Here is an 81,944-nt window from a genome sequence, read left to right as displayed (position 1 = left end):
ACCCCCTGGATTATGGATGATAGAATCCAGGTTATCGTACTACTGTGGACACAACCTGTCCACTACTTCTGGGGCCAAATCCCGAGCACTAAAACCGGCCCTCAGAGGCCATTTTTGGACGCCCTAGGATAAACAGGATCAGATGGAAAAAGCGCTGCACGGAGCAGAGGAGATTGTATATGCAGATTAAGAGTGAAACATCCTGAAGAAAATGTGCAATTTTGTTCTTGCAGCTTTGCCGCAGTCTATATTCCTATGCAAGTTATGCTTGCGGCTCAATATCAATGAAACAAACAGTGAATTGAGTGTAATGACCTGAAGGCGGGGAGTCAATAGTGTGGGGACTGCGTGGGCATGGTCTTGCCAATCGGGAAGGTCTCCAGGACAATCCACGTCCCCGGAGCGGAGTGGCCGGGCCTCCCCAGCACGGGAAGGAACCAGAGTGTAGAAAATTCAGTTCCTCATCCTCAAGTCAGTTTTTCAGCCCAATGTCAGGCAATTCCTGCCAGCCCTCTTGCTATCGTAGAGGAGCGTATCCGCTCTCTTTAAAAGAGTATCCAGCGTGTCATCATCCCGCACGTTCGTTGCTCCCGTGGAAATGGTGACATGCAACCGATCTTCATCCTGGCAGATGTAGGAGTTTTCTATGAGAAGTCGGAACCGGTTGCCCAGGTCTTTGAGCTGCGGCGGAGTCACATTCCGTATGATCCCGAGGAACTCCTCTCCACCCCATCGGCCGACCGCATCGAACGCTCTCGAGTTATTGACGATAGTATCCGCAACAAATCTCAAAACCTGATCCCCCACATCGTGGCCGTGCGTATCGTTGAAAATTTTGAAGTGATCAATGTCCATAAAGAGGATGCCAAAACGGGTATTGAAACGCTTGCGCTCCTCGAAGCGAACCAGGAGCTCCTTTTCGATGCAGCTTCGGTTGGGCAGGCGCGTGAGACCGTCAAGCATGGCCATTTCTTCAAGTTCTTTGACCTTCACCTCGATGGCCTTGAGGTTGCTGAGGTCGGTGAAAAGTTCCACGCCGCCGATCACGATTCCATCCTCATCGGTGAGCGTGCTGACACGAACGGAGACAGGAACCCTGTGCCCGTGCTTATGATGCATGAAAACCTCGGCTTCACGGGTGACACCGTCGCCGATAGTCGCAGCCAGAGGACAGAGTCCACAGCAGAGACTGTTTCCGTCATGGTCCACATGGGTCAGAATGTTGTCGGAACAGGATCTGCCCACGACTTCGGCGGCCGCATACCCCGAAATTTTTTCCGCAGCCCTGCTCCAGTATTGAATGATCCTGTCCCGGTCGACCCAATACAACCCATCATGCAGATTTTCGATGATCCGGCTGCAGGAATTTTTGTCGAGAATCATTATGGTCCATTTGCTTTTCTGTTAGAGATTCACAGAATAGAGTAAAAAATGGAGCTCTCTGCTCTATTCAAATATGGCTCTTCGTTTCATTGGAGGAGGGGACGGGAGGTGGCCGCCGTCCGCCTCGGGTGGCCCCCTTCCACACAGATCCGAACCAATTCATCGGCCCGTACGCGGTTGAGACGCCGAACCCTGGGAACCGGAGCCCGTATAGGTGCTTCCGGATCCTGTCGTTCCTTGATTGTTGCCTCCTTCGGCAAAGGCGGCACCTGCCGTCAAAATCAAAGCCAAACCCAGCATCAGAAGAGCCCTCATTTCATTAACGTCCTTTTCTCGTGTTCATTCCATGTTTCCTTGACAGGCCATAAAACAGTCGGTCGACGTTTGCGAAACCATCAAAATATTTGCCTCCGGCAGTGGGCACACCCCCAAACGACTTTTAAATCCATAAATACCCATCATTCTCCCTGGAAATACTCTCCGACCACCAACTCCGCCCCCGAGATAGGGGCTGCGCCAGGACTTCACCCCTTGAGAATCCTCATGAAAAGTATCCCTGAAATTTTTCTAAAGTTCTGATGGAACTAACCCGATATTCTTTGCGTGATCATACAAAAGAGAAAATCATGAATATTTGGCTTTAAATGGTCAATAGAAGCCAAATTTAGCTTTATTCCATCTCAAACTCTCTTTTTTACCAGTATACATTTCCAGAGAAACTATCGTCCGATGGCACAGAATACTCAAACATCACAACAAGGTCTGCTCTATTTCCATGCATCAGGGAGGAATTCAACGTGAACGATCTGCATTGCAACAAACATGAAACAGGAAGCGAATCCCTCAACCAAACACAACCTGTCTCTCAAAACGGGATCTCCCGGCGGGGCTTTTTCAAGCTCGCGGGAATTGCAGCGGCTGCTGGGGCTGCCGGAGTGTCGTTCCCCAAAGGAGCAGGAGCCGCCCCCTCCAAGCTTCTGTCCCTGGACGCCAGCCTTCCCAACAAAGTTTTCTGGAAAGGGGTGCAAAAACAATTCATCATCGATCCCAAGGTTGTCTACATGAACATCGGGACCACGGGATCCATGCCGCAGCAGATTCTGAAAAATTATCAGAAATACAATGAGCTCGCCGCATTTCATCCCCGAACCTTCGAAGCGGAGCTGGGGGCGGATTTCGGCTTGCCGGCGCAGCGCGCAGAGCTGGCTGCCCAATTTGGCTGCAACGCGGATGAAATTTGCTTGTCCCGCAACACAACGGATGGAATGGATGCCATCCTTTTCGGTTTGAACTTCCAGGAGGGGGACGAAATCCTGACGACGCACCACGAGCACATTGCTGCCCTTTCGCCCCTCAATGTGCTCCGAGACCGCTACAAGGTTAAGGTTACAGAACTGGAGATTCCCGTCCTCGATACAGCGAGCGAGGATCAGTTCGTGGATCTGTTCGCCCGTAACATCACCAAAAATACCAAAGCCATCCTTTTTTCCCACATCACCTACAAGACGGGGACTCGCCTGCCCGCCAAAGCGCTCTGCACGCTGGCACGGGAAAACGGTTTGATCTCCATCGTGGATGGGGCGCACGGCCCCGGAATGTTGAAGCTCGATTTTCACGACATGGGATGCGATTTCTATGCGGGTCCGGGCCACAAGTGGCAATGCGGCCCCGGAGGGACGGGCATCCTGTATCTGCGCAACCATGGAGACGACCTGCCCGAATTCTGGACCCAGAATGCTTCCACCTACACTTTCGTTGCACAGCCTGTCAAAAATGACCGTAGCAAATACGATATCGGCATGGCCATGCAGTACCGGGGACAGATGGATGTGTCGGCACACCTGGCCATGGTGGACGCCTGCAAAATGTGGGAGGAAATCGGTCGTGAGAAGATCGAGGAATATGTTTGCTCTCTGAGCTCTTACTTGAAAAAAAGCCTCGCGCAAAAGTACGGGGAAGCCGGCACATTCTTCGCGCCCGACATCCCCGAGTTCAGCACGGGCCTCACGTCCTTCAATCCCTTTGCGAACCTCGAGGCTGGAGACAAAATCCAGGCCCTCGTGGCACGCCTGGAAAGCGAAGCCGGGTACCAGGTTCGCTACACGGATTTTCACCTCCATGCAGGGGACACGAAGCCGACATACGCACTGCGCATTTCCACCCATATCTTCCACAACCGAGCCCAGGTGGACGGCCTGGTGGACGCACTCTACGATCTCAGCCTGCAGATTGAAGGATAGAGATCGCTCCTTCGCCAAACCACGATCCCCCGCCCTCTAAAGCCTGCCATGCTTTCGCTGCCCCCGGGAAATCCGGGGGCAGTTATTGGACCCCATTCCCGAGGCTACGCTTTCACTTGAGCATCTGAGCACATATTTTTTGGCTCTTCATGCCGTCAGACCGGTGTAAGCCGAGACCCGGAGAATTTGCCGTGGGGGTGGATTCCGGCTAACCCCCATGACCGAGCGGTCACAAGGAAGGATGAAAAGACTTAATGACGGCATTTTCACAGGAAAAGCATGCCGGAATGACGCAATCAATAAGGCTCAAGCCCGGGACTGCAAGAATTCTTGCTCAACAGGCTCCTGTCGATTTGACAATATTTTTTTTGCATTTTATACTTCGTCGTTTGGTTGAGCGGCACAAAAATAAGCCGACCCGCGGAGCTTCCGTTGCACAAACAATGTGTTATTACTCCCGAAAGTTCGGATAGTATCATTGATTTTGAGACGAAGCGGATTCCCGCGAACTCTGGTTTTGAGAGCATACGCTCGCATTGGCAGTCAAGGTAAATACTCATGGGAGGTCTAGGAATGGAACAAATGGAATGGAAGCCCATCGTCGAAAAGTGCAGCGGCTGCGGCAACGTCATTGAAGAAAGATGCCGCATCTGGACGACTCCGGCAGCCAAGTGGAGAATGGGAATCTGCCCCTCGGCGACGCACATGAAGGTGGAAGTCAAATCCACGGAAACGAAAGTCCGCGTCGGCCAGCAGAAGCAGAAAAAGAAATAGTCCCGCATCCCGAGGGAATCCAACCTCAAGAAAGCACCTCATGGAGCTCGGTTCCCACGAATGGGGCTCCATGGGGAAAAGAAAAAATTCCCATGGAAGAGCTCCATCCCCAGGCCGCCAAGTCTTTTTGCCCCATGCGTCTCTCCTTGATGGGCATGTCGGGCTCCGGCAAATCCTACTGGTCTCAAAAACTCGCCGAGCATGGCTTCAAGCGATTCTGCTGTGACGCACTGATCGCCCAAAAGCTTCGGTCACAATTGACGGCAGCGGACGGGTCTCCGGTTGAAATGGGGAAATGGATGGGATTTCCCTATGAGCCGGGTTACAGGACTCGCGAAGCTCAGTACCTGGCCTGTGAGGTAGAAGTGGTTCGGGAGATCCTGGATTACCTCCGCAACACAAAGGAGAGCGATGAAAACATTGTGGTCGACACCACCGGGAGCGTTGTCTACACGGGAGATGCCATCCTGGAAGAGCTGCACCGCCGCACGACGATCATCCATCTTTCCAATCCCCCGGAAGTGCAGGAGCTGATGTTCAAGGCCTACGTCGCCCACCCCACCCCGCTCCTCTGGCGGGAGCTCTTTCAAATGGCGCACTCCGAAACCAGGGAAGCAGCTCTGACCCGCTGCTATGCAGAGCTGCTCAGCAGTCGCGAAAAGCTCTACAGAAAATACGCCGCCATGGACATCGGCTATTTCACACGAAGGAGCAAGGCATTTGATGTGGAGACGCTCCTCGCCGCGGTGGAAAATCACTGCTCCGGTCAGTCCTCCAGCGTGTCCGCATTGTAGGACTTGGACCAGATGGCGGCTTTTCGCATGATGGCATGCAATTCCCTGAGCAGTTCCATGGGCAGTTTGTCCAAGCCGATGGGCGAAGCGATGATGGTGAAATAACCCATAATGTCCTTTTTCATTCCTGCACGGGCCTGATCATCCGGTATTGTCTCCACCTCTATCTCCTGTCATGTATCCTCGGGATTGCGGCTCAAATTCACGCCGTAGTAAGCCTCCGCCATAAATTACAGCATCTCCCCGCAGCCTTCAACCTTCCTTGGCGGACAGAGGTTCTCCACCCCAACGTCCTCCTGACTCCCGGCCCATTTCTTTCAGCTAACGGCTAGACAGACATCGCCAAAAGCCGTATTAATACCCCACCATGAAAGCGCGCAGTATACATATGGAATGATACAGGACAATCAATACGAACGTTGTGGGACAGCCGGCTCCATCAGTGCAATGCGCTGACATGCCGCAGCACATGCGCCGAGCACCGGACGGCGGTGAGCACGAAAGCCCGATCGATGCTTTTTTGCATTCTTTGCCTTCACATACGGCATTGTTCGAGGGCGCCGCAGCCATCACCCCAGCGGTTCGACCGGAGGATACAATGAGCACCAAAATACCTGACGACATCTTGAAATTGTTGGATGCAGTGGAAGAGGAAAACAAAAAGCGCAGAACATCCCTCACCCAGAGAGTCGTGGAATGGAACCGTCTGAGGAATCTCTTCAAATTCGATTCGGACCAGGAAGTCAAGATGCTCAGTGCGGCGGCCCATGAATTCTTCTATGCCAAAGACCTCACCGAGCGACTCAATGCCCTGGCAGACTTTGAATTCATCTGGATTGGAACCTCCGCCAAGTATGGCGCATCCAAATACAATGACATTCCCGAGATGGCCAAAACGGAAAAGGACTACCAGGCGCTCTACAACTGGAAGGAGTCCGTGTACACCATCATGATTGAGAACATTGTGGCGGAGCTCAGTGAGCACTGTCCCGGGGGGGAGGACGATGCAGACTGGATCGCTGTCCTGTTGGAGCAGGTTTTGAACATCATCGTGGAAGCCGCTGAAGACAAGCAGGTGGCAAAACCCCGGTCAAGAGCCAGGAAGGCCGCCGATCGCGAGGGCACCGGTGAGAGAATTCGCATGGCCTTCGATGACTGGCTCAAGGAGATTGAGCAAGGAGGGTAGGAGCGGATGTGCACAGCCCACCCTCTCTGTTCCTCAGGCAGAGAGGGTGGGGAAGCAATGAAGCGTCGGTGTGGTGTTAGGATCCAGTGGAAAGGTTCTATTCGTGAAGGCGATCGAGCAGCCTGTCCGTCACCTGTTCACAGGCAAAGAGGAGCGATTCGAGATCGAGGGTGCTCAATGCATTGGCATCGAACAGGAACTTCGTTTTCGCTTCGAACCCCTCTGCGGGCTCTTCATCCCACCACAGGATACGGATCGTAAGCCGGGGAAGGATTTGGAATTCTGCTGCAAAATCCACGTCTTCATGCTCATGGGAAACATTCCGCCCCAAAGGAGCCACCAGAGCGGGCAGGCCCGACATCTTTCCGGCGAAGGAATCGGCCAGCCGCATTTCACAATGCTCTTTGAGGCTTTTGATTTTCGAGATGGAATTGGGAAAGCTCTCCATCCCGACCCAGGACCCCGAAGGAGCGACGGCCCCTCCGATGACGTAATTATAGAGGAAGATTTTCTCCCAGGGACTGAGCTCGTCCCCGACTGCACTGGTGATGTCGTCAGAGGTGACCCTCACTGGACGGCCGAGGTAGCTGAGCTCCAGCCCAGTTTCTTTTCTCTCTGCCGTAAGCCGGGCCCCAAGGCTCTCAGCAATGTCAGCAAAATTCCATTTCTTGATTTCTCCCCGGAGAAAGGTGAGGGCTTTCTCGAAACCCTCACGCTTCAATCCGATGCCAGCCTTGTGCTGGTCTTCCAGTTGAGCCTGAAAAGGCTGGAGGGCTTCCTCATCCAGGTAGGGGCACGCACCCAGATCCCCCTGCCCCACGATGACCTGAGTCGCAAATGCCAGGCAGGTGGCGAAGCCACATTCGCCACAGTTGGTTTTGGGTGTCAGTTTGTACAATTGGAGTGGAACCAGCCTGTTTTCCAGTTTTTCCCGATGACCATCCTGCATGCAATCTCTCCAGAATTTCCCCTTTGGGGATGACGACACGGTGCCAATGACCGGGCATCGCGCCCCGGCCTCATCTTGACGCTGAATCCATACCTGATGAGGATTCCAAACATCCTCAAGGGGATTTCAGAGCTTTCTCCCAGATGTTTTTCTTTATTCCATCGAACAACTCCAAGCCCTCTCCCGGAAAAATGTCCCGCTCTTCCGGCGGAGTGGCTCTTTCGACAGGCGGCCAATTCCCTGGCTGAGGCTCAGGGCCTTCCTCTATGATTTCCGAGGGATGCGAGTCGGTATTGACCGGGTTTTTGCGAATGTCGAAGCCTGCGACAGCGCAGCTGAATTCGATGGGAATCCCATTGGGATCGAACGCATACACGGAACGGATGAACCCATGATCGATCATATCCGAAACCCAATATCCAGCGGCATCGAGCCGGTCCCGCAGCATCCAGACCGTATCTTCGGAATCCACGGCAAAGGAAACATGATCGAAGATGAAGGGGCCTTTTACTGGATAGCCATGGTCCTTCTCGGGAACGGGCTCTACATCAGGCCATTCAAAAAATGTCAGCAGTGTGTCGGGTGACACCTCAAAAAAATAATGACGGTAACCGGAGCGTCCCATCCCGATGACAAGACGCATTTCCAACAGATCTCGCCAAAACCGAATGGTTCGATCCATATCGCGGGTGGCCATCGCCAAGTGGTGGATCCCATGGTATTTGATCATGTGCTCTTCCCCTGCCCTCTGGTTTTGTTCTCAGCAACACATTTCGCGAAATAACCTTAAGTCGGGATGCCCAAAAAGCAACCCATTTTCATCCTGCCCTGGCCCACAGAATGAGCCGCTCACGACTTTTTAACTAAATCAGGTGAGATTACAGAGTGTTATATTCCATTCCATAGGGATCGATCGAGCAAACGTCTTCGAGCCTTCTTCGGGAGGATATCAGCCCCTCCGAGAGGTGTGTTTATCCCGTCCAATCGTTGTTTTAACTTTCTAACCCGACGTCCCATTGGCTCTTGACACAGTATGGTAATTAGTTTAACGTTCGCACATTCACAAGGTTACACTAGCTTTCGTCAATCGATTGGCATCGTTAGACCTGTAGGCAAAAAGAGAGGGGCTCTGGCATAAGTATCACTTCAGGCGAGAGGAGGGGATAGATCGTTCTTGATTTGAGAGTTCATTTCCATCAGCGTTTTTTGAGGGCACCCGCAGGGGTGGACGAAGGGCAAATTGGGTATGAGTCTTGAGAAATTTTTAACAGAGTCGAGAACCACCGTCCTCAAGAGGTGGTTTGACGCCGTGGTGGACGCTTATCCACCGGAAACCACGAGACTTCTTAAGAAGGAAAAGAACCAGTTCGCCAATCCTGTGGGACACAATCTATCCCAGGGGATGGAGGGAATTTACGATGAACTGGCAGGGGGGCTGGCTCCTGAGAAGGTCCAACCGCATTTGGACCAGATCATCCGCATTCGAGCGATCCAGGATTTTTCACCCTCGCAGGCTGTGGCTTTCATTTTCCTCTTGAAGAAGATCTTCCGAGACGTTCTGGGGGATGCCCATACCGATGAAGGAATATCCCCCCAGGAATTATTGGCGCTGGAGACCCAGATCGACAGTTTGGCGCTGCTCGCTTTCAACATTTATATGGAATGCCGCGAGAAGTTGTGTGAAGTGCGAATAGCCGAGATCAAGAATAGATCGTTCAGACTCCTGCAACGGGCCAACCTGTTGGCGGAGATTCCTGAGCATGAGTCGGAATTCAAAAAAGGCAGCACTCCAATAACCTAACTTTTTCAAACGAGGGATTGTTAAATGGGCATCAAGTTTTCCTTACTCTCAGTTGTTGCGCTAGTCTTGGCGGTTTTTTTGGGAGTGAAGGCGGCTGGTTTGACTTATTTTTTCGGGGTCGTCATTCCCTACATCGCCATCTTCACATTCATAGGGGGATTTACATTTCGCATACTCAAGTGGGCACGCACACCGGTTCCCTTCAGCATTCCCACCACTGCGGGACAGCAGAAATCCCTGCCTTGGATCAAGCATAGCAAGCTCGACAACCCCTCGACTCCTGCCGGAGTCGTGGGCCGCATGATTCTCGAAGTGCTCCTTTTCCGCTCCCTTTTCCGCAACACCAAGCTCGAGAAATATGACGGACCCAAGCTGGCCTACCAGTGGGAAAAATGGCTCTGGCTTTTTGCCATCCTGTTTCATTATTCCTTCCTGGTGATTTTTGTGAGGCACTTGAGATTCTTCACTGAGCCCGTCCCCGGATTCGTGCACGCTCTGGACAGTGTGGACGGCATGCTGCAGATCGGTCTTCCCGGGCTTTACATCTCTGACCTCGTTTTCATCGCCGCGGTAACATTCCTCTTCCTTCGGAGGGTTGTCATCCCGCAGGTGCGCTACATATCGCTGCCTGCAGACTATTTCCCTTTGTTCCTGCTCCTGGCGCTGGGACTCAGCGGCATCCTCATGCGCTATTTCACCAAAGTGGATATCCTTAAAGTCAAAGAACTGGCCCTGGGGATCGTGACATTCCATCCCGTCATTCCCGAAGGGATCGGTGTACTCTTCTTCATCCATCTTTTCCTGATTTGCACCCTCTTCATCTATTTCCCGTTCAGCAAGCTCATGCACCTTGGCGGCGTTTTCCTGAGCCCCACGAGGAACATGCCGAACGACAGCCGCATCATCCGACACATCAACCCTTGGAACTACCCTGTAAAAACCCACACTTACGAAGAGTATGAAGACCACTTCAGAGAAAAAATGATAGAGGCCGGATTACCTGTGGAAAAGGAGTAAAATAGAAAATGGCAAAGGTCCCCAAACCAAGCGAGCTACTGTTGGATTATGCGCTTCCCAAAGCGGAATGGATGGATACCAAGCCCGATTTCAGGCCGGGTACCTGGTGCTATCCTGGCAAAGCCAAGAACCTCGATGTGCTGCAGCTTCCCCACGCCAGGGAATGGAACCCACCCGACGAAGACTGGAAGCTCCCCTCCAACTGGAAGGAGATCATCTTCGAAGGACTCCGCGATTGCCTGGACAAATACCGCTCTCTCAGAATTTTCATGGATGTCTGTGTCCGGTGCGGAGCGTGCGCCGATAAATGTCATTTCTACATCGGCTCCGGCGACCCCAAGAACATGCCCGTGCTGCGCGCCGAGCTTCTGCGCTCCATTTACCGCAAGGAATTCACCACGGCCGGTAAGGTCCTGGGAAAAATTGCCGGCGCCCGTGAGCTGACGGAAGACGTCGTCAAAGAATGGTTTTACTACTTCTTTCAGTGTACCGAGTGTCGCCGCTGTTCCGTTTTCTGCCCCTACGGTATCGACACGGCTGAAATCACCATCATAGGGCGCGAGCTCCTCAACCTCCTCGGTCTCAATATCGACTGGGTGGTGGGTCCCGCCGCCAACTGTTTCATGAACGGCAACCACCTGGGAATCCAGCCCCATGCCTTCAAGGACATGATCGAGTTCTTCGTGGATGAGATCGAAGCCGTCAACGGCGTCCGCGTCGAGCCGACCTTCAACCGCAAGGGCGCCGAGATTCTTTTCATCACGCCCTCGGGTGACGTCTTCGCCGATCCCGGTACGTACACCCTGATGGGCTACCTGATGCTCTTCCATGAGATAGGTCTGGATTACACCTGGAGCACCTATGCTTCGGAAGGCGGCAACTTCGGCCTCTTCACCAACCATGACACCATGAAAAAACTCAACGCCAAGATGTACGCGGAAGCCAAGCGCCTGGGCGTCAAGTACATCATCGGCGGCGAGTGCGGTCACATGTGGCGTGTCGTCAACCAGTATATGGACACCATGAACGGCCCGGCGGATTTCCTGGAGGTTCCCGTCTCTCCCATCACCGGCACAGTTTTCGAGAATGCCAGATCCACAAAGATGATCCACATCGTGGAATTCACTGCGGACCTCATCAAGAACGGCAAGCTCAAGTTGGATCCGAGCCGCAATGATCACCACAACGTGACCTATCATGACTCTTGCAATCCAGCTCGGGGCATGGGTTTCTTTGATGAGCCGCGTTATGTCATTCAGAACGTCTGCAACAATTTCCATGACATGCCTCCCAACACCATTCGCGAGCAAACATTCTGTTGCGGCAGCGGTTCCGGTCTGAACACGGATGAATTCATGGAAATGCGCATGCGAGGCGGCCTGCCCCGTGCCAATGCTGTGCGGCATGTCCACGACAAGTACGGTGTCAACATGCTTTCAACCATTTGCGCCATCGACCGTGCCGTACTGACGCCCCTCATGGATTACTGGGTCCCGGGCGTAGGCGTGACAGGTGTACATGAACTGGTGGGCAACGCTCTGGTGATGGAGGGTGAAACGGAAAGGACGACCGACCTCCGCGGCGAACCCCTTGCAGGAATGGAGGATATAGAGAATGAAGATGTATAATGCCAAACAAATCATCCCCGGGCTTATCATCTTTCTTGGCCTGATCACCTTTCCCCTCTGGTACAACATGGGGAAGGCGGCTCCGGTCCCGCAGCCCAAGCTGGATACGCCCGCGATTCAAAAGTTGGCCCAAAAGCAATGCGTTCTACCCGCAGCGCAGATGAGAACGGAGCACATGCAGATTCTCAACGACTGGCGAACCCAGGTCGTGCGCTTCGATAAAAGAGTTTATGTGGCCCCGGACGGCAAGGAATATAATATGAGCTTGCAGAACGAATGCATGAAATGCCATTCGAACAAAACTCAGTTTTGTGATGCTTGCCATAACTATGCTGGACTCAAGTTGAATTCAACCCCTTACTGCTGGACCTGCCACATTGCCCCGAAGGAGAACAAGTAATGGAAAGTAACAGAAGAAGCTTCTTAAAAGTCAGCGGAATCTGTGCGTTGGGGCTAGGAGCTTTGCCGGTTGCTGATGCGCTTGCCAAGGCCGCGCTCCCCAACTTCCTGGCTAACCCCAAGGAGCTGGCCGGGAAAAAGTGGGCGATGGTCGTCGATATGAAGAAGTGCTGGGAAAAGTCCGAAAAGGGCTGCCATGATTGCATCAACGCGTGCCACGTTTTCCACAACGTTCCCGACATCGGCACTGTGAAAGAAGAAGTCAAGTGGATTTGGCAGGAACATTATGAAAATACATTTCCGGGCCAGACCAACGAGTTCAACGTGGAAAACATCAAGGACAAGCCCTTCATGAATCTGTGCAACCATTGCACCAATCCCCCCTGCGTGAGGGTCTGCCCCACCAAGGCGACCTTCAAGAGAGCGGACGGGATTGTCATGATGGACTACCACCGCTGCATCGGATGCCGTTTCTGCATGGCTGGATGCCCCTACGGCTCCCGTAGCTTCAATTTCAGAGACCCCCGTCCCTATATCAAGACCGAGCTCAATCCCACGTTTCCCACTCGGGAGCGCGGTGTCGTTGAGAAGTGCAACTTCTGCGCGGAGCGCCTGGCCGAAGGCCTGATGCCTTCCTGCGTGGAATCATGCAAGAATGGCGCGCTGGCGTTTGGAGATCTGGAGGATCCCAAGTCTACCGTCCGCAAGCTGCTGGCGTCTCACTACACCATCGTGCGTAAACCCGAGCTTGGCACAGGGCCCAACGTTTATTACATCATATAAGGGGTACGTTATGCTTGAGAGGGCACTGACTGGAAGTCAAAGATACTATAGATGGCTGATGTTTCTGCTTGTTTTCGTCGGCATGGGCTTTGCCGCCTACCTTTACCAGTTGAGCAATGGTTTGACCGTCACAGGCATGAGCCGGGATGTTTCCTGGGGATTCTACATCGCTCAGTTTACGTTCTTTGTCGGTGTGGCGGCTTCAGCCGTGATGGTGGTTCTCCCCTACTACCTTCATAACGTGAAGGTATTCGGCCGAATCACCATACTCGGGGAGTTCCTGGCGGTTGCCTCGGTCACAATCTGCCTGCTCTTCATCATTGTCGACCTTGGTAAACCCATGCGTCTCATGAACGTGCTGCTCTACCCCACCCCCAACTCCATCCTGTTCTGGGATATGATCGTTCTGAACGGTTATCTGTTCCTGAACATCGTTATCGGGTGGAATGTGCTGGAGGCCGAGCGCAAGGGGGTCCATTACCCCAGCTGGGTGAAGCCCCTCATCTACACGTCCATTCCCTGGGCTGTCAGTATTCACACCGTAACGGCATTCCTGTACGCCGGTCTGCCGGGAAGACACTACTGGTTGACGGCGATCATGGCCGCACGATTTCTCGCCTCCGCCTTCGCGTCAGGTCCTTCCCTCCTGATCCTGCTGGCCTTCATCGTCAAGAAGTACAGCAAGTTTGACCCCGGCAAGGAAGCCATCGACAAATTGTCACAAATCGTGACCTATGCCATGCTCATCAGCATCTTCTTCGTGGGTCTCGAGTTTTTTACGGCGTTTTACAGCAACATTCCTTCGCACAAGCATGCGCTGCAATACCTTTTTGTCGGACTGGAAGGCCACGGAAAGCTGGTTCCCTTCATGTGGGCTTTCGTGATTCTCGCCATCGCGGCTGTGGCTCTCCTTCTCAATCCCAAGACCCGCAACGATGAGAAGACCCTCAAGATTGCCTGCGTCTGCGTCTTCTTCTCCATGTGGCTGGAAAAGGGTCTTGGCCTGGTGGTCGCAGGTTTCATTCCCAACCCCTTTGATCAGGTTCGGGAATATGCCCCCAGCATCCCGGAGCTCACCATCGCCTTTGGGGTTTGGGCAACAGGAATGCTTGTTCTCACCATCCTTTATAAGGTTGCCGTTTCCGTCAAGGAGGAGGTTGCCTGATCCTGTCCTGTCAGTCCTTGAAGACGGATCACGCAACGCTTTCTCAGATCTAGAAAAGAGCTCATTCCACTTGGAATGAGCTCTTTTTTTGGGGTCTCCGCAGATTAACGTCTAAATGCCGCAAGTTCCCACTACCCCCGATTATTCATTCACCCGTTCCCAACTCTCATGTCCATCAACCGAAGGATGAATCCCTGTTAAACGCTCCAGACTTTTTGATCCGCGAGCAGTCAGTAATTTCCATGTCTTGCGTTTTTGACGTATATTTGTTAGTTGTACTCATGCGGAAACACTACAGCCGTGAACCATTGCATGACTCTATTTCAATCAGCGACACCCGAGGAGGAAAATAACCATGAGAAAAAGTTACATCCTGTTGTTCGTCATCATCGCTTTCGGCTTATCCGCTTGTGCAACACCCATGACAGGCACACAAAAGGGAGCTGCTACCGGCACAGGTGTCGGCGCCGCCACCGGTGCGATTCTTGGACAGGTCATCGGCCGTGACACCAAATCCACACTCCTGGGGGCTGCTGCCGGAGCCGTCGTTGGCGGGCTCGCCGGGGGTTGGATCGGGACCTATATGGACAAGCAGCAGGCCGAGCTACAGCGCTCCCTTGCAGATACTCAAGGAGCAACGGTCGAGCGTCAGCAGAACGAGCTCCTCGTCACCTTCAAGTCCGATGTCATGTTTGATGTCAATTCCGCCCGCCTGAAACCAGGCGCCAATGCAGACATCGAACAGGTTGCCGACATCTTGAACCGCTATCCCGAGACGCGAGTGAGGGTCGATGGCTTCACTGACAGTACAGGCTCGGAAGAACACAATCTCAGACTCTCCGAGGATCGGGCCTTTTCTGTAAAGAATGCCCTGGTGGACCGCGGCGTTGACCCGGGGAGAATCTCGGCCCGCGGTTACGGTGAAGCCGAACCCATCGCATCCAACAACACAGAGGCCGGACGCCAGCTGAACCGCCGCGTCACCCTCAGGATCATCCCCGTGGAAAAAAATCAGTAGGTCATTGTCCGCTCCCCCTGGCCCACTTTCGTGCCGGGGAGGAGCTCGACAAGTCACCCATTGACCCAAATTTCTTAAGGCTTCGGAGGAGGGCCGCCCCCTGACTCTCGTCCGGAGCCCTCAAGCTGCATCTTCCCCGTCATTCTCTTCCTGCGTTCAAGCCCCTCTTTTCAGCCACTCAGACCAAACGTAGAGAGCGATGGCTGTCGCTGTTGCGGCATTGAGCGATTCCACCCCTTCGTTTATGGGAATGGAAACGGCCCTTCGCCGAAACCGCTCGGGCAAGCCAGGCCCCTCCATTCCAGGCAGGAAAGCAAAACTCTCGGGAAATTCCATTTTCGAAACAGCTTTCCCCTCTGCAGAAAGTGGAATGACAGGCAGGTCTTCAGGAATTTCGTCCAGACTCGGCCCCGCCATCATCTTCACGCGCAGTGCGGTCCCGCCGGAAGCCCTCAGAGCTTTGGGGTGGTACGGGTGGGCACTTTCCGCAAGAAGGATCACCTGGTGAACTCCAAATGCCGCCGCCGAGCGCATGACTGCACCGACATTTTCCGGGTCCTGGAACGGAATCATGAGGCTGCACCCGCTGGGAAGTCCAAGGGCAGGGTCCCAGGGTGTGATGGGATCGACGCGAATGAGTAACAGGGGCCTCTCCGTACCGAAAACATCCAGCATGCGGAACAACTGCGGCGCCAAGCGATACCAGGCGAGGTGCAGCGGGCTTTCCGACGGCGGCAGGTCTGCTTCACCACTGGTGATCCATGCTTCACAGCGCTCGGGAAAATGGGCCAGAATTTCCGACACCTGCTTGCTTCCCGATACCAGGGCCTTGTTCTGCTTCCTGATTCCCCGACTGGTGAGGAGCTTCTTCATTTCCTTAAAAAGAGGGTTCTCAAGACTTGCGATGTCTTTGAACGTGTGCAGAGCCATTGATCGAGCCTTTCTGGCGGCGAGAGGTTCTCCAAGGCGCTGGAAGACGACAAGACGCCGTTCATGAGGTGTCCCTGGAAGGCGGTAAGGCAGGTCGCGCAGCATGCGGTATCCCTCATGCCAATGTTCCAGGGCCGCCTGAACCTCGTCGTCACAGTGCGGGCCTTTCATGAAAATGACCAGCCCCCCCCTGGACAGGCATCCCCCCACCCTTTCCAGAGTCGCTCCCATGTTCTCCACCGCCCGTGTGATGACTCCCCCCACAGGCCGCTCGAAGCGTGTCGATATGCCCTCGCCTATGACCTCCATTCCTTCCAGCCTCAGTTCCTCCACTACCGTCTTCAAGAACTCCACACGCTTCTGCCGGCTCTCCGCCAGGAGCACAGTCAAGTGGGGAAAGGCTATTTTGAGGGGAACTCCGGGCATTCCCGGCCCAGTGCCAAGGTCCAGGAGAGGGGAAGGCAAGTCCACCAGCTTTCCCGGAAGGATGGAATCGATATACAGTTTCACCACCATATTGGCAAAATTGTGGATGCGCGTGAGATTCAGTTCAGGGTTGTAACGGCGCAGCAATTGGTGGTATTTCCAGAGCTGATCGAGCCCTTCCTGAGGCAGATGGATATCGGCCGACGTCAACAGGGCGGCCATTTCAGAGATGCCGGGATGTCGGTTTGATGTTCCGAAAGGGTCTTTGGGGGATCGCACGTTTTGTTTCCGCTTGAATTCAATCCCGTGTGCAGGAAAAACCGGGATGAAGGCTCAGATGTTCACGATGAGGGAAATAGGGATGAAGGACAATTACTTCTACCACCCTTTATGGCCCGTACTTTATGAGGACAACCATTTGCTCGCCCTTTATAAACCAGCGGGACTCCTTGTTCAAGGGGATCGGACGGGGGAGGTTTCACTGCTGGATCTGGCCAAAGCCTGGCTCAAGATGCGTTATCAAAAACCCGGAGAGGTATTTTTGGCCCTGGTTCACCGCCTCGACCGGCCTGTAGCGGGAGCTCTTCTCTTCGGGCGGACGTCCAAGGCCGCCGGACGCCTGAGCGAACAGTTCCGTTCTGGAACGATTCAAAAGCGCTATCTGGCAGTCGTTCATGGCCACTTGAAAGAATCGTCGGGGCGACTGATCCATCACATCGAGCGACGTCCGGAACGCTCCAGTGTCATTCATGCCAGGCCCACACACCAGACACGGGAAGCACGCCTGTCTTATCGCGTGCTCGATGCCTCGTCCTCCAGCAGCCTCGTGGAGATCCAGCTGGAAACCGGTCGGCACCACCAGATACGGATCCAGATGGCCCAATTGGGGCATCCCGTATGGGGCGACCTCCGCTATGGCGCCCCTTTTCCCCTGCCTGATAAGCAGATCGCCCTCATGGCCCACCGATTGACCCTGATCCATCCCACCCTCAAGTCAGAACTGTCCATAGAGTCTCCGCATCCCTGCGGCTGGCCCTGGCCCTCCATCCCGGAAGATTCCTTCCGCCCTCCCTGGAACTGGAAAGAGCTGCAGGTCTTGATGCAGGAGATCGGACTCTCACCTTCTGCTTGCTCATTGCAACAACCTGTGGAATCATAAAACGACACGAGAAGGCTGTTTCTTCAAATGCGACGCTGGATTTCACCGTTCATCAGTTTCAGGAGGAAAAGTCATGGAAAACGTATTGGACATCATCAAGACTAGACGCAGTATCCGAAATTTTGAGGACCGAGAAGTCCCCCAGGAGATCCTGGCACAGCTTCTGGAAGCGGTGCGCTGGTCGCCGTCCTGGGCCAATACCCAGTGCTGGGAGGTGATTGTTGTCAAGGACCTCGAGATCAAAAAAAAGCTCCAGGAAACCATGGGCAAGGGCAATCCTGCAACCCGCGCCATTGTTGAGGTACCCATCGTCATAGGCATATGCGGCAAACTGCAGTCGTCAGGATATTACAAGGGAGAAGTCACCACCAAGTTCGGCGACTGGTTCATGTATGATGTGGGTCTTGCCACCCAGAGCCTCTGCTTGACGGCCCACGCCCTGGGGTTGGGGACGGTCATCGCGGGGTTGTTCGATCACGACAAAGCGAAAGCAGTCCTTCAAATCCCGGAGGGGATCGAACTGGTGAGCCTTATCCCCACAGGGTATCCCGCCAAGGGAACCGGCGCCCCCAAGCGCAGAGAGGTCAGCGAGTTCACCCACTACGACAGGTACTGATGCACATCCGGCACCGGGCGAGCCAATGCTGTTGAATTCACGTCACCCCGTTGGAAACCGGGGTCCAGAATGTCTCTATTTTCCTGGATTCCGGCTTTCGCCGGAGTGACGAAAGTTGGTTCATTCAACAACATTGCCGGGCGAGCCCCCTGGCACAGTCCACAGGTTTCGTCCAGTGCCGTTCAGACAGGTATATTTGGGGTATCTCTCTTCCAGCCCGTCGATTCCCTCATCCATCCAGCCTTCGGCTCGCCTCAACCTCCCGTGCAACTCCAACAGGAGCCTCTTCTGCGGTATTGCCGTTGTGCATGCCGCTCCACCGATGAAAACGCGTGCCTTCCAAGGCTGGGGCCATCGATAGCCCTTCCAATGGATTCTCCTTGTACGGGGCGCTCAGCGGTTATTTCTCTTTTTGTATTAGAAAACATAGTTTACAAGAGTCAAAATTTAGCGTAGGTAAACGTGGATATCATGAGGCAGAATACTTGTCGGAAGCTGATCTCACGGGCTCTGAGGAGATGACATGACACAGAATGTTGATATGGACATCAATTTAGCTGTTAGGGCCTTCAAGATAGGAAACAAGGTGCGTGAGCTCCGGCAGAAAAATCGTTACACACTGCAAGATCTCGCCTCCAAGACAGGCCTTTCAAAGCCATTCCTCTCCCAGATCGAAAACAACCACGTGGTGCCCCCCGTCGCGACATTGCTCAAGCTGGCCAGAGGATTGGATGTCGGCATGAATTATTTCTTCGAGGATGAGATCGACAACGACAAGATCGCCATAACCCGACAGGCAGAAAGTCGGCGCATCGAAAAACGCCCTCACCAGGAAAAAGGTGAGGTCGGATATACGTATTTTTCCTTGGAGACGAAAAAAGCCCACAAGAAGATGGATCCGTATCTCATCGAATTTCCTGTCCAGGAATCCGATGAAATGGTCTTTACAAGCCATGATGGCGAAGAATTCATCTATGTGCTGGAGGGAACCCTGGAGTTTCGGACGGTAGACCGCATTGAAGTACTGAACACCGGGGATGCCATTTACATTGAATCGGACGTCAGCCACAGTTTTCGATGCATCAACAAGGAACCCGCCAAAGCCCTGGCCGTGCTGTGGGCGAACAAAGCGGCATGCTCTTTCTGCAGCCGTGGCGGCTCAGAGTGTGAGCAGGATAAGGTATGATCGATTGGCATGAGTTTTTGATGCAGCTTGCGAAATTGCTGCTCGCAGCCTTTTTGGGAGCATCCATCGGCTTTGAGCGGGAAGCCCACGGGCAGGCCGCGGGATTACGAACCAACCTGCTGGTGGCCATGGGATCCTGCCTCATGATGATGCTCTCACTGCATATGGAACAAGCTTTCCAGCATCTCGACATGAATTCCGTGGTACGAGTGGATCCGGGCCGCATTGCCTCCTATGCCATCGCAAGTATGGGCTTTCTGGGCGCCGGCGCCATTATCAAGGGACAGGGAACCGTTCGTGGACTCACCACCGCTGCAGGTCTTTGGCTGGTCACCGGCATCGGACTTTCCATCGGCGCCGGTTACCTGCTCCCGGCAGTGGTAACGACACTGATCAGCCTGATCATCCTCTACAATCTTCGCTTCCTGAAGCACCTGTTTTCACACGATGTCTTCACCATTCTGAGCCTGACCTGCTCCAGTGAGAGCAAACCACTCGATCAGATCAAGGAGATACTGGCCCGGTTCCCGGAGGTGGAAATCCGTTTCATAAACTACCAACACGACATACTCAGTCAAAGGGTGACCTACCGGCTCCGCCTGTGCAGCAAGGAGCATGCTGCCTGGGGCCGGATTGTGAGCATGCTCACCAAGGAGATACCCCAAGTGGCAACCATCTCCTGGGAAGAAAGCGATGTTCCCTGAAGTCCGGCTGACTCTTGCCGATCGGAAAGGCGGAGACGGCAAACGGTAAAGGTCCATGACATTCGGCGGTTGAGGGGAACAAAGCGGCGCACAACCGCAGGAACGGTACCACTTATACACACAGTGAGGAGCACCCCCCCGTGCTGTATGACGGAAACGATTTCTTCTCACTGCCCTACCATCTGATTCCAGCCAGATGGTTTTCAGTTCATTGGTTTGTGGCGACTGGAAGCTGCGTCTTGCCGCGAGATCTCAAGATCAGCCTTCATATTTGAAAGAGATTTTCACTTTCGCTCGATAGGCAACAACTTTCCCGTTCTCAATGTTCAGATCCAGCTCTTTCACTTCGGCAACCCTCAATTCGCGGAGGGTTTTTGCCGCCGTCTCAACGGCACTTTTCGTTGCTTCCTCCCAGGAGTTTGGACTGGTTCCCACCAACTCGATGAATTTGTATATACTGGCCATGACTTCCTCCGTTTTTCCTATGAAAAAAAAGCGTTGCGTTTACTTTTCCAGGAACGCCGCTTTGTTCCTTCGTGAAAGCCTGCCGTCGTCTTTCGGACGATCGCAGGAGGCACGTCTCCACGCCGGGGGGGTCAGGAAATCCGCCGGAAGGAGGCCTGCCGGGATGATCGATCTGGAGCAGGGACACCCTGCCCATTGATTCTGTCTCTATTGCGGTAAGGCGCTGGGAAGATAGAATATTCTTGTTCAGACGGCCAGATCCCACACCGGTGGGACCACAGCCTTTGCGATCATCATACTTCATTGAACAGCAAAATGCACCCCTCAAAATGCACTGTCGAGAGTCGGTCTATTGTTCCACCCTCACTCTCGCGCTGACCCTGTTGGTTTCCCTCATCTCGCCATCGACTTCATATTCAGCGTAGCACTCGAGCTTATTGTAGGCCTGCTGGATGTTGCGAGACTGGATCTTCACGATGAACCTTCCGGGAGTCTCATCGTAATTGACGCTCACCACGCCGGCACAAAAGAGGGGCGACGATGCGGAAAATTTTCCTTCAGCCAGCCACCGTGCGCAACTGGAACCGATGGGGGCGTTGTCCTGGACTTCCGTGGCATAACAATAGAGTGAAGGTGATTTTACGTTGGTCGTTTCCGCAAACCACCGGAAGCAAGCCCTCTTGATCTCGGGTCTGCCCTGCGCTGCAAACGTCACGACCACATCATAGGGAAGATCTTCGCTGATGACTTCAGGCATATCCACCCGAATCAGCCTCAACTCTCCAGACCTCAATTGCAGCTGCTGAGTGGTAGCACAAGAAGATACGAGGGACAGAGCGACCATGACCGACAAGATTATCCCTGCAATTGATTTCATAATCCATTCCCTTCTTCAAGTATTTTCGAGCTGATGTCAGGTTATTCACGATACCGGAACGACAACTGAGCCGCACGCCCGACCTCAGAACATCCATCCGGCCTTAAGCCGCACTCAAATCTAGGAGCAACATAGCGATCGCGCATACCGACCGGGCAGGAGACGGCCAAGCTTCTTCTCCAAATCCAGGACAATCTTACCGACCTGCACCAGGGAGACGCCCATGGGAATTCCCATCGATTCAAACAGATGAACGACGTCTTCCGTAGCCACATTACCCGCTGCGCCAGGAATGAAGGGGCATCCTCCGAGCCCGCCGCAGCATGCATCGAATCGGCTGATCCCCAGACTCCATGCAGCGTAAACATTGGCCAGGGCAAAACCATAGGTATCATGGAGATGCAGAGACAGAGGAAGATCGCAAACCCCTCTGACTCTGGAGATCAATGCCTGGATCTGCTTCGGATTTGCCAGGCCGGCCGTATCCGCCAGATTGATCTCATCCACTTGACATTCTTGAAATGTTTCAAGGATACCCGTAACGCGCTCAGGGGGAACCATACCTTCGAATCGACATCCGAAAGCGTTCATGACCCCCGCCTGAACCTTCATCCCATGGCTCTTGGCCTTGTCTACGAGCCCCCTGCAACGCCTCAGGGATTCGTCCACGGAGCAATTGCTGTTCTTTCGGCTGTGGCTCTCACTGGCGGAAACAAATACGGAAATATGCTCCATCCGGCAGGCCAGAGCCCGCTCCAAACCCTTCTCATTGAGCACCAGAGCCGAATAGGTCACTCCGGGATAATGTTCTATGCGGTGGAAGAGCTCCTCGGTGTGGGCCATCTGGGGCACACGGTCCGGGTTGACGAAGGAGCCGATCTGGATTCGCGGAAAGCCGCATGCGGACAGAGCATTCACCAGTGCCACCCGTTCGTCCAGAGTGAAGGGGGTCGATTCGTTCTGAATCCCGTCCCGTGGCGCATTTTCTTCGATGAAAACCGAGTTTTCACCGCCGGTTCGTTCTGTCATTGCACGTTTTACGCCTTGAAAAGGGGCTGCCATACAGAGTCCCATCGATAACCGAACCTGTTCTTTAGCACAATCACGCTGCAAATGCCTGACAAATGAGAGCGGGCGGGCAAAAGCATTCTCATTTCCTTCATCTCTCAAGCCCCTTCCTGGATTCAAGGAGCTTACCAGTCCAGAGAAAAGAATCGTGCCGCATTTTCCCGCAGCAGCGCCTGCCGGGACTCGACCATTTCTCATGAGAGTTGAACGATTCTTGCCTGTAAAATACCGGAAAAGTGTGCTCTTTTCAAAGCCCATGTGCACACCGGGCGGCAGAAGGTAAGAGAGCGACCGTTGAAAGTGATCTTTTCCGGCCGAAGGTTTTTGCCTGGAAAAGTTGCACCTCCGAAGGCCCTCCTCATTGGCCAATTGCCGGTTGAAAATGATACCGAATTGGGCTAATGGACTTTGGAAGCAAATGAAAACCAAGAGCTCGAGGAAAAGCATGCCCCACGAGAATCCCCTGGAAGAAAAGAAAGGCGGACCGGATCAAGGCACTCAGGCCGCCTCGGAACGCGAAGATGCATCATCCCCGGCCTCTCCAGCCGGCAGGAAGTGCTACGACATCGATATTTTCAGGGACTGGTGCAAGTCCTGCGGCATATGCGCTGCATTTTGTCCACGCGACTGCATTGAACTGGACCAGGACGGATCGCCCTTTGTAAAAGATCCGGATCGCTGCACCGGCTGCGGCTGGTGCGAGCTGCACTGCCCCGATTTCGCCATCAGTGTTCGGGCTCGGAAAGCGGGCAAGCCGTCAGCGCAGGAAGACTGAAGCTCATCCTTTTTTGTGTCGATGGCTGAAGTCGATGGAGTTGTACGGAGGTCTGAGAAGCTAAAATAAGGAGACGAAGAGTTTCATGGCAACAAAAAACGCGGGGCGCCAGGTCCTTCTCCAAGGAAACGAAGCCATCGTGGAAGGTGCGCTCGCCGCGGGATGCCGATTTTTTGCCGGCTATCCCATAACGCCGGCGACAGAGATCAGTGAAGCCATGTCTTACCGGCTTCCGGGGGTGGACGGCACCTTCATCCAGATGGAGGATGAAATCGCCAGCATGGGAGCCGTGATTGGAGCGTCTCTTGCGGGCGTCAAGGCCATGACGGCCACCAGCGGGCCGGGATTTTCCCTCATGCAGGAAAACCTGGGGTTCGCCTGTGTGGCGGAAGTGCCCTGCGTCATTGTGGATGTGATGCGAGGAGGCCCCAGCACGGGGATTCCCACTCATGTGAGCCAGGGCGATGTCATGCAGGCCAGATGGGGCACTCATGGAGACCACCCCATCATTGTCCTGGCGGTCTCTACCACTCAGGATTGCTTCAGCATCACCGTCAAGGCCTTCAATCTCTCGGAAAAGTACAGGACCCCGGTTATCATTCTGGCGGACGAGGTCGTCGCCCACACGCGCGAGAAGATCAGGCTTCCACATCCAGGCGAAATAGAGGTTCTGGACCGCATCCGCCCCAACATGCCCCCCGACTGGTACATCCCCTATGAAAACAACAGCCGGGGAGTTCCTCCCATGAGCAGCTTCGGAGAGGGATACCGGTATCATGTCACGGGACTCATCCACGATGTGCGCGGCTTTCCTACGGAGCGCCCCGATGAGATCGTCCCCTTCATGAACAGGATCTTCAGGAAGATCAATCAACACTTTGCCGACATTCAAATGGTTCATGAAGAATCGACGGAAGACGCAGAGGTCCTCGTGGTGGCCTATGGCTCCGTGTCCCGGTCGGCGCGTCGGGCTGTGCGCGAAGCCCGGCAGAGAGGGGTCAAAGCCGGACTGGCACAGCTCATTACCCTTTGGCCTTTTCCCCGGCAGACCATGGAGCCCCTCCTCCGAAAGGTGCGGGCAGTCCTGGTTCCGGAGCTCAACATGGGGCAGATGTCGCGGGAAATCAAACGCATCAACCAGGGGATGACGAGGATCGAGACTTTGAACAGGATCGACGGGACCCTCATTACCCCCGCGGAAATTTTCGCCCGTCTGGTGAAGCTCTAGAACGGGAGGAGCGGTTATGGCGGAAGACACCAAACTCGTTTACAAATATCTCCGACATGACAAGAAATTTCCTCATGTCTGGTGCCCCGGCTGCGGCAACGGGATTCTCCTGGGAGCCCTCATCCGCGCCATCGACCGGACAGGACTGGAAAAAGACGAGATTGCCCTCGTATCGGGCATCGGCTGCTCGGGCAGGCTTTCCGTCTATGTGGATTTCAACACGGTCCATGCCACCCACGGGCGAGCCCTCACTTTCGCCACGGGCATCAAGCTGGCCAAGCCCAAGCTCCATGTCATTGTCATCATGGGGGACGGCGACGCCACCTCCATCGGGGGGAATCATTTCATCCACGCTGCCCGGCGCAACCTGAACCTCACCGCTATCGTCGTCAACAACAACATCTATGGCATGACGGGGGGACAGTATTCACCGACAACCCCTTACGGAGCCTTATCGACCACATCCCTCTACGGCAATATCGAACAAGCCTTCTCCATTGCCGAACTGGCGGGCATGGCGGGGGCGAGCATGGTGGCGCGAGGCACGGTCTATCATGCCAGTCTCCTGGATGAGCTCATTGAAAAGGCCATTCTGAAGCGGGGCTTTTCCGTCGTGGAGGTCATCAGCCACTGCCACACGCAGTATGGCCGCAAGAACAAACTGGGAGGGGCGGTGGAGATGCTGCGCTGGCAAAAGGATTCCGCAGTCCGTCTGGAGAAGGCCCGCTCCCTCAGTCAGGAGGAGATGGAGGGGAAGTTTACCATCGGTGTGCTCGTGGATCGTGACCTTCCTGTTTACACCCAGGAATACAGAAAAGTCAGAGAAGCTGCCAAAAAGATGATGGCTCGCCCCTCCTGATGGGGGCTCCATCGGAGGGCTTATCCCACCGCTGCGGTTTAGGCGGAGAGGAGAGGATTTATCCCCATGACACGTTACGAAGTGCGGCTGAGCGGCTCCGGAGGGCAGGGGCTCATCGTCGCGGGAATCATCCTGGCAGAAGCTGCGGGTGTCTACGACGGCAAATGCGTCTGCCAGACCCAGAGCTACGGCCCGGAGGCCCGCGGCGGCTCCAGCAAGGCGGAAGTCGTCATCAGCGACGAGGAAATCGACTATCCCAAGGCTATCAAACCCGACGTGCTTCTCGCCATGAACCAGAAGTCCTGCGACACATACATTTTTGATCTCAAGCCGGACGGGATCCTCATCGTAGATTCCACCTACGTCAAGCAGGTGCCTTCCACGCGAGCCCTCGCCATTCCCTTCACACAAATGGCAAGAGACGACGTGGGGAAGGAAATGATGGCCAATATCATAGCCCTCGGGGCTCTGGCAACCCTTACAGGCGTCGTTTCCCTCACCAGTCTGGAAGCGGCCGTGCTGGCCCGCGTCCCCGTGGGTACGGAAGAGCTCAACAAGAAGGCGCTCGACATCGGCATTGAAGCCGCCAAGAACCTTCCCAAAGAAAACGCCGAAAAAGAAGTGTCCTATGAGAATTCTCTTAACGAATGACGACGGTATTTATGCCAAAGGCATTGAAGCCCTGTACCTCTCTCTGGTCAGGGATCATGAGGTCACGGTGGTTGCACCGGAAACCGAGCAGAGTGCGGTGGGGCATGCCATCACCTGGCTCCATCCCCTTCGCGTGGGGTCGGTCTACCGCAATGGAAGCTTTTTCGGTTACGCCCTGGACGGGACACCCGCAGACTGCGTCAAAATCGCCGTCACGGAGCTCATGAAGCCCCCGCCGGAGCTGGTGGTCTCGGGCATCAACCTGGGGGCGAATGTGGGGGTCAATGTCATCTATTCGGGCACCGTTTCGGCCGCCACCGAAGGCGCCGTGCTGGGAATTCCCTCCATAGCCGTTTCCATCGATTCGTTCACCACGAGGGATTTCAGCGCCGCCACGCATTTCATCCCGCGCCTGATTCGGAGGATCGAGGAGGAGGGGCTCCCCAGGGGAGTTTCCCTCAACGTCAATGTCCCCGACATTCCGGCAGAGAGGGTGAGAGGCGTGAAAGTCACTCACCAGGGCATCAGGCAATGCCTGGAAAGCTACGATCAACGGATGGACCCTCGCAACCATGTCTACTACTGGCTGAAAAACTCTGCGGTGAAGGAAGATCCGCACCCCTCGGCCGATTCCAACGCCATCGCGGAGCACTACATTGCTGTAACGCCCATCCATTTCGACCTGACGCACTATCCTTTCCTTGAGAAAGTCAAGGCTTGGGATTTATAAGTGAAAAACTTTCTCCTCGGATATTTGGCAGGAAGGGATCCTTTCATTGAATGGTGAGCAAAAAAAATGCCGGTTCCATCCGGAACGGCGGGCCAGAATTTTCTGCACCAAATTCGAGCATGGTTACTGCGAGGAATGCATGGAAGCGGGCATCGCGTGCAGCGACCCCAAGTTGTACTGCCGGCATCGCACCAGCTGCGTCATTTGGGAGCTGCAGCGCGGGAGAGCAAGGCAGGAAAGAGAAAGATCGAACGAAAAAAACAGCTCGCACGAATCCCCGTCCGCGGGGGTATGAGACAACGAGAGGCGGTCCGCCCCCCCTCGGAGAGCGCGGGGAGCATCCGTCAACGTACTTGAATCAGCTCATTTTCATCATTCAGGCGAAAACTTGAATCCGGTGAAAAACAAGCCATTGGCAACCCGGTTCTCACCGGGGCGACGTCCAGCCACCGGCAAGATTTGCCGTCACCGGGGCGTCGCGCCACTGCAGCGCAGCCGACAACCTGTGATCCACTGGGGAGAGAAACCTTGAAGCTCCTGCCACCGCGTCAGGGGCTCGAGGGGACCCTGATGATCATGGGCTTGACTTTTTCTTCATGCTTGATCTGTTCCACCTGGGTGCTGGCCTTGGAGACATCGGCCACGGGGGCCAGCTGTACGACATATATCGTTCCCAGCTTGGGATGTGTGGCCGGCTTCATCTGGACCTGGTAGCCTCTTTTCTGCAAGTTCTGCTGCATCTCCTCGGCATTCTGCTTTTCTTTGAAAGACCCCACCTGCACGGCATAGGCTCCCCCCTCCTCCTTGGCAGGCGAAGGCTTGGCAGGGGCAGGAGTATCATCAGCCGGCGACGCCGGAGCAGGGGGAGCGGTCGTCTTTACCATTTTCTTGGGCGCTTCGGGGGGCACGACAGCCTGCTTCTTTTTCAATTCGCCCGGGGAGGGCACAGGAGGCGCCGTGGGCTTTTTTGCCACGGAAACAGGTGTTTTATCCTTCGGGGGGGAGGCCTCTGGCTTTTTAGTCACCGGAGACTGGTCGGAAACCGCGGGGCCAGGAACCGGCTCCTTCGCCACGGTGGATTCGACAGGGGGAGATTTGGGCATTTCCACCCAGTTTTGAGCCTTTTCCGTATCCTGAGCAGCGCTTGGTGGAGCTGCAGGGGGTGCAGCACCGGGAACTGTCGGGTGAGACTGCGCGGTCGCTGCCGGTTCCGGCGTTGGTGGGACGGGCGCCACCTGTGTGGCGGGGGACGGCGTATTTCCCGTGCCGGTCACGTCTTTAGCCGTTTCCTGCTTTTGTCCTCCATCCGGTTGAAGCAGCTCCAGAGACCTCGGGATCTCCTTCACCACAATGCCCCTTTCAGAGTCGGGCTTTTTGACGGCTTCCCGGCTTTCCTTGCCACGACGACTGAACAGGGGAGTGATGAGCACCAGAACCATGAGACTTACGGCCGCCCAGAGGAGAAGCTTGGCATAGGACCGGCTCCCTCCCCCGGAACGCACATTTTTTTGCACGAAAATTTTCTTTTGCATGAGCGCCACTCCTCAGGATGCGTCCCGTGCCCGCACCAGAGCCCTCCGAAAAGCAGGCAGGGAATTCTCAATGGTGCGATCATCCACACAGTAGGCAATTCGGAAATGACCGGGTCCTCCGAAACCGCTTCCCGGCACGACGAGAACATTTTCTTCCTGAAGGAGTTTAACGAACTGCACATCGTCTTTCAATGGACTCCTGGGGAAAAGGTAAAAGGCTCCGGGGGGAACGGTCAACTGGTAACCCGCCTGGAGAAGACCTTCCGCCAGCAGATCCCGTTTGCGCTTGTAGATTCCCACGTCCACGCAAATTCCCTGAAGATCCGCAATGGCTCTTTGCATGAGACTGGGAGCGTTTACAAATCCCAGGATGCGGTTGGCCAGGGAGAGAGCATTGATGAGATTCGGCGCATCGTCAGCCTGGGGAGAAACCGCCACAAAACCGATTCTCTCCCCGGGAAGGGAGAGGTCCTTGGAATAGGACGTCACAACGAGGCTGTTGGTATAAGCTTGAAAAATGGAGGGGACAGGGGTGCCGTCGTAGACGATTTTACGATAGGGCTCATCCGAGACCAGGTAGATGGCGTGGCCATATTCCCGGCTCTTGCGGGACATGATTTCCCCCAGTTGCTGGAGGGATGACTCGGAATAAATCTGCCCCGTGGGGTTATTGGGGGAGTTGATGAGGATGATCTTGGTTTTGGGGCCTATGGCTTCTGCCATGCCTTCCAGATCGAGGGTGAAGTCCTCCCGGACGGGCACCGTCTTCAGCACCCCTCCATGGTTGTCGGCGTAGAAAGCGTATTCCACGAAATAAGGCGTTGGGGAGAGGATCTCGTCCCCCGGATCCAGAAGCGATTTAAAGACAATGTTGAGAGCGCCCGCTGCGCCGCAGGTGACGACGAGGTGCTGAGACTCGATGGCGACGCCATATTCGCCGGACAGATACGCAGACAGGGCGGAGCGCGTCCCGAGGAGTCCCGCATTGGGCATATACGCGTGCAGGTTTGGCTCATCCTTGTTCAAAATTTCCAGGAGCTTCTGCTTGACGACTTCGGGTGGCGGCACATTGGGATTCCCCAGGCTGAAATCAAACACTTTGTCTTCGCCGTGGATCTTTTTAAGTCGGGCGCCTTCTTCAAACATCTTACGGATCCAGGACCCGCTCTCCATAAACTGGAGCATTTTCTTTGCCACCGCCATTTCCGTTCCTCCATAGCCTCATTGAATTTTTGTGGAGCCTGTCAGGCTTGCGCTCATTGACTGAAGGGTCTATCAGCCCTTCAAAATACTATATGTGAGAGTACTCTTCCGATGCAAGCACTAAGAACCTTCAGAACTGCCGCCGTCGGGGGAGTGTAAATCGACGGGCACGGATTTTCAACGGGTGCGGTGGGCGGCTGAAAAATCAGCCTGGAGAGATTTCATGCCTATTGCAACAGATTTCATTTCATGTAAAATCGGAAATGTTGATCATTCTTTCACGTTCATATAGAATATTCCATTGCGCACTGTTCCTGTAGCCGACAGAATTGGTCATTTCCCTGGGGAGATTCCCTTTGCTTCCCTGGATTTCCACACTGTCAGCATCGTATCAACAGACATACTGAAAATCTGGTTTTCAAACCTATTGGCAGCACGGGTTATTGGAATGCGAGAGCTAGAATGAGGGTCAGGCCGGGGTTTCAGGAACCGCCTTTCGCCTCGAAATCAACTTTGCTCGGGAGGAACTATGACGACCAAAGAGCTAGGCAGTAGCACCATCGGTTCGGTCCTGGTCATCGGTGGAGGAATCGCCGGAATGCAAGCGGCCCTGGACCTGGCCAATTCAGGTTATTACGTGCATCTTCTGGAAAAAGGTCCGGCCATTGGCGGCGGCATGTCCCAACTGGATAAGACTTTTCCCACCAACGAATGCGCCATGTGAATCATCTCCCCCAAGCTGGTCGAGGTCGGCCGGCACCTTAACATCAACCTTCTCACCAATTCCCAGTTGGAAAGCCTCGGCGGTGAAGAGGGCAATTTTCAGGCGAAAGTTCTCCAGAAGCCCCGGTACGTGGATCTGGACAAATGCATCTCCTGTGGAGCCTGCGCTGAAAAGTGCCCCACAGTCGTCATCGATGCCTACAATGCGGGACTCGGGAAACGCAAAGCCATTTTCAAATATTATGCACAGGCCATCCCCTCGGGTTATGCCATCGATGCGGAAAACTGCCGTCAGTTGGGACACGGCAAAAAGTGCGGGATATGCGCCAAGGTCTGCCCTGCCGATGCCGTCAGTTATGATCAGAAAGAGCAGGTTCTGGACCTGAACGTCGGCGCAGTGATTCTCGCCACGGGATTTCAGGCCTTCGACCCGAGCTCATTCGACACTTACGCTTACGCGAACCACCCCAATGTGGTGACGGCCATGGAATTCGAGCGCCTCCTGAGTGCCGGAGGCCCGACGGCGGGTCATCTCATGCGGCCTTCCGAAATGTCCTTGAAAGACGAGATCGCCGCCGCGGAAAAAGAACTGCAGAAAGCGGAACGGCAGGCCAAACAGCAGGAGGAAAAAGAGGGCAAGCCCGTTCCCGAAAGTCAGGAAAAGCTGCAGCTCCTGCAGTCCCAGCTGGAAGCCTTGAGCACCAAAATGGCCGGCGCTCATGAGCCCAAGAAGATCGCATGGCTGCAGTGCGTGGGGTCCAGGGACATCAACCACTGCGACAACGGCTACTGTTCCGGTGTCTGCTGCATGTACGCCATCAAGGAAGCCGTCATCGCCCGGGAGCACGCCAAAGGCGACCTGGATGCGGCTATTTTCTACATGGACATGCGGACCTACGGGAAGGAATTCGAACAGTACTACAACCGGGCTAAAGACAACGGTGTGCGGTTCATTCGCTCCCGCGTTCACAGCATCGACCCCGTGGGCGACACAGGGAATCTCCGCATCACTTTTGCCAGCGAAACCGGAAATATGATGGAAGAAGAGTTCGACATGGTGGTACTCTCGGTTGGATTGGAGTCCTCCCCCGAGGTGCGGTCGCTTGCTGAAAAGCTCCAGGTCGAGCTCGATCATTACCATTTTGCAGCGACGAACAGCTTCACACCGGTGGCGACTTCCCGCCCCGGCGTCTATGCCTGCGGCGTTCTGCAGGGCCCCAAGGATATTCCCCTGGCGGTGATGGAAGCTTCGGCGGCGGCGGGCGCGGCGGCGAGCCGTCTGGCATCCGCTCGCAACACCCTGGTCAAGGAAAAGACCTTCCCTCAGGAGCGTGACGTCAGCGCGGAACCGCCGCGCATCGGTGTCTTCGTGTGCAACTGCGGCGTCAACATTTCCAGCGTCGTGCGGGTTCCTGAAGTCGTGGAATACGCCAAATCCCTTCCCAACGTCGTCTATGTGCAGGAAAACCTTTTCTCCTGCTCCCAGGACGCTCAGGACAAGCTGGTGAAGGTCATCGAGGAACAGAACCTCAACCGGGTCGTGGTGGCCGCATGCTCACCCCGCACTCACGAGCCCCTGTTCCAGGAAACCCTCCGCAACAGCTCCCTCAACAAGTACCTCTTTGAACAGGCCAATATCCGCGACCAGTGCTCGTGGGTGCATGCATCCGAGCCCGGCAAAGCCACGGAGAAAGCCAAGGACCTGGTTCGTATGGGCGTCTCCCGGGCGGCTCTCATCGAACCGCTCCCCATGCCCTCGGTGCCCGTGAACCAGTCGGCGCTCGTAGTGGGTGGAGGCATTGCCGGCATGGTGACCGCCCTGACTCTGGCCAAGCAGGGTTTTCGGGCTCACATCGTCGAGGAAAAGGACCGGTTGGGCGGCCACGGCTTGAAAATCCACCGCACCTGGAAAAACGAAGATGTGCCCGCCTTCATGGAGGAGCTCAGCCGGGAAGTGACCAGCCATCCTTCCATCCAGGTGCACCTGGGATCCAAGGTGACCCAGGCCGCGGGCTACGTGGGCAACTTCTCGACGACCATCAACTCCAACGGCGAGCAGAAAAACATCGACCATGGCGTCACTATCCTGGCTACGGGAGCCCATTCCATCAAGCCGGAAGAATACCTGTACGGCAAGAATCCACGGGTTTTCCGCTGGCACGAACTGGAAGAGGCGTGGGACACCGACGTCGTGAAACAGGCTCAGAGTGCGGTCTTCATCCAGTGCGTGGGGTCCCGTGAGCCCGACCGGCCTCACTGCAGCAGAATCTGCTGCACGTTCTCCGTCCAGAGGGCGGTGGAGCTCAAAGAGCGCAATCCGGAGATGGATGTCTACATCCTCTATCGCGATATCCGCACCTACGGGGAACGGGAAGATCTCTACAAGGAGGCGCGCAAGCGGGGCGTTATTTTCATTCGCTACGACCTGGAGCACAAGCCGGTCGTCGAGGAAAACGGGGGCGGGCCACTCCGCGTCACCGTCCTGGACCACGTCCTCCAGCGCCCCATTACCCTGACTCCCGATTTCGTGACCTTGGCGAGCGCCATCGAAACACGGGGCGCGGAGGAACTGGGTCAGCTCTTCAAGGTGCCCCTGAGCCAGGACAAGTTCTTCCTGGAAGTGCACATGAAGCTCCGCCCCGTCGATTTCGCCACGGACGGGCTCTTTGTCTGCGGTCTGGCTCACTATCCCAAGTCCATCGACGAGAGCGTGGCGCAGGCCCAGGCGGCTGCAGCGCGGGCTGCCACGATTCTCTCCCGCAAGAGCATCGAAGTCGAAGGCGTCGTGGCCAACGTGGAAGAGAGCATGTGCCGGGGCTGCGGCAAATGCGTGGAGGTTTGCCCGTACGGTGCACCCCAGCTGGTTCAGATCGGCGAGGGGGATGTCAGCGTCTCGCACATTCAGGAGGCGCTCTGCAAAGGCTGCGGAGCCTGTGCCGTAGCCTGCCCGACGGGAGCTGCCGCCATCCGCCACTTCAACGACCGCGAAGTGCTCAGCATGGTGGAAGCGGCCCTTTGCCAATAAAGTCGCTCCGAAGAGGAATGCCCGGGGCGGATAACAGGATGTGCCAACAGCCTCGGGCGGCCTCTCCCAGGAGACCCCTTGCGTAGCTTAGCCATGGGACATGGTCATAATCTGCGAAAATAGATGAGGAAGAGACATTATGAGTACGGAGTTTGAACCCAAAATCATTGCCTTTTGCTGCAACTGGTGCGCCTACGCCGGTGCGGACCTGGCAGGAGTCAGTCGACTGCAATATCCTCCCAACATTCGAGTGATTCGAGTCATGTGCTCCGGACGCGTTTCTCCGGATTTCATCCTCAAGTCCTTTCAAATGGGAGCAGACGGTGTGCTGGTGGCCGGCTGACACATCGGCGACTGTCATTACCTGGACGGTAATGAAAAGGCAGGCCGTATGGTGGAGATGACCCGCGAACTGATGCGCCTCATGGGCATCGACAATGAACGTCTGGAGCTGCAATGGATTTCATCGGCCGAAGGCGGTCGCTTTGCCGAAATTGTCACCTCTTTCACCGATAAGATCAAAACGCTCGGGAAATCCCCCCTTGGAGTCGCAGCATGAACATAGAAGAAGCCGTCAAAAAGTATCAGACATTCTATTGTCTCGACTGCGGGGTCTGTACCGGGAGCTGTCCGGTATCACGGGTGCAGCCCAGCTTTTCACCCCGCATCATTGTGGAAAAGGCCTTGCTTGAGCTGGGCGATGAGCTCCTGCACGACCGTGAGCTCTGGTCCTGCCTGACATGCGGGCGCTGTTTCGAACGTTGTCCGACGAACATCAATTTTCCCGAATTCATGCGCGCCCTGCGGGAAGAAGCCTTCAAAGCCGGTACGACTCCGCTCCTGGCTCACCACGGGATGCTCCAGACCATCATGGAGCTCCAGACCCAGGGCATCCATCAGAAGAAGACGGGCTGGGCTCATGAAGCAGGGAAAGTGGCCGAAAAAGGGGATACCTTCTTCTTTGTGGGGTGCATGCCCTATTTTGACGTCATCTTTCGGGACATCGGTGTGGACAGTCTCACCACCAGCCGCCAGGTCATCAAGATCCTCAATGCAGCGGGTATCGAACCTGTGGTCTCCGACGAGGAAGCCTGCTGCGGCCACGACATGCTGTGGAACGGCAAACCGGAAGTCTTTCAGAAGCTGGCTCAGCACAATGTGGACCTGATTCGCCGCTCGGGAGCCAAGCGGGTGGTTTTCAACTGCCCGGAAGGCTATTACACGTTCAAGCATCACTATCCGCAATACGTCGGGGAATTGGACTTCGAGCTCATCCAGTTTTACGACATGGCGGAGCGCCTGGTCTCCGAGGGTGCATTGAAGCTCCGCAACGGGAGCGGGGTCTACACCTATCATGATCCCTGCCGTTTGGGGCGTATGGCCAGAATCTTCGAAGGTCCCCGCAATATCCTCAAGCAGGTTGCCGACAGCCACTTCGTGGAAATGGAGCGCAACAGGGAAAATGCGGTGTGCTGTGGAACCAGCGGATGGGCCAACTGCTCCACCGGGTCCAAGCAAATCCAGGTGGAACGTCTGAAAGAAGCTGCAGCAACGGGAGCCGACACACTCATCACGGCCTGCCCCAAATGCCAGATCCATTTGAGCTGCGCCCTGAGCAACATCGATCTGCCTTTGCAGATCAAGGACCTGACAACCCTTATCGCTGAAACCATGGAGGCATGAGCCCTTGCAGACGGTCTTTGGTGTCTTCCATGATTTGATGAATGGTTCCCAATCCGAAAGAGGTGCATTGTGAGCAACGACGTAATGGTAATCGGCGGAGGAATCGCCGGGATTCAAGCTGCCCTGGACCTGGCCGAAATGGGTATCCAGGTGCATATGGTCGAAAGGCTCCCCAGCATCGGCGGCAAGATGGCGCAGCTGGACAAAACCTTTCCCACAAACGACTGTGCCATCTGAATTCTCTCGCCCAAGCTGCTGGATGTCGGTCGACATCCCCGCATCAATCTCCTTGCCTACAGCGATGTGGAGCAAGTGAGCGGCGAAGTTGGGGCTTTCAAGGCAACCATCCGAAAGAAAGCCCGCTATGTCAATCAAGACCTGTGCACCGGCTGCGGCTCCTGTGCGGAAAAATGCCCCACCATGGTGGTGGACGCCTACAACGCCGGCATGGGGAAGCGCAAGGCCATTTACAAGTATTTTCCCCAGGGGATTCCGTCTGTCTTTACCATCGACGCCCCTGAATGCCGTCAGCTGGGACAGGGAAAGAAATGCGGCGTCTGTGCCAAAGTCTGCCAGGCCAAGGCCATCGATTTCGACCAGAAGGACGCCATCATCGAGATCGAGGCGGGGGCCATCATCCTGGCCACCGGTTACGACGTTTTCGACCCGTCCGTCATCCCCGAATACGGGTATACAACCATCAACAATGTCGTCACGGCGCTGGAATTCGAACGTCTCCTGAGCGCCAGCGGCCCCACGGCGGGGCACCTGGATCGTCCTTCCGACCTTCTCATGGAAAAGGACCTGGAAGAAGGCGAAAAAGAGGTCAAGAAGCTCGCCCGGCAGGTGAAGTCCCTGGAAGACAAGCACGGGAAGACTTCGGCCGACGTTGTGGCGGCGGTGAAAAGCGGGAGCGCAGCGGTTGACGACGAGCTCATCCAGTGGGCTCAGGCGGCGGAAAAGCTCGCGGCCCTCGAAGAGCGCGTCGCGACACTCCAGAAGAAGACCGCAGCCGTTCAAACGGCCAAGAAGCTCGCCTTCATCCAGTGCGTTGGCTCGCGTGACTTCAGGTTCAATCGTTTCTGCTCTTCCTATTGCTGCATGCATTCCGTGAAAGAGGCCATGATCGCCAACGAGCACGACAATGCGGTGAATTCTTCCATCTTCTGCATGGATCTCCGGGCAGTCGGGCGAGGCTTCGAGGAATACAAGCTCCGCGGCGGCAAGCAGGCCAATATCAAGTACGTGCGTGGACGCGTCGCGGAAATCACCGAGGATGAAGCGAACAACCCCATTGTCTGGTATGAGTCCACCACGACGCAGAAGGTTGAGCATGAAACCTTCGATATGGTGGTCCTTGCCACCGCATGTGTTCCCACGGAAGGGACCGCGAAGGTTGCGGAGCTTTTCGGTGTGGAACTGGAGAGCAACGGATTTTTTAAAACACATCCCCTGGCTCCTCTGAACACGACGCGGCCCGGCATCTTCACCTGTGGCTGCGCCCAGGGGCCCATGGATATTCCCGAGTCAGTGGCTCAGGCGAGCAGCGCTGCGGCCCGGGCGGCCGAGGTCGTTGCCCCGCTGGCAACCGTCGAGAAGCAGAAAGCGGTGGGATAATCTCGAAATGCAAGCGGCAAGCGGAGGAGGGTCGTGCCCTGAGCGGCCTTCCCTCTTCCCGGCTTCTGGCCTTTCACTTCATCATGAGGTGCTCAATTGGCTGATAAAATTCGCATCGGAGTCTTTGTTTGCGACTGCGGCAGCAACATCGCCGGCTACCTGGACGTGAAGGAGCTGGCTGAATACGCCAAGACCCTGCCCAATGTCGTGTACGTCAAGGAAAACCTTTATACCTGTTCTGAATCCGGCATCAACGAAATCAAGGATGCCATCGGCAAGGAAAATCTGAATCGCGTCGTCGTGGCTTCGTGCACACCCCGCACCCACGAGCCCCTTTTCCGCGGGACGTGCGGTGAGGGGGGACTCAATCCGTATCTCTTTGAAATGGTGAACATTCGGGACCAATGTTCCTGGGTGCACATGCAGGAAAGAGAGCGGGGAACAGACAAGGCCAAGGATCTCATCCGCATGGGTGTGGCCAAGGCAGCCCTGCTCGAGCCGCAGGAGCCCATCCAGTCCCAGATGAACCCCAACGCCCTCGTCATCGGGGGAGGCATCAGCGGAATGACAGCCGCTCTGGCCCTTGCCAACCGCGGGTATGAAACCACCCTGGTGGAAAAATCGCCCCAATTGGGGGGACTCCTGCTTCGACTCGACAAGCTGGCGCCCTCCGACATGGATGCGGCCACTTTTGCGAATCAGCAGGCGGAGCTGGTCAAAAAACATCCGAAAATTCACCTTTTGACCTCCGCCGAGGTCGATGCCGTCGCAGGGTACATCGGCCATTTCAATGTCTTCGCCAGGACCGCTGACGGCGAGGAGAACTTTGACGTGGGCGTCATCGTTGTCGCCACCGGCGCCCAGGTGCTGCAGCCCACGGGTATGTACGGCTACGACGGGAAAACGGTCATCAATCAGCTCGAACTGGAAGAGCGGTTCAAGGCCGGTACCTTCAGTGCCCAAAACGTGGTCATGATCCAGTGTGTGGGAGCACGCAACGAAGAGCGCAAATACTGCTCCCGGATCTGCTGTATGGTGGCCATCAAGAACGCCATCGCCATCAAGGAGCTGAGCCCTTCCACCGGCGTGCGTATTCTCTACAGAGACATCCAGGCCTACGGCATGGAAAACGAGGCGCTGTTCCAGAAGGCCAAGGAGCTGGGCGTCCTCTTCATCAAGTACGATCCGAACCATCCGCCCCGAGTGGAATCGGACAAGGTCATGGTCCAGCACCATCTCCTGGGCAGGGAGCTGGCGCTTCCCCAGGATTTGGTGGTCCTTTCCACCCCCCTCATCGCCGGGGAGGACAACGAAACCATTTCCAAGCTGCTGCGCGTCACCCTGGACGAGAACAAGTTCTTCCTGGAGGGGCACGTGAAGCTCAAACCCCTCGATTTCGCCACGGACGGTATCTACCTCTGCGGCAACGCCCATTATCCGGCGACAGCAAGGGAAGCCATCTCCCAAGCCCTCGGCGCCGCCTCCCGTGCATCCATTCCCCTTTCCAAGGGAGTCATGACGGCGGAGCCCATCGTCTCCACCCTCGTGGACGAGGATGCCTGCCGGGGATGCGGACTCTGCGTGGCCCTCTGCCCCTACGGCGCACTGGAAATCCAGCACACGGAAAAGGGCCGTAAAGTGAAGGTCATCCCGGTGGCATGCAAAGGCTGCGGTGTTTGTGCCGCTACATGCTATCAACATGCTCTGTCCATCAATTCTTACACCGACCAGCAGGTCACAGAGCAGATCAAGGCGTTCCTGCGCGGATGATTTCCGGCCCGTGATGATTTGAAGTTTGGATTTGCGGATCTCTGATCCCCAATGGATGTCTTAAAGATTCACAGTCTTTCGCGCTGTGAGGAGGAGAATGTGATGTCAGAATTTACTCCGAAGATCCTGGTTCTTTGCTGCACTTGGTGAGGTTACGCTGCGGCTGACTTCGCTGGAGTTTCCAGGATGCAATATTCGACGGATATCAGGATCATCCGGCTCATGTGTACCGGCCGGGTGGATCCTACGATGCTGGCGGACGCTTTTCTTGAAGGAGCGGACGGTGTTGTTGTGGTGGGATGCCATTTCGGTGACTGTCACTACATCAGCGGCAACTATCAGGCCAAGGTCAAGGTGGGATTGGCGACGCGCGCTCTGGACTACGCAGGCCTCAACCCCGAAAGAATTTCCTTCAGCCAGTGCTCGTCGGCGGAAGGCGACCGATTTGTCAGCATCATTACAGGATTCGACCAGAAGATCAAGGAAATGGGTCCCCTGGGAAGCGCCGACCGCCTCCCACTTCCCAAGTTGACGGAAAAGATTGCCATCGCCAAGACAGCCCTCGGCAAAGAAAAGCTGCGCTGGGTCGTCGGAAAATTCACGGAATTCACCACTACCGGAAACAAGTACGGCGAGAAATTCACCGACCATGAAATGTGGCGCACCCTCGATACCATTGTCATGGACGAACTGGCCACCTTTGAAATCCTTTCGGAAATGCAGAAAGCCCCGGCAGCTGTCAAGGACCTGGCCGCCCGGCTGGAGCTTCCTCCACCCCACGTGCTGAAATACGTGCTGGCATTGCAGCGCCGCGGGATCGTGAGTCTGGCCGGCATCGAAGGCAATTCACCCCTTTATCAGGTCGCCGAAAAGTCGGCGCAGCAGACAGCCCACGCTGCGTGAGCCAGGGACCAAAATGAGCAATGGTTAAAACCCCGGAGCGCTCCCGGGCGGTGCGGCAACCTTCGCCGCACCGCTCCCGCCTCTCCGTCAGCCACTGACAGGCCGCTTGGCGACAGTGGCTTGGAAGGCGGGGAAAGGGGCGCTGCCCGGATGGTTTTCTCCTTAACATCTGGAGGATGCGACTGTGTCAGGTAAACGAGTCATAATCTTTGGGGGCGATCCGGCTGGCGTTGCGGCAGCGTTGGAGCAAGCCGAGGCCGGCATGCAGGTGACCCTCGTCGAGTCCTTTCCGGGGCTGGGCGGGGAATGCATCCCGCAAACCCGGATCATATCGGGAGATGACGCTTTTGTGGATCCCAACATGGAAGCCGTCCTGCGCCACCCCAACATTCGAGTCATCGACAGTGCTCAGGTGCAAAAGACGGTAGCCAGCAACGGAAATTTCCAACTGAAGCTCAAGCGACGCACACCCCGTGTGGATCGCGAAAAGTGCAACGACTGCAAGGCGTGCATCAAAGTCTGCCCGATTCACATGTATGACGATTTCAACGAGGGCGTTGGGTTCCGCACCGCCATCGACTATTTCAACCCGAGAACGGGCTACAACATTTTCAAGGAAGACATGCCCATCTGTCAGGCCACCTGCCCTGCCAATCTGGACATCCGGTCTTACGTCGGCCTGATTGCCGACGGGAAATACGCCGAATCTCTGGCCAAGATCCGCGAGAGACTGCCTTTTGCGCTTTCCATCGGGCGCGTGTGTCCACATCCTTGTGAGACCGCATGCAACCGGGGCTACATGGATGAGCCCATTTCCATCTGTACCCTCAAGCGCTATGTGGCCGACTATGAAATGAAGGAAGATATCAAGGCCCCGGTGGAAGTGCCCGACGAATTCCACAAGGAAAAGGTCGCCATCATTGGAGCCGGCCCGGCGGGTCTCACGTGCGGCTATTTTCTGGCGAAGGCCGGTTACAAGTCCGTCTGCTTCGAGGCTTTGCCCGAGCCGGGCGGTATGTTCCGCTACGGCATTCCGGAATATCGCCTCCCCACCCCCACCCTCATGCGGGAAATCGACTGGATCTGCTCACACGGCATCGATCTGCGCTGCAACACCCGTATAGGAAAAGACATCTCCTTCGAACAGATCCAGAAGGATTTCGACGCGGTGTTTCTGGGTGTGGGTGCGCATCTCGGTATGAAGCTGCAAATCAAGGGCGAGGATATGAAGGGCGTCGTGGACGGCGTCGATTTCCTGCGTGACGCCAACATGGGCAAGCCTGTCAATGCCAAGGGCAAAGTCATTGTCATCGGCGGCGGCAACGTGGCCATGGATGCGGCCCGTGTGAGCTGGCGCGCCGGCTTCGAAGAAGTGCATGTCCTCTATCGCCGCACCAAGAAGGAAATGCCCGCCAGCCCATGGGAAATCGATGCTGCCGAACATGAAGGTGTGAAATTCCAATACCTGGTGGCACCCATCGAAGTTGTGGGAGAAAACGGCCAGATGAAGGGGCTCAAGTGCCTCCGCATGGAGCTTGGAGAACCTGATGCCAGCGGCAGGCGGCGCCCGGTTCCCGTGGAAGGCTCGGAATTCATCGTGGAAGCGGAAACCCTCATCCCGGCCATCGGTCAGCGGCCCGACCTTTCTTTCGTTCCCGATGGCAGCGGCATAGACATCACACGCTGGAACACCTTCGCCGTCAACCACTCCAATTACATGACCAATGTTCCGGGTGTGTTTTCCGCCGGTGACGTGGAAACCGGTCCCGATATCGCCATCAAAGCCTGTGCAGGCGGCAGGAAGGCTGCGGACGGCATCGTTCGCTACCTCCGGTCCAAAAGAAGCAAGTAACGGCCCGTGCATGCCGGCAAGAACAAGAGTTCTAGATCTCTTTTAGAGAGGTTACAATGACATACGAAAAAAAAGGTCGTTACATCGTCGAATTCCAGGATATTCCCAAGGCACGTCAGCATCACATCGAGATTCCCGTTGAAGAGCGAATAGGCAACAACAACGAAGTGGAATTGGGATTTGATGAAGAGAGGGCACTGAAGGAAGCAAAACGCTGCCTGAGCTGCCGACGATGCCTGGGATGTGCCCTGTGCTGGGCTGAGTGTAAACCTGAAGCCATCAACTTCGAGATGCAGGACGAATACCTGGACCTCGAAGCGGATACCATCATTATCTCTCCCGGTGTGGAAAGGCCCTTGAATCGCGTGGCTCCTCACCTTGGATTGGGCAAGAACCAGAATGTCATGACAGATCTTCAGATGGAGCGCATGCTCAGTCAAACCGGACCCAGTGGGGGTCTCGTTCTGCGTCCCTACGACGGCGAAATTCCCATGAGTGTCGCATTTGTCCAAGGCTACGCCTCTGCATCACCGCAAATGCATAAATCGGCTCTGTTCCTGGGGATCAACGAAGCCATCCTGGTGCGTAGAAAGCTTCCGAACGCCCAGATCAGCTTTTTTGCTCAGGATCTCGCCGCTTTCATGGAAGAGCAAAAAGATGCCCTGAAGGCTCTCGACAAGATTGAAGTCCGTGAAGCCGCCGTTACGGCCCTGGAGCCACTGGAAAGCCAGAGCCTTCAGCTGACCATCGGCAGCAACGGCAGCCAGGAAACCAAATCTTTCGATCTGGTGGTGATCCTCACCCAGCCTCAGCTCGCTCCCGATGTCAAGAACCTCAGCAAAAAGCTGGGCCTCGATATGAGCTACGCGAGCTTCCTGGCTCAGGAAGGGTCCGGTCTCATCAGCACGGACAAAGACACGCTCAAGCTGACCGCCATTCTTTAGGCCGAAGACGAATCAGCGCGTCCGAACTTCTCCAACATGAAGGGGATACAGGTCATGCCTGTGTCCCCTTTTTATTCTCCGCAGCTTGCGCAGTGATTATAAAACCTGGCGTTTTCCAATATTTTATACCCGCTGACGTCAGTGCTTGCGCCATCACCTTCTGCCGGTGCTCTGAAGGCCTCACACCCCATTTTCCCTTAGCATCAACTTATGAATTTGTTAGACTTATTACAGAAATGTAAGACGGCTCAAAGAAGGCAGGTACTCACCCTGCATGCGTGAGCAACATCTCATTGCGGATTCAGGAGTCAGCCAACAGGCCACTATCCATCCGTTGGTTATTCCAGAATCTAACGATATAGATTTATATCCCTTACCCTCATCCATGAACGGCATACCCGTTTCGGTCCAAGATCTGCATGCATGGGTCGGGATCAATTGACCCGGCAATCTGAACAGGCTGATGAGTGAAATACGCTAGCAACAGAGGGCTGCCACAAGACCGGGAATAGAAGGAGAAGCGAACATGGCCAACATTTTCAAGCGGATCAGCGACGTCATCACGGCAAACATCAATGACCTGATCGACCGTGTCGAAGATCCCGAGCGGATGATCAAACAGATTATCAGGGAAATGGAAGAGAACATCAGCAAGGCCAAGGGGGGGGTGATCGACGCCATCGCCAGCGAGAAGCAGCTTCAAAAGGAATTGGAGCACAATCGGCAACAGTCGGCCGAATGGCTGAGCAAGGCTGAACAGGCGCTGCAGGCGGAGAAAGAGGACCTCGCCCGTGCAGCATTGATCCGGAAGCGGGAGCACGACAGCATCATCAAAGCCATAGAACCTTCCTGGGTTGCGGCGAGGAACACCAGCGAACAGTTGAAGGCGCAGCTGCGTGCCCTGGAAGCCAAACTGGAGGAAGCACGCCGTAAAAGGAGTACGCTCATCGGCCGACAGAGAGCGGCCGAGGCCCGCCAGCAAATGGACAAAACCATGACCAGTTTCCAGGCCGGCCTCAATGCCCAGGCGAGCTTCGCACGCATGGAGGACAAGGTGGCGGAGATCGAGAGCAGAACGGAAGCCATGGCAGAATTGAACGGTGACGCCTCCGACCTGGAGAAGGAGTTCCTGGCCATGGAGGTGGAGCACGAAGTGGAAAATGAGCTCGACAGGCTCAAGAAAAAGATCCAAGGGTAGAGCCCTGCATTACCCATAGGTCTTGTTTTGTAAATTGCCAGCAGCACCACCGACAAGCCGCCGGCGACCGGTGAGAATGCCATGGAAATCGGTATGCTCGAGGTTGTCTTGTTCTCACTCCCTCCCAACGAGAAGAAGAACATGTTTCTTTTACTTTTGCTCCTGGGATGTTTTCTGTCCGTACTCTATGCTGAAAGTTGGCCTTTAGCCGTTTTCCTGGCAGCAGTATTGTATCTCTTTGTCGAACATTACCGGCACCGACCGTCGACACGTGATGCGGGGACACGGGGACAGGAGGCTACCAGGGCTGCTCTCAGAAATATGCCTCGCGACAGCAAGCTCCCTGATGCAGACATACACGATCTTGCCATCCTGCGACTGGAGCTGGAACACTTGCTGGCAGTCAACGCCATCGATCCAGCATTCTACCATCGAGCCGTGGAGGGCATCGACACTCTTCTGGTAGAAATCCTGGATGCTTCCGGCGTCACACCTTACAGCAGCGATTGGTCCCGGGGACGGGAAGCCGCTTGGAAATTGCTTTGCCAGAATAAGCTGGCTCCGTCGGAAAGACCTCCCTGGCCAAGAGAGGCACCGATACAGGTACCGGTTGTGGAGAAGGAATCTGAATGGGAGGGGGAGGAAGGGCTTCCAATACAGGCCGCAGGAACGCCTGACTCCGGGGTTGAGCCAACCGGTGAGACAGGGCTCGCCGGCAGCCAGCTCCCCATTTCCGTGCAGCCTGCAGCAGGCGTTGAAGCGCCACCTCCTTCCGCCCAATCGACGACTCACTTGGCCGGTGAGCCAGCCGCACCGCCAACCGAAAAGGGATGGCCTGTTCAGGCTGCAGAGGAACAAGGGGCATCGGAAGCATCCTTCCCTGCGGCGTCCACATTAGAAAATGAAGAGGGTGCTCCGTCTTCCACGTCACAGATGGACAAGGAGGAAATGCCAGGCTACGCATGGAAGCCCACCGCAGTCAGCGCCCTGGAGCGTGCTCTCCGGACCTTATCCGGCTGGCCGGCATTGGTCGTTCCTTTCCTGGCTCAGAACATCGGCTGGTTTATCGGGGGCTTTTGCTTCGTTGCGGGCTCCATTCTCCTGGTTTCCTACACGAGCGGCTTTGTCAAGACCCTCACCGTTGCCGCCGTTCTCCTGGCGTACACCCTGTTCATTCTTTGGGCAGCCTATCGATTGCGCCTCAAGCGGCCTGAGCTGGAGACATCCAGCAGCGTGCTTTTTTCACTGGGAGCCCTTTTGGTTCCGCTCAATGTGGCTGCATCCGTCCGAGTCATTGTAGCCGGTCAGACCCCCCTGGAGCTCCTGGTGGGGAGCCTGGGCGCTCTCATGGTGATGGGAGGTTTGTATTTCGTTACGATGCTGGCTTCCGGTGTCATGGAAAGATCGCTCCAGGGCCGGCATCCCCGCGTTTTCCTCGCTTTGGCCGCCATGCAGATGGCTGTGCCTGTGCTGGCTCGCTTCCCCTTTTGGCCGCTTCTGGCTGCTCTACATTCCCTCTTGATGGGATTGCTGGCTTACGGCCTGGTGGTGTTCACCCAAGAATGGCTGCGCTCCATTTTTGTCGAGCGACGGAAAGTAGCGTACTATGCGGCTGGGACTTTGGTCTATGCCGCTGTCATCTCCTTCCTGCACCTCACCTGGGGTTACGGAAGCCCCACTGCGCTGCCCGCAGGCTATTACAGCCCCTTTCTCATGGCGGTTTGCGGCCTGCTCTTTTACGTTGACGCCCATCTGAAGCAGTGGATCCACAAGTTCACTTATCTGTCTCGACTGAGTTTCGCCATTTATGGCCTTTCTGCACTGGCGCTTTTCCTGAGCGCCTATACACCTTCAGCACGCCTGGTCACTCTCTGTATGGGGTGCGCTCTTTACGCCACGGTGGTCTGGCAATTCCTCACCCTGACCCCGCTGTTCTTTCTGCTCTTCTGCCTGAGCTGGCTCTATGGTTTGGTGGTTCTGCAGCACTTGCCCGATTCATGGTATCTCCTGGGAAGCCTTCCAGGCCTGGCGGGGTTGTTTACTGCAAGCCGTTGGCTTCTGAGCAGCCGATCGAAGGCCATGGGACTCATTGTTTACAGGGTGTGGCTGTGCATGGCAGTCGTGCTGGCAGCATGGAGTATAGCCCACGGACGACCGGGGTGGGTGGCGATGGGTACGGCCTTGACGATGACGTTCCTCACCCTTGCGGGGCTTCGCTTTGCGCCAGACGGATTGTTCCATGGAGCAGGCGGCACGGGGAGTACGCAGTACCTTTTGAACGGACCATGGTTCTACAGCGTAACGTTCATGGCGGGTGTGGCCGTCTGTTGCGCACCACAAGGGACCTTGTGGCACCCCTGGACACAATGTGCTTCCGGTTTCCTGCTCCTGGCAGCCCTGTGGGCCTGCTTCGGGCTGCATCTCTACCGAACCTCTCCAGAAAGGATCTCGACGAAAGTTGAAGTCCTGTTGAACAGTGCTCTGCTGAACCTCCTCATCTCGTCCACCCTGGCCGCGCTCCTCGTCCCACCGATTTTCACCATGAGTCCGGCTCCCCCCATCTTGATGGCCCTCCTGGCTGCAATCCTCCTGGGGATGAGCCTGGAACTGCGCGACCGGTGGCTCTTTTACGCCGCTCTCGCTCTATGGGGCGCGGCAGGAACGATCTTCAAGCTCAGATACTTCCCGGAGCCCGCAACGGGTGCAGTTCAACTGCTCCTGGCACTGACTGCCTGGGGGCTCATCTGGTGGATGGAGCGCGAACCGGAGGAAGTGAGGGCTCTGCGGCGGGAACAGGCTGCACTCCTGGCCCTGCACCGGCCGAAGCTGAAACTGCTCTGGGCGCTCCCGGTTTCGGGCATCCAAACCTATGAACAAATGCTCCGTCCCCCTCTGCAGTCGGCCACCCTGCTGCTGGGTTCTGTCGGCATTGCCTTCCTCGGGCTTCGACTCATCTCAGGCCCGGTCGGGTGGGGCTGGACATTCTCGGCACTCCTCGGAATGTGTGTCACCACACTGGCCGGTGGTCAATTTTATTTTCCGTGGCTGCTCCCGCTGTCCATGTCCCTGGGTCTCGGGGCATGGCTGAGTGCACTCTCCCACCTCTCTGTCAGCGGGGTACCGATTCTGAGCTTTGCCGGTGCGGTATATGCTCTCCTGGCCTGGAGAGTGGGCGTTTTTGCCCTGACTCCCCCCAGGACTGCCTGGGCCGTCAAGAACCTTCATTTCCATCCGCACGATGTGCCCAGTGAAAAGTGGCTGCATCATCCCGCGCTAGCTGTCATGGGACTGAGCCTTGGAATCTGTCTGTTTCACTGCCGTTTCTTAACGCCCAATACGGTTCTTCCCCTCACTCTTGCCGCCGCCATGGTTTTTCTCTGGTCAGCCGGACACAGATATGAACAACTGCTGCACAGTTACGCTCTCCTGGGATTGTTCGTTTTGGCCAGCCTGCTTGGTTATGCCTGGGCATGGACATCTTATTTCCCAAGATATCCCGCTCTCTTTGAAAGTCTGTTGAAGGATCCTGGACTGGGGTTGCTCCTGGCACTGGTCGCTCTCTGCATGCATGGGACCGCTTATTGGCTGGAGTGCGAGGCGAAGCGCAAGGATGCTGCCGGGGTGGGTCTTCATGAGGCGCTGTACCGAATGCCCCTGAGAATCACGGCCACGCTGCTGGCCATGTGCGCCGCTGTCCAGCAGATCGCTCTGATCTGGTTGGAACCTGTCATGCCGACCGCTCTTCTTCCCATCCTTGTCTTGATCCTCTCCACTGCTGGCCTGTTCATGGCAGGTCATGCACTGGCCCGGCCATGGCTCAACCTCATGGGTATCCTGCTCACCGTTTTCACAGGGTTATGGATAGAGGGCACGTTGCTGCATCCCGGACTCCCCTTCACACTGCTGCCGGGAAGCTCTGCAGTTTCGGATCGATGGCTCACTTTGTCGCTGTTTGGACTGAGTTTGGCGATTCTAGCCGAAAGGCTCCACATCAATCCACATGGGGCAAAACTCTACCATCAGCCATTAAGGCTGTCTTCCCTGCTGACATGCTCATGGGCCATGCTGAGCGCCTCCATTTTGCTTGCAGCTGCGCCTCTGCAGCAAAACGTTTTCCTGCCGCTGACCTTCTTCACCCTCACGCTTTGCCTTTTCCCATTGCTGAGTCCCCTGCCCCGCCCAGCCATCATTCGAGGCATCGCCGTCCCGTTGCTTCTCACCATGATTACGCTGAGCACCCTCCCGTTTGTTGGAACGAGGCAGTGGGGGAGCGTCACGGCGCTTCCGTTTGGTTATATGCTCTGGGGTGCCGGTAACTTCGCCCTTCCCCGCTGGAATGAACGTTGGCCGCATTGGGCCGTGGCTCCCGACCTCTGGCCATGGATGGGACTGGCTGCAGTCAGCTTCGGCGTGGTCAGCCGTTGCCTCGATCCCAGCACTCTCTTCACTTCCCTTTCCTGGGGGGGATATGGAGGTGCGGCTGCAGTCTATTCTTACCTGATGCTGCGCAACAGCCCATGGAGGGGTTTCGCGTATTTTGGATCGCTTTCTCTGGCATTCACGGGTCCGGCGTTCTTTGCGGCTGCGATGGCTCCCCTGGAAACCCGGACCCTGCTGGGTTTGTTTGAGTGCATCCTGCTCTGTTCCGCCTCCGGTGTTGCCCTCAATCTGCTTTGGGCCAATGGACTCCTGCGAGCTGTGCCATTGTGGAGAACGCACGGGCAGGAGCTATCCGTCCGATGGGGCTTGCGATTCCATGACCTCGGCACACCGCTTCTCATGAGTGTGTCCGGCTTTCTCTCTTTTTTCCTGCTTCAAATGATCCTCATGAAAGTGGAAAGCCTCTCGAGGCTTCATCACTTTTTCTCCTTGAGCCAATGGTCCTGGACCTTTTTCACGGGGACACTCATCACCCTCTCCTTCCTGCACCTCTGGCGACTGCACCAAGCCCCATGGCAACGTCACGCCATCCTTTCGTCGCTGCTCTTCACTCTCATGAGCAGTTGGCTGGAGAGCCCCTCCCACCTCGTGCACCTCCCCCTCTTCCTCGCATTGTGGAGTGCAATGCTAATGTTCGTTCATTCCGCATGGGAGAATAACTCCTGGGGAGGCGAGGCTGCGGCACCCCTGCGCCAGGCTCTTTCGGTATGGATTGCCCCGAGTCTCAATGCCGCCATCATAACCTTACTCCTTACCCCCTTGAACCCGCCCCTCCAATGGCTCCTCACCCTGTCTCTCCTGGCTGCCCTCTCGGCTATCCATGGCCTGGTGCGACAGAATAGACTCTGGCTGCTCGTCTCCATGGTAATGCTGCTCGCCCTCCTCCATTGCTGGCCCCTCTTGTGGGTTCCCCTCCCCCAGGCGGCACTCCTGGCACCCTGGTACGCCCTGCAGGCGGCATTCCTGGCCCTGTTCCTGGCGGTGAGTGGTGAGCGGTTGCAGCATTATTTGGAAAAGAGAGCCCTCTTGAGTGCTCAGAGCGCGTTGTGGAATTTTGCATCGAGGGAAATCGCTCTGTTGTATTCCCAAGCCTGGCCGACTCTTGCTCTGCTTGCATTGGTGGAGTGGATTCTGCATGGAATCGCTCTTTTAGAGGTCCTTGCCGGCAAAAGCCGGCCCCAGCCATTGATGGGCAGCGTGGGAGATTCTGCCGCGGCCCTCGCTGCCGCCCTCCTGCTCCTGCTGCTTGGCCTCCAACGGGCATGGAAGTCCAATCAGGCGATATGGGTGTATAGAACGACGGCATTCGGCGGCGCTGTCGGGCTGTATATCCGCTTGACCGTCCTGGGACTGTCGCCGCCAGGCATCTGGGATACGGCTGCTATCATGGCTTCCGCCTATGTCTTGTTCGTGATCCACAGAATCACCTCGTGCAAACCGCTCCTCCACGTTGTGCTGCTCTTGCCCGCCCTTGCATTGATAACGGTCCCTCTGCAGTTGGAATCGGCTCAAGCCGCAGGAGCACTCATGTCCATCGGAGCGCTTTATCTGCTCACATGCCGTGAAACCAGGAGACCTGTTCCCCTCTACCTGGGGATTCTGTCCTTCAACGCTGCCGTCTATCTTTGGATACCAGGCCTGGTGAAGAGCAGTCAGGCCCTCCAGCTTTACGTCGCGCCGGCCGCCGTCAGTGTGCTGCTGCTCCTTCATCTGCACAGAAAGGAGCTCAAGCGTAGCGTGCTGAACAGTGCGAGGCTTGCTGCAACGAGCATCCTCTACGCCTCCGCCTCCATGGATGTTTTCCTGAGAGGTGATTTCATGATCTTCGTCGTTGCAGTGATTCTGAGCCTCATCGGCATCATCCTGGGCATTGCCTTCCGCACCCGTGCCTTCCTTTACAGTGGCGTCGTGTTCCTGGTCTTCAACATTCTGGGCCAGCTGATTCTCCTGTTTCCTGAGCAAAGACTCCCCAAAGCCATGTTTCTGCTGGCTTTGGGGGCGGCCATAACGGGAGGCATGATCTGGTTCAATCTGCAGCGTGAACGCATCCTGAGACACATCCGCATTTTCCGGACAGACCTGGAATCCTGGACATAGACGGAAGATATTGACCACAGACGGGGATTACCCTGACACACTTTGTATCATTCAAAGGCAAGCTCCGTATCCGCATTTTGGTGTCTTTCAGTTTCGAACAGGATTGACAAAAAGGGTGATCGAGTCTGGCACTGTCGCCGTCTGAATATCTTTTTCATATCCCCGGCGCAATCGAATACATTTGCATGAGAAACAGGGTTAAAGCGTCCCCACACCGCAGTGAAAGATGGCGCCGCCGTTGAATCTCTGTATCTTTGCGTCTATTATGTTCCCGCCTATATTGCCTGTTTGGTCGAAGACCTTCCGGTGAATGATCTGAATTCAAGAGGGGGAGAGCGTTCATGAGACGGATATTTGTCATCACTCTGGCGATTGCCTGCGTGGGGCTCGGGTTTACCGGCGCCCGGGCTGAATCGAAAATCAGCCCTGCCACCGAAGAATGCCTGGGGTGCCATGCCACCATTCACCCGGGCATTGTGGAAGGATGGAAAAAGACCCGTCATGCGGCGACCACCCCCGCCGAGGCCCTTGCCGTCGAAGGCCTTGCCCGCAAGATCACGGGGCAGAATATTCCCGAAGACCTGAAAAACGTTTCTCTGGGGTGTGCCGAGTGCCATTCCCTCAATGGATCATCCCATAAGGACACCTTCGACCACAATGGGACATCGATCCACGTCGTGGTGAGCCCCAAAGACTGCGCCACCTGCCACGTCGAAGAAGCCGGGCAGTTCGACAAAAACCTCATGGCCCACGCCCACGGCATCCTGGTGAACAACAGCCTCTACAAGACACTCATGGGCGCCATCAATGACACACCCCTGTTCGACAAGGGGAAGGTCGCCACCAAGCCCGCCAACGCTCACACCGAGGCTGAATCCTGTCTCTACTGCCATGGAACGAAGCTCGAGGTGACAGGCTCCGTGACGCGTGAGACCGACATGGGAGAGATGACCTTTCCCGTCATTTCGGGGTGGCCCAACCAGGGGGTCGGTCGCATCAACCTGGACGGCAGCCGGGGGTCATGCGCTGCCTGCCACACCCGCCACGAATTCTCCATCGAAATGGCCCGCAAGCCGTACACCTGCAGGGAATGCCACGTAGGACCCGATGTGCCCGCCAGTAAGGTCTATGAAGCGAGCAAGCACGGGAACATCTTTTCCAGCAAGAACAGCGGATGGAATTTCACCAACGTCCCCTGGACAGTGGGAAAGGATTTCACCGCCCCCACGTGCGCCGCCTGCCACATGAGCCTGCTGACGGACACCGAGGGAAAAGTCGTCGTCAAGCGCAGCCACGAGGTGAAAGACCGCCTCCCCTATCGCATCTTCGGACTGATCTACGCCCATTCGCATCCCAGGGAGCCCGATACCTCCGTCATTCGCAACAAGGACGGCCTGCCGCTTCCCACGGACTTCGCCGGGGGCAGCGCGGACAAGTTCCTCTACGATGAGAAGGAGCGCGCCGCCGTGAAGAAGACCATGCAGGCGAGTTGCCTGTCCTGCCACCACCAGTCCTGGGTGGACGGCCACTGGGAAAGGTTTGTGAACACTATCGGCGAAAGCAACACGGCAATCCTGGCGGGGACCCGGATCATGACGGATATCTGGCAGCTGGGGCTGGCCACAAACCACCAGAAGGGGGGAAGCCCCTTCGATGAGTACATCGAGCGGGTCTGGAGCGACTCGTGGCTCTTCTACGCCAACACCATCCGGTTTGCATCCGCCATGGGGGGTGGAGGCGACTACGGGGTGTTCGCCGATGGCCGCTATCACCTTTCCAAAACCGTGCGGCAGCTGGAGGACTGGCTCAACCAGAGGAAGCCGGCGAAAGGAAAGCCCTCAGCGAAATAGTCGGCATCGGCGAATCTGCAAGGCTGCAGACATGGGGAAGTTGAAATGTTTTTGGGACGCAAACGCCGTGTGCGGCCCTCACGGCATTGATGAGGATGAAGGTTGTTGAAGGCTTTGATGGCAAGGAAGATGACTGCAGACGAAGTTGCTTCGTGCGATGGTTTGGCCCTCCAGCGCCGAGTGCTTTTCTCGCTGTGTGCGGCGGTCTTTTTTCTGTCACAGTTTTATCGGGCCTCCAATGCGATCATCGCCCCGGAGCTCCAGCGTGATTTGTCTCTCACCCCTGAAAGCCTGGGGCTTTTGAGCGCCGCATTCTTCTATGCCTTCGCCTGCGCGCAAATACCACTCGCGCTCTTCCTGGATCGCCTGGGAGCCCGAATCATCATCACGTTCCTGACCCTGCTCTCGTCTGTCGGGTCCCTTTTTTTCGCGCTCTCTTCAGGCTTGTACGGTGGGCTGGCCGGCCGGGTCCTCATGGGCGTGGGAATGGCCGCAAATCTCATGGGACCTCTGAAGCTTTTCACGCAATGGTTCTCACCGGGGGAGTTCGCCACATTATCAGGCCTCTTGGTTGGGGCAGGGACTCTGGGCGCCCTTGCCGCAACGACACCCCTTGCACTGCTTGTGGAAATCATGGGCTGGAGGTGGTCATTCATCACTTTCAGCGGACTGACCACCCTGCTTGCGGCCGTTTTCTACCTGGCCATTCAAGACGGCCCCGGCGCGGCAGCCAAGACCGATAACGGCATGCCGAAGGCTGCGAAGCTGACCGCCAATATCCGATTCATACTCAAAAAGCCCGACTACTGGCTCATTTCATGCGGAACGTTTTTTCGATACGGCACCTTCATGGCTGTCCAAGCTCTCTGGGCCGGCCCATACATGATCGAAATGCTCCATTTTACACCGGTGGCAGCCGGAAACATCATCATGCTGTCCAATATCGGATACGTCATCGGATGCAGCATGGGCGGCTGGTTATCCGACAGGGTACTCTCCTCGCGCAAACAGATCGTACTGATGGGGCTGGGTGGAATGGCCCTTTCAGAACTGGCCCTGACACTCTACTGCGGCGGTTCCCATAAGCTGATGCTGACAGGTGTCTTTTTTTGCTTCGGGCTCTTTGCCGGATTCGGCAATGTCATGTATGCCCATATCAAGGGGATCATGCCGTTGGAAATGTCCGGTATGGCTCTCACGGGCATCAACTTCTTCACCATGCTCGGTGTGGGGGTTTACATCCATTTCATGGGATGGATTTTGGATCATCTCGCGTCAGGGCGACAGGCGGGGCTGGATGGTTATCAGGCTTCGTTTTTCCTGACTTTCCTCGGCGTTGCCGCAGCAGGCGTCGCCTACCTTTTCACCCATGAATCGGGGGAATGGTCCAAGTCGTAGCGCCTTACCATGAGAGTTTTTTCCCACCTGTTGGCAGGGCGCATGCCCCCTGATCACGAGAAGAATCCATTTTCCCAGTGGCAGGTTCTGCAATTTGATCCCCACGCGGTATCGGAGGATGCAATGGGCGTGTAAATGTTCTTGACAGCATTTTTGTCAGGTGCTAACCGAATATACTCAAAGAGCAAATTCTCAATACCTGCATTCAGAGCATCTCCAGGCGCATCGAGTAAGGCCGCAATCGGGGTGAGCTCCTCTCCCCGGGAGGCAAGAGCACCAAAAGTACGCTCGATGTGTTGAAGTCACCGAATCCTTTGTCTCAGTGATAGCGATGGGCCTGAAGCCCACGCCATGGGCTTTCGATCTCCCGGAAGTGAACCCTCTTCACGGGAAGCCATCCAACGGACAGCCTTCTCGTCCCGTACTGGAAGCAACGGCAATGCGCAGGCCTTGGCATTGTACATCCTTGAGAAACTGAAGCACCAATACTTCAGCATAGGGAGCGTTAAGACAATGAATTCGAAGGACAAAAGAATTCTCGTAGCATTGGATGGGTCCGAGCACGCTTTGAACACCGTGCGTTACCTGGGGCAGGTGCTGCCGCCTCACAGCACGGAGTTGGTCTTTTTCTGCGTGCTGGGTCAGGAGCCCGATTATTTTCTGGACAGTGCGGTAAACCCTGCCTCCCGGTATGGACAGGACATTGCCGCCCGCTGGCGCACGGAGCAAAGAAATACCATCGAAAAATACATGGAAAACGCGCGTCGGCTCATGACGGAGCGGGGATTCCCTTCTGAGGCGGTGAAAATCAAGATCCAGGAGAAAGAAGTGGGGATCGCCAGGGACATCATCCGTGAGGCTCAAAGTGGCTATGATGCGGTGGTAGCAGGGCGCCAGGGCACCAATCCCATCACCAGGCTCGTCATTGGAAGTATCGCCAGCAAGCTGCTCCAGAGCCTGACGTTCGTTCCCTTGTGGCTTGTCGGAGCCACAGAGCCGAGCAACAAAATATTGGTTGCCGTGGATGCATCCGAGAGCTCCATGAGGGGTGTCGAGCATATCGGCAACATGGTGGGCAACGCAAATGTGGAGGTCACGCTTTTCCGGGTCATCCGCATCCTCAAACAGGACGAAAAGTTTCTCGAGGCTCTCGGTCAAGACACTTCAAAAGCAAAGGCCGCCGAAGAAGCCATCACACGTAACATCTTTGAGAATGCCTTTAAAATCCTTGAAAATGCAGGAATGAAGCACGATCAAATCACAGCCAAAGTAGTCACGGGAGTGGCCACGCGCAGTGGCTCCATCATTGCTCAGGCCTCAAGTGGAAAATACGGGACCATCGTGGTGGGACGAAAGGGGCATTCGAAAGTCGGAGACTTTTACATGGGGCGGGTGACCAACAAAGTTGTTCAGCTGGCCAGTAAGGCAGCGCTCTGGGTGGTCAACTGAAAGCAAGAGAAGGTGACGGACATGTATGAAAAAATGATAGATAAAGCGATCCAGTGCGACCTGTGTGGAGAAAAGCATCCCGACGGTGTCATCTACAAATCTGCTGACATGATCTATCTGTGCCCGGATTGTTTTCAAAAAATTGAGGAGATGCCACAGAATATTCGAGAAAGCACGGAGCGCATCCTTCTTGGAAATGTGCTCTGAGGCTTTGGAGTACAAAGGGCAAAATAAATTTAAGATTTCTGGCTATGACCGAACCCGTCATTCCAGCTTGAAGCATGCCGGAATGACGGGTTGTGAATGTTTAGAAGATATCGGCTGAAGCACCCAGCCTCTGCAGGGCGGCACCGGTTGATCTTGGCCCCCCACTGAACTGCCGGGCCGGAGCAGCCAATGGTGTTGACTTACGTCACCCCGGTGAAAACCGGGGTCCAGAAAGTCTTTATTTTCCTGGATTCCGGCTTTCGCCGGAATGACGAAAGTTGGTTGAGTCAGCAGCATCGGCCGGAGAAGCCCCCGCGAGTCCGGCACACGGCGTTGCCTCTCCGCCATGGACGAGAACTCTCGTCATTCTTTTTCCGTCTGTTTTTTTTGCCGACGGGCAAAGAGCTCCAGCAAAGAATCCATGGACATGAAGGGCGGAATGCCGCCGGGGGGGAAGTTAGAAAAATCCAGCCCCTTACCGAGCCACAATTTGAACTGCTCGTCCACGCTCGACTTGTAGGACAGATAGTTCTTGATGGTGAGCTCCAGGTATTTTTCGAAGAATTCGCTGAGGATATTCCCTCCGTAGCAAATGACCAGATGAAGAAGGGGGGACGGGAGAAGTGCATTCTTGTTTCTTGCCTCTTCCACGATGATCTGGGTGAGGATGAAGGCGGTGACGTCTTCATCCGTCTTGGCATCCACGACCTGGACCTGCCGTCCCTCCTTGATGAGGTCGGAGATCTGGCCGAGGGTGACATAGCTGCTCGTTTGCGTATTGTACAGACGCCTGTTGGGGTATTTTTTCAGGAGTACCTTCTCGCCCATCGCATTTTCCTGTCTTTGGTTCCAAAAATCATGACACGGCGCAATAAAATCTCTTTTAAAAAAATCCAGTCATAAAAACAAAAGCGGCTATTTTAATTGTAATGATAAGCAATCATTGATCAATTAAGTAAAAATCACTTGAGCCCACAGCTATAATCCTGGAAACAGAAATTTATTGCATTGCAACAATTTTCATTGACAACCCGAACTGTGCCCATTACATATAATGCAATTCGAAAAGATTAGGAATGAAGGATTTCAGACAGCTGCAAACAATTTGAAAAAACGAGGAGATTATCAGGTATGGAACCAATCAAAATGGCAAAACAGATGATCGATTTCAACAAGGCGACCTTCGATAACACCTTCAGCGCCATGGTTCTGGTTCAAGAGCAGATGGAAAGAACGGTCGGAAGCTTTCTCGAAAAAGCGACCTGGCTGCCTGACGAGGGGAAGAAGCTCCTGAACGAATGGATGGCATCGTACAAGAAGGGTCGGGAAGATTTCAAGAAGACGGTGGATGAAAGCTACAAGAAGCTCGAAGATTATTTTTCCAAGACGGAATAACTCTGAGGACCGCCGTGAACAGCCTGACGACACACAGTGCGTCGGTGCTTTCATTTCGAGCACGGCGATGAGGCCAGGGTACCGGATCAATGCTGCCAACCCTTTGTGCGATACGAAAAGGAATCTCATGAACCCCATGAATCAAAACGAGATATTCAAGAGCATGCTACAGTTTAATAAGACCGTCTTTGAGAACACATACAACGCGATCACGCTCATGCAGGACCAAGCGGAAAAAATGTTTGATTCCGTGTGCAGTCAGAATAGCCTCCTTCCCAAAGACGGAAAGAGCTTGATGGACGAATGGACTAAAGTGTATAAGACCGGGCGCGAGTCTTTCAAGCACTACACTGACGCTGCATTCAACAAGGTCGAGACTTTTTTATCCGAAGCCAGGAATGACTGATTTGCATTCGATCCATTCTCATGATCGACCGCAATGCAGGCATGCAAAGGCACAGTGGCAGCACGACGCGGGACACTGTGCCTTTGCAGCGTTTTTTGTATTCATTGTGACCCACCACGCCGTGGTTTCTGATTTACAGTAATAATGGGAACATTCTCCTGCGGGAATCCGCTTTTAGGGCAGCAATTTGCTTAGAGGGGCAATCGATGCAAAATAATTCTGACGCCATTCGCGATGGTATCGCTTTTTTCAACCGCGCATTGGAACAAATGCCCAACTGGAACGACCAAGTCATGGAAGCGTCCTTCAACGTGTCAAAGGGAGCACAAACCTACTGGTATGGTGTTCTGAAGTATACCAATGAGTTCATGGTGCCCTTCTGGACTGCCCTGGATTCTTTTTTGAGGCTTGAGCAAAAAAAAGCGATGAGCCTCCCCATCGAGGAAACCGCGAAGGATTACTTGGAGCTCTTGCAGTTCAACATGCAGATCGCCAACAAAGGCCTTGCCAGTTCCGCCACAGCCGTTACCGACCACTACCTCCGGAAGATGAGTGAAGCTCTGGAGGCCATGCTCCACACGATTTTTTCAGGCAACGGGAAGAGCCTGGCGGCCTACACGGTACGGCAGCTGCAGCTTCTGGATCTGACTGTCCATGCCTACCCCAAAGCCATTTTGGACATTGAACCGGAATATGGCTTCCACTTCGACCGTGGAGGCTATGTCAAAGCGGCCGAAACCGACCGGTTCGAATTATACCAGGTGCTTCCACAGGACAGTGCCGTTCAGGTCAGGGAAGACGGCAAGCCCATCATCATTCTTCCGCCCTACGTCCTTGGTGCCAACATTCTTGCTTTTCTTCCGGGCGAGGGCAAAAGCTATGTCCACTGCTTTGCAAACCAGGGGATCCCAACATATATCCGCATCATGAAGGACATCGACACCACGCCTGCCGTACAGCTCCTGACGCCCGAAGACGATGCCCTCGACACGCGATATTTCTGCGAGCAGCTCATGACCAGGCATGGACGAAAGGTCACCCTGAACGGCTTCTGTCAGGGGGGATTCATGGGCATGCTGGACCTTCTTTCGGGAGAGCTGGACGGACTGGTGGATGCCGTCATCACTTGCGTGGCTCCCATGGATGGCACGCGCAGCATCGCCCTGGTAGAGTACCTGCAGCACCTGCCCCCCCGTTTCCGGGACTTGGGGTACGCCGCCAAATTGCTTCCCAACGGCAACCTGGTCGTGGACGGCAAGGTGATGAGCTGGGTGTACAAGCTCAAAAGCATCGAAAACGAAGCGCCCATCTTTACTTTCTACCGGGACCTCATGATGTTTGACAGGCCGGACGGCAAACCGGTCAAAATCAACAAGACGGCTGCAGCCATCAACCACTGGCTTCTTTACGATCGGAAGGATCTGCCTCTGGGTATCACGAAGGCCAGCTTCGATTCATACACGATTCCCGTGGATGCGGACGGGAATCTTCCGGTGAAGGTTTTTGGACGCACTCTCAATTTCAAGCGATTGAAAGAGATGGGGATCCGGTGGCTCCTCTGCATCGCGGAAAGCGACGATCTGGTGGACGATAAGGCATCCCTCGCCCCTCTCGATTTCGTGGAAGCCGAAGTCACGGTCTTTCCCAAGGGACACGGGTCCATAGCCACCTCCTGGTCCATGCCCAGCTCGGCATGCGCGCTTGATTCCTGCTGGTCCCACAAATCGTCCCGATTCGGAGCCAAGGAATGCCGTGGGCCGGTACGTTATCAGTTGGACCTTCAGGCGGAAGGGTACGAGGGTCAGGAGAAATCCTGATGCGAGAAAGGAAGGATCAATATCTCATGGACAGACATTTCCTCGAATTTTGGGGCAATTTTATGCTGAATGCCTCCAGGAGCCAGAAGCAGTTGGAAGAATTGACGGAATGGGTTCATAAAGGGTTCACTGGATTTGAAGAATTGAACTCCCTGTTCAGAAAAATTTACGGACTGGAAGAGACCTCGACTGGGAGCGCGGATGCCGTCAACGCATGGAAGAAAGCCCAGGAAGACTTCATGAAGAACATGAAGGATTATTTGAATCTTTTGGGAGTCGTTCCCCTCGAGGAGCATATTGCCCTGGTGAGAAAATATGAAGATCTCAAAGAGAAGGTCGCTTCACAGGAAGAAACGATCCGGCATCTAAAAATGCTCCTCTCGGAATCCCATGGAGCCAATACGGCAGCGGTAACTCAACATTTCGACGAGCTCATCAGAAAGCAAAGCGACCAGTTTCAAAACCTCATGGATGGCTTCAATCGGCTTTTTCAAAAAGAACAGCCATCCCCGGAAAGCAAGCTGGACTGATCTCGTCAACTGAAAGGCGCTGCATCGGCACCTTCCCGTGTGCAATGCTCAGTGACCATCTTCGATCCGCCATGCTTTCGGCGTGAATGCAGTATACGGGTAGGGTGCGTTTTACGCGCCGGCTGATACTCGTGCGTAGAACGCACCCTACAAAACGCAGGTTTCCATCCTTAACGGTCATGAAGACGACGGACCCCCGTTAATAAAATCCCTCCTGCCCCCTTTGCATAAGGGGGGGGAACGCAACTCTTCCCCCTTTATCAAAGGGGGATTGAGGGGGATTTTCACGGTGAGAGTATTTCTATTCGCGCGGGGGACTCACGACGGCCTCGCCCGCCAAAATCACCTTGCCCTCCTGGTTGATGCACTCGGTTTTCATCCTCACGCGTTTTTTATCGGCTATGACCTCCAGCACTTCCACACGCGCTGTGACGGTATCACCAATGCGAGTCGGTGCCAGGAATTTGAGCTCCTGTGTAATATAAATGGTTCCAGGCCCCGGAAGCTGCATGCCGACGACTGCAGAAATAAAACCGGCTCCCAACATCCCGTGAGCGATCCTGGTTTTGAAAAAGGTCTTTTGAGCGTAGGTTTCGTTCATATGAGCGGGATTGAAATCTCCGGTCACCCCCGCAAACAGATACACGTCCGTTTCAGAGACCGTTTTCGTAGCTTCGGCCACATCTCCCACTTTGATTTCACTGATGGTCTTGCCCTTCATAGAATCTCCTTCCCTTGCCCTTCAAAGGTATATCCATGTTATTCCAATACTTGCTCTGACATCATTCCGCGCAGAAATCTGGAATCCCGTCTTTTGGAGACTGTCCAAAAATTCATCTGCTCGGGATTCAAACTTGCTTCGATTCCCCTCTTGGAGGGGGGAATTTTTAGACGACTTTTGGACCTGCCGGAGTCCTTCGCCTAAAACCAGGACCGATAGCTCCACGTATTCTCTCTGAGGTCCTTCACATCACTTTCAAGCATGAGATAAAGCGAGGCATTCTGAATGGCCAGCCCACCCAACTGAGCCAAAACCGTGCCCATCAGGATCTCTTCCTCCTTGAACTCCCTGCGCGTCCCGCTGTAAAGCCGCAGGACTCCCAGCACCTTATCTTCCGCCTTCACGGGAATGGAGAGAAGGGAGACGATCCCTTCTTTTTCCTTCTCCTTCTTATGGTGAACCCTCTCGTCGGTACTGACGTCCAGGACCGCCACGGGATGACCGGCCAGAGTCTCCCGCACCCCCTTATCCACAGTCAGTGTTCCTCTGTTCAAATAAGATTCGCTCAGCCCATAGCTTGCTACGAACTCCAACGTTTTCCTGTTTTCATCCAAAAGCAGGATGGAAGAGGCTTTCACCTTGAAATACTCAGCGACATCGGCCGTCAGGATATGCAGGATCTTTTTCAAATCCAGGCTGGACTGGATGTTGACCGCCAAATCCAAAATGAGGCTCGTGTTTTGACGGATCCGGTTGAACAGGCGGGCGTGCTCGATGGCCATTCCCGCCTGCTCGCCCAATGCCTTGAGGAACTCTATCTCGTCTGGTTCAAAAACCCTGGGACTTTCGGTAAAAACGAGGATTCCTCCCAGGAACTTCCCTTTGACGATCATCGGGACCGCCAGGATGGAAGCGATGCCTTCAGCCTTTTTCACCTCGCGCCCATCGAGCCTCCCATCGAGGGTGGCATCCTGGGAATAAAGATAGCCTTCATCTTCAAGAATGCGGATGAGTTTCGCAGGATCCGTGAGTCCCTCTTTTAAGTACCTCTCCGAAAGCCCTTTTTGAGCATTGGGGACAAAGACCTTTTCCTCTTCATCGAAAAGGAGGAGAAGGGCTGCTTTGACTTTCATGGTTTCGACGGCGCTTTCCACGATCAGATTCAGCAATTCATCTCGCTCCAGGGTCGTCCCAAAAGCACGGCTCACTTTACATATGGCTTTGAAATAGTCGTTCTCGTGGTTCATGATTTTTTACTCCCCAAGGTCCGGTTACCTTATCTTCAAGAAGATGCCATCGGAGTTTTTCTGCCCTTCGCCGCGACTTTTTGCGCCCGTGGAAGGCGGCTCACCGTCGCCTTTTCCGCATGAACCGGCTCGCTTTCGTCACGCTCTTTCAACCATCCAAAAATCTTGGGTGTGAATTCCCTCTGGCACTTGGAGCTCACGTAGATCCCGATATGACCTGTGTTGAGACAGAGGTCTTCCGTGTCTTTTGTTCCCACCCTGCTGGTGAGAAGCTCGCAGGCTTCGGGCGGTACCAGGTGGTCAAAACGACCGTAGATATTCAGGAGGGGCATGGTGATGTTCTTGAGATCGACGCGTCGGCCTCCCAGTTCAAGCTTGCTCTGGATCAGCAGGTTCTTCTGATAGCAGTCCTTGATGAACTGCCGAAAGGTTTCACCCGGCACATCGGGACTGTCAAAAATCCACTTTTCCATGCGGATGAAATTTTCTACAAACACTTTATCGTCCATGTTTTCAAAAAACCCCACATACTTGTCAATCATGAGGCGAGCGGGGTTGAGCAGCAAAAACCCAAGATTCAAAAAGTCACCGGGCATGTTTCCATAGGTGTCCACCATCAGGTCGGCATCGACCTCCTTCATCCAGACGTGAAGCAGCCCTTTGTCCGTATCGAAGTTGCTCGGAGTCACCGTAGTGATCAGGTTTTTCACCTTTTCCGGGTGAAGGGCTGAATACATGACGGAAAAGGCGCCCCCCATGCAGATGCCCATGAGATTGAGCTTGGGCAGTTTATGACGGCGCAGGATAAAGTCAATGACATTATCCATATAGCCGTTCACATGGTCATCGATGGTGACATAGCGATCTTTGCGGCTGGGATAACCCCAGTCGATCATGTAGAGCTCAACCCCGTCGTTGAGGAAGTTCTGGACCACACTCCTTCCCGGTTGGAGATCAAGCATGGTCTCCCGATTGATCAGGGCGTAGACCAGGAGCAAAGGGGTCTTGATGGGGCCCTTCCTGGCAGGGCGATAATATTTGAGCTTGACACGGTCCTCTTGGTAGACCACTTCGTACGGGGTCGTGGCGATACTGGTGTCGAGAGGACTCAACAGAACATCCTGGGACTTGAGGATGCGTTCCTGGGATTTTCCCACATCCTCCGTCAGTTTGTTCAGAATCAGATCGACGGGAATTTTGGTAGGGCTCATGGTAAAGTTCTCCCTTTATCTAAACAGCGGCATCTCGTGATGATCGGCTTGAAGTCTCCTGTTGGGCCAACTTCTTCGCCATCTCCTTGACCGTTTTTTTCAACAGGTAGATTTCCTTGTACAGATCGTCCATCTCTTTGTTGGTGGGGATAGGCAGGGATTGCAGCATATCGGCCAGCATGCTGTGCTGCGCCAACTTAAAGTTCTCGTTGGCACTGAGAGTATTCGAGAAGGCCTCGAGGTATTCCGATGACTTGAACAGAGTCATGTAATGGCCTTCCAATACCTTGACCCATGTCTCATAGTATTCTTTGAAGTTTTCGGAAAGTTTGCCGTCCCTGGAATGCTCCTCGAGTTTTTCCTCCATCACGCGCGCGGATTTTTCCAGGGGCAGATAGAGCATCCGGAGAAGCCCGGCCAACTGGACCTGGTACAGGTTGAACCGATCCAGCGTTTCATTCACTCTTTCCTGGTAGGAACGTGCCAGCCCCAGTTGCGGCACATTCAGAAAAGGCTGAATCTCTTTTTCATAGAGATCCTTCCACGCATTGAACACGTTTTCATCCAGGTTCTCGAAATGATAGGCTTTCTCCGGCTGAGCAAGCTTTCCCGCTTTCTTCAGCCACTGCTGGTAGAAAGCTGCATAGCCCTGCATGCCAGTCCGCGATATTTTCATGAAGATTTCGGGCGTGGCGCCGGCACCCTTGAAAAAGGCTTCCATCGCCTCGGGATTGCTCAAGGTCGAAAACAAAGATTGCCAGATCTTGAAGGCATTCTGCCACCGTCCACTCCCCTGAGCCTCAAAACCCTGCGAATCTCCTGATCCGGCGGTTGACGCATCGGAAGAAAAGGACCACATTTTGGGGGCAGACGTCCAGAAGTCGGTGGCCGATTTCATCCATGCAGCCATCAAGGAATCCATGGCGCTTTTATCTTGGCTGTCCTGGTTCATAATTCCACTCGCTTCAATAGGTTTGGAAAAGGTTGGCGAAAGAGAAAAAAATGGACAGTTGGTCCAGAAATCCCCGGGCGTGCCCGGTTCAGTCAAACCAATTGATGACAAAAACATTGATAATTCAATGCAGTATGTAATCTCTAAAAATTATGAAATAAGGACTCGCTAAGATGGTTTCTCGAATTTTATGAATGAAAGACGCTGAAAGCATTCGACAGCATGATTGAATAGAGAACAGAGACTGACAGCAGAGATTCACCCCCTTTCAGCAAAAGGTTCATGGGAAGCACGCCCTCGCGGTGGTCGCTGAGCAAGCGGTGACTTTGGAAAACTCGTTCATTCTACCCAGACGACCCATCCCCCTGGAGCATCGGCTGCTGCAGAGATATTCCTTTGCGATCAAAAATACTTTTGAGATAAAGGGTCGTCAGAATTCCCAGGTAAGAGCCGGCAACCACATCCCCCAGATAATGAGAGCCGAGAACGAGTCTGCTCACGATGACCAGGATGGCCACAACGGCATAAAAATGCCTGAATCTCGGATAAATAAAATACAAAGCAACAGCCGCTGCCGTAATCGTATTCGCATGGCCTGATGGGAACGAATTGAAGGCATACCCCCCGTGGAAGAGGGTGAAACCGTATAGCCCCTGCTCGAAAAGCATTTTGGGCCGGTATCGTCCGAACAGAAACTTCAATAAATCAGCGAGGAGGCCGGAAACCGCAATGGAAGAAAAGACAAACAAGGCCTGGTGGGCGTAAGCTTCTTTTTTATTCAGATACCTGAAACATAAAAAAAACAGAAATGACGCAACCAGATACCCCGTTGATACACCCAGACGGGTGATCAGACTGAAAACCTGCAAAACGTTATAGTTGGCTGATCTTAAATGAACAGCGAGAGGTTTGTCTATATAAAAATATGACAGGACACAAAAAACCGGCACGGCCCCCAGCGTCACCCATATCCATCTCCAACTGCAGCTGTTCGTTAGACTATTCATGGCCCAGGGTACGACCTCTCAAAGAAGTTGGTGTTGCTGCTTTTGAAACATCCTTGCCATTTGGCACGGTCTCTCCTATGCTGCCTATCCGTCGTTCTGCCTGAAGTTTTCTTTATAAACGCAGGCATTGAACAATCGATGGCAACCCTTTCATGGCAGGTTCAAGCTTTCAAACAGGAGAAACCGTGCAGCTTTATTTCAAAGGAGCCGGAGCATATGCATGGCTGGCACTTCTCTGTGCCGCCCTGTACCTTCCAGGACTGGTGACACTACCCCCCATCGATCGCGACGAAGCACGGTTTGCTCAGGCCTCTCGGCAGATGGTCGAAAGCGGGGATTACGTGCGCATCCGCTTCCAGGAGGAGCCGCGCCACAAGAAGCCCATCGGCATTCACTGGCTCCAGGCGGGGGTCGTGAAGACACTGGGAGGCAATGCGTCCCGCCACATCTGGCCGTACCGTATTCCCTCCTTCCTGGGAGCCACGCTGGCCGTCCTGCTCACATTCATGTGGGGAAGAAGGATGACGGACCCCCAGGGCGCCTTCCTCGGCGCGGGGCTCCTGGCAGGCTCGCTCCTCCTGATTTTTGAAGCCCACCAAGCCACGACGGACGCAGTACTGCTCGCTGCCGTTGTGGCATCTCAGGGAGCTCTGGCCGCCCTGTATCTGAGGCAGCCGGAAGATGTCTCCCGAAGCACCCTGGGGCCGGCTGTCATCTTCTGGTTTGCCCAGGGGGCCGGCATCCTCATCAAAGGCCCCATCGTCCCCACCGTGACCCTCCTGACTCTCGCAGCCCTGATCGCCATGGACCGCAGAGCACTGGATCGGTTGAAGGGGCTCCATCCCCTGCTTGGTCTCCTGGGAGTGGCGCTCATGGTGCTTCCCTGGGGCATCGCCATCACCAAGGCCACAGGTGGAGCGTTTTTTACCGACGCCATCGGGAAGGATCTCCTCCCCAAACTGGTCTCGGGTCAGGAATCCCATGGATTCATGCCGGGGTATTACCTGCTGCTGCTCCCTCTAACATTCTGGCCCGGCTCGCTGTTCCTCGGTCCAACCCTTCTATGGGCGTGGAAGCAACGGCAGCGGCCTGAAGTCCGCTTTTTGCTGGCATGGATCCTCCCCGCGTGGGTACTTTTTGAACTGGTCCCCACCAAGCTCCCCCACTATATTCTGCCCGCCTACCCTGCGTTGGCCCTGCTGACGGCACAGGCGGCCTTTGCCGCACAGAAGGCGGATTTTCAATGGCCCCGCTTCTGGCCCGCCTGGCTTTCCATGGCCTTGGGGCTCTTCGTGGGAGGCGTCCTGGCCGCAGGCACCGCGCTGATGCCGTGGCTTCCGGACGGCAGGTTCGATCCCTGGAGTCTTTGGCCCATCCTCGTCGCTCCGGTCACCCTGGGAAGCATGGTGTGGTATCTTCGACGCCGGCAGGTAGCAGCAGGCCTGGCAGCTGCGATTCTGGGAGCCGTTCTCATCCTCGGGCCGGCTCTTCAGACCATTTTGCCGCAGGTCGGCACTTTCTGGCTGAGCAACACCATCGTGCGAGAGATTGCCGCACTGGACAAGCCCCCGGGCACCGCGCTGCCTCCCCTCGTTGCCGCGGGATACCATGAGCCCAGCCTGGTTTTTCTGGCAGGGACCCAAACCGGCCTGCTTTCTCCGGAAGAGGCGGCCGAGGCTCTGTCGGCACGGCCGGATACCCTGGCCGTCCTGACCCAAAAAGTGGAGCCCGCCTTTCTGGCAAAGGCACAGGAATTGGGTCTCGCGTTGCAGGTCGCCCGCACGATGAAAGGCTTCCACTATTCCAAAGGCCGATGGGTAACCTTGAAGGTGTATTCCGCACAGAAGGCTACAGCTCCGTGAGGCTTGAAATTAGCTGTCAGCTGTTGTAGTGCTCTCGCGTAATCTATCAATACTATTGAGCTAATAACTAATGGCTAACGGCTAAGAGCCTGCCGTGACGGTTCACTCTTCCATTTCACTGGAAGAAGCGATTCTATAACGGAAGGCCCTCTTCCGCAGCCACAGGACGCCGAACGTGTCCGCCAGGCCCACCCAGAGTCGGTTGTGAAGACCGTATTTGCTCTGCCCCCTCAGGCGGGGGCGATGATTGACGGGAGTTTCCGCCAAACGCCCCCCCTGCATGGCCACCAAGGTCGGAAGGAAGCGGTGCATTCCCGCGAATCGAGGCAGGGACTGCACATATTCCCTCCGGAAGGCGCGCGTGGAACATCCCACATCCCTGACAGTCTTCCCCGTCATGAAATTTCTGAAGCCATTGCCGATGCGGGACGACAGCTTGCGCATGAGGGTATCCCGACGTCGGGCTCGGTACCCGTTGGCCATATCCGTTCCGCCATCGGCTACCATTGCCACCACCCTGGGAAGATCGGATGGATCGTTTTGTCCATCCCCATCGATGGTGGCCAGAATTTCCCCACGGGCCATCTGAAACCCGGCGCATAGCGCCGCGGACTGGCCGGCGTTCCTCTCGAAGGACAGGTACCGGTGACGCGAATCGTTTCGGCAGAGGTCCTTCAGGATGGAAAGACTCGCGTCGTCCGAGCCGTCGTCCACCCAAAGGCATTCCCAGGACCAGACGGTTCCGCTCATGGCCGACGTCACTTCGCTTGCCAGCGAGGCAATGTTTTCCGCCTCGTTCCGAATGGGGACGATGATGGAGACTTTGGGGACTGTGTGCATATCGGTGCAACCAAATGAGTGTAATTGTAACAAAAACTAAGATTCATCCACATGAAGCGCCTCAGATTCATAGTCTTTCCCGGGAACATTTGTCAAAGCTATTCTCAGCGATCCCCTCCTTTTTCGCCTGTTTTTTTCCCATCCAGGGGAGGATCGGTTGTCTGCAGGATTTTTTTGCAGTTTTTGTCAAAATTCAGACTCATTTGTGATATGGAAACGGGGAACAAAATCGAGGTGCTTCACGCAAAGGAGATCTGCTCAATGAGTGTTTCTTTCATGCCAGCCTTCACCTCTCACGAGGAATTGGAAGCCCTGCAGCTGGAGGGGCTGAAATGGACCGTGGCACACGCATACCACAACTCACCTCATTATCGAAAAAGCCTCGATGAGGCAGGGGTTTCGCCCGACAGCATCCGTACGCTGGATGACCTGCGCCGTCTGCCCTTTGTCACGGCCCATGATCTGCAATCAGGTTACCCTTTCCCCCTGCGGTCCGTTCCCTTCGAAAAAATCGTTCGCATCCATGCATCCTCGGGCACCACGGGAAAACGAAAGGTGCTCTGCTACACTCAAAAGGATCTGAACGACTGGGCGAGCATGTTCGCACGCTGCTACGAGATGGCCGGCCTGAGCCGCGAGGACAGAGTCCAGATTGCCGTCGGGTACGGGCTGTGGACCGCCGGAGTGGGATTTCAGCTGGGTGCCGAGCGCTTCGGCGCTCTGTCGGTTCCCGTCGGGCCTGCCAATACCGAGATTCACTGCCAGATGCTCGAGGACATGCAGAGCAGCGTGTTTTGCGCCACGGCCTCCATGGCCCTGCTCATCGCCGAAGAGATCGAGCAGCGTGGGTTGAGGGACCGCATTGCCCTCAAGAAGTTCATTTTCGGCGCGGAACGCCACAGCAAGAAGATGCGCCAGAGGATTCAGGAAATCACGGGAGCGGAGCACCTCTTCGACATCCCCGGTTTGACGGAGCTCTACGGGCCCGGCATTGGCCTTGAATGCATGGCCCACCAGGGGGTTCATTACTGGGCGGATTACTACATCCTGGAAATCCTGGATCCTGAGACTCTGGAGCCGGTGCGCCCGGGCGAAATGGGAGAGATGGTCGTGACCAGTCTCCGCAAGGAGGCCGCGCCCCTCATCCGCTACCGCACTCGAGACCTGACGCGCCTCATCCCGGAGCCCTGCCCCTGCGGCAACCCTCTTCCCCGCCATGATCATCTCATGGGCCGTTCCGACGATATGTTCATTTTCCGTGCGGTCAACATCTATCCGGGCCAGATCGATCACGTGCTGTCGCAGATCCACGGTTTGGGAAGCGAATACCAGGTGCATCTCTACCGCCGGGAAGACGGCCGGGATGAAATGCATCTCAAGGTCGAGCGGACCGACGAAAATTCCCCCGACGCGGATCGGCGCCTGGCAGACCTTGTGGCATCGGAAGTCCGTGAGCAGATCCTCGTGCGCACACGCGTGGAAGTCCTGGAATACGGAACGCTTCCGCGCACGGATCGCAAGAGCAAGAGAGTCTTTGACCATCGAACGCTGGAGAGCTAAACCCAAAATGAGGAGGAAAGCAATGATGAACAGACTTCTACTGAGGGCGCGTTGGATCAGTCTCGTGGGATTGTTGGTGCTGCTCCCCTGGTGCCTGCCGCCTCCGTCGGCGGCCGAGGAGCCCATCAAAATCGGAGCGTTTTTCGCCCTCTCCGGTCCCGCCGCCACCATTGGAACTCCCACCAAGCTCGTCGCTCAGATGGTTGTGGACAAGATCAACAAAGAGGGCGGAATCCATAAACGCCCCATCGAACTGGTAGTGGGCGACACGGAAAGCGATCCCACCAAAGCGCTCATGGAAGCCAAGCGCCTTGTGGAGAAGGAAAAGGTCATCGCCCTCATCGGCCCCACGCGAACGGATGAAGGGATGGCGGTCAAATCCTACATTGAAGACACCGCCCATATTCCCATTGTCATGACCATCGGGGGAGACCCCGTGATCGCCGGTGGAAAATTCGGCCCGTTCCGCTGGACATTCAAGACGCCTCAACGCACGGCCGTGGCAGTGAAAAAGACATATGAAACGCTTCAGGCTCAAAAGATCACTAAGATCGCTCTGCTGACTGCTACAGACGGGTTCGGCAAAGACGGGCTCAATGCTCTGAAGGACCTGGCCCCTCAGTTTAGCCTGGAAATTGTCGCTGAAGAAGCGTTTGGGGTGACGGATACGGACATGACCCCGCAGCTGGTCAAGATCAAAGCCAGCGGCGCCCAGGCCGTCATCTGCTGGACCATCGGCCCGGCGGGAGCCCGCGTGGCCAAGAACGTCAAGCAATTGGGGCTTACCATTCCCCTCTATCAGTGCCATGGGCAGCCCGATCCCAAGTATATTGAGCTTGCGGGTGTAGCCGCCGAGGGAAGCATCATGCCCTCCACGAAGCTCATGGTGGTGGACCAGCTCCCGGAGACCGATCCTCAAAAAGCCGTCATCAAAGAATTCGTCGCTCTTTATACGAACACCTATCACTACGATCAGCAGTACCCCATCAATACACACTCAGGGTATGCCTGGGATGCCATCTATCTCCTGGCCGGCGCCATGCGACAGGTGGGAACCGATCCTGAAGCCCTGCGCGCGGCCATCGAGCAGACTCGGGGTTACGTGGGCATCAGCGGCATTTACAACCTGTCTGCGGAGGATCACAACGGGCTGGGAACGGATTCCATGGTCATGGTAAAGGTTGAAAAGGGTAAATGGCTTCTGCTGCAGCCCTAGACACAAATAATATCCATAAGATTTTGATCCGTTCCACCAACTGGATCGGGGACGCCGTCATGACGACTCCCGCCATGGGAGCCGTCCGGGCGGCTTTTCCCCGGTCCGAGCTGGTCGTTTTGGCCTCCCCCCTTGTTTCGGAGCTCTTTTCTCCGCATCCCTCCTGCGACCGTGTGGTGATTTACGACAAGAAAGGAATCCACCGCGGAGCAAAGGGGTTATGGCGGCTTGCCTCCACGCTGCGTCATGAACGCTTCGATCTGGCTCTTCTCTTTCAAAATGCACTGGAAGCAGCGGTCATTGCATTTCTCTCCGGGATCCCCCGCCGGGCGGGATACCGGACGGACGGCCGCGGCTTTCTGCTCACACACGGCATTCCCCTGGGGAGAAGGGAACGTGCACTGCACCATACGGAGTATTACCTGAATTTATTAAAAAAACTCAATATTTCCGGAGGAGATGGGCACCTGAAGCTTTTTTCCACGGAGGAAGAACTAGAGCGGGCTCGAACCTGGTTGGAAGACGGGCGCTGGATGGCCATCAATCCAGGTGCAGCCTATGGCTCCGCCAAACGCTGGCTCCCCGGGCGCTTTGCCGCCGTGGGGGATGCTCTCGCCCGGGAATACGGAGCCCGCATCCTTCTCACGGGAGGGCCTGCAGAGCGGGAACTGGGGCGGGACATCGAGGCGGCCATGCAATCCAGGGCCCTCAACCTCATCGGAAAAACGTCCGTGCGTGAGATGATGGCACTCCTCTCCCAATGCGCGTGCCTGGTGACCAATGACTCCGGTCCCATGCATGTGGCGGCCGCCTATTCCGTTCCCATCGTGGCCCTGTTCGGGCCAACGGATTCCACGACGACATCTCCGCTCTGTTCGCACTTCCAGCTGGTGCGCAAGCCTGTTGAGTGCGCTCCCTGCCTCAAACGACAATGCCCCTCGGATCACCGCTGCATGGAGGCCATCCAGGTGGACGATGTTCTGGATGCGGTGCGCCGGCTTTTGAAAAGGCAACAAGATTCATGAACATCTATAGACGCATGTTTCAATATGTCAAACCCCACCGGAACCGGCTGGCTCTGGCCATGGTCTGCATGATGGGCATCGCGGCCTGCACAGCGGCATCCGCCTATCTCATCAAACCGGTGCTGGACGATATTTTCATGAACAAGCAGATGGACATGCTGAAAATCCTCTCCGCGGTGGTACTGTTCATGTTCATCCTGAAGGGAGTTTGCGCCTGGGGAAATTCCTATCTCATGAATGCGGTGGGCCAGCACATCATCGCCAGGCTGCGCCAGCAGATCTACGATCACATTCAGTCGCTCTCCCTTTCCTTCTTCGACCGGACCCCCACAGGCACCCTCATGTCGCGCATCACCAATGACGTGGCGCAGATTCAGGGGGCTGTTTCCGACGCCGTCACAGGACTCCTGAAGGACTCCTTCAGCATCGTGGGCCTTGTGGGCGTCATTTTCTACCGCGACTGGAAGCTGGCCTCCATGGCCGTCATCATTCTGCCCTTCGCATTTTACCCCATCATCAAATTCGGACGCATGCTGCGCCGCTTCAGCCGCAAGAGCCAGCAGTCCATCGGCGACCTCTCGGTCATCCTCCACGAAACCCTGGGAGGCGCACGCATCGTGAAGGCCTTCGGCATGGAGGATTACGAGAGAGCACGCTTTGGGAGGGAGAACCAGAAGTTCCTGGACTACATGATGAAGTCCGTTTCCGTCAGGGCCCTCTCCTCCCCTGTGATGGAGCTCCTGGGAGGCCTGGGCATCGTTTTCATCATCTGGTACGGAGGCTACAACGTCATCATGGGGGTTTCCACACCAGGAAGCTTCTTCTCTTTCATGGCGGCCCTCCTGATGCTTTACGAACCGGTGAAACGCCTCAGCAATATGAACAACACGCTGCAACAGGGAGTCGCCGCGGCATACCGGGTTTTCGACATTCTCGATACGGAGCCGGAGATCCAGGACAAACCCGACGCTCGTATCCTGCCTCCCATTCGGCAGGGCATTCAATTGCAGCATGTTCACTTCCGCTACGGAGAGGAACCCGTCCTGCAGGACATTTCCCTGGAAGTCCCGGCAGGCAAGATCGTCGCCCTTGTGGGGGTGAGCGGATCGGGCAAGACGACCCTGGTCAATCTCATCCCCCGTTTCTACGAAGTCACGGAGGGAGCGATTCTCATCGACGGTATCGATATCCGGGATGTCACCCTCGCTTCCCTGCGCTCGCAAATCGGGATCGTGACGCAGCAATCCATCCTCTTCAATGACTCGGTGCGCAGCAACATCGCCTACGGAAGCATTCACAAGAGCGAAGAGGAGATCACCGCCGCGGCCAAGGCCGCCAACGCCTACGATTTCATCATGAAGATGCCCCAGGGGTTCGACACCTCTGTGGGAGAACAGGGAACACTTCTTTCGGGCGGTGAACGGCAAAGGCTCTGCATCGCGCGCGCCCTGCTCAAGAATGCGCCCATTCTCATTCTGGACGAGGCCACCTCGTCCCTTGACAGCGAATCGGAACTGGAAGTACAAAAAGCACTGGAGAACCTCATGGCAGGGCGCACGACGCTGGTCATCGCCCATCGCCTTTCCACCATCATGCACGCCGATCTCATCGTCGCCCTGGTCGATGGCAAGATTGTGGAACAGGGCTGTCACGAGGATTTGCTCCAAAGGAATGGGGAATATCATCGCCTTTACCACCTGCAGTTTTCCCACATGGAAGCTTCGGGCGAGCCCTTCGCCGACATTTCAAAGATGCGAGGGCGGGCAGATTGAAGTCATGCCGCTTTCGCGAGGTGATGGTTCTGGAAATAATGGCGAAAAGTCAGGATCTAATGTGAATTCAAAGAAAAGCATCGCCGAGCGCATTTTGGAGCGCATCCTGGACCGAATGGCCCGCATGCCCCGCGAGACGAACCGCAGGATAGCAGCCGCGCTGGGACGGCTCTGGTACCGCATGGACAAGCGCCATCGTAAGATTGCCCTGGAAAATCTGAAAATGGCTTTTGGGGACGAGTTGGACGAAGGGAGGCGTCAAGAAATCTGTCGGGAGGTGTTTGACCACCTGGCCCGGGTCGTGATGGAAATCCCCTACGTCCGGGCCCTGAACCACGACAACCTGGATCAGTTCGCCACCTTTCGGGGAGGAGAGCATCTGCAGGCCGCTTTGGAAAAGAAACAGGGCCTGCTTGTCGTGACATCGCATTTCGGCAACTGGGAGCTCATGGCGGTGGGATTTTCCATGCGCTATTTGCCCTTCAATATCGTGGTGCGCCCTCTCGACAACCCGTTTTTCGATCGCATGGTGGGCCAGATGCGCTGCCAGGCCGGCAACAAGACCATCCAGAAACGGGGATCGGTGCGGCAGGTGCTGCGGCTGCTCCGGAAGGGAGAGATTGTCGCCCTCCTCATCGATCAGAACACGGACTGGTACGACGCGGTCTTTGTGCCGTTTTTCAACGAACTGGCGGGAACCAACAAGGCCCTGGCCGTGCTGGCCCTGCGCACGGGTGCTCCCGTTCTCCCCGCTTACAATGTCCGCCGACCGGACGGGCGGTACGAACTGATCATCGAGCCTGAAATCCCCATTGTCAGGACGGGCGACACCACCATGGATATCGAAGAAAACACGGCCAGGTTCAACCGGGTGATTGAAGCGTACGTGCGGAGAAACCCCGAACAATGGTTCTGGGTCCACAGAAGGTGGAAAACGCGACCCTATCAGCCATGGCCGAGGCAGATCCAGGCCCACAGATGACACGAAAGGGATAAACTCAACGAAAGCAGTATCTTAGACAACACCATACAAAAAACCTCCTAAAGGGTAGCTTGCTTTGTAGGAGCGGCTTCCAGCCCCGACCACGCGCACGGCGGATTCTCCGATGTCGCGGCTGGAAGCCGCTCCTACGGTGCTGGTCGCCTGTTATTTGTGAGCTACCTTAGGCCAATCATTACCTCAATCACGATCCAATCTGCGCAAGCTGCGGATGAAAAGGTGCTCCACATGGATGTTCCCCACACCAAAATTCTCGTCATCAAGCCCAGCGCGCTTGGGGATATCGTCCACAGTCTCCCCTTCCTCTATTCCCTCAGGCAGCGCTATCCGGAGGCTGAAATTCACTGGGTGGTGGCGAGGGGGCTCCAGGGGCTGATCGAGGATCACCCCATGATCCAGCGCCTGTGGATCATCGACAAGGAGCGCTGGAAGGTGCTGTCGAAGCTCCCGGAAACCTTTGCTCAGTTGAGGCATTTCCAAGGGGGGCTCCGGCGGGAGCGGTTCGACCTGGTGATCGATCTGCAGGGTCTTTTGCGGAGCGGCCTCATGGCGTGGGCGACAGGAGCGCCTTGCCGCATAGGTTTTCGGGAAGCCCGGGAGGGCAGTCCTTTTTTTTACACGCATCGTGTCCGGGGCGGAAAGGAGATCCACGCCGTCGAGAGGTACATGAAAGTGGCCGCCTTTTTAGGCTGCGAGTCCTCTCCTCTGGTTTTCCCCCTGCCCCCCTTTCCAACCCGAACTCCCCTTGTAGAATCCCTGCCGGCAGAATATGCGGTTCTGGCCCCGTCCGCGGGAACGGAAGTCAAACGATGGCCTCCCGACCGCTTCGGCGAACTGGCCTCGCGTCTGCCCCTCCCATCGGTTGTTGTGGCAGCGAAAGGCGACATTCCACTGGCGGAGGGGGTGGCAGCCGCCTCACGGGGGAAAGCCCTTTCCCTGGCGGGCAAGACATCCATGAAAGAGCTCTTTGCCGTCATCCGCAACGCAAGATTCGTGGTATCCAATGATACGGGTCCCATGCACATCGCAGCGGCCCTGCAGGTTCCGGTTTTCGCCATTTTCGGCCCTACCAATCCCCACCGGACCGGCCCATACGGACCGATGCACACCATCATCCGGGAGGAAATCCCCTGCTCCCCCTGCTACCGGAGAAAAACGTGTGGAAAGGTGCGATGCATGGAGAACCTTTCGGTGGAACGTGTCCTCGGCATCATCCAGGCGAAGAAGGAGGCGGACCTTTAAATGCAGATGACAGCCATGCCCGTTTGGTCTAAGGCCCCCACCATCAACCGATACCTTTTGATCGCACTCAGTCTGGCGATGGTTCTCTCGGTGTCGGGTGGAACCCTTGTCGCCCTGCTCGTCATCCTTCTCTGGTGCTGCAGCGGAAATTTCACAGAGCACTTTGAAGAGATCAAAAACAACAAAGTCGCCCTGGCATTTATTGCGTTCTTCCTCTTGAATGCCCTGGGACTCATCTGGACGGAAGATTTGAAATGGGGGCTTCGTATGCTCGGGAAGGAATGGAAAATTCTCATGCTCCCGATCCTGATGACGGCCATGAAGGAAGAAGATTCGGAATATTACATCAGTGGCTTCATTGCTGCGATGACGCTAGCGCATTTGATTTCGTATCTCAATATAATGAAGGTCATTCAATTCACTCTAATGAGCCATGTCTTCTATAATGTATTGCTGGCGATCTGCATCTATTTTATTTTGAACAGGCTGATTTTTGGAAATCAATCCAGACTGTACTCTATATTGTATCTCATTCTTTTCATAAGCATGAGCATTAATATGTTTGTAACAATTGGACGCACAGGACAGGTGCTTTACTTTCTCGTTATAGTGATCATTTTGTTCCAGTATTTCGAATCCAATAGACTAAAATCGGTACTGATATCTGCATTATTGATACCTTTATTGTTCATCGCTATCTACCACACGAGCTCTGTTTTCAAGGCGCGGGTGGATGCCGTTGTGGATGAAGTTACCACTTTTAGAATGAACAGACCTTCCAAATATGTGAACGACAGAATCACTTTTTATGTCAATACAATGAACATTATTAGAAACAACCTCCTCATTGGGGTTGGAACAGGCGATTTTCCTCGTGAATATAATAAAATCAATCAGTCCCAGACACCGGATGTCGTCACCACCGTGAATCCCCACAACAATTATCTCCTGGTGCTTGCCCAGTTTGGCATTCCAGGGTTATGGATACTCCTGTCCATCTTTTATTTTCAAATCAAGTGCGCTCTGTCCACTTCAGGGCCTTCGAGACATGCAAAACTGGCTTTGCCCATCATTTTCATGACGGCCATGATGACCGATTCTTACCTCCTGGGGCATTCCACCTGTATTGTGTTCGTCTACTTGAGCGCTTTTCTGTACAAAGACTGCGGCCGCGCGGGAGCCTTCACGTAAGCCGTGTGCGCCGGCGAACCGTTTCATCGGGCATTCCGTCCTGGTTGCAGTGAGGCCGGGCAATGTCATTCATTGGAGGTCGAAAGATGGCCCACCCCATCAGCGTGACAATCCTCGTCAAGAACGGTCAGAAGCATATTGAGCGGTGTTTGACGTCTCTCAGGGAATTCGATGAAGTCATCGTCCTGGACAACGAATCCACCGACCGTACGGTGGAAATGGCGGCAGCATTTCCCAATGTAAAGATTTTTACATCGGAGTTCCTGGGCATCGGGAAGCTGAAAAATCTTGCCGCGCGGCATGCAACCCACGACTGGATTTTCAATATCGACTGCGACGAGGTCCTGACCCGGGAGGCAGTGGAAGAGATCCAGCGATTGACCCTGAAGGAAAATTGCATCTATTCCCTGCCAAGAAAAAACTTTTACCGCGAAAAGCACATCAAATGCTGCGGCTGGTATCCCGACAGGGTCCTGCGCCTCTACAACAGGCGCCATGCTTCCTACAATGATTGCCTGGTGCATGCCAGCATCGTGAGTGCCGGGACATCCCAAATCATCCCCTTGAACCACGCCATCGAGCATTTTTCATTTCACAGTGCTTCGGACTTCTTGGATAAGACTCAAAGCTATGCAAAACTTTTCGCCGTTGAAAACAGAGGCAGGAGGAAAAGCTCACCGCTGAAGGCGGTTTCACACGCCTGCTTCAGTTTTCTGAAAAACTACTTCCTTCAGAAGGGTTTTCTGTATGGCTACGTAGGCCTTTTGATCTCCGTATCCAATGCCAATGGGGTGTTCTATAAATACATGATGCTTTACGAAGAAGATCTGAAGTGAAGATTTCCCTGATCATCACCACCTATGACCGGCCTGACGCCCTGGAGCTCTCCATCCTGAGCGCATTGCGGCAGACGCGGCCCCCGGAGGAGATTCTCATCGCCGACGACGGCTCGGGGGAAGAAACAAAGCGGTGTGTGGACCGCCTGGCGGAGGACTCCCCCGTCCCCATCCATCACATCCGGCAATCCCACCGGGGGTTCCGCGCGGCCATGATCCGCAATAAGGCCATGGCCCGGGCGCAGGGAGACTACATTCTTCTGGTGGATGGAGACATGATCCTCCATAAGGATTTCGTCCAAGACCACAAAGCTGCCGCCAAGCCCGGCCATTTTTCCCAAGGCTCCCGTGTACTCATCACGGAGGAGAAGACAGTCCAGGTGCTCCGCACGCGGCAAATGGATTTTTCCCCCTTTGAACCCGGGCTCATGAACAGGAAGAACGCCTTGCGGTCTCCGTTTATGACCCGATGCTTTTCCGGCCGGAGGAAGGGATTGCGGGGCATACGGACCTGCAATTTTTCCTTCTGGATGTCGGACGCCCTCTCGGTGAATGGATTCAACGAAGATTTCGAAGGGTGGGGCCGGGAGGACAGTGAATTCGCCGCACGAATGTTGAACAACGGGGTCCTGAGGCAGGACATCAAATTTTCGGCACTTGCCTTTCATTTGTACCATCCCCGTTGCTCGTTGTCTTCCCTGTCCGTCAACGATCAGCTTCTAGAGAATACCGTCAGGAACCAACTTTCCTGGTGCGTGAACGGTATCGATCAATATCTGCGGCAGTGAGAGCTCCACCGATTTACGAGCCGGTGATTTCATTTTACGAGAATCCTTCTGCAGGACAACAAGTCCAGATGCACCATTACAAAAGAACGGCTATTTTGGAATGTTCCATCCGTCGATCGGATTCCACTTGATTTTTAAGGCTGAAGAGGACAGAAAGCGCTTATTCATTTTGGAGGTCGTTATCCCATGGACACATCATTGAAATTGAGTATTGTGATCCCCTGTTATAATGAAGAGCAGGTTATCGAGGAGACAAACAGGAGGCTGCAGCAGCTTCTGGAAGGCTGGATCCGTACTGCGCTCATCACGCATTACGAAATCATCTATGTCAATGACGGATCAAGAGACTCTACCCTAAAAAAATTGAAGGAATTGGCCAATCGAAATCAGAATATAAAAATCATATCCTTCAGCAACAACTTTGGTCACCAGGCAGCACTCACAGCGGGTCTCTATCATGCAACAGGGGATGCGGCGGTTTCCCTGGACGCCGACTTACAAGACCCGCCGGAAGTCATTGAAGAAATGATTCAGGCTTACCGGTCCGGCTCAGAGATCGTCTATGGGGTCCGCAAAGAGAGAAAAACAGACACGTTCTTCAAGCGAGCCACGGCTCTCGCCTTTTACAAACTGATGCTGTTCATGGGGGTCAACTGCTTCTACAACCATGGAGACTGCAGGCTTCTATCCCAAAGGGTCTTGCGGGAATTCAAAAAATATGAAGAAATCAATCGGTTCATTCGAGGCATAATCCCTCTGATGGGCTTCAATTACTCCATCGTCGAGTACGACCGGGAAAAACGCTATGCGGGCGAAACGAAATATCCTCTCAGGAAAATGATTTCCCTCGCCATCGAAGGGATCACGTCTTTCAGTTCCGTGCCCCTTCGCATCGCATCCTTACTGGGATTCATGATCTTCATCGGCACACTCCTGCTATCCATCTGGGTCTTGATTGTGACACTGGGCCATGCATCAGTCCCCGGATGGGCTTCTACAGTCCTGCCGGTTTATTTCCTGGGTGGGATCCAGTTGATCTTTTTTGGCATATTGGGAGAGTATATCGGTAAGATATATATGGAAGTCAAAAAAAGACCCCTTTTTATCATAAAGGAAAAATTCAACTTTGAAGATTAAATTACTTCTGATGCTGTTGTCATCTTCATTACTGGCCAGTTTTGGTCAAATATTGCTTAAAATAGGAGCGGAGCGTGCAGATTCAATCAGCAAATTCATAAATGTAAGCATATTCACGGGGCTGTGTTTTTATGGACTGAGTACTATTATGTGGATTTATGCTTTATCATTCGCCAGGCTCAATATGGTTTATGGCTTTACCACCTTAACATTTGTATTCGTATATATATTATCATTTTTTATATTAAAAGAGCCTTTAAATTTATATGGCATATTAGGAATACTATTTATAATTGTAGGTTTATATTTTATTCTTGGAAAAGGTAGCATATAAAATATTTTTAGATTGGAGATCTTTTGGAAGATAGAGAACAACACGACGAGTTGCAAGGAAACACTATATCAGCAACAGGAATTCAGGGGAACCATGTCCATTCGTTGATATGTGTTCTTTCTCTATTTTTGGGATGGTTCTTTCTGGTAGTTTTTTTCTTTGCTATTCAAAGGAATACCTATTCATATATTTGGTATTTCACTACAGGAATTCCTTTTTTGGTCGTAGCATGGTTGTGGACAGGAAGAAGCATAATATTTTTCATAGAAGGCCTGGACGAGAAGCGATTTCTTGTCTTGTGCATCACAGCATTCATCATGACACGCATCGTCTGGCTTATCTCTGTCCGTTCCATACCACACGCAGACTTTGCAACATTTGACTCCCTTGCATCTTCGCTATCAAAATATGAACCTATCAATCAACCACTACCAAGACAAGTTCTGGTCCCTGCAGGAGGGTATCCTCTCTTCCTGGGAGTATGGTATTCTCTAGTCGGACATAGTCTGTTTACTGGAAAACTCTTCAATTTATTATTAGGTGCGGCTTGCGTGCCTCTGATTTACAAACTCGCCGATCAAATTTCTACCCCATTGGTGGCAAGGATTACAACAATACTCTTTGTATTATGGCCAACCCAAATCATGATGTCTGGTGTCCTTGCCTCGGAGCACCTGGCGGTTTTCCTGGCTTTGGTTGCGTTTTATTTTCTTTTGAAAGAGGCGGCAAAACATCGTTTACGGAATGTTGTTTTTTGTGCCGTTTTTCTGGGTCTCGCATTCATTGTCCGTTATGCCTTAATCTCTGCACTCGCAGCCTCCATTTTCTTCCTCGTGCTCTCAGGCAACACTTCGAAAATTCTGAAATTGAAAATTGTGTCAGGATTGACGGCCAGTTTTCTGGCTGTTTATGCTCTTTACCTTTTGGCAATGACAATGGTCTATCACATCACCCCATTGAGCCAGGGTATGTTCAACCTGTTGGTTGGCACAAACGTGTCCGCAGCCGGCCATTGGAACAAAGAAGATGCCGAAAAATATTTCTCGTACCCCACTTTTGTTCAAGCCAACGAGTATGCACGGCAAGAAGTCTTTCAAAGGATCACTTCAAACCCTAAGGAAGCGCTTAAATTAATGGCGTACAAATCTGTGCTGACCTGGGCGGATGGCACATTTGGCTATTACTGTAGTACACTGAAATTGGCCGATAATCGTTTGACATCTCGGATTGTATCACATGAGGGATTCCTTGGCGGCGTAGCTCAATATTTTCATTTGCTGATAATTTTATTAAGTGCTGTCGGATGCTTAAAGCTATTTTACGACCGGGATATTTTCAAATACTCTCCAATTCTGCTCTTAGTGCTTTCCGGCACAGGTCTCCATAGTATTTTAGAAACCCAGGGTCGTTATAGTTATGTCATGTTTATATTTCTTTTGATCATTGCAGCTAAAGGCATCTGCAGTCTCAATTCGGCAAATCCGTCGACTCCCAATTCCTTTCAGCCTCATGAAGAGTAATAAAGGATCTGCCCATTTGCAGGTGTTCCTCTCACACGGTCCAATGAGTCACTTTTCTTTCCGGCCATGTCAACACGCATCCCAGAAAGGGTTCTTGAATTTTACCGAGGTGCTCCATGGGTACAATCAAATATTTGAAAATAGAATTCATTACGGCGTGCTTAGCGTTTGCGATGATGGCGAGCATACTCTATGTGAAACCGATCATCGGAATGGCGGACAGCGGAGATTTCGGCAGAATCATGGCTGCGACGGGACTCGGGTGGATCTCCGAAGAACCTGATCAAAAGCATTTTGACTATATCATCAGCACTTATTCCATTTCGAAATTCAAAGTGCCCTTGTCGAACCTGGAAGCCTACCCATCCTCCAGCAATTCCCGGCTCTGACCGAAAATGCACCTTACCCAGTGGCAAGAGGCAAAATCTGTCGCGGTAGGTCCCTCGGCAAGCAGGTCGTTACGGCGATTTGATGCTATGGGGTCGTCAAATACCCTGAAATCTTGAGATCGGGCTTAAAAATGGCAATAGGTCTCCCCTCTGCCACTGGGAGAAAGCCATGGAATCCGAACTGATCGTAAATTTGTCGCACATTTTCTGCCCTGTCAGGAGCTATCGGAAATGATGATGGGCTCGTTCTTCACAAATCCACAGAGGAGAGCCCGATAGAGCATTTCCATGGAATCAAGCTGAAAGCAGCAAAAAAGAGCCCGCATCCGGTCCCAGAGGAGCTTCTTCGTGCGAAGCTTCTTAAGCACCGACTGGAACAGGGCGCAACACAGTTGCTGGGCCTGATCCACAAGGAAAGCGAGCATCATGATTTTTACGAAGTTCATGCTCAGGTACTCTTTGCCCAGCCCATAGTTGTGCTCGAAATTGTAACCCTGGTTTTTGAGGGTGTTGAAGGTCTCATTTTCGATTTTCCACCGGGCACGGCCGGCTCTCATGATTCGGTAGACATTCTCTTTTTGCAGGGGAATGTCCGTAACCCAACAGAACCGTTTCGCTTCGTTGCCATTCACCTCGTAATACTCGAGCAAATTTACCAGAACATCCTGATGGGAGGCGTTAATGGGCAGTCCGTTCGCCCACCGAAAGTAGTGGAAACTGTCCTCTTTTTCCGGTTCATTCAAGATGAGCTCAGCCACCTCGCCCTTCTTGATCGCCTCATCAAAGCGAGAGAAAAGGTGGACGTGGTCGGTCTCTTTGACATTGAGAATGAAACGGCAGTTCATTTCCCCGAGAAAACGGATGTAAGGACCGTTGGGGCTGATGGCGTCCTGGGTCACGACAATCTTGAGATGGGGGTGTTCCCGGCGCAATTGTTCAATGAGTCGCCTGCTGGCATTCATCTCGCAATCGTTTTTTTCGGTGCCGTCCTGGCGCGATATGATCTCGGGAATCATGGGAATGACTTCCCGCCGCTCCGGATGAACGATGGCGGCCCCCAGCATTTGCAGGTAGTATGTGACTTTACCGGTAGAGCTCACTTTCATCATGCAGGCATCAGAGAAAAGCTTATCCGAGGAGAAATAGCCCGTACCGTCCATGGGCATGAGGTAACCTTCTTCGAGATAAAGCATTTTTTCGAGGGCCTTGCCCCTTTGCAGTGCGGCATAGACAGCGTTGTGGGC

General features: G+C 54.8%; 69 protein-coding genes and 2 pseudogenes. 53 read left to right on the top strand and 18 right to left on the bottom strand.

Annotation, left to right across the window (positions count from 1 at the left end; genetic code table 11):
* Positions 1-480: 480 nt before the first annotated feature.
* Positions 481-1,383: a sensor domain-containing diguanylate cyclase gene (locus tag MWC30_RS13540; RefSeq protein ID WP_244084727.1), complete on the bottom strand. Its 903-nt coding sequence runs from the start codon at positions 1,381-1,383 to the stop codon at positions 481-483.
* Positions 1,384-2,180: 797 nt separating this feature from the next.
* Here MWC30_RS13540 and MWC30_RS13535 point away from each other — a divergent pair.
* The 3 genes from MWC30_RS13535 to MWC30_RS13525 all read left to right on the top strand — a co-directional run bounded on the left by MWC30_RS13535 (position 2,181) and on the right by MWC30_RS13525 (position 5,191).
* Entirely contained in the window at positions 2,181-3,623 is a 1,443-nt protein-coding gene (locus MWC30_RS13535; protein ID WP_244084726.1) for an aminotransferase class V-fold PLP-dependent enzyme, read from the top strand.
* 573 nt (positions 3,624-4,196) lie between these two features.
* Positions 4,197-4,397, top strand: coding sequence for a PxxKW family cysteine-rich protein (locus tag MWC30_RS13530; RefSeq protein WP_244084725.1), 201 nt, complete (start codon positions 4,197-4,199; stop codon positions 4,395-4,397).
* Positions 4,398-4,489: 92 nt separating this feature from the next.
* Positions 4,490-5,191 carry a shikimate kinase gene (locus MWC30_RS13525; protein WP_244084724.1) on the top strand — a complete coding sequence of 234 codons (702 nt, stop codon included), beginning with the start codon at positions 4,490-4,492 and terminating at the stop codon, positions 5,189-5,191.
* Here MWC30_RS13525 and MWC30_RS13520 read toward each other — a convergent pair.
* Positions 5,164-5,352 (bottom strand): hypothetical protein, encoded by a 189-nt coding sequence (locus MWC30_RS13520; protein ID WP_244084723.1) that lies wholly within the window; start codon positions 5,350-5,352, stop codon positions 5,164-5,166. The two genes, MWC30_RS13525 and MWC30_RS13520, sit on opposite strands and share 28 nt — an antisense overlap.
* Before the next feature lie 437 nt (positions 5,353-5,789).
* On the opposite strand from MWC30_RS13520, the gene MWC30_RS13515 reads away from it, so the two are divergent.
* On the top strand, positions 5,790-6,377 hold the full coding sequence (locus MWC30_RS13515) for a hypothetical protein (RefSeq protein WP_244084722.1): 588 nt from the start codon (positions 5,790-5,792) through the stop codon (positions 6,375-6,377).
* Positions 6,378-6,474: 97 nt separating this feature from the next.
* Here MWC30_RS13515 and MWC30_RS13510 read toward each other — a convergent pair whose 3' ends face one another.
* Together MWC30_RS13510 and MWC30_RS13505 are read right to left on the bottom strand one after the other, a co-directional pair.
* Positions 6,475-7,326: a DUF3786 domain-containing protein gene (locus tag MWC30_RS13510; RefSeq protein WP_244084721.1), complete on the bottom strand. Its 852-nt coding sequence runs from the start codon at positions 7,324-7,326 to the stop codon at positions 6,475-6,477.
* A gap of 115 nt (positions 7,327-7,441) precedes the next feature.
* Positions 7,442-8,056, bottom strand: coding sequence for a VOC family protein (locus MWC30_RS13505; RefSeq protein ID WP_244084720.1), 615 nt, complete (start codon positions 8,054-8,056; stop codon positions 7,442-7,444).
* A 516-nt stretch (positions 8,057-8,572) separates the two neighbouring features.
* On the opposite strand from MWC30_RS13505, the gene MWC30_RS13500 reads away from it, so the two are divergent.
* The 7 genes from MWC30_RS13500 to MWC30_RS13470 all read left to right on the top strand — a co-directional run bounded on the left by MWC30_RS13500 (position 8,573) and on the right by MWC30_RS13470 (position 15,137).
* Positions 8,573-9,127, top strand: coding sequence for an RsbRD N-terminal domain-containing protein (locus MWC30_RS13500; RefSeq protein WP_244084719.1), 555 nt, complete (start codon positions 8,573-8,575; stop codon positions 9,125-9,127).
* Positions 9,128-9,151: 24 nt separating this feature from the next.
* On the top strand, positions 9,152-10,144 hold the full coding sequence (dsrM, locus tag MWC30_RS13495) for a sulfate reduction electron transfer complex DsrMKJOP subunit DsrM (RefSeq protein ID WP_256461256.1): 993 nt from the start codon (positions 9,152-9,154) through the stop codon (positions 10,142-10,144).
* Between the two features lie 8 nt (positions 10,145-10,152).
* Entirely contained in the window at positions 10,153-11,772 is a 1,620-nt protein-coding gene (gene dsrK / locus MWC30_RS13490) for a sulfate reduction electron transfer complex DsrMKJOP subunit DsrK (protein ID WP_244084717.1), read from the top strand.
* Positions 11,765-12,172 (top strand): sulfate reduction electron transfer complex DsrMKJOP subunit DsrJ, encoded by a 408-nt coding sequence (gene dsrJ / locus MWC30_RS13485; protein WP_368860852.1) that lies wholly within the window; start codon positions 11,765-11,767, stop codon positions 12,170-12,172. Before dsrK ends, dsrJ begins: the two co-directional genes overlap by 8 nt.
* Complete coding sequence (dsrO, locus tag MWC30_RS13480; protein WP_244084715.1) at positions 12,172-12,954, top strand: sulfate reduction electron transfer complex DsrMKJOP subunit DsrO; 783 nt, start codon at positions 12,172-12,174, stop codon at positions 12,952-12,954. Before dsrJ ends, dsrO begins: the two co-directional genes overlap by 1 nt.
* Positions 12,955-12,964: 10 nt before the next feature.
* Entirely contained in the window at positions 12,965-14,119 is a 1,155-nt protein-coding gene (gene dsrP, locus MWC30_RS13475; RefSeq protein WP_368860849.1) for a sulfate reduction electron transfer complex DsrMKJOP subunit DsrP, read from the top strand.
* Positions 14,120-14,474: 355 nt separating this feature from the next.
* On the top strand, positions 14,475-15,137 hold the full coding sequence (locus MWC30_RS13470) for an OmpA family protein (protein ID WP_244084713.1): 663 nt from the start codon (positions 14,475-14,477) through the stop codon (positions 15,135-15,137).
* 156 nt (positions 15,138-15,293) lie between these two features.
* Here MWC30_RS13470 and rsmG read toward each other — a convergent pair whose 3' ends face one another.
* Positions 15,294-16,772: a 16S rRNA (guanine(527)-N(7))-methyltransferase RsmG gene (rsmG, locus tag MWC30_RS13465; RefSeq protein WP_244084712.1), complete on the bottom strand. Its 1,479-nt coding sequence runs from the start codon at positions 16,770-16,772 to the stop codon at positions 15,294-15,296.
* 82 nt (positions 16,773-16,854) lie between these two features.
* Here rsmG and MWC30_RS13460 point away from each other — a divergent pair, with 82 nt between their 5' ends.
* The 4 genes from MWC30_RS13460 (at position 16,855) to MWC30_RS13445 (ending at position 20,158) form a co-directional block, all read left to right on the top strand.
* On the top strand, positions 16,855-17,652 hold the full coding sequence (locus MWC30_RS13460) for an RluA family pseudouridine synthase (RefSeq protein ID WP_244084711.1): 798 nt from the start codon (positions 16,855-16,857) through the stop codon (positions 17,650-17,652).
* A 73-nt stretch (positions 17,653-17,725) separates the two neighbouring features.
* Positions 17,726-18,268, top strand: coding sequence for a nitroreductase family protein (locus MWC30_RS13455; protein WP_244084710.1), 543 nt, complete (start codon positions 17,726-17,728; stop codon positions 18,266-18,268).
* 523 nt (positions 18,269-18,791) lie between these two features.
* Positions 18,792-19,454 carry a helix-turn-helix domain-containing protein gene (locus MWC30_RS13450; RefSeq protein WP_244084709.1) on the top strand — a complete coding sequence of 221 codons (663 nt, stop codon included), beginning with the start codon at positions 18,792-18,794 and terminating at the stop codon, positions 19,452-19,454.
* Complete coding sequence (locus MWC30_RS13445; protein ID WP_244084708.1) at positions 19,451-20,158, top strand: MgtC/SapB family protein; 708 nt, start codon at positions 19,451-19,453, stop codon at positions 20,156-20,158. The genes MWC30_RS13450 and MWC30_RS13445 overlap by 4 nt, the downstream gene beginning before the upstream one ends.
* Positions 20,159-20,416: 258 nt before the next feature.
* Here the strand turns inward: MWC30_RS13445 and MWC30_RS13440 are convergent, their stop codons facing one another.
* The 3 genes from MWC30_RS13440 to MWC30_RS13430 form a co-directional block, all read right to left on the bottom strand.
* Entirely contained in the window at positions 20,417-20,623 is a 207-nt protein-coding gene (locus MWC30_RS13440; RefSeq protein ID WP_244084707.1) for a dodecin family protein, read from the bottom strand.
* Positions 20,624-20,972: 349 nt separating this feature from the next.
* Positions 20,973-21,500 (bottom strand): hypothetical protein, encoded by a 528-nt coding sequence (locus MWC30_RS13435; protein ID WP_244084706.1) that lies wholly within the window; start codon positions 21,498-21,500, stop codon positions 20,973-20,975.
* Positions 21,501-21,620: 120 nt separating this feature from the next.
* Entirely contained in the window at positions 21,621-22,529 is a 909-nt protein-coding gene (locus tag MWC30_RS13430) for a hydroxymethylglutaryl-CoA lyase (RefSeq protein WP_244084705.1), read from the bottom strand.
* Between the two features lie 484 nt (positions 22,530-23,013).
* Here MWC30_RS13430 and MWC30_RS13425 point away from each other — a divergent pair, with 484 nt between their 5' ends.
* The 5 genes from MWC30_RS13425 (at position 23,014) to surE (ending at position 26,811) form a co-directional block, all read left to right on the top strand.
* Positions 23,014-23,343: a ferredoxin family protein gene (locus tag MWC30_RS13425; RefSeq protein ID WP_244084704.1), complete on the top strand. Its 330-nt coding sequence runs from the start codon at positions 23,014-23,016 to the stop codon at positions 23,341-23,343.
* A gap of 85 nt (positions 23,344-23,428) precedes the next feature.
* A complete protein-coding gene (locus MWC30_RS13420) occupies positions 23,429-24,571 on the top strand; it encodes a 2-oxoacid:acceptor oxidoreductase subunit alpha (protein ID WP_244084703.1) in 1,143 nt (380 codons plus the stop codon).
* A gap of 16 nt (positions 24,572-24,587) precedes the next feature.
* Positions 24,588-25,430 (top strand): 2-oxoacid:ferredoxin oxidoreductase subunit beta, encoded by an 843-nt coding sequence (locus tag MWC30_RS13415; protein ID WP_244084702.1) that lies wholly within the window; start codon positions 24,588-24,590, stop codon positions 25,428-25,430.
* 66 nt (positions 25,431-25,496) lie between these two features.
* Entirely contained in the window at positions 25,497-26,081 is a 585-nt protein-coding gene (locus MWC30_RS13410) for a 2-oxoacid:acceptor oxidoreductase family protein (RefSeq protein WP_244084701.1), read from the top strand.
* Positions 26,059-26,811, top strand: coding sequence for a 5'/3'-nucleotidase SurE (surE, locus tag MWC30_RS13405; RefSeq protein ID WP_244084700.1), 753 nt, complete (start codon positions 26,059-26,061; stop codon positions 26,809-26,811). Before MWC30_RS13410 ends, surE begins: the two co-directional genes overlap by 23 nt.
* Positions 26,812-27,359: 548 nt before the next feature.
* Here surE and MWC30_RS13400 read toward each other — a convergent pair.
* Positions 27,360-28,343: an SPOR domain-containing protein gene (locus tag MWC30_RS13400; protein ID WP_244084699.1), complete on the bottom strand. Its 984-nt coding sequence runs from the start codon at positions 28,341-28,343 to the stop codon at positions 27,360-27,362.
* A gap of 12 nt (positions 28,344-28,355) precedes the next feature.
* Positions 28,356-29,546: a pyridoxal phosphate-dependent aminotransferase gene (locus tag MWC30_RS13395; RefSeq protein WP_244084698.1), complete on the bottom strand. Its 1,191-nt coding sequence runs from the start codon at positions 29,544-29,546 to the stop codon at positions 28,356-28,358.
* 529 nt (positions 29,547-30,075) lie between these two features.
* On the opposite strand from MWC30_RS13395, the pseudogene MWC30_RS23000 reads away from it, so the two are divergent.
* The 16 genes and pseudogenes from MWC30_RS23000 to MWC30_RS13310 form a co-directional block, all read left to right on the top strand.
* A pseudogene (locus MWC30_RS23000) lies at positions 30,076-30,804 on the top strand (FAD-dependent oxidoreductase); the annotation flags it as partial.
* Positions 30,805-33,294, top strand: a complete 2,490-nt coding sequence (locus tag MWC30_RS22760) for an FAD-dependent oxidoreductase (protein WP_368860851.1) — start codon at positions 30,805-30,807, stop codon at positions 33,292-33,294.
* A gap of 139 nt (positions 33,295-33,433) precedes the next feature.
* Positions 33,434-33,853 (top strand): hydrogenase iron-sulfur subunit, encoded by a 420-nt coding sequence (locus MWC30_RS13380; RefSeq protein ID WP_244084695.1) that lies wholly within the window; start codon positions 33,434-33,436, stop codon positions 33,851-33,853.
* Positions 33,850-34,977: a (Fe-S)-binding protein gene (locus MWC30_RS13375; protein ID WP_244084694.1), complete on the top strand. Its 1,128-nt coding sequence runs from the start codon at positions 33,850-33,852 to the stop codon at positions 34,975-34,977. The genes MWC30_RS13380 and MWC30_RS13375 overlap by 4 nt, the downstream gene beginning before the upstream one ends.
* 69 nt (positions 34,978-35,046) lie before the next feature.
* On the top strand, positions 35,047-35,214 hold the full coding sequence (locus MWC30_RS13370) for an FAD-dependent oxidoreductase (RefSeq protein ID WP_244084693.1): 168 nt from the start codon (positions 35,047-35,049) through the stop codon (positions 35,212-35,214).
* 75 nt (positions 35,215-35,289) lie between these two features.
* Entirely contained in the window at positions 35,290-36,594 is a 1,305-nt protein-coding gene (locus tag MWC30_RS13365) for a 4Fe-4S binding protein (protein ID WP_244084692.1), read from the top strand.
* Between the two features lie 96 nt (positions 36,595-36,690).
* Positions 36,691-38,364 (top strand): CoB--CoM heterodisulfide reductase iron-sulfur subunit A family protein, encoded by a 1,674-nt coding sequence (locus tag MWC30_RS22675; protein ID WP_269467789.1) that lies wholly within the window; start codon positions 36,691-36,693, stop codon positions 38,362-38,364.
* Positions 38,365-38,529: 165 nt separating this feature from the next.
* Positions 38,530-39,267: pseudogene (locus MWC30_RS13350) on the top strand (hydrogenase iron-sulfur subunit); the annotation flags it as partial.
* 184 nt (positions 39,268-39,451) lie between these two features.
* Positions 39,452-41,119: an NAD(P)-dependent oxidoreductase gene (locus tag MWC30_RS13345; RefSeq protein ID WP_244084690.1), complete on the top strand. Its 1,668-nt coding sequence runs from the start codon at positions 39,452-39,454 to the stop codon at positions 41,117-41,119.
* Positions 41,120-41,175: 56 nt separating this feature from the next.
* Positions 41,176-42,063 carry a hypothetical protein gene (locus MWC30_RS13340; RefSeq protein WP_244084689.1) on the top strand — a complete coding sequence of 296 codons (888 nt, stop codon included), beginning with the start codon at positions 41,176-41,178 and terminating at the stop codon, positions 42,061-42,063.
* Positions 42,064-42,589: 526 nt separating this feature from the next.
* The gene (locus MWC30_RS13335) at positions 42,590-43,261 is read left to right on the top strand and encodes a PspA/IM30 family protein (RefSeq protein WP_244084688.1); all 672 of its coding nucleotides are present in this window, start codon (positions 42,590-42,592) and stop codon (positions 43,259-43,261) included.
* Between the two features lie 81 nt (positions 43,262-43,342).
* On the top strand, positions 43,343-49,798 hold the full coding sequence (locus tag MWC30_RS13330) for a hypothetical protein (RefSeq protein ID WP_244084687.1): 6,456 nt from the start codon (positions 43,343-43,345) through the stop codon (positions 49,796-49,798).
* A gap of 341 nt (positions 49,799-50,139) precedes the next feature.
* On the top strand, positions 50,140-51,648 hold the full coding sequence (locus tag MWC30_RS13325) for a multiheme c-type cytochrome (protein WP_244084686.1): 1,509 nt from the start codon (positions 50,140-50,142) through the stop codon (positions 51,646-51,648).
* A 129-nt stretch (positions 51,649-51,777) separates the two neighbouring features.
* The gene (locus MWC30_RS13320; RefSeq protein WP_244084685.1) at positions 51,778-53,046 is read left to right on the top strand and encodes an MFS transporter; all 1,269 of its coding nucleotides are present in this window, start codon (positions 51,778-51,780) and stop codon (positions 53,044-53,046) included.
* Positions 53,047-53,559: 513 nt separating this feature from the next.
* Positions 53,560-54,495: a universal stress protein gene (locus MWC30_RS13315; RefSeq protein WP_244084684.1), complete on the top strand. Its 936-nt coding sequence runs from the start codon at positions 53,560-53,562 to the stop codon at positions 54,493-54,495.
* A gap of 21 nt (positions 54,496-54,516) precedes the next feature.
* A complete protein-coding gene (locus MWC30_RS13310) occupies positions 54,517-54,702 on the top strand; it encodes a DUF4428 domain-containing protein (RefSeq protein WP_244084683.1) in 186 nt (61 codons plus the stop codon).
* A gap of 363 nt (positions 54,703-55,065) precedes the next feature.
* Here the strand turns inward: MWC30_RS13310 and MWC30_RS13305 are convergent, their stop codons facing one another.
* Complete coding sequence (locus tag MWC30_RS13305) at positions 55,066-55,530, bottom strand: polyhydroxyalkanoate synthesis regulator DNA-binding domain-containing protein (RefSeq protein WP_244084682.1); 465 nt, start codon at positions 55,528-55,530, stop codon at positions 55,066-55,068.
* Between the two features lie 303 nt (positions 55,531-55,833).
* Between MWC30_RS13305 and MWC30_RS13300 the strand changes: the two genes are divergently transcribed.
* The 4 genes from MWC30_RS13300 to MWC30_RS13285 all read left to right on the top strand — a co-directional run bounded on the left by MWC30_RS13300 (position 55,834) and on the right by MWC30_RS13285 (position 58,850).
* On the top strand, positions 55,834-56,097 hold the full coding sequence (locus MWC30_RS13300; protein WP_244084681.1) for a hypothetical protein: 264 nt from the start codon (positions 55,834-55,836) through the stop codon (positions 56,095-56,097).
* Between the two features lie 127 nt (positions 56,098-56,224).
* Positions 56,225-56,503: a hypothetical protein gene (locus tag MWC30_RS13295; protein WP_244084680.1), complete on the top strand. Its 279-nt coding sequence runs from the start codon at positions 56,225-56,227 to the stop codon at positions 56,501-56,503.
* Positions 56,504-56,709: 206 nt separating this feature from the next.
* On the top strand, positions 56,710-58,320 hold the full coding sequence (locus MWC30_RS13290; RefSeq protein ID WP_244084679.1) for a hypothetical protein: 1,611 nt from the start codon (positions 56,710-56,712) through the stop codon (positions 58,318-58,320).
* A 26-nt stretch (positions 58,321-58,346) separates the two neighbouring features.
* Positions 58,347-58,850, top strand: a complete 504-nt coding sequence (locus MWC30_RS13285) for a hypothetical protein (RefSeq protein WP_244084678.1) — start codon at positions 58,347-58,349, stop codon at positions 58,848-58,850.
* Positions 58,851-59,151: 301 nt separating this feature from the next.
* On the opposite strand, the gene MWC30_RS13280 is transcribed toward MWC30_RS13285, so the two are convergent.
* From MWC30_RS13280 to MWC30_RS13260, 5 genes are all read right to left on the bottom strand, one after another.
* On the bottom strand, positions 59,152-59,571 hold the full coding sequence (locus tag MWC30_RS13280; protein ID WP_244084677.1) for a MaoC family dehydratase: 420 nt from the start codon (positions 59,569-59,571) through the stop codon (positions 59,152-59,154).
* A 200-nt stretch (positions 59,572-59,771) separates the two neighbouring features.
* Positions 59,772-60,818, bottom strand: coding sequence for a GAF domain-containing protein (locus MWC30_RS13275; protein ID WP_244084676.1), 1,047 nt, complete (start codon positions 60,816-60,818; stop codon positions 59,772-59,774).
* 35 nt (positions 60,819-60,853) lie between these two features.
* The gene (phaC, locus tag MWC30_RS13270) at positions 60,854-62,029 is read right to left on the bottom strand and encodes a class III poly(R)-hydroxyalkanoic acid synthase subunit PhaC (protein WP_244084675.1); all 1,176 of its coding nucleotides are present in this window, start codon (positions 62,027-62,029) and stop codon (positions 60,854-60,856) included.
* Positions 62,030-62,048: 19 nt separating this feature from the next.
* Positions 62,049-62,951: a poly(R)-hydroxyalkanoic acid synthase subunit PhaE gene (locus MWC30_RS13265; RefSeq protein ID WP_368860850.1), complete on the bottom strand. Its 903-nt coding sequence runs from the start codon at positions 62,949-62,951 to the stop codon at positions 62,049-62,051.
* Between the two features lie 374 nt (positions 62,952-63,325).
* The gene (locus MWC30_RS13260; RefSeq protein WP_244084673.1) at positions 63,326-63,946 is read right to left on the bottom strand and encodes a phosphatase PAP2 family protein; all 621 of its coding nucleotides are present in this window, start codon (positions 63,944-63,946) and stop codon (positions 63,326-63,328) included.
* 227 nt (positions 63,947-64,173) lie between these two features.
* Between MWC30_RS13260 and MWC30_RS13255 the strand changes: the two genes are divergently transcribed.
* A complete protein-coding gene (locus MWC30_RS13255) occupies positions 64,174-65,850 on the top strand; it encodes a glycosyltransferase family 39 protein (RefSeq protein WP_244084672.1) in 1,677 nt (558 codons plus the stop codon).
* 102 nt (positions 65,851-65,952) lie between these two features.
* On the opposite strand, the gene MWC30_RS13250 is transcribed toward MWC30_RS13255, so the two are convergent.
* Positions 65,953-66,690, bottom strand: coding sequence for a glycosyltransferase family 2 protein (locus tag MWC30_RS13250; protein ID WP_244084671.1), 738 nt, complete (start codon positions 66,688-66,690; stop codon positions 65,953-65,955).
* A 261-nt stretch (positions 66,691-66,951) separates the two neighbouring features.
* On the opposite strand from MWC30_RS13250, the gene MWC30_RS13245 reads away from it, so the two are divergent.
* From MWC30_RS13245 to MWC30_RS13190, 12 genes are all read left to right on the top strand, one after another.
* On the top strand, positions 66,952-68,250 hold the full coding sequence (locus tag MWC30_RS13245) for a phenylacetate--CoA ligase family protein (protein ID WP_244084670.1): 1,299 nt from the start codon (positions 66,952-66,954) through the stop codon (positions 68,248-68,250).
* A gap of 22 nt (positions 68,251-68,272) precedes the next feature.
* Positions 68,273-69,466, top strand: coding sequence for an ABC transporter substrate-binding protein (locus tag MWC30_RS13240; protein WP_244084669.1), 1,194 nt, complete (start codon positions 68,273-68,275; stop codon positions 69,464-69,466).
* Positions 69,445-70,491 (top strand): lipopolysaccharide heptosyltransferase II, encoded by a 1,047-nt coding sequence (waaF, locus tag MWC30_RS13235; protein WP_244084668.1) that lies wholly within the window; start codon positions 69,445-69,447, stop codon positions 70,489-70,491. Before MWC30_RS13240 ends, waaF begins: the two co-directional genes overlap by 22 nt.
* Positions 70,488-72,263: a lipid A export permease/ATP-binding protein MsbA gene (gene msbA, locus MWC30_RS13230; RefSeq protein WP_244084667.1), complete on the top strand. Its 1,776-nt coding sequence runs from the start codon at positions 70,488-70,490 to the stop codon at positions 72,261-72,263. The genes waaF and msbA overlap by 4 nt, the downstream gene beginning before the upstream one ends.
* 61 nt (positions 72,264-72,324) lie before the next feature.
* A complete protein-coding gene (locus MWC30_RS13225) occupies positions 72,325-73,245 on the top strand; it encodes a lysophospholipid acyltransferase family protein (RefSeq protein WP_244084666.1) in 921 nt (306 codons plus the stop codon).
* Positions 73,246-73,491: 246 nt separating this feature from the next.
* Entirely contained in the window at positions 73,492-74,505 is a 1,014-nt protein-coding gene (gene waaC, locus MWC30_RS13220; protein ID WP_244084665.1) for a lipopolysaccharide heptosyltransferase I, read from the top strand.
* Positions 74,506-75,696: an O-antigen ligase gene (locus MWC30_RS13215; RefSeq protein ID WP_244084664.1), complete on the top strand. Its 1,191-nt coding sequence runs from the start codon at positions 74,506-74,508 to the stop codon at positions 75,694-75,696. It abuts the gene before it with no gap.
* An 86-nt stretch (positions 75,697-75,782) separates the two neighbouring features.
* Positions 75,783-76,532 carry a glycosyltransferase family 2 protein gene (locus MWC30_RS13210; RefSeq protein ID WP_244084663.1) on the top strand — a complete coding sequence of 250 codons (750 nt, stop codon included), beginning with the start codon at positions 75,783-75,785 and terminating at the stop codon, positions 76,530-76,532.
* On the top strand, positions 76,529-77,320 hold the full coding sequence (locus MWC30_RS13205) for a glycosyltransferase family 2 protein (RefSeq protein WP_244084662.1): 792 nt from the start codon (positions 76,529-76,531) through the stop codon (positions 77,318-77,320). The genes MWC30_RS13210 and MWC30_RS13205 overlap by 4 nt, the downstream gene beginning before the upstream one ends.
* Before the next feature lie 186 nt (positions 77,321-77,506).
* A complete protein-coding gene (locus MWC30_RS13200; RefSeq protein WP_244084661.1) occupies positions 77,507-78,457 on the top strand; it encodes a glycosyltransferase family 2 protein in 951 nt (316 codons plus the stop codon).
* 357 nt (positions 78,458-78,814) lie between these two features.
* Positions 78,815-80,311 (top strand): glycosyltransferase family 39 protein, encoded by a 1,497-nt coding sequence (locus tag MWC30_RS13195; RefSeq protein ID WP_244084660.1) that lies wholly within the window; start codon positions 78,815-78,817, stop codon positions 80,309-80,311.
* 116 nt (positions 80,312-80,427) lie between these two features.
* Positions 80,428-80,700 carry a hypothetical protein gene (locus tag MWC30_RS13190; protein WP_244084659.1) on the top strand — a complete coding sequence of 91 codons (273 nt, stop codon included), beginning with the start codon at positions 80,428-80,430 and terminating at the stop codon, positions 80,698-80,700.
* Between the two features lie 215 nt (positions 80,701-80,915).
* Here the strand turns inward: MWC30_RS13190 and MWC30_RS13185 are convergent.
* On the bottom strand, positions 80,916-81,944 hold a 1,029-nt coding region (locus MWC30_RS13185; protein ID WP_244084658.1), incomplete at its 5' end, for a hypothetical protein.

Source organism: Desulforhabdus sp. TSK (genome assembly GCF_022836495.1).
Lineage (GTDB): Bacteria > Desulfobacterota > Syntrophobacteria > Syntrophobacterales > Syntrophobacteraceae > Desulforhabdus.
This window is presented reverse-complemented; position numbering and strand designations above follow the sequence as displayed.

Excerpts from the sequence above, each read along its gene's own strand:
- MWC30_RS13540 (WP_244084727.1), bottom strand. The coding sequence starts at position 1,383 with ATGATTCTCGACAAAAATTCCTGCAGCCGGATCATCGAAAATCTGCAT.
- MWC30_RS13530 (WP_244084725.1), top strand. The coding sequence starts at position 4,197 with ATGGAACAAATGGAATGGAAGCCCATCGTCGAAAAGTGCAGCGGCTGC.
- MWC30_RS13525 (WP_244084724.1), top strand. The coding sequence starts at position 4,490 with ATGGAAGAGCTCCATCCCCAGGCCGCCAAGTCTTTTTGCCCCATGCGT.
- MWC30_RS13515 (WP_244084722.1), top strand. The coding sequence starts at position 5,790 with ATGAGCACCAAAATACCTGACGACATCTTGAAATTGTTGGATGCAGTG.
- MWC30_RS13510 (WP_244084721.1), bottom strand. The coding sequence starts at position 7,326 with ATGCAGGATGGTCATCGGGAAAAACTGGAAAACAGGCTGGTTCCACTC.
- MWC30_RS13505 (WP_244084720.1), bottom strand. The coding sequence starts at position 8,056 with ATGATCAAATACCATGGGATCCACCACTTGGCGATGGCCACCCGCGAT.
- MWC30_RS13500 (WP_244084719.1), top strand. The coding sequence starts at position 8,573 with ATGAGTCTTGAGAAATTTTTAACAGAGTCGAGAACCACCGTCCTCAAG.
- dsrM (WP_256461256.1), top strand. The coding sequence starts at position 9,152 with ATGGGCATCAAGTTTTCCTTACTCTCAGTTGTTGCGCTAGTCTTGGCG.
- dsrK (WP_244084717.1), top strand. The coding sequence starts at position 10,153 with ATGGCAAAGGTCCCCAAACCAAGCGAGCTACTGTTGGATTATGCGCTT.
- dsrJ (WP_368860852.1), top strand. The coding sequence starts at position 11,765 with ATGTATAATGCCAAACAAATCATCCCCGGGCTTATCATCTTTCTTGGC.
- dsrO (WP_244084715.1), top strand. The coding sequence starts at position 12,172 with ATGGAAAGTAACAGAAGAAGCTTCTTAAAAGTCAGCGGAATCTGTGCG.
- dsrP (WP_368860849.1), top strand. The coding sequence starts at position 12,965 with ATGCTTGAGAGGGCACTGACTGGAAGTCAAAGATACTATAGATGGCTG.
- MWC30_RS13470 (WP_244084713.1), top strand. The coding sequence starts at position 14,475 with ATGAGAAAAAGTTACATCCTGTTGTTCGTCATCATCGCTTTCGGCTTA.
- MWC30_RS13460 (WP_244084711.1), top strand. The coding sequence starts at position 16,855 with ATGAAGGACAATTACTTCTACCACCCTTTATGGCCCGTACTTTATGAG.
- MWC30_RS13455 (WP_244084710.1), top strand. The coding sequence starts at position 17,726 with ATGGAAAACGTATTGGACATCATCAAGACTAGACGCAGTATCCGAAAT.
- MWC30_RS13450 (WP_244084709.1), top strand. The coding sequence starts at position 18,792 with ATGACACAGAATGTTGATATGGACATCAATTTAGCTGTTAGGGCCTTC.
- MWC30_RS13445 (WP_244084708.1), top strand. The coding sequence starts at position 19,451 with ATGATCGATTGGCATGAGTTTTTGATGCAGCTTGCGAAATTGCTGCTC.
- MWC30_RS13440 (WP_244084707.1), bottom strand. The coding sequence starts at position 20,623 with ATGGCCAGTATATACAAATTCATCGAGTTGGTGGGAACCAGTCCAAAC.
- MWC30_RS13435 (WP_244084706.1), bottom strand. The coding sequence starts at position 21,500 with ATGAAATCAATTGCAGGGATAATCTTGTCGGTCATGGTCGCTCTGTCC.
- MWC30_RS13430 (WP_244084705.1), bottom strand. The coding sequence starts at position 22,529 with ATGACAGAACGAACCGGCGGTGAAAACTCGGTTTTCATCGAAGAAAAT.
- MWC30_RS13425 (WP_244084704.1), top strand. The coding sequence starts at position 23,014 with ATGCCCCACGAGAATCCCCTGGAAGAAAAGAAAGGCGGACCGGATCAA.
- MWC30_RS13420 (WP_244084703.1), top strand. The coding sequence starts at position 23,429 with ATGGCAACAAAAAACGCGGGGCGCCAGGTCCTTCTCCAAGGAAACGAA.
- MWC30_RS13415 (WP_244084702.1), top strand. The coding sequence starts at position 24,588 with ATGGCGGAAGACACCAAACTCGTTTACAAATATCTCCGACATGACAAG.
- MWC30_RS13410 (WP_244084701.1), top strand. The coding sequence starts at position 25,497 with ATGACACGTTACGAAGTGCGGCTGAGCGGCTCCGGAGGGCAGGGGCTC.
- surE (WP_244084700.1), top strand. The coding sequence starts at position 26,059 with ATGAGAATTCTCTTAACGAATGACGACGGTATTTATGCCAAAGGCATT.
- MWC30_RS13400 (WP_244084699.1), bottom strand. The coding sequence starts at position 28,343 with ATGCAAAAGAAAATTTTCGTGCAAAAAAATGTGCGTTCCGGGGGAGGG.
- MWC30_RS13395 (WP_244084698.1), bottom strand. The coding sequence starts at position 29,546 with ATGGCGGTGGCAAAGAAAATGCTCCAGTTTATGGAGAGCGGGTCCTGG.
- MWC30_RS22760 (WP_368860851.1), top strand. The coding sequence starts at position 30,805 with ATGCGGCCTTCCGAAATGTCCTTGAAAGACGAGATCGCCGCCGCGGAA.
- MWC30_RS13375 (WP_244084694.1), top strand. The coding sequence starts at position 33,850 with ATGAACATAGAAGAAGCCGTCAAAAAGTATCAGACATTCTATTGTCTC.
- MWC30_RS13340 (WP_244084689.1), top strand. The coding sequence starts at position 41,176 with ATGACATACGAAAAAAAAGGTCGTTACATCGTCGAATTCCAGGATATT.
- MWC30_RS13335 (WP_244084688.1), top strand. The coding sequence starts at position 42,590 with ATGGCCAACATTTTCAAGCGGATCAGCGACGTCATCACGGCAAACATC.
- MWC30_RS13330 (WP_244084687.1), top strand. The coding sequence starts at position 43,343 with ATGGAAATCGGTATGCTCGAGGTTGTCTTGTTCTCACTCCCTCCCAAC.
- MWC30_RS13325 (WP_244084686.1), top strand. The coding sequence starts at position 50,140 with ATGAGACGGATATTTGTCATCACTCTGGCGATTGCCTGCGTGGGGCTC.
- MWC30_RS13320 (WP_244084685.1), top strand. The coding sequence starts at position 51,778 with ATGACTGCAGACGAAGTTGCTTCGTGCGATGGTTTGGCCCTCCAGCGC.
- MWC30_RS13315 (WP_244084684.1), top strand. The coding sequence starts at position 53,560 with ATGAATTCGAAGGACAAAAGAATTCTCGTAGCATTGGATGGGTCCGAG.
- MWC30_RS13310 (WP_244084683.1), top strand. The coding sequence starts at position 54,517 with ATGTATGAAAAAATGATAGATAAAGCGATCCAGTGCGACCTGTGTGGA.
- MWC30_RS13305 (WP_244084682.1), bottom strand. The coding sequence starts at position 55,530 with ATGGGCGAGAAGGTACTCCTGAAAAAATACCCCAACAGGCGTCTGTAC.
- MWC30_RS13300 (WP_244084681.1), top strand. The coding sequence starts at position 55,834 with ATGGAACCAATCAAAATGGCAAAACAGATGATCGATTTCAACAAGGCG.
- MWC30_RS13295 (WP_244084680.1), top strand. The coding sequence starts at position 56,225 with ATGAACCCCATGAATCAAAACGAGATATTCAAGAGCATGCTACAGTTT.
- MWC30_RS13290 (WP_244084679.1), top strand. The coding sequence starts at position 56,710 with ATGCAAAATAATTCTGACGCCATTCGCGATGGTATCGCTTTTTTCAAC.
- MWC30_RS13285 (WP_244084678.1), top strand. The coding sequence starts at position 58,347 with ATGGACAGACATTTCCTCGAATTTTGGGGCAATTTTATGCTGAATGCC.
- MWC30_RS13280 (WP_244084677.1), bottom strand. The coding sequence starts at position 59,571 with ATGAAGGGCAAGACCATCAGTGAAATCAAAGTGGGAGATGTGGCCGAA.
- MWC30_RS13275 (WP_244084676.1), bottom strand. The coding sequence starts at position 60,818 with ATGAACCACGAGAACGACTATTTCAAAGCCATATGTAAAGTGAGCCGT.
- phaC (WP_244084675.1), bottom strand. The coding sequence starts at position 62,029 with ATGAGCCCTACCAAAATTCCCGTCGATCTGATTCTGAACAAACTGACG.
- MWC30_RS13265 (WP_368860850.1), bottom strand. The coding sequence starts at position 62,951 with ATGGATTCCTTGATGGCTGCATGGATGAAATCGGCCACCGACTTCTGG.
- MWC30_RS13250 (WP_244084671.1), bottom strand. The coding sequence starts at position 66,690 with ATGCACACAGTCCCCAAAGTCTCCATCATCGTCCCCATTCGGAACGAG.
- MWC30_RS13245 (WP_244084670.1), top strand. The coding sequence starts at position 66,952 with ATGAGTGTTTCTTTCATGCCAGCCTTCACCTCTCACGAGGAATTGGAA.
- MWC30_RS13240 (WP_244084669.1), top strand. The coding sequence starts at position 68,273 with ATGATGAACAGACTTCTACTGAGGGCGCGTTGGATCAGTCTCGTGGGA.
- waaF (WP_244084668.1), top strand. The coding sequence starts at position 69,445 with ATGGCTTCTGCTGCAGCCCTAGACACAAATAATATCCATAAGATTTTG.
- msbA (WP_244084667.1), top strand. The coding sequence starts at position 70,488 with ATGAACATCTATAGACGCATGTTTCAATATGTCAAACCCCACCGGAAC.
- waaC (WP_244084665.1), top strand. The coding sequence starts at position 73,492 with ATGGATGTTCCCCACACCAAAATTCTCGTCATCAAGCCCAGCGCGCTT.
- MWC30_RS13215 (WP_244084664.1), top strand. The coding sequence starts at position 74,506 with ATGCAGATGACAGCCATGCCCGTTTGGTCTAAGGCCCCCACCATCAAC.
- MWC30_RS13210 (WP_244084663.1), top strand. The coding sequence starts at position 75,783 with ATGGCCCACCCCATCAGCGTGACAATCCTCGTCAAGAACGGTCAGAAG.
- MWC30_RS13200 (WP_244084661.1), top strand. The coding sequence starts at position 77,507 with ATGGACACATCATTGAAATTGAGTATTGTGATCCCCTGTTATAATGAA.
- MWC30_RS13190 (WP_244084659.1), top strand. The coding sequence starts at position 80,428 with ATGGGTACAATCAAATATTTGAAAATAGAATTCATTACGGCGTGCTTA.